This is a genomic window from Stutzerimonas azotifigens (assembly GCF_013522725.1).
GTDB classification, from domain to species: Bacteria; Pseudomonadota; Gammaproteobacteria; order Pseudomonadales; family Pseudomonadaceae; genus Stutzerimonas; species Stutzerimonas azotifigens_A.
The window spans coordinates 1-112038 of sequence record NZ_JAAMRF010000013.1; the positions used below are offsets into that span (position 1 = coordinate 1).

104 protein-coding genes and 2 pseudogenes (1 of these 106 only partly in view) are annotated in these 112038 nt (G+C 66.0%); 55 read left to right on the forward strand and 51 right to left on the reverse strand.

The window, feature by feature from the left end; genetic code table 11:
• Window positions 1-140: 140 nt before the first annotated feature.
• Window positions 141-611: a hypothetical protein gene (locus tag G7026_RS20910; RefSeq protein ID WP_219858535.1), complete on the reverse strand. Its 471-nt coding sequence runs from the start codon at window positions 609-611 to the stop codon at window positions 141-143.
• A 766-nt stretch (window positions 612-1377) separates the two neighbouring features.
• On the opposite strand from G7026_RS20910, the gene G7026_RS20915 reads away from it, so the two are divergent.
• The 8 genes from G7026_RS20915 to G7026_RS20950 all read left to right on the forward strand — a co-directional run bounded on the left by G7026_RS20915 (window position 1378) and on the right by G7026_RS20950 (window position 10562).
• On the forward strand, window positions 1378-2388 hold the full coding sequence (locus G7026_RS20915; protein ID WP_181072991.1) for an isopenicillin N synthase family dioxygenase: 1011 nt from the start codon (window positions 1378-1380) through the stop codon (window positions 2386-2388).
• Window positions 2385-2771 (forward strand): VOC family protein, encoded by a 387-nt coding sequence (locus G7026_RS20920; RefSeq protein ID WP_181072992.1) that lies wholly within the window; start codon window positions 2385-2387, stop codon window positions 2769-2771. Before G7026_RS20915 ends, G7026_RS20920 begins: the two co-directional genes overlap by 4 nt.
• A 40-nt stretch (window positions 2772-2811) precedes the next feature.
• Window positions 2812-3912 (forward strand): BMP family ABC transporter substrate-binding protein, encoded by a 1101-nt coding sequence (locus G7026_RS20925; RefSeq protein WP_181072993.1) that lies wholly within the window; start codon window positions 2812-2814, stop codon window positions 3910-3912.
• Window positions 3909-5468: an ABC transporter ATP-binding protein gene (locus tag G7026_RS20930; protein ID WP_181072994.1), complete on the forward strand. Its 1560-nt coding sequence runs from the start codon at window positions 3909-3911 to the stop codon at window positions 5466-5468. The genes G7026_RS20925 and G7026_RS20930 overlap by 4 nt, the downstream gene beginning before the upstream one ends.
• Window positions 5461-6588: an ABC transporter permease gene (locus G7026_RS20935; protein ID WP_181072995.1), complete on the forward strand. Its 1128-nt coding sequence runs from the start codon at window positions 5461-5463 to the stop codon at window positions 6586-6588. The genes G7026_RS20930 and G7026_RS20935 overlap by 8 nt, the downstream gene beginning before the upstream one ends.
• Window positions 6588-7514: an ABC transporter permease gene (locus tag G7026_RS20940; protein WP_181072996.1), complete on the forward strand. Its 927-nt coding sequence runs from the start codon at window positions 6588-6590 to the stop codon at window positions 7512-7514. Before G7026_RS20935 ends, G7026_RS20940 begins: the two co-directional genes overlap by 1 nt.
• Window positions 7515-7643: 129 nt before the next feature.
• Complete coding sequence (locus G7026_RS20945; RefSeq protein WP_181072997.1) at window positions 7644-9140, forward strand: CoA-acylating methylmalonate-semialdehyde dehydrogenase; 1497 nt, start codon at window positions 7644-7646, stop codon at window positions 9138-9140.
• A 159-nt stretch (window positions 9141-9299) separates the two neighbouring features.
• A complete protein-coding gene (locus tag G7026_RS20950; protein WP_219858536.1) occupies window positions 9300-10562 on the forward strand; it encodes a 3-phosphoshikimate 1-carboxyvinyltransferase in 1263 nt (420 codons plus the stop codon).
• 69 nt (window positions 10563-10631) lie between these two features.
• Here the strand turns inward: G7026_RS20950 and G7026_RS20955 are convergent, their stop codons facing one another.
• The 3 genes from G7026_RS20955 to G7026_RS20965 all read right to left on the reverse strand — a co-directional run bounded on the left by G7026_RS20955 (window position 10632) and on the right by G7026_RS20965 (window position 11837).
• Window positions 10632-11018: a hypothetical protein gene (locus G7026_RS20955; protein ID WP_181072998.1), complete on the reverse strand. Its 387-nt coding sequence runs from the start codon at window positions 11016-11018 to the stop codon at window positions 10632-10634.
• A 164-nt stretch (window positions 11019-11182) separates the two neighbouring features.
• Entirely contained in the window at window positions 11183-11383 is a 201-nt protein-coding gene (locus tag G7026_RS20960) for a hypothetical protein (RefSeq protein WP_181072999.1), read from the reverse strand.
• 109 nt (window positions 11384-11492) lie between these two features.
• Entirely contained in the window at window positions 11493-11837 is a 345-nt protein-coding gene (locus G7026_RS20965; protein WP_181073000.1) for a zinc ribbon domain-containing protein YjdM, read from the reverse strand.
• A 196-nt stretch (window positions 11838-12033) separates the two neighbouring features.
• On the opposite strand from G7026_RS20965, the gene G7026_RS20970 reads away from it, so the two are divergent.
• The 3 genes from G7026_RS20970 (at window position 12034) to G7026_RS20980 (ending at window position 13959) form a co-directional block, all read left to right on the forward strand.
• Window positions 12034-12390 (forward strand): phage infection protein, encoded by a 357-nt coding sequence (locus G7026_RS20970; protein WP_181073001.1) that lies wholly within the window; start codon window positions 12034-12036, stop codon window positions 12388-12390.
• A gap of 125 nt (window positions 12391-12515) precedes the next feature.
• The gene (locus G7026_RS20975; protein WP_181073002.1) at window positions 12516-13217 is read left to right on the forward strand and encodes a DUF1294 domain-containing protein; all 702 of its coding nucleotides are present in this window, start codon (window positions 12516-12518) and stop codon (window positions 13215-13217) included.
• 106 nt (window positions 13218-13323) lie between these two features.
• On the forward strand, window positions 13324-13959 hold the full coding sequence (locus tag G7026_RS20980; protein WP_181073003.1) for a c-type cytochrome: 636 nt from the start codon (window positions 13324-13326) through the stop codon (window positions 13957-13959).
• Here G7026_RS20980 and G7026_RS20985 read toward each other — a convergent pair.
• Window positions 13953-14435 carry an acyl-CoA thioesterase gene (locus G7026_RS20985; protein ID WP_181073004.1) on the reverse strand — a complete coding sequence of 161 codons (483 nt, stop codon included), beginning with the start codon at window positions 14433-14435 and terminating at the stop codon, window positions 13953-13955. The two genes, G7026_RS20980 and G7026_RS20985, sit on opposite strands and share 7 nt — an antisense overlap.
• 73 nt (window positions 14436-14508) lie before the next feature.
• A complete protein-coding gene (locus G7026_RS20990) occupies window positions 14509-15270 on the reverse strand; it encodes a phytanoyl-CoA dioxygenase family protein (protein WP_181073005.1) in 762 nt (253 codons plus the stop codon).
• A 316-nt stretch (window positions 15271-15586) separates the two neighbouring features.
• Here G7026_RS20990 and G7026_RS20995 point away from each other — a divergent pair, with 316 nt between their 5' ends.
• On the forward strand, window positions 15587-16120 hold the full coding sequence (locus tag G7026_RS20995) for a cytochrome b (protein ID WP_181073006.1): 534 nt from the start codon (window positions 15587-15589) through the stop codon (window positions 16118-16120).
• 22 nt (window positions 16121-16142) lie between these two features.
• On the opposite strand, the gene G7026_RS21000 is transcribed toward G7026_RS20995, so the two are convergent.
• The 3 genes from G7026_RS21000 to G7026_RS21010 all read right to left on the reverse strand — a co-directional run bounded on the left by G7026_RS21000 (window position 16143) and on the right by G7026_RS21010 (window position 22055).
• The gene (locus G7026_RS21000) at window positions 16143-19796 is read right to left on the reverse strand and encodes an AAA family ATPase (protein WP_181073007.1); all 3654 of its coding nucleotides are present in this window, start codon (window positions 19794-19796) and stop codon (window positions 16143-16145) included.
• A complete protein-coding gene (locus G7026_RS21005; RefSeq protein ID WP_181073008.1) occupies window positions 19793-21028 on the reverse strand; it encodes an exonuclease SbcCD subunit D C-terminal domain-containing protein in 1236 nt (411 codons plus the stop codon). The genes G7026_RS21000 and G7026_RS21005 overlap by 4 nt, the downstream gene beginning before the upstream one ends.
• 154 nt (window positions 21029-21182) lie before the next feature.
• Complete coding sequence (locus tag G7026_RS21010) at window positions 21183-22055, reverse strand: helix-turn-helix transcriptional regulator (protein ID WP_181073009.1); 873 nt, start codon at window positions 22053-22055, stop codon at window positions 21183-21185.
• Between the two features lie 396 nt (window positions 22056-22451).
• Here G7026_RS21010 and G7026_RS21015 point away from each other — a divergent pair, with 396 nt between their 5' ends.
• Window positions 22452-22667 (forward strand): DUF3509 domain-containing protein, encoded by a 216-nt coding sequence (locus G7026_RS21015; RefSeq protein ID WP_181073010.1) that lies wholly within the window; start codon window positions 22452-22454, stop codon window positions 22665-22667.
• Between the two features lie 40 nt (window positions 22668-22707).
• On the opposite strand, the gene G7026_RS21020 is transcribed toward G7026_RS21015, so the two are convergent.
• A complete protein-coding gene (locus tag G7026_RS21020; RefSeq protein ID WP_181073011.1) occupies window positions 22708-23202 on the reverse strand; it encodes a GNAT family N-acetyltransferase in 495 nt (164 codons plus the stop codon).
• 37 nt (window positions 23203-23239) lie between these two features.
• Window positions 23240-24160, reverse strand: coding sequence for an aldo/keto reductase (locus G7026_RS21025; protein ID WP_181073012.1), 921 nt, complete (start codon window positions 24158-24160; stop codon window positions 23240-23242).
• 171 nt (window positions 24161-24331) lie between these two features.
• Between G7026_RS21025 and G7026_RS21030 the strand changes: the two genes are divergently transcribed.
• Window positions 24332-24547, forward strand: a complete 216-nt coding sequence (locus tag G7026_RS21030; RefSeq protein ID WP_181073096.1) for a hypothetical protein — start codon at window positions 24332-24334, stop codon at window positions 24545-24547.
• A 112-nt stretch (window positions 24548-24659) separates the two neighbouring features.
• Here G7026_RS21030 and G7026_RS21035 read toward each other — a convergent pair whose 3' ends face one another.
• The 4 genes from G7026_RS21035 to G7026_RS21050 all read right to left on the reverse strand — a co-directional run bounded on the left by G7026_RS21035 (window position 24660) and on the right by G7026_RS21050 (window position 27349).
• Window positions 24660-25991 (reverse strand): ATP-binding protein, encoded by a 1332-nt coding sequence (locus G7026_RS21035; RefSeq protein WP_181073013.1) that lies wholly within the window; start codon window positions 25989-25991, stop codon window positions 24660-24662.
• Entirely contained in the window at window positions 25988-26656 is a 669-nt protein-coding gene (locus G7026_RS21040; RefSeq protein WP_181073014.1) for a response regulator transcription factor, read from the reverse strand. The genes G7026_RS21035 and G7026_RS21040 overlap by 4 nt, the downstream gene beginning before the upstream one ends.
• Window positions 26656-26958 carry a PepSY domain-containing protein gene (locus tag G7026_RS21045; RefSeq protein ID WP_181073015.1) on the reverse strand — a complete coding sequence of 101 codons (303 nt, stop codon included), beginning with the start codon at window positions 26956-26958 and terminating at the stop codon, window positions 26656-26658. Before G7026_RS21045 ends, G7026_RS21040 begins: the two co-directional genes overlap by 1 nt.
• An 82-nt stretch (window positions 26959-27040) precedes the next feature.
• Window positions 27041-27349: a PepSY domain-containing protein gene (locus tag G7026_RS21050; protein WP_181073016.1), complete on the reverse strand. Its 309-nt coding sequence runs from the start codon at window positions 27347-27349 to the stop codon at window positions 27041-27043.
• 196 nt (window positions 27350-27545) lie between these two features.
• On the opposite strand from G7026_RS21050, the gene G7026_RS21055 reads away from it, so the two are divergent.
• Together G7026_RS21055 and G7026_RS21060 are read left to right on the forward strand one after the other, a co-directional pair.
• Window positions 27546-27899 carry a copper-binding protein gene (locus G7026_RS21055; protein WP_181073017.1) on the forward strand — a complete coding sequence of 118 codons (354 nt, stop codon included), beginning with the start codon at window positions 27546-27548 and terminating at the stop codon, window positions 27897-27899.
• Window positions 27900-28017: 118 nt separating this feature from the next.
• Window positions 28018-28281: a PepSY domain-containing protein gene (locus G7026_RS21060; protein ID WP_181073018.1), complete on the forward strand. Its 264-nt coding sequence runs from the start codon at window positions 28018-28020 to the stop codon at window positions 28279-28281.
• Between the two features lie 76 nt (window positions 28282-28357).
• On the opposite strand, the gene G7026_RS21065 is transcribed toward G7026_RS21060, so the two are convergent.
• Both G7026_RS21065 and G7026_RS21070 read right to left on the reverse strand, forming a co-directional pair.
• Window positions 28358-30175: a thiamine pyrophosphate-requiring protein gene (locus tag G7026_RS21065; RefSeq protein WP_181073019.1), complete on the reverse strand. Its 1818-nt coding sequence runs from the start codon at window positions 30173-30175 to the stop codon at window positions 28358-28360.
• A gap of 135 nt (window positions 30176-30310) precedes the next feature.
• Window positions 30311-31087, reverse strand: a complete 777-nt coding sequence (locus tag G7026_RS21070) for a DUF899 domain-containing protein (protein ID WP_181073020.1) — start codon at window positions 31085-31087, stop codon at window positions 30311-30313.
• Window positions 31088-31280: 193 nt separating this feature from the next.
• Here G7026_RS21070 and G7026_RS21075 point away from each other — a divergent pair, with 193 nt between their 5' ends.
• Together G7026_RS21075 and G7026_RS21080 are read left to right on the forward strand one after the other, a co-directional pair.
• A complete protein-coding gene (locus G7026_RS21075; protein WP_181073093.1) occupies window positions 31281-32162 on the forward strand; it encodes a pseudouridine synthase in 882 nt (293 codons plus the stop codon).
• A gap of 144 nt (window positions 32163-32306) precedes the next feature.
• Window positions 32307-33089, forward strand: a complete 783-nt coding sequence (locus tag G7026_RS21080) for a DNA-formamidopyrimidine glycosylase family protein (protein ID WP_181073021.1) — start codon at window positions 32307-32309, stop codon at window positions 33087-33089.
• 78 nt (window positions 33090-33167) lie between these two features.
• On the opposite strand, the gene G7026_RS21085 is transcribed toward G7026_RS21080, so the two are convergent.
• The 5 genes from G7026_RS21085 to G7026_RS21105 all read right to left on the reverse strand — a co-directional run bounded on the left by G7026_RS21085 (window position 33168) and on the right by G7026_RS21105 (window position 40634).
• Complete coding sequence (locus tag G7026_RS21085) at window positions 33168-35123, reverse strand: acetoacetate--CoA ligase (RefSeq protein WP_181073022.1); 1956 nt, start codon at window positions 35121-35123, stop codon at window positions 33168-33170.
• A 201-nt stretch (window positions 35124-35324) separates the two neighbouring features.
• Entirely contained in the window at window positions 35325-36095 is a 771-nt protein-coding gene (locus tag G7026_RS21090; protein WP_181073023.1) for a 3-hydroxybutyrate dehydrogenase, read from the reverse strand.
• 48 nt (window positions 36096-36143) lie between these two features.
• Window positions 36144-37535 (reverse strand): GntP family permease, encoded by a 1392-nt coding sequence (locus G7026_RS21095; RefSeq protein WP_181073024.1) that lies wholly within the window; start codon window positions 37533-37535, stop codon window positions 36144-36146.
• A 265-nt stretch (window positions 37536-37800) separates the two neighbouring features.
• Entirely contained in the window at window positions 37801-39264 is a 1464-nt protein-coding gene (locus G7026_RS21100; protein WP_181073025.1) for a sigma-54 interaction domain-containing protein, read from the reverse strand.
• A gap of 29 nt (window positions 39265-39293) precedes the next feature.
• Entirely contained in the window at window positions 39294-40634 is a 1341-nt protein-coding gene (locus tag G7026_RS21105; protein WP_181073026.1) for a short-chain fatty acid transporter, read from the reverse strand.
• A gap of 113 nt (window positions 40635-40747) precedes the next feature.
• Between G7026_RS21105 and G7026_RS21110 the strand changes: the two genes are divergently transcribed.
• Window positions 40748-41179, forward strand: a complete 432-nt coding sequence (locus G7026_RS21110; RefSeq protein WP_181073027.1) for a DUF192 domain-containing protein — start codon at window positions 40748-40750, stop codon at window positions 41177-41179.
• 5 nt (window positions 41180-41184) lie between these two features.
• On the opposite strand, the gene G7026_RS21115 is transcribed toward G7026_RS21110, so the two are convergent.
• The 7 genes from G7026_RS21115 to G7026_RS21145 form a co-directional block, all read right to left on the reverse strand.
• Window positions 41185-42093: a hydroxymethylglutaryl-CoA lyase gene (locus tag G7026_RS21115; RefSeq protein ID WP_181073028.1), complete on the reverse strand. Its 909-nt coding sequence runs from the start codon at window positions 42091-42093 to the stop codon at window positions 41185-41187.
• A gap of 103 nt (window positions 42094-42196) precedes the next feature.
• A complete protein-coding gene (locus G7026_RS21120; RefSeq protein WP_181073029.1) occupies window positions 42197-44101 on the reverse strand; it encodes an acetyl/propionyl/methylcrotonyl-CoA carboxylase subunit alpha in 1905 nt (634 codons plus the stop codon).
• Window positions 44102-44232: 131 nt separating this feature from the next.
• The gene (locus G7026_RS21125; RefSeq protein WP_181073030.1) at window positions 44233-45036 is read right to left on the reverse strand and encodes a gamma-carboxygeranoyl-CoA hydratase; all 804 of its coding nucleotides are present in this window, start codon (window positions 45034-45036) and stop codon (window positions 44233-44235) included.
• 24 nt (window positions 45037-45060) lie between these two features.
• Window positions 45061-46668: a carboxyl transferase domain-containing protein gene (locus G7026_RS21130; protein ID WP_181073031.1), complete on the reverse strand. Its 1608-nt coding sequence runs from the start codon at window positions 46666-46668 to the stop codon at window positions 45061-45063.
• Between the two features lie 50 nt (window positions 46669-46718).
• Window positions 46719-47882: an isovaleryl-CoA dehydrogenase gene (locus G7026_RS21135; RefSeq protein WP_181073032.1), complete on the reverse strand. Its 1164-nt coding sequence runs from the start codon at window positions 47880-47882 to the stop codon at window positions 46719-46721.
• A gap of 56 nt (window positions 47883-47938) precedes the next feature.
• Complete coding sequence (locus G7026_RS21140) at window positions 47939-48322, reverse strand: MerR family transcriptional regulator (protein WP_181073033.1); 384 nt, start codon at window positions 48320-48322, stop codon at window positions 47939-47941.
• Between the two features lie 75 nt (window positions 48323-48397).
• Window positions 48398-48865: an Lrp/AsnC family transcriptional regulator gene (locus tag G7026_RS21145; RefSeq protein WP_181073034.1), complete on the reverse strand. Its 468-nt coding sequence runs from the start codon at window positions 48863-48865 to the stop codon at window positions 48398-48400.
• Window positions 48866-49064: 199 nt separating this feature from the next.
• Here G7026_RS21145 and G7026_RS21150 point away from each other — a divergent pair, with 199 nt between their 5' ends.
• From G7026_RS21150 to G7026_RS21180, 7 genes are all read left to right on the forward strand, one after another.
• Window positions 49065-52535, forward strand: coding sequence for an indolepyruvate ferredoxin oxidoreductase family protein (locus G7026_RS21150; protein ID WP_181073035.1), 3471 nt, complete (start codon window positions 49065-49067; stop codon window positions 52533-52535).
• A gap of 170 nt (window positions 52536-52705) precedes the next feature.
• The gene (locus G7026_RS21155) at window positions 52706-53755 is read left to right on the forward strand and encodes a Glu/Leu/Phe/Val dehydrogenase (RefSeq protein WP_181073036.1); all 1050 of its coding nucleotides are present in this window, start codon (window positions 52706-52708) and stop codon (window positions 53753-53755) included.
• A 375-nt stretch (window positions 53756-54130) separates the two neighbouring features.
• Window positions 54131-55216, forward strand: coding sequence for a 4-hydroxyphenylpyruvate dioxygenase (gene hppD / locus G7026_RS21160; protein WP_181073037.1), 1086 nt, complete (start codon window positions 54131-54133; stop codon window positions 55214-55216).
• A 164-nt stretch (window positions 55217-55380) separates the two neighbouring features.
• Window positions 55381-56517 (forward strand): homogentisate 1,2-dioxygenase, encoded by a 1137-nt coding sequence (locus G7026_RS21165; RefSeq protein ID WP_181073038.1) that lies wholly within the window; start codon window positions 55381-55383, stop codon window positions 56515-56517.
• Window positions 56518-56634: 117 nt separating this feature from the next.
• Complete coding sequence (locus G7026_RS21170; protein ID WP_181073039.1) at window positions 56635-57618, forward strand: fumarylacetoacetate hydrolase family protein; 984 nt, start codon at window positions 56635-56637, stop codon at window positions 57616-57618.
• 167 nt (window positions 57619-57785) lie between these two features.
• A complete protein-coding gene (gene maiA / locus G7026_RS21175) occupies window positions 57786-58442 on the forward strand; it encodes a maleylacetoacetate isomerase (protein WP_181073040.1) in 657 nt (218 codons plus the stop codon).
• Between the two features lie 119 nt (window positions 58443-58561).
• Entirely contained in the window at window positions 58562-60022 is a 1461-nt protein-coding gene (locus G7026_RS21180; RefSeq protein ID WP_181073041.1) for a sodium-dependent transporter, read from the forward strand.
• 169 nt (window positions 60023-60191) lie between these two features.
• Here G7026_RS21180 and G7026_RS21185 read toward each other — a convergent pair whose 3' ends face one another.
• From G7026_RS21185 to phhA, 4 genes are all read right to left on the reverse strand, one after another.
• A complete protein-coding gene (locus G7026_RS21185; protein WP_181073042.1) occupies window positions 60192-61202 on the reverse strand; it encodes an NAD(P)/FAD-dependent oxidoreductase in 1011 nt (336 codons plus the stop codon).
• 129 nt (window positions 61203-61331) lie between these two features.
• On the reverse strand, window positions 61332-62531 hold the full coding sequence (locus G7026_RS21190) for an amino acid aminotransferase (protein WP_308811822.1): 1200 nt from the start codon (window positions 62529-62531) through the stop codon (window positions 61332-61334).
• On the reverse strand, window positions 62528-62884 hold the full coding sequence (locus G7026_RS21195; RefSeq protein ID WP_181073044.1) for a 4a-hydroxytetrahydrobiopterin dehydratase: 357 nt from the start codon (window positions 62882-62884) through the stop codon (window positions 62528-62530). The genes G7026_RS21190 and G7026_RS21195 overlap by 4 nt, the downstream gene beginning before the upstream one ends.
• A 139-nt stretch (window positions 62885-63023) precedes the next feature.
• The gene (phhA, locus tag G7026_RS21200; RefSeq protein WP_181073045.1) at window positions 63024-63809 is read right to left on the reverse strand and encodes a phenylalanine 4-monooxygenase; all 786 of its coding nucleotides are present in this window, start codon (window positions 63807-63809) and stop codon (window positions 63024-63026) included.
• A gap of 250 nt (window positions 63810-64059) precedes the next feature.
• On the opposite strand from phhA, the gene G7026_RS21205 reads away from it, so the two are divergent.
• The 8 genes and pseudogenes from G7026_RS21205 (at window position 64060) to G7026_RS21240 (ending at window position 73959) form a co-directional block, all read left to right on the forward strand.
• The gene (locus tag G7026_RS21205) at window positions 64060-65613 is read left to right on the forward strand and encodes a sigma-54-dependent transcriptional regulator (protein WP_181073046.1); all 1554 of its coding nucleotides are present in this window, start codon (window positions 64060-64062) and stop codon (window positions 65611-65613) included.
• A gap of 188 nt (window positions 65614-65801) precedes the next feature.
• Window positions 65802-66782: a Bug family tripartite tricarboxylate transporter substrate binding protein gene (locus tag G7026_RS21210; RefSeq protein WP_181073047.1), complete on the forward strand. Its 981-nt coding sequence runs from the start codon at window positions 65802-65804 to the stop codon at window positions 66780-66782.
• Window positions 66783-66932: 150 nt separating this feature from the next.
• Window positions 66933-67082: pseudogene (locus G7026_RS21215) on the forward strand (tripartite tricarboxylate transporter substrate binding protein); the annotation flags it as partial.
• Between the two features lie 280 nt (window positions 67083-67362).
• Window positions 67363-68298 (forward strand): LysR substrate-binding domain-containing protein, encoded by a 936-nt coding sequence (locus tag G7026_RS21220; RefSeq protein WP_181073048.1) that lies wholly within the window; start codon window positions 67363-67365, stop codon window positions 68296-68298.
• A gap of 207 nt (window positions 68299-68505) precedes the next feature.
• On the forward strand, window positions 68506-69957 hold the full coding sequence (gene tcuA / locus G7026_RS21225) for an FAD-dependent tricarballylate dehydrogenase TcuA (protein WP_181073049.1): 1452 nt from the start codon (window positions 68506-68508) through the stop codon (window positions 69955-69957).
• Window positions 69944-71152, forward strand: a complete 1209-nt coding sequence (tcuB, locus tag G7026_RS21230; protein ID WP_181073050.1) for a tricarballylate utilization 4Fe-4S protein TcuB — start codon at window positions 69944-69946, stop codon at window positions 71150-71152. Before tcuA ends, tcuB begins: the two co-directional genes overlap by 14 nt.
• 69 nt (window positions 71153-71221) lie before the next feature.
• On the forward strand, window positions 71222-72199 hold the full coding sequence (locus G7026_RS21235; RefSeq protein ID WP_181073051.1) for a D-2-hydroxyacid dehydrogenase family protein: 978 nt from the start codon (window positions 71222-71224) through the stop codon (window positions 72197-72199).
• A gap of 95 nt (window positions 72200-72294) precedes the next feature.
• Window positions 72295-73959, forward strand: a complete 1665-nt coding sequence (locus G7026_RS21240) for a cation:proton antiporter (protein ID WP_181073052.1) — start codon at window positions 72295-72297, stop codon at window positions 73957-73959.
• Between the two features lie 17 nt (window positions 73960-73976).
• Here G7026_RS21240 and G7026_RS21245 read toward each other — a convergent pair whose 3' ends face one another.
• The 5 genes from G7026_RS21245 to G7026_RS21265 all read right to left on the reverse strand — a co-directional run bounded on the left by G7026_RS21245 (window position 73977) and on the right by G7026_RS21265 (window position 77417).
• The gene (locus tag G7026_RS21245; protein ID WP_181073053.1) at window positions 73977-74681 is read right to left on the reverse strand and encodes a pirin family protein; all 705 of its coding nucleotides are present in this window, start codon (window positions 74679-74681) and stop codon (window positions 73977-73979) included.
• 56 nt (window positions 74682-74737) lie between these two features.
• Window positions 74738-75148 carry a DoxX family protein gene (locus tag G7026_RS21250; RefSeq protein ID WP_181073054.1) on the reverse strand — a complete coding sequence of 137 codons (411 nt, stop codon included), beginning with the start codon at window positions 75146-75148 and terminating at the stop codon, window positions 74738-74740.
• Between the two features lie 125 nt (window positions 75149-75273).
• The gene (locus G7026_RS21255; protein ID WP_181073055.1) at window positions 75274-76152 is read right to left on the reverse strand and encodes a LysR family transcriptional regulator; all 879 of its coding nucleotides are present in this window, start codon (window positions 76150-76152) and stop codon (window positions 75274-75276) included.
• 80 nt (window positions 76153-76232) lie between these two features.
• Window positions 76233-76805, reverse strand: a complete 573-nt coding sequence (locus tag G7026_RS21260; RefSeq protein WP_181073056.1) for a TetR/AcrR family transcriptional regulator — start codon at window positions 76803-76805, stop codon at window positions 76233-76235.
• A 72-nt stretch (window positions 76806-76877) separates the two neighbouring features.
• Window positions 76878-77417, reverse strand: a complete 540-nt coding sequence (locus G7026_RS21265) for a PaaI family thioesterase (protein ID WP_181073057.1) — start codon at window positions 77415-77417, stop codon at window positions 76878-76880.
• Window positions 77418-77520: 103 nt separating this feature from the next.
• On the opposite strand from G7026_RS21265, the gene G7026_RS21270 reads away from it, so the two are divergent.
• The 3 genes from G7026_RS21270 to G7026_RS21280 are packed head-to-tail and all read left to right on the forward strand — an operon-like array spanning window position 77521 to window position 80983.
• Window positions 77521-78750, forward strand: a complete 1230-nt coding sequence (locus G7026_RS21270) for an MFS transporter (protein WP_181073058.1) — start codon at window positions 77521-77523, stop codon at window positions 78748-78750.
• On the forward strand, window positions 78747-80147 hold the full coding sequence (lpdA, locus tag G7026_RS21275) for a dihydrolipoyl dehydrogenase (protein WP_181073059.1): 1401 nt from the start codon (window positions 78747-78749) through the stop codon (window positions 80145-80147). Before G7026_RS21270 ends, lpdA begins: the two co-directional genes overlap by 4 nt.
• 44 nt (window positions 80148-80191) lie before the next feature.
• Entirely contained in the window at window positions 80192-80983 is a 792-nt protein-coding gene (locus G7026_RS21280; protein ID WP_181073060.1) for an SDR family NAD(P)-dependent oxidoreductase, read from the forward strand.
• On the opposite strand, the gene G7026_RS21285 is transcribed toward G7026_RS21280, so the two are convergent.
• The gene (locus tag G7026_RS21285; protein WP_181073061.1) at window positions 80974-81912 is read right to left on the reverse strand and encodes a LysR family transcriptional regulator; all 939 of its coding nucleotides are present in this window, start codon (window positions 81910-81912) and stop codon (window positions 80974-80976) included. The genes G7026_RS21280 and G7026_RS21285 overlap by 10 nt on opposite strands.
• Window positions 81913-82028: 116 nt before the next feature.
• Between G7026_RS21285 and G7026_RS21290 the strand changes: the two genes are divergently transcribed.
• Window positions 82029-83042, forward strand: coding sequence for a zinc-binding alcohol dehydrogenase family protein (locus G7026_RS21290; protein ID WP_181073062.1), 1014 nt, complete (start codon window positions 82029-82031; stop codon window positions 83040-83042).
• Here G7026_RS21290 and G7026_RS21295 read toward each other — a convergent pair.
• Entirely contained in the window at window positions 83039-83950 is a 912-nt protein-coding gene (locus G7026_RS21295) for a LysR substrate-binding domain-containing protein (protein WP_181073063.1), read from the reverse strand. The genes G7026_RS21290 and G7026_RS21295 overlap by 4 nt on opposite strands.
• A 124-nt stretch (window positions 83951-84074) precedes the next feature.
• Between G7026_RS21295 and dkgB the strand changes: the two genes are divergently transcribed.
• The 7 genes from dkgB (at window position 84075) to G7026_RS21330 (ending at window position 92314) form a co-directional block, all read left to right on the forward strand.
• A complete protein-coding gene (gene dkgB / locus G7026_RS21300; RefSeq protein ID WP_181073064.1) occupies window positions 84075-84875 on the forward strand; it encodes a 2,5-didehydrogluconate reductase DkgB in 801 nt (266 codons plus the stop codon).
• 170 nt (window positions 84876-85045) lie between these two features.
• Window positions 85046-86842 carry a sensor histidine kinase gene (locus G7026_RS21305; protein ID WP_181073065.1) on the forward strand — a complete coding sequence of 599 codons (1797 nt, stop codon included), beginning with the start codon at window positions 85046-85048 and terminating at the stop codon, window positions 86840-86842.
• On the forward strand, window positions 86835-87194 hold the full coding sequence (locus G7026_RS21310) for a response regulator (RefSeq protein ID WP_181073066.1): 360 nt from the start codon (window positions 86835-86837) through the stop codon (window positions 87192-87194). The genes G7026_RS21305 and G7026_RS21310 overlap by 8 nt, the downstream gene beginning before the upstream one ends.
• A gap of 122 nt (window positions 87195-87316) precedes the next feature.
• Window positions 87317-88222: an AraC family transcriptional regulator gene (locus G7026_RS21315; RefSeq protein ID WP_181073067.1), complete on the forward strand. Its 906-nt coding sequence runs from the start codon at window positions 87317-87319 to the stop codon at window positions 88220-88222.
• A gap of 65 nt (window positions 88223-88287) precedes the next feature.
• Complete coding sequence (locus G7026_RS21320) at window positions 88288-88725, forward strand: DUF2946 family protein (RefSeq protein ID WP_219858538.1); 438 nt, start codon at window positions 88288-88290, stop codon at window positions 88723-88725.
• Window positions 88726-88862: 137 nt separating this feature from the next.
• Window positions 88863-90911 (forward strand): TonB-dependent receptor, encoded by a 2049-nt coding sequence (locus G7026_RS21325; protein ID WP_375138218.1) that lies wholly within the window; start codon window positions 88863-88865, stop codon window positions 90909-90911.
• A gap of 2 nt (window positions 90912-90913) precedes the next feature.
• Window positions 90914-92314, forward strand: coding sequence for a PepSY-associated TM helix domain-containing protein (locus G7026_RS21330; RefSeq protein ID WP_181073068.1), 1401 nt, complete (start codon window positions 90914-90916; stop codon window positions 92312-92314).
• A gap of 115 nt (window positions 92315-92429) precedes the next feature.
• Here the strand turns inward: G7026_RS21330 and G7026_RS21335 are convergent, their stop codons facing one another.
• The 6 genes from G7026_RS21335 to G7026_RS21360 form a co-directional block, all read right to left on the reverse strand.
• Complete coding sequence (locus tag G7026_RS21335; RefSeq protein WP_181073069.1) at window positions 92430-93401, reverse strand: sulfate/molybdate ABC transporter ATP-binding protein; 972 nt, start codon at window positions 93399-93401, stop codon at window positions 92430-92432.
• Window positions 93402-93404: 3 nt separating this feature from the next.
• Window positions 93405-94274 carry a sulfate ABC transporter permease subunit CysW gene (cysW, locus tag G7026_RS21340; protein ID WP_181073070.1) on the reverse strand — a complete coding sequence of 290 codons (870 nt, stop codon included), beginning with the start codon at window positions 94272-94274 and terminating at the stop codon, window positions 93405-93407.
• A gap of 10 nt (window positions 94275-94284) precedes the next feature.
• On the reverse strand, window positions 94285-95103 hold the full coding sequence (cysT, locus tag G7026_RS21345) for a sulfate ABC transporter permease subunit CysT (protein ID WP_181073071.1): 819 nt from the start codon (window positions 95101-95103) through the stop codon (window positions 94285-94287).
• 102 nt (window positions 95104-95205) lie between these two features.
• Window positions 95206-96204 carry a sulfate ABC transporter substrate-binding protein gene (locus G7026_RS21350; protein ID WP_181073072.1) on the reverse strand — a complete coding sequence of 333 codons (999 nt, stop codon included), beginning with the start codon at window positions 96202-96204 and terminating at the stop codon, window positions 95206-95208.
• 194 nt (window positions 96205-96398) lie between these two features.
• Window positions 96399-96578 (reverse strand): sulfur starvation response protein OscA, encoded by a 180-nt coding sequence (oscA, locus tag G7026_RS21355; RefSeq protein WP_181073073.1) that lies wholly within the window; start codon window positions 96576-96578, stop codon window positions 96399-96401.
• 18 nt (window positions 96579-96596) lie between these two features.
• Complete coding sequence (locus G7026_RS21360) at window positions 96597-96857, reverse strand: hypothetical protein (protein ID WP_181073074.1); 261 nt, start codon at window positions 96855-96857, stop codon at window positions 96597-96599.
• Between G7026_RS21360 and G7026_RS21365 the strand changes: the two genes are divergently transcribed.
• The 9 genes and pseudogenes from G7026_RS21365 to G7026_RS21405 all read left to right on the forward strand — a co-directional run bounded on the left by G7026_RS21365 (window position 96841) and on the right by G7026_RS21405 (window position 105413).
• Complete coding sequence (locus tag G7026_RS21365; RefSeq protein ID WP_181073075.1) at window positions 96841-97422, forward strand: alpha/beta hydrolase; 582 nt, start codon at window positions 96841-96843, stop codon at window positions 97420-97422. The genes G7026_RS21360 and G7026_RS21365 overlap by 17 nt on opposite strands.
• Window positions 97423-97455: 33 nt before the next feature.
• A complete protein-coding gene (locus G7026_RS21370; RefSeq protein WP_181073076.1) occupies window positions 97456-98397 on the forward strand; it encodes a sigma 54-interacting transcriptional regulator in 942 nt (313 codons plus the stop codon).
• A 604-nt stretch (window positions 98398-99001) separates the two neighbouring features.
• Window positions 99002-99895 carry a TauD/TfdA dioxygenase family protein gene (locus G7026_RS21375; RefSeq protein ID WP_181073077.1) on the forward strand — a complete coding sequence of 298 codons (894 nt, stop codon included), beginning with the start codon at window positions 99002-99004 and terminating at the stop codon, window positions 99893-99895.
• Window positions 99896-99934: 39 nt separating this feature from the next.
• Complete coding sequence (locus tag G7026_RS21380; protein ID WP_181073078.1) at window positions 99935-100987, forward strand: ABC transporter substrate-binding protein; 1053 nt, start codon at window positions 99935-99937, stop codon at window positions 100985-100987.
• A 4-nt stretch (window positions 100988-100991) separates the two neighbouring features.
• Complete coding sequence (locus G7026_RS21385) at window positions 100992-101870, forward strand: ABC transporter ATP-binding protein (protein ID WP_258190396.1); 879 nt, start codon at window positions 100992-100994, stop codon at window positions 101868-101870.
• Window positions 101867-102718: an ABC transporter permease gene (locus G7026_RS21390; protein WP_181073079.1), complete on the forward strand. Its 852-nt coding sequence runs from the start codon at window positions 101867-101869 to the stop codon at window positions 102716-102718. The genes G7026_RS21385 and G7026_RS21390 overlap by 4 nt, the downstream gene beginning before the upstream one ends.
• A gap of 150 nt (window positions 102719-102868) precedes the next feature.
• Window positions 102869-103869 (forward strand): annotated as a pseudogene (locus G7026_RS21395) (ABC transporter substrate-binding protein).
• A gap of 478 nt (window positions 103870-104347) precedes the next feature.
• Window positions 104348-104905 carry an exopolysaccharide biosynthesis protein gene (locus G7026_RS21400; RefSeq protein ID WP_219858539.1) on the forward strand — a complete coding sequence of 186 codons (558 nt, stop codon included), beginning with the start codon at window positions 104348-104350 and terminating at the stop codon, window positions 104903-104905.
• 52 nt (window positions 104906-104957) lie between these two features.
• A complete protein-coding gene (locus G7026_RS21405) occupies window positions 104958-105413 on the forward strand; it encodes a DUF305 domain-containing protein (protein ID WP_181073081.1) in 456 nt (151 codons plus the stop codon).
• Between the two features lie 66 nt (window positions 105414-105479).
• On the opposite strand, the gene G7026_RS21410 is transcribed toward G7026_RS21405, so the two are convergent.
• From G7026_RS21410 to G7026_RS21420, 3 genes are read right to left on the reverse strand one after another with little or no spacing between them, the layout of a single operon-like run.
• The gene (locus G7026_RS21410; protein WP_181073082.1) at window positions 105480-107882 is read right to left on the reverse strand and encodes a glycoside hydrolase family 65 protein; all 2403 of its coding nucleotides are present in this window, start codon (window positions 107880-107882) and stop codon (window positions 105480-105482) included.
• Complete coding sequence (locus G7026_RS21415; RefSeq protein ID WP_181073083.1) at window positions 107872-108843, reverse strand: ribokinase; 972 nt, start codon at window positions 108841-108843, stop codon at window positions 107872-107874. The genes G7026_RS21410 and G7026_RS21415 overlap by 11 nt, the downstream gene beginning before the upstream one ends.
• A gap of 22 nt (window positions 108844-108865) precedes the next feature.
• On the reverse strand, window positions 108866-110341 hold the full coding sequence (locus G7026_RS21420) for an FAD-dependent oxidoreductase (protein WP_181073084.1): 1476 nt from the start codon (window positions 110339-110341) through the stop codon (window positions 108866-108868).
• A gap of 278 nt (window positions 110342-110619) precedes the next feature.
• Between G7026_RS21420 and grxB the strand changes: the two genes are divergently transcribed.
• Window positions 110620-111264, forward strand: coding sequence for a glutaredoxin 2 (grxB, locus tag G7026_RS21425; protein ID WP_181073085.1), 645 nt, complete (start codon window positions 110620-110622; stop codon window positions 111262-111264).
• Window positions 111265-111299: 35 nt separating this feature from the next.
• On the opposite strand, the gene G7026_RS21430 is transcribed toward grxB, so the two are convergent.
• Together G7026_RS21430 and G7026_RS21435 are read right to left on the reverse strand one after the other, a co-directional pair.
• Complete coding sequence (locus G7026_RS21430; RefSeq protein WP_181073086.1) at window positions 111300-111773, reverse strand: arsenate reductase ArsC; 474 nt, start codon at window positions 111771-111773, stop codon at window positions 111300-111302.
• 29 nt (window positions 111774-111802) lie between these two features.
• On the reverse strand, window positions 111803-112038 hold the 3' portion of the coding sequence (locus G7026_RS21435; protein WP_181073087.1) for an arsenic transporter. Its footprint extends 1048 nt past the window's final position; the window shows 236 of its 1284 coding nt (coding positions 1049-1284); its start codon lies off the right edge, out of view; its stop codon occupies window positions 111803-111805.

The following is a 112038-nucleotide window of genomic DNA, read 5'->3' on the forward strand; positions in this document are numbered from 1 at the left end:
CCCCTGCTGCGCGAACTACAGAATGGCCAGGGCAGTGCCCAGCACAGGCCGGATATACGAATGCAACCGCGCTGACGACAGGATCGAAAAGCTATTCCTCACTGCTTGTGGGGAGAGTCCATATACCAGTTGTTAGGCTTTTACGCAAAAAGGTGTGGGTCACGAAATCGCGTGCATATGTGGCCGCGAACAGGTTCAGGACGACCCCAGATATCGTTCAGAGCGAATTGCTTGCCGAACACTGTTATAGCTAAACCCTCAGCGGTACGTTCGCCGAAGTTTTCTGGAGCAATGATTACTGCCAGAGACATGCCTACGATGTAGCTAATAGGAAGGTTCCAGTGATCCTTTCCTATCTGTAGCCCACCTTCCATATTGAAGGACAATCGTGGGTCTAACTCCCCCTCGTGAGCGATTGGGGTGCGGCCAAAATTGTATAGGGCATCGTGAAACGACATTCCGTCAAAGCTGCAACCCTTAAAGACATTGCCCGTTGCTACGGCTGTAATTAACACCTCTTCATCTTGAAGAAAAGTCTTTATACGTTTCCCGACGCCCTCTTTGGGACGACGTTTCTTGGCCGTTTTATCTATGGCGGGGAATAAATTCACCAGGGCTCCCTCGCAGTCTTGAGACTCTAGACGCTCAATACATTGCTGGAGACGGCGACTAACCCCACTCGGTGCATTCATGTTTTAGCCCTAACTATAATTAGACACCAAGTGGTGTATAAGACGCTGGACGGGATTGGTGCATAACATTCCGTGTCATCGAGGCTCTCCTTGCCTAGGGTGGGCGTTTCCGGGGGAGGGTGGAAGTATAAGGGAGTTATACGCCACGGATGGGACGCCGTGTTTGCTCGGTCAGCGCGAGCAGATAGGTTCGAACACTACGTGATCGTTACGGAGTGTGTCCATTGGGCGTGAATCAAGCGCCGCGCGTTTTGCTCAATGTTGACGGGCGCTCAAGATGACTCCGGGCGTAACCACCTATCTTCCTTCACCGCTGTCTCACGCCGTGGTGCTTCTACCAGGCAAATCAGTCGCTGGCCGCCTTGTGGTTCGTTGCGGCCGATCCCGTCAGGCGCATCGCTACCTTAAAGGTCAGCACTCCACCTCACGCCCGCTTCTAGTGCCCTGCTGCACAAACCAAGTGCTCTGATTCAGACCAAACGATCCACCGTTTCCGCTCGGATTCTGTAAGTCGTTGATCCGAAAGCGGATCGTTTGGGTGGCACGCTTTCTGCTCTTTCCTCCGCTGTCGGCCCGGCGTGCAAACGGGGCGGCCGGGCCCGTGGGGCTCGACTTTCGAGAAGCGCTTGCGCCCCTGTGCGACGCGCTCGAGCAATCCGCCTTGCGTTCAGAGGAGTGCTTCACCATGACTCTGCAATACGTCCCTATCATCGACCTGGCGCCGTATTTCGCCGGTACGCCGGAAGGCAAGCAGCAGGTGGCCAAGGCCGTCGACCAGGCCTGTCGAGACATTGGCTTTCTGGTCATCACCAACCACCAGATCCCCACCGAGCTCATCGAGCGCGTGTCGCGTCTCACGCGGCAGTTCTTCGCGTTGCCGTTGCCGGAAAAGCGCAAGGTCGATCGGCCCAGCCCGGAAATGGTGCGTGGCTACAGTGCCGTCGCCGAGGAGAGTCTGTCGTATTCGCTGGAAGAAGCCTCGCCGGGTGATCTGAAGGAGTCCTTCTCCATCGGCCCGAGCGACGTGCCGCACGAGGACTATTACCACTGCGCCGCCGCCGGGCCGCACTTCGCACCGAATGTCTGGCCCACCGGCATCGAGGGTTTCGAGCAGGCCTATCGCGAGTACTTCGAGGCGATGAGCGAGCTGTCGCAGTCGCTGATGCGCCTCTTCGCGCTGGCGTTGGCGCTGCCGGAGACCTTCTTCGACGACAAGATCGACAAGCACATCAGCATGTTTCGCAGCCTGAGCTACCCGGACGTGAAGGGGGAGGTCGAGCCCGGCCAGATGCGCGCCAGCGCCCATACCGATTACGGCAGCCTGACCATCGTCAAGCCAGACAATGCCCTGGGCGGGCTGCAGGCGCGCAACCGCCAGGGCGAGTGGGTGGACGTGCCCTACGTGGAAGGCGGCTTCGCGGTGAACATCGGTGACCTAATGATGCAGTGGACCAACGACCAGTGGATTTCCACGCTGCATCGCGTGGTGAACCCGCCGCAGAACAGCCCCACCGATAATGGCCGCCAGTCGCTGGTGTTCTTCCACCAGCCCAATTACGACGCAGTGATCGAGTGCCTGCCCGGCTGTTGCAGCGCCGCCAATCCGCCGCGCCATGCGCCGGTCACCTCCGGCGACAACCTGCTCTCCAAGTTCGTCAAGCAGACCACCTTCGGCAAAGGCCTGGAGGTCGCATGAACACGCTCTCCTACGTCAACGTCTTCGCCAGGGACATCGAGGCCCTGAGCGGCTTCTACCGCGAGCTGTTCGGCTTCCGGAACATTCCTGAGATCGCCTCGCCGATCTTTCGCGGGCTCGACACCGGCAAGTCCTGCATCGGCTTCAACGCGCTGGAGGCCTACGACTTGCTGCACCTGGAGGAACACGCCGACACCCGCGGCTGCAAATTCCTGCTCAACATCGATGTCGAGGCGCAGCAGGAGGTGGACCGCCTGGTGCCCATCGCCCGCGACCTGGGGGCGACCCTGATCAAGGCGCCGTACCTGACCTATTACAACTGGTATCAGGCCGTTCTGCTGGACCCGGAAAAGAACGTGTTTCGCATCAATTACATGCTTTGACCTGCACTGCCTTCCGATAGCCAACTTCAGGAAAACGACAATGCTGAATCAGTTCATGAAACGGACCTTGTGTGCGGCGGTAGCGCTTGGCCTTGCGGGCGCGGCGGGGACGGCAGGGGCGCAGGAGGGCCTGACCCTCGACAAGCCGGCGAAGATCGCCATGCTCTACATCAGCCCACGCAACGACGGCGGCTGGACCCAGGCGTTCGACGAGGCGCGGCAGAAGCTCGAAGCCGAGCTCGATACGAAGATCCAGTACGTCGAGAGCGTGCCGGAGAACGCCTCCTCGATCCGCCCGGCGGTGGATCGGCTGATCCAGCGCGGCGCCAATGTCATCGTCGGCACCGCCTTCGGCTATTCGGACACCTTCAAGGAGCTGGCCGACAAGTACCCGAACGTGGCCTTCCTCAACGGCTCGGGCACCACCAACAGCGCGAATCTTGAATCCTTCTACGGGCGCACCTACGAGAGCCAGTACCTGTGCGGCATGGCCGCCGGCGCGGCCTCCAAGACCGGCAAGCTCGGCTTCGTCGCGGCCAACCCCTTCGGCCAAGTGAACTGGACGGTCAATGCCTTTGCCCTCGGCGCGCAGCAGATCAACCCGGACGCCACCGTCACGGTGGTCTACACCGGCGCCTGGAACGATCCGGTCAAGGAACGCGCCGCCGCCATGGCGCTGATCGATTCCGGCGCCGACGTCATCGGCCAGCACGTCGACAGCCCGACGCCGCAGATCGTCGCCCAGGAGCGTGGCGTGCACGGCACCGGCCACCACCGCGACATGAGCGAATTCGCCCCGGACGCCACGGTCTGTTCCTCGGTCTGGGTATGGGACAAATTCCTCGCCCCGGAGCTGAAAAAGATCAGCGCTGGCAACTGGACACCGCCTGAGCATGGCGCGCTGCTGTCCATGGCCGAAGGCGGCACCGACGCGGCTTGCTGCGGCCCGGCGGTCTCCGAAGAGAACAAGGCGAAGATCATGGCGGCCCGCGAGGAACTGATCAAAGGCGAGAAGAAGATCTATGCCGGCCCCATGGCAGACCGTGAAGGCGCCGAGCGCATCGCCGAGGGCGAGGTGATGGCCGACTCCGCGCTGTGGCAGATGGACTGGTTCGTCAAAGGTGTGACGACGCAGCAATGAGTGCGCAAAACGCCCTCCAGCTCAGCGGCATCAGCAAGTCGTTCGACGGCTTCATGGCCCTGTCCCATGCGGATTTCACCGCCCGCTGGGGCGAGGTGCACGCGTTGCTCGGCGAGAACGGTGCGGGCAAGTCGTCGTTGATGAACATCGCCGCTGGCCTCTACGCACCGGAGAGCGGCTCGCTGCTGATCGACGACAACCCGGTGCGCTTGAGCGGCCCGCGCGACGCCAGCCGCTATCGCATCGGCATGGTCCACCAGCATTTCAAACTGGTGAAGCCGTTCACCGTGGCCGAGAACATCCTGCTCGGCCTTCCCGAGCAGCCCGGCAACAGCACCTTCACCGGCAGCCACCGCCAGCGCCTGCGCGCGCTGGAGGCGCAGATCCGCGCGAAGGCCGCGCAGTTGGGCTTTGCCATCGACCCGGGGCAGTCGACCGACAGCCTTTCGGTGGCCGAGCAGCAGCGGGTGGAGATCCTCAAGGTGCTGCTGGCCGGCGCGCGCATCCTGATCCTCGACGAGCCCACCGCGGTGCTCACCGATCAGGAGGCCGAGCGCCTGCTCGAAACGGTGCGCGCCTTCGCCCGGCAGGGCGCGGCGGTGGTGCTGGTCACCCACAAGATGAGTGACGTGAAGCGCTTCGCCGACCGTGTCACGGTGATGCGCGGCGGGCGAACGATCCAGACCCTCGATCCGCAGAGCGTCTCGGTGCCCGAGCTGGTACGCCTGACGGTGGGCGAATCGGCGCCGGCCAGCGAGTACCAGCCGGCCACGCCCGGCGAGGTGCGCCTGCAGGTGCGCGACCTGCGCTCGCGCGGCGGCGGGCATGGTGCGCTCAACGGCGTGACGCTGAGCCTGCGCGCCGGCGAGATCTACGGCATCGCGGGCGTCGGCGGCAACGGCCAGAGCGAACTGGCCAATGTGCTGATGGGCCTGCCCGAGCCCTGCGAAGGCGAACTCGAACTGGCCGGTTTCGGCGACCTGCGTCGGGCCAGCAGCGAGCAACGCCGTGAGTTGCGCATCGCCGCGATTCCGGCCGATCGCTATGGCACCGCGCTGGCCGGCGAACTCTCGGTGGCGGAGAACTTCGGCGTCGGGCAGATCCACAGCGGGCGTTACGGTTCGTTCTTCAACCTGCGGCGCAAGCGCCTGGAAAGGGAAGCCGCCGAGGCCGTTGTTGGCTTCGACGTGCAGGGCGTGCGCTCGCTGAAACAGAAGGCCGCGCTGCTCTCCGGCGGCAACGCGCAGAAGCTGGTGATCGCCCGCGAGTTCTCCCGTGACCCGCAATTGGTGCTGGTGCACAGCCCCAGTCGAGGGCTGGACGTGCGCGCCAGCGCCGCGGTGCATGCGCGGCTGCGTGCCGCCCGTGATGCCGGCGCGGCGGTGCTGGTGATCAGCGAAGACCTCGATGAAGTGTTGGCGCTCGCCGACCGCATCGGCGTGATGAATTCCGGGCGGATCGTGGCCGAGTTCGAGCGTCCCGCCGATCGCCAGGCCATCGGCAAGGCGATGGTCGGCCACGCCGGTGCAGCCATGAATGAGATGAACCATGAATGAACAGGTACGCCCCGTGATTCTCGAACAGGCCCGGCCGGCGGCGAAGCTGCCCTTGCTCGCCCGGCGCTATGCCCTGGAGGTCCGCCAGCAGCTGGCGTGGTCTTGGCAGGTGCTGATTCTCGGGCTGGCGCTGCTGCTGGGCCTGGGCATCTCGGCGGTTATCCTGATCGCGGCCGGGGTGCCTGCCGGCGAGCTGCTCAATGAGTTCGTCGTCATGACGGTGTTCGATGCCCAGAGCCTGAAGGCCGTGCTGTTCCAGGCCGCGCCGATGATCCTCGTCGGGCTGGCCGGTTGCGTGGCGTTTCGCGCCCGGTTCTGGAATCTGGGGCTGGAGGGCCAGATGATCTGGGGCGCCATCGGGGCGACGGCCGTCTCGCTGTTCCAGATCGGCCCCGAGGCGCTGCGCCTGCCGCTGATGCTGGTCGTGGCGATGCTCTGCGGCCTCGCCTGGGCGCTGGCGCCGGTGCTGCTCAAGCTGCGCCTTTCGGTCAACGAGATCATCTCCACGCTGATGCTCAACTACCTCGCGCTCAACTTTTTGCTGCACCTGCTCTACGGCAGCTGGAAGGACCCGAGGAGTTCGTTTCCGTACTCGCCGCAGTTCCAGCCCTTCGAGCGGCTGCCCGAGCTGTTCGACGGTATAAGCGCGGCGGTGCCCCTGGCGCTGGTGGTCGCGTTGCTGGCGCTGTGGTTCCTCGGCGTTTCCCGCGCAGGGCTGTACCTGCGCTTCGTCGATGCCAGCCCGCGGGTAGCCGGCGCGGTGGGCGTGCCGGTGCGCAAGATGATCATCGGCACGGTGCTGCTCTCCGGCGCCATGGCCGGGATCGCCGGCTTCATGATCATCGCCGGGCAGGAGGGACGGCTGACCCAGTCGTTCTACCAGGGCTACGGGTTCTCCGGGATCCTCATCGCGTTTCTCGCGCGCAACAACCCGGTGGCGGCGCTGGTGGTGGCGCTGTTGATGGCGATGCTGTTCGTCGCCGGGCGCAGCCTGCAGGTGTTCTACCAGATCCCGTTTTCCATGGTGCAGCTGATCCAGGCGATTCTGGTGATCTGCATCGCCTCCTCGGATTTCTTCATCCGCCACCGTATCCGCCGCGTTCAGGGAGGCGAAAGCTGATGGACATGATCGCCAACTGGCTCGGCAACACGCCGGACTTCGCCGTGCCCTTCGCCCTGGCAGCGCTGGGGCTGATCCTCACCGAGCGCGCCGGGGTGCTGGCCCTGGGCGCCGAGGGGCTGATGCTGGTCGGTGCGCTGGCCGGCATCGGCGCGCAGCTGGCCTATGGCGCCCCGGGCGTTTCGCTGCTGCTGGCGATGGGCGCGGCGGCGGTGGTGTCTCTGCTGTTCGCGCTGATGGTGCTGGTGCTGCGCATCAACCAGGTGATCGCCGGATTGGCGCTGGTGTTCTTCTGCCAGGGGCTGACCGGGTTGCTCGGCACGCTGCTGGACTGGACCAACAAGCCGGTCCGGGGCCTGGGCGCGGTCGAGCTGTGGCCGCTGTCCGAGTTGCCGCTGGTGGGCAAGGTCTTCGTGCAGAACCCGCTGGTGTTCATCACCCCGTTGATCTTCCTCGCCGTGGTCTGGTTTCTCGGCCGCACCACCACGGGCCTGCGGATGCGCGCGGTGGGGGAGAATCCGCAGGCGGCGGATGCCGCGGGGATATCCGTGCTCGGCTACCGGCTGGCGGCGATTCTCGCCGGCGCCGCGCTGATCGGCCTGGCCGGCGGCTACATATCGGTGCTCAGCACCAAACTGTGGATCGCCGACATGACCGGCGGGCGCGGCTGGATCGCCGTGGCGCTGGTCATCTTTGCCCGCTGGGCGCCGTGGAAAGCTCTGGCCGGTGCGCTGCTGTTCGGCTGCATCGAGGCGCTGATTCCGCAACTGGCCGCCGCCGGCGTACGCCTGCCGCAGTATTTCGTGCAGATGACACCCTATGCCGTGACCCTCGGCGTGATGATCTGGGTGGCCATGGGTGCGCGTGCCGGCGCCGACCAGCCGGGCGCCCTCGGGGTGCCCTTCATCCGCGAGGAGCGCCGCTGACGGGCGGGCGCCGGGGCGCGGGGCGGCGTGCTAGTCTCGGACAGGCGCGCCGCCCGCAACCCGTACCGCCGTCACACAGGCCGCGAGCCGACACATCTTCGCTCCACCTACTAGAACAAGGGAATCACCATGAGCACCATCCCCCACCTGATCAATGGCGAGCGTATCGCTGGCGCTGGCCGGACTGCCGATGTGTTCAATCCGTCCACCGGAGAGGCCATCCACAAGGTCGCCCTGGCGGATCGCGCGGTCATCCAGCAGGCCATCGATGCGGCCAGGGCGGCCTTCCCGGCGTGGCGGGCGACCCCGCCGGCCAAGCGCGCGCAGGTGATGTTCCGCTTCAAGCAGCTGCTCGAAGACAACGCCGAGCAGATTGCCGTGCTGATCAGCCAGGAGCATGGCAAGACGATCGAGGATGCCGGCGGCGAGCTCAAGCGTGGCATCGAGAATGTCGAGTACGCCTGTGGCGCGCCGGAGCTGCTCAAGGGGGAATACAACCGCAACGTCGGCCCCGACATCGACGGCTGGAGCGACTTCCAGCCGATCGGTGTGGTCGCCGGCATCACACCGTTCAACTTTCCGGCGATGGTCCCGCTGTGGATGTATCCGCTGGCCATCGCCTGCGGCAACTGCTTCATCCTCAAGCCGTCGGAGCGTGATCCGAGCTCGACGCTGTTGATCGCCGAGCTAATGCACCAGGCCGGCCTGCCCAAGGGTGTGCTCAGCGTGGTGCACGGCGACAAGGAAGCGGTCGACGCGCTGATCGAGGCACCGGAGGTCAAGGCGCTGAGTTTCGTCGGCTCGACCCCGATCGCCGAGTACATCTACAGCGAGGGCGCCAAGCGCGGCAAACGCGTGCAGGCCCTCGGCGGGGCGAAGAACCACGCGGTGCTGATGCCCGATGCCGATCTGGACAACGCGGTCAGCGCCCTGATGGGTGCGGCCTACGGCTCCTGCGGCGAGCGCTGCATGGCCATCTCGGTGGCGGTCTGTGTGAGCGATCAGATCGCCGATGCGCTGGTCAACAAACTGGCGCCGCAGATCAAGGCACTGAAGATCGGCGCCGGCACGAGCTGCGGCCTGGACATGGGCCCACTGGTCACCGGCGCGCACCTGGACAAGGTCACCGGCTACGTCGAGGACGGCGTCAAGGCCGGCGCCGAGCTGGTGGTCGACGGTCGAGGCTTGAGCGTGGCCGGCAACGAGAACGGCTTCTTCCTCGGCGGCTGCCTGTTCGACCGGGTCACCCCCGAGATGCGCATCTATAAGGAAGAAATCTTCGGCCCGGTGCTGTGCATCGTCCGGGTCGCCAGCCTGGAAGAGGCGATGGCGCTGATCAACGAGCACGAGTACGGCAACGGCACCTGCATCTTCACCCGCGACGGCGAGGCGGCGCGGCTGTTCTGCGACGAGATCGAGGTGGGCATGGTCGGCGTCAACGTGCCGCTGCCGGTGCCGGTCGCCTATCACAGCTTCGGCGGTTGGAAGCGCTCGCTGTTCGGCGACCTGCATGCCTATGGCCCGGACGGCGTGCGTTTCTACACCCGACGGAAGTCGATCACCCAGCGCTGGCCGCAGCGCGCGAGCCACGAGGCGGCGCAGTTCGCCTTCCCCAGCAACGGCTGAAGAAGGGCGGTGAGCAGAAGGCCAGTCGTGAGACTGGCCTTTTTGTTTGCCGCAGCGGTTGTCGCGGGCCGGGTTGTTTCATAGTCTGCATGCCCCGGCGTGCCTCGCGGCCGCCGTCGTCCTTTCATCTGCGCCGACAGCAGGCTATCGAGCATTGGCATGAGCGACTTTCTGCAACGTACCTCCCTGACTCCGATTCCGGTCCAGCACCCACTGCAAGGTCGGCTGACGCTGCCCGGCTCCAAGTCCATCACCAACCGGGCACTGCTGTTGGCGGCGCTGGCGCGCGGCACCAGCCGGCTCAGCGGCGCGCTCAAGAGCGCCGACACCCACTGGATGGCGCAGGCGTTGCGGGCCATGGGCGTGACGGTGGAGGAGCCCACGGCCGACAGCTTCGTGGTGCACAGCGACGGGCGCCTGGCCGCTGCGCAGGAGGCGCTGTTCCTCGGCAATGCCGGCACGGCGATGCGCTTTCTGACCGCGGCGGTAGCCAATGTCGAGGGGCAGGTGGTGCTCGATGGCGACGAGCACATGCGCAAGCGCCCGATCGAGCCGCTGGTGCAGGCGCTACGCGGCCTGGGGTTGGATATCTCGGCCAGCGGCGGCTGCCCACCGGTGACCGTGCAGGGCGCGGGTCGCCTGCGCGGCGGGCGCATCGAGATCGACGGTGGGCTGTCGAGCCAGTATGTCTCGGCGCTGCTGATGGCTGCCGCCTGCGCCGAAGGCCCGTGCGAAGTGGCGCTGCTGGGCAGCGAGATCGGCGCGCGCGGCTACATCGATCTGACGCTCGCGGCGATGCGTGCCTTCGGTGCCGAAGTGGAGCAACTCGATGCCGCCACCTGGCGCATCCAGCCGACCGGCTACCGTGCCTGCGATTTCGTCATCGAACCCGACGCCTCGGCCGCGACCTATCTATGGGCCGTCGAAGCGCTGACCGGCGGCGCCATCGACCTGGGCGTGCCGGCCGATGCCTTCATCCAGCCCGATGCCCGGGCCAAGGCCGTGATCGACACTTTCCCGGAGATGCCTGCGGTGATCGATGGCTCGCAGATGCAGGACGCGATCCCGACGCTCGCCGTACTGGCGGCGTTCAACCGCACCCCGGTGCGCTTTACCGGCATCGCCAACCTCAGGGTCAAGGAGTGCGACCGCGTCGCCGCGCTGGCCACCGAGCTGTCGCGCATCCGTCCGGGCTTGGGCATCGAGGAGGGGGACGACTTGCTGGTCGCCTCGGACCCGTCGCTGGCCGGTCAGCACCTGCCGGCGCGCATCGAAACCTACGCCGATCATCGTATCGCCATGAGCTTCGCCCTTGCCGCGCTGAAGATCGACGGGCTCGAGATTCTCGACCCCGGTTGCGTGGCCAAGACCTACCCCGGCTACTGGGACGCGCTGCAAGCGCTCGGCGTGCACTACCGCTGAGCCTGGGCGGTCACGGCCCGCTCGCGCAGAGGACGCGCGAGCGTGTACGGATGCCGTTCGTGCTGGCGCTCAATCCATCGAATCGGTAGTCGAAGAGGCGTCTGCCGGCTCGCAGGTGACCTCGGCATAAGGCCGGTCCGGTGAATATTCACCAGGGACGCGCTCGATCACCTGGCTGTTCGGGTCGACCGTGAACGTCGGCGTGCTGGCCGCGGTGGTGCGGTCTTCCGGTGCCATGTGGAATTCGCAGGAAGCCATCTGGTCGCTCTGGTTCGTGACCTTCACGGCACGCACCCCTACCAGCTCGGGCCCGTTCTGCGTGTTCAGCGGAACGCCCATTGGTTCGACGACCAGATCCATGCCGTTGAGGTGGCTGACGATATCTACCTTGGCGGACTGGGCGAGCGCGGCAGAGCTGAGCAGAGCCGCGCAAACGGCAAACAAGGGCTTGAGCATGGAGCCTCCTGGTTGGGTCGGTTACCCATAGGAGATGAGCGAGGCTCCGTAGTTCGCCTAGGTACGCGCAAAGTTGATTGCAGCGTGTTGATCCGTGCCGCGCATCGCGGGTTTGGGCCATCGGTCGCCATTCGAGGCGTGCCCGGCGTTAACGGGTGTGGCGGTTATTGCGAGGTACGTGCCGCCTCTTCCAGGCGGCGGTTGCTCTGCCGGTTGGCCTCGTCGATCTGCTGCTGCAGCTGCGCCAGTTGTTGTTGCGCCTGTTTGGCTTGGTGGGCCTGGAGCGCGGCGGTGGCGGCGGTTTCGCCGGCGCCGCAGCCGGCCAGGGCGAACAGGCTGACGAGCAAGGTGAGGGCGTGGCGCATATCGAGTTCCTGAGGTGTGAGCGTAGGCGCCGACTCTAGCGCAGCCCCACATGCCGGGGCGTGATCGACTCTGCGCTGCGGCGTCCTTGGGCGCTGGCCCGCGCTCGGCTCAGCTCTTCTTGACGAATTCGGACTTGAGCTTCATCGCGCCGATGCCATCGATCTTGCAATCGATATCGTGGTCGCCATCGACCAGGCGGATGTTCTTCACCTTGGTCCCGACCTTGACCACCAGCGAGGAGCCCTTGACCTTGAGGTCCTTGATCACGGTCACGCTGTCGCCGTCCTGCAGCGGGTTGCCCACCGCGTCCTTGATCACCTTGTCGCCTGCGCCGGCGGACTCTTCGCTGGGCAGGGACGACCACTCATGGGCGCATTCGGGGCAGACCAGGATCAGGCCATCTTCATAGGTGTATCCGGATGCGCAGGCGGGGCAGGGCGGCAATGTACTCACAAGGTTCCTCGGAACGGGGCGGAAAAAGCCGCGGATTGTATAGGGTTTTGTCTCCGGCTGCCGGACCTGGCGCGGCTTCGGGGCAACCATCAATTGCGGCAATGAACGCTATCAGCTTTGTCTGTTTCACCGGGGCGGGGCACGCGGCGCAGTATTCACCCCGTAGCCACTTCCCAACCCTTCGAGGAACCCGATCATGAAAACTGAAACCATCGCCGCGCTGTTCATCGCTGCCCTGGGCGCCGCCAGCAGCTTCGCCGCCACCGACCTGGTCGCCGAAGGTGGCGCCGAACGCACCGGCATCCACCGCATTGTCGAAGACGGCGCCGATCGCGTCGGTGCTCATCGTTTGGCCGAAGGCGGTGCCGAGCGCACGCTGAACCGTCGCGTTGCCGAAGATGGCGCTGACCGCGTGGGGGCCAATCGTCTGGCCGAAGGTGGTGCCGAGCGCACGCTGAACCGTCGTGTTGCCGAAGACGGCGCTGACCGCGTTGGCGCACATCGTCTGGCTGAGGGCGGCTCCGAACGCACCCTGATCGGGCGTACCGCTTGATTTAAGGTCTGCATTATCAAAGGGCGCCAGTGGGCGCCCTTTTTTGTGCGCGGGCCGCAAGGAGCGCCGTGGCCGTGGCGGTAGCCCTTGGGTAGCATCGCGTCTTTGCCTGGGCAGAGCAGGACATGGAACAGCGCGGAATCTTGAAATCCTGGAACGAGCAGAAGGGCTTCGGCTTCATCCGTCCGCAGAGCGGCGGTGCCGAGGTGTTCGTTCATATCTCCAGCGTGCGGGGCGACCGGCGTCCGGTGGTGGGTGATCGGGTGCTGTTCGTGGGCGGTCGCGACGAAAAAGGTCGGCTGCGCGCCGAGCATATGCGTCTGGATGCCGGACTGGCCCTGGATCAGCCTGCGATCCGGCGAAAGCCCAGGGCCGCCAACGCCTCCAAGCCAAGCAAGGAGGCGCGGCGCTCCTCGCCGGCCGCTGGCGTTCGCTACCTTCCCATGAAGCTCGTCGTCTTCACGCTACTCTGCGCTCTGCCGCTGTGGGGCGGGTTGCAGCCGCTGCTGGCGGGGCGGATACCGGTCGCGTTGTCGATCTATGGCGCGGCCAGTCTGGTGACCTTCCTGCTCTATTGGCGCGACAAGCACAGCGCGATGAAGGATCGCTGGCGCACCCCCGAGAGCCGGCTACACCTGTTCGAACTCATCGGTGGCTGGCCCGGTGCGCTGGTCGCCCAGCAGCTGCTGCGGCACAAGACGCGCAAGCTGAGTTTCCAGTTGCCGTTCTGGTTCATCGTCCTGGCGCACCAGACGTTCTGGATCGATCTGCTGTTCCTGCGCAGCGCTTTCGGCGCCGAGCGCCTGCGGCCGTTGCTCGGTCTCTAAGGCGGGGCTATCACAGGGTTTATTGATCTACGCCAGGGTACGCACGGGGAGCGGGGCTTAGAGTCGCGCCCATAAGAAATGGACGTGTACCGACAGGATCTTTCCCATGCGCTTCGTGTTTTTCGCCCTGTTCTGCTGCCTGGTTTCGCTGGCCCATGCCAACGAGGAGGCCGCTGCCCGATTCAACGCCCTGATGGCCGACGACACGCTGCGACAGCAGGCCTACACCGCCGGGCAGGAGCGCATCGTGCTCTGCGGCCATTGCCACGGCAGCGATGGCAACAGCAAGCGCGAGCATATCCCGAATCTGGCCGGTCAGAATCCGCGCTACCTGTTCAGTTCGTTCGAGAAGTTCGCCGACGGCCAGCGCAGCGACTACGTGATGTCGCAGCTGGCGCAGATCCTTTCGATGGAGGAGCGGGTCAACATCGCCGTGTACTTCAGCCAGCAAACGGTCAAACCCAAGGCCCAGAAAGTCGACCCGGCGCTGAGTCTCAAGGGCGCCGCGGTGTTCAAGAACACCTGCATCGCCTGCCACGGCGCGCATGCCCAGGGTCAGGAAAACGCGCCTCGACTGGCCGGCCAGCCGGCCGAGTACCTGCGGCGCACCCTGACCCGGTTTCGCAACAAGGACCCGAGCCGTGCTGGCTCGCCGATGCTGCCCATCGCGGCCATCCTGTCGGAGCAGGACATCACCGCGCTGGCGGCTTACCTGTCGCAGCTGTCGGCGACGGCTCAGTAGGCGTCTTTCAGTGCGCGGTAGCGCTCTTCGAGTTCCTGGCGGATCTGCCGGCGCTGCTGCGCCTGGGCGAAGCGCCGCTTCTGGTCGGGCGTCTGCGGCTCCAGCGGTGGCACCGTGGTCGGCTTGCCGTTGGCATCCATCGCCACCATGGTGAAGAAGCAGCTGTTGGTGTGGCGTACGGTCTTCTCGCGGATGTGTTCGGTGATCACCTTGATGCCGACCTCCATCGAAGTGTTGCCGGTGTAGTTGACCGAGGCGAGGAAAGTCACCAGCTCGCCGACGTGGACCGGCTGGCGGAAGTTGACCTGATCGACCGACAGCGTGACCACGTAGTGGCCGGCGTAGCGGCTGGCGCAGGCATAGGCCACTTCATCCATGTACTTGAGCAGCGTTCCGCCGTGCACGTTGCCGGAAAAGTTGGCCTGATCCGGGGTCATCAGCACGGTCATGGACAGTTCTGCGCTTCCTAATAGCATTGCATCGAAACTCGTTTGAGGGCGGGTTCGCTAACTGTAGTGGATTGCCCGCCCCGGTGGCGAACGGGGCGCTTCAGTCGTATTCGGAGGGTTCGTGATCGCCCAGCAGCCGGCGCTGGCGCGGCGTGGCGGCGGCGAGCACCTGGGGGTCGAAGCGCCACTCCAGATACGGTGAAAACTTCTGCGCCACCATGCGCTGGCCATAGTGCACCTGCAGCAGGTAACGGATGCGGTCGCCGCTTAGGTTGCGGCTGCCGGCGTGCCAGAGGTCGCTGCGAAACAGCAGCACGTCGCCGGCGTCGCAGAGCACCGGCTCGGCAGCGCGGCCGCGCCAGTGGGTTTCGCCCCCTGCCGGCGCGCGACCGGCCCGGTGGCTGCCGGGAATCACGCAGGTCGGGCAGAGGTCTTCGGTGATCCGGTCGATGAACAGGTGCGCGGTGAGGATCTGCATCGGCACGCGAAAGTCCGGGTCAGCCAGCAGGGATTCGGGCAGCTCCATCACCTGGTAGTCCTGGTGCAGATCGCCGCCGATGAAGCCCGGATGGCAGCGCCAGGCGGTCTGGCCGATCATGTGGCAATCGGCGCCGAGCGCGGCCTCGGCCAGCTCGATCACGCCGGGCAGGTCCAGATAGGGCAGCCACAATGGGTCACGGTTGAACACGCATTTGTAGTGGTCGACCAGGCCGGTGTAATCCCAATGCTCGGGACGCAGGGCGTCGATCGCCTCGTGCAGTTCGGCGATCCGGCCGGCGTCGAGCACACCGCGCAGCAGGACAAAGCCGTCGCGGTGCAGGGCCTCCAGGCCAGCGGTGATGCGTGGGTCCGAGGGTTTCACCGGTCCTCCCTCTCCAGGTTTTGGGCCGAGGGTACGAGTCGTTCTTGTTTGAGACCGACAGGTTGCTGAAAGGTCCGTTGGCTATCTTCCCCGCACCCCCGGCAGCGCCGGCGGGTCGACGCCGCGCCATGAGCGCAGCGTTCGCTTTTCCCAGTGTGTGTATCGTTCGGCCCCGGCGGCGCCGCCACAAGTGGCGCTACCGGGCTCGTCCTATCCGCTTCTCCCTTCTGAAACACCTTGCAAAGGCCGCCTTGCTTCACCTCGTCAGCACGGAGCGAGACAATGCCCGGCTCGCCATGACGATTAAGGATTGCCCATGCAATTGCCGCGTTACACCGCCACCCAGATCGGCTTTCACTGGATCAGCGCGCTGCTGGTGTTGCTGATCATCGCCTTGCCCTACGGCAGCGGCCTGGTTTTCGAAAGCCTGCTGGGCGGCCGGGGCGAGGTCTTCACCCTGCACAAGTCCCTGGGCGTGACGGTGCTGGCGCTGACCGTGCTGCGGTTGTTCTATCGGGGTCGCAAGGTGCCGGCCCAGGCGCTGAAGCCTGAGGAGTCGCTCGCCCAGCAGCGCGCCGCCAAGGTCGGTCATGGCCTGCTCTACCTGCTGTTGCTGGTGATGCCGATTTCCGGGCTGATGTTCGGCAGCCGGCCGTTCAGCCTGTTCTGGCTGGTGGAGATCGGTCCGCTGCCGCTGTCCTCGGACGTGCGCGGCATCGCCAAGGAGGTTCACCTGATCAGCCAGTACCTGCTGTTCGCTCTGATCCTCGGCCACGCCGCCATCGCGCTGTGGCACCACTACGTGCGCCGTGACGACGTGCTCAAGGGCATGCTGCCATTCCTGCGCTGATCTCCGTCAACGGGCAGGGCGCCTAGGCGCCGCTGCCCACGATGCGCAACCCGCTCTGACCGTTGCCCTGGCGTTGCACCTGGATCTGTACCGGGATGCGCTCGTGCATCTCCGCCACGTGTGAAATCACCGCCACCTTGCGGCCCTGGGCCTGCAGCGAATCCAGCGCGTCCATGGCGATCTGCAGCGACTCCGGGTCGAGGCTGCCGAAGCCTTCGTCGATAAACAGCGACTCGATCTTCAGCTTGCTCGAAGCCATCGAGGCCAGGCCCAGCGCGAGCGCCAGCGAGACGAGGAAGGTCTCGCCGCCCGACAGCGAATGCACCGAGCGCAGCTCGTCGCCCATCTCCGTGTCCATCACCAGAAGCCCCAGCGGGCTGCCGCCGCGCTTGAGCCGATAACGCCTGGCGAGCTGGCGCAGCTGGACGTTGGCGTGCTGCACCAGCAGGTCGAGGTTGTAGGCCTGGGCGATCTTGCGGAAGGCGCCACCGTCGCTCGAGCCGATCAGGGCGGCGATGCGGCCCCAGCGCTGGCTTTCGGCGGTAGCGTCGGCGATTTGAGTCAGCAGGGCCTGGCTCTGGTTGCGCCGCCGATCGTCGTCGAGCAAGGCAGCACGAGTCTCGGTGCTGCGCTGCTCGGCCTGATCGCAGAGGGCTTGCTGGGCGCTGAATTGCGCCTCCAGGGTTTCGGCATCCGTGGCGTCCGGCTGTTCGGCGCGATGGGCCGTCAGCCGCTGTTCGCAGCCGTCCAGGCGTTCGCGACCTCGGGCGAGCTGCTCGGTGTTGGCCCGCAGCCGCTCGCGTGCTTCGGCCAGCAGCGTGTCGTCCAGTTGCAGCAGCTGCGCCAGGGTCGCATCGTCCAGATCGGGGTGCGCGGCGCGCCAGGCGGCGAGTTCTTCGGTCAGGGTGCTGCGTTCGGCCAGCAGTTCGTCGCGGCGTTGGCTGCAGTTCTGCTGCTCGCCGGCGAGCCGGGTCAGCTCGACGCGCGCCTCGTTGAGTCGCCTGTCCACCTCGGCCTGCTGTTGCCGGGCGGCCTGGATCGCGGCTTCGAGCCGCTGCTGCCACGCCTGGGCGCTGGGGTGCTCACCCAGACATTGGCGCAGGCTCTGGCGGCAGGCGTGCTCGCGACTTTCCAACGCGACGAGGCGGGTGCTGCACGCCTTGTGCTGATCGAGGCGATGCTGCTGCTGCAGCTGCTCGCGTTCTAGCGCGGTCTGGCGCTGTTGCCGTTCTTCGGCCAATGCCGCGTGCTGGTCGATCTGCTGGCGCCGAGCCTCGACCTGGCCGTCCAGCTGCATGAAGGTCTCGGCGGGCGCCTCGCGCCAGCGCGCGAGTGAGGCGGCAGGCAGCAGGCTGGCGAATTCCGCCAGTTCCTCCTCGAGCCGCTCGTTGTCCCGTTCGATGGCGTCGCGCTGCCCGGCGAGCGCCTGGTTGGCCTGGGCGCTCGCGTCACGGGCGCTCTGCCAGTCACGGTGCAGCGTTTCGCTGCGCTGTTGCAGCCCGAGCAGCTCGCGTTGGCGGGCATTGGCGGCGGCGATGTCTTGCTTGAGCGTCGCTATCCGGCTGTCGAGCCAGGACAGGCGCTCAGTGTCCGGCTGAGCCAGCAGCTCGGCATGGCCGGCCAGGGCCGCCAGTTGCGGCTCCAGCCTGGCCAGTTCATCGGCGATTTCCGCCTGCCGCTGGGCGTTCTGCTTGATACCGGTGGAGAGGGCGATGTGCTGATCGCGCAGGGCCTGGAGCTTTTCATCCTGGACCTTGAGCTGACGCTGCGCCTGCTCGACTTCATGCTCGTCCTGCTGATCGAGGGCGGCGAGCAGGGTGGCGCCGTCATGCCAGGGGTGCTCGGCGCTGCCGCAGACGCTGCAGGGCTCGCCCGGTACCAGCGCCGCGCGCAGGGCCTCGACATTGGCGCTGCGGGCCAGACGCTGGCGATCCAGCAGCGCCTGCACCACCTTGAGCGCTTTCTCCGCATCGTCGCGCTCGCTGCGTGTGAGCTTGCCGGCCTGGGTCAGTGCATCGAGTTCGACCTGCTGGCGGTTCTGTTCGCTCTGCAGGGTTCGCTGTTGGGTGGCGAGCTGCTGCTGGCGCGACCAGAGGCCGTGCAGGCTTTCGAACTGGCGTTCGGCTTCGCGCCAGGATTCGAGCCGGGCGTTGAGTTGCGCCAGCTGTTCGCCCAGGCCGGTCTCGCCGCCGATCTGCGCCTGCAGTTCATCGAGCGCGCGACGCGCGCTGGCCTGTCCGGCTTCGGCCGCCTTGGCATTGGTTTCCAGCGCCGGCAGTTCTCCACGGCCTTGGCGCAGGCGGGCAGCGATCTGCACGGCCTGCTGCAGACGCGGCCGGTAGCCACTCCAGGCAGCGCAGAGGGGCTGCAGTTCGGCGCTGCGGGCGAGCTGGTCGGTGAGGGCGCCGAGCTGTGTGGCCGCCTGTTCCTGCTGCTGGTGCAGCTGGGTCAAGGTCGTCTCGCCGGCCGTGCTCGCCGCCTCGGCCTGTTCGGCCTGTCCGCGAGCTTCACGCAGATCGTTGGCGAGATGGCTCAGGCGCTCCTCTTCGCTGCGCCCTCGGGAAAGCTCCGGTTCGGCGGTCCTGATGGCCTGTTCGGCGGCCGTCAGTGCCTCGGTCGAGGCCTGGCAGGCCTGTTCCAATTCCTTGAGCCGATCCTCTACCACCGCATGCTCACGGCCATGGCGGGCCAGGGTTTCGTCGACCTTCGCCAGCAGCGGCGTCAGTTCGCGCTCGCGGAGGAAGCGGTGGCGTTGCGGCGCCAGCTGCTCGAACAATCCGAGGATGCGTCGGGCGTCGGCAAGGCCTTCCAGCTCGGTTTCGGCCTCGGCGAGCTGTTGCCGTGCATTGTCGCGCTCGCCTTGCAGGCGCGAGAGGTCCACCAGCCACTGGCGCTGATGCTTGAGCGCGTCGAGCTGCGCTTGCAGGGCCTTGAGTTCGGTCTGTTGCGACTGGTGTTGCGCTTCCAGCGCCTGGCGCGCCTCGGCGTCCAGGGGCTGCACGCCGCCGGCCTGCTGCTGCAGGGTGGCGAGCGCTTCGCGGGCGCGCTTGGCCGCCTCGAAAGCCGCCTGGCCGAGCCGGCTGTAGAGGCCGGTGTCGGTGAGCTTTTCTAGGAGGGTGCCGCGGTCGTTGTCGTCGGCCTTGAGAAAGGCGGAAAACTCGCTCTGGGCCAGCAGCACGGCTCGGGTGAACTGGGGCAGGGTCAGCCCGAGCTTGGCTTCGAGCAGTTCCTTGAATTCACGTTTCTTGCCGCTGGCCAGGAGCTGTTCGCTGTCCAGGTCCAACAGGCTCTGGCTGCTGGCCTGCAGGCGGCCGTCGACCTTCTCTCGGGCGCGTTTGACTTCCCAGCGGGCGCGGTAGCGATGGCCGTCGACACCGACGAAGTCCACCTCCGCATAACCGCTGCCGCAGCCGCGGCGGAGCAGGTTGCGCTCGTCGCCGCTGCCGATCTCGTCGCTGCCGTCGGGCACTTTGCTGAGCAGCGAGGCGCCGCCGAGCCGCGGCGTGCTGCCGAACAGCGCCAGGCACAAGGCATCGAGGATGGTGCTCTTGCCAGCGCCGGTGGGCCCGGTGATGGCGAACAGACCGGCGCTGGCCAGGGGCTCGGCGCTGAAGTCGATGACCTGCTCGCCCGCCAGCGAGGCGAGGTTCTTCAGGCGAATGGCGAGGATCTTCATCGGGCGTCTCCTTCACCGGTGAACTCGATCTGCTGCAGCAGGCTGGCGAAGTCGTCCAGCGCCTGTTCGTCGGGAGGGTTGCCGAACTGTTCTTCCCAGGCGCGGGTGAAGAGTTCCTGCGGGGTGATCTGGTCGAGGCCGAGCAGTACTTCGGATTCCCCCTCGCCGCGTTTGCCGGCGTATTCGCTGGCGATGCGCACCAGTCGGCAGGCCTTGTTGGTGAGCGCCGTTTCGATGCGCTGGCGCAGGTCCGGCAGCGGCTCGTCGAGTTGCACGCGTACTTCCAGCCAGGGCAGGTTCTCGGCGAACAGGCCCACCGCTGGCAAGGCTTTGAGCTGGTCGATCACTTCGGCCAGCGGCGCGCGGCCGACGCGGATCATCTCCACCGCGCGGGGCACGGGCAGGGGCTCGACGGTGGCGAGCCGGTCGCCATCGAAACTCACCAGCAGTACCTGGTGCGGGTAATTGATCTCGCCGAACGACAGCGGCAGGGGCGAGCCGCTGTAGCGGATGCGCTCCTGGCTCGCGACCCGCTGCGGCTTGTGCAGGTGGCCGAGGGCGACGTAGGCGATGGGCTCGGGGAACAGGTTCGCCGGCAGCGCCTCGGCATTGCCGATGACGATGTTGCGCTCCGAATCCTCGGACACCGCCCCGCCGGCCATGTGCGCGTGGCTCATGGCGATCAGCGCCTGGCCGGGCTGGCGCCGGGCTACGGCGGCGGCGATCAGGTGATGGTGAACGTGGCGGATGCCGAGCATGTAGTCGTCGCCGGCCTCGCCACCGGTGACTTCCGCCGGGCGCAGGAAGGGCAGCGCCAGGCACCAGCCGGCAACCTGTCCCTTGGCATCGTGCAGCGGTACCAGCAGGCGACCGTGGTCGAGCTGGTTTTCCGCGACCCAGCTGATACGGCCGATGGCATGGGCGTTGAGGCGCTTCATCAGCGGGCCGGGCAATTCGATGCGTCCGCCGGAATCGTGGTTGCCGGCGATCATCACGATGTCCAGCTGCGGCAATTGCTCGTGGGCACGGACGATGAAGTCGTAGAGGCGCTCCTGGGCCTTGAGCGGTGGGTTGACCGTGTCGAAGATGTCGCCGGCGATCAGCAGGGCGTCGGGCCGGTGCTGGACCAGCTGCTCGAGTAGCCAGGCGAGGAACTGCGCGTGCTCGTAATCGCGGTCCTGGCCGTGGAGGGTCTGGCCGAGGTGCCAGTCGGAAGTGTGGATCAGGCGCATGGCTTGGGCCTTCTTGATGGATGGGCGGCGCCCCTGTAGCGCGTGGCTCTTGCTTGGGGCTGCTCTGGGGCTGCGGCCGATGGCTCGGCAGCTTCGCGGTCAAGACCGCTCCCACGGAATGGGGTTGCCCTGCCACGAGCGCTGTGTGCGCCTTTCATGAGTACAACCAGCCTTTGAGCGCCTGCAGGTTCTGCACCTGGATCTGTTGCGCGATGGCGTTGGCCTGGACGGTGTTCGGGTCGATCCGGTAGCGCTGCAGGACGTACTGCACCAGCGCGCCGCGGGTGTGCACCGGCAGCTGGCCGTCCTCCATGCCGTAGTCGCTTTCGATGATCGCCTTCTGTTCGGCAGACAGGCGCGCGTCCGGCTCGATGATCACCGTCACCGGAGTATTCCAGGCGGTGTCGTCTTCGCGCGGGTGTTCGGTTTCATCCATCAGGTCCGGCTCGCCACGAAAGCGACTGAGGACGAAGTCGCGGTAGTCGCGGTGCTTCTCGCAGTATGCCCGCACGTGCCAGCGCATGCCGGTGTAGACCAGCGAGTGCGGGGCCATCACACGGATCTCGATCTCGGGCGTGGTCAGCGAGATGTACTCGGCCTCCAGGCGGCGTCCTTCCCGGCAGGCCTGGAGGATCGGGCGCAGGATTTCGGGACGGATGCTGCGGTCGGGCACCTGCAGCAGTTCGGTATGGGCGTAGGCCAGCGCGAGCCCTTCGATATGAGGCGCGCGTTCGCGGTTCTGGTCGAGCAGATGGAGATAGGCGCTGGCGCTGCCATCGATGAACAGCGGCTGGAAGTCTTTGGCCGGCTTGTAGCCCTTCAGGTGGCGGTCATATGTAAGGTTTTTCGGCGCATGCTCGTTCAGGTAAGTGTTGATGTCCTTGGATGCCTGCTGCCGGCTGATGCCGAAGCTCTGCATGAGGTGGCCCGTGGTCAGGCGGCCCTCCCACCAGGCGACCGTTTCGATCAGGCGATAGCGCAGGGCGAGATCCCAGCGAATCTGACTCAAGGACTGCTTTCTTTTCATGCGCCGGAACCTATCCGAAAAGTTGATATGCCTATGTCGAGAGAGTCGACGTGTCGTGTGAAGCTACATATATTCGGGGCGCCGATCAAGCCAAGAGACCTTTTGAGGAGTGGCCCATATGCCCCTGATTCTGAATGCGTTGGTGTTTTCCGCCGGGACCCTTGTGGTGATGGCTTTGCTGGCCTGGGTGGCCTACGCCGAGCGGGAGATCAAGCGTAAATGAGCGACGAGGTCGAGCGACTGGATAGAGCCAGGTCAATGAAAGTGGACAAATCGGAGCCGTCTGTCGGATTTCCGTAACATTTATGTGGTGTATGTCCGTTTGCGTGTGAGCAGCATGGAATCTAAATCAATCGAGCGCGGTCTTTTTGTCAGGTCCGCCGCTCGAGATGCTCCATGAAAACCCTGTCCCGTCACCTTGCCGATAATTTCACCGCGCAATACAACACCTGCGTCGAACCTCAGGACGACGGCAAGTTGATTGTTCGCGTTGGGTATCCCATCAATGGCACAGAGACCACACGGATGATGACCAACGCTCAGGTGCAGAACGAGCTGCTGGTCGAGACCCTGCTGGAAGACATTCGCAACGAACTGTCCCGCCCGCGCTGATCCGCAGTCCCGCGTGACAGACGCCTCCCCTCTGTCCCGATCAGGCGCCCTCCACCTGCTCGTGATATAGCCGCAAGCCCCGTGCCTGATAGTTGCGCAATGCTCTGGGATGATCCAGCGAACAGGTATGCACCCAGACTCGCTCGCAGCCGGCCCAGCCCCATGCCTGCTCGATGGCATGGCTGAGCAGCGGCCCGCCGAAACCCTGTCCGAAGAACTGCTCCACCAGTCCGAAATAGAGAATCTCCACTTCGTTGCCCTGACGCTGCAGCTCGTAATAGCCGGCGATCGCGCCGCGGTGGTAGGCGACCCAGGTGCGATGGTCGGGGTTTTCTATCTGGCGTTGCCACTCGGCATCCGGCAATGCCAGCTTGTCGGTCCAACCCCAGGGATCGCCGACGAGCTGATAGAGGAAGCGGTTGAAGGGGTACTGCTGGAGTTCACATTCGACGACGGTCAGCTCCGCTGGCAGCGGCTTGGCCTTCAACTCGGTCGAGGAGGTCATTTCCAGGTAATAGGTGATCAGCGGCTCCATGGCGCGACCTTGTGCGGGATACGGGTTGGCCAGTGTGTCACAGTCGCTCGCGCAGCCGCTCGCGGAATGCCGCATCCGCCTCGCGTCCGCGGCCGGCGGCCAGGTTGTCCAGCATGTGACGCGGATTTCCGGTGCCGGGGATCACGCAGGTCACGGCGGGATGGCTGAGGGCGTACTTGAGCAGCAGTTGTGGCCAGCTCTGGCAGTCGTAGTCGCTCGCCCATTCGGGCAGCGGCTCGCGCAACAGGCGTCTCAAAAGGCCACCGCCGCCGAAGGGACGATTGATCAGCACGGCGACGCCACGTTCTTCGGCCAGCGGCAGCAGGCGCTGTTCGGCAGTGTGTTCATCCACCGAATAATTGATCTGCAGGAAGTCCAGCGGCTCGGCTTCGAGAATCGCCTCGACCTCGCCATAGGCGCTGGCGGTGTAGTGCGTGATCCCGATATAGCGGATGCGGCCTTCTTCCTTCCATTGGCGCAGGGTGGGCAGGTGAGCGCGCCATTCGACCAGGTTGTGGATCTGCATCAGGTCGATCCGGTCGGTGCGATGCAGGTCCAGCGAGCGCTGCATCTGGATCGCGGCGTCATCGCGGGTCCAGACCTTGGTAGCGATAAAGGCCTGGTTACGGGCATCGAGCTTTTCCAGCAACGCCCCGACGGTGGCTTCGGCCTCGCCGTACATGGGCGAGCTGTCGACGACCGAGCCGTCGGCCGCGAACAGCTCGCGCAGCACCTGGGCGCAGTCTTCCCAGTCCTGGCCGCTCTGGGACCGGATGTCGAAGCCGCGGTAGGTGCCGCAGCCGATCACCGGCAGTTGTTCGCCCGTGGACGGTATCGGGCGGCGGCGCATCGGCTGGCTGGTGTTGGCGCTCTGGGCAGCGGAAAAGGGGCTCATGGCATAGAACCCGAAGGCGGCGCAGAGGCGGAGAAATTCGGCGCGGGTGAGCGAGGCATTCATGGGGGCTCCTGTGCTGGCGGCATTGGCTGAACGCAACGGGTCCGGATTGGACCGTCACAGGGCCCAGGTTCGCCCGATACAAATGCAACCTCCGATGTCATCCCGTCGGTGTACCTGAACGGCGCGCGCGTCGGGCTTTCGAATGAACAGCAAAGCCGAGGAGTGAAAGGCATGTACAGCATGATCGAACCCCAGCAGCCGGCCCGGTGGTATCCGAGGATGAATCCGGTGTGGCGCGCCGATGAGTCGCCGCTCAACGACATGGACGATGCCGACAGCGAACTCGACGACCAGGCGCCGGATGAGGAGCAGTTGATCGAGGCGCTGGAAGAACTGGACGAAGGCGCGCCACAGACCAGTGATCCGGCTCAGGAAGCGGCGTTGTAGGCGCTATGTCGTACCCAGGCTAGGCGACGCGGTGCATCCACGTCCCTGTGGGAGCGGTCGGGTACGCCTAGTCTTGACCGCGAATGAGGCGACGCGCTGCTCGGGGGCGGGCTCAGCCGCGGCTGCGCAATGCGGGCGGCGGCAGTTCGAGGCGGACCCGCAGGCCGCCGAGGGGGCTGTCTTCCAGGTGAAGCGTGCCATGCCAGGCCGCGACGATGTCACGCACGATGCCAAGGCCAAGGCCGTGGCCGTCCTGCTGTTCGTCGAGCCGGGTACCGCGACCGAGCACCTCGTCGCGGTGGGACGCGTCGATGCCGGGGCCGTCGTCGTCCACCAGGAGGCAGTAACCGCCAGTGGTTTCGGTGATGTCCAGGCGGACCTGGGCATGGGCCCACTTGCAGGCGTTGTCCAGCAGGTTGCCGAGCAACTCCAGCATGTCTTCGCGATCCCACGGCAGGCGGCAGGCGGGTGGGGCCTGCCAGCGCAGGTCGAGGCCCTGGCGGTGGATCATCGCCAGGGTGTCGAGCAGCGCGGGCAACTCCGCATCGCAGTCGAAGCCGGCCCCCGGGATGGCTTCGCCGGCCAGGCGTGCCCGCGCCAGCTCACGCGCCACGCGCTGCTCGATCAGTGTCAGTTGTTCGCGCACGCTGGCCTGCAGTTCGGGATGGCTTGCCAGCTCCTCGCGCAGGCTCAGGCTTCGCAGCACCGCGAGTGGTGTTTTCAGGGCGTGGCCCAGATTGCCTAGCGCATGGCGTGAGCGCTTGAGACTGTCGTCGGTATGGGCGAGCAGGTGGTTGATCTGTTCCACCAGGGGTTGCAGTTCGACCGGCGCCTGGCTGTCGAGCTGCTGGCGTTTGCCGCGCTGAAGCTGGGCGATCTGTTGGCGTGCCCGTTCCAGAGGGCGCAGGGCCATTTTCACCGCGTAACGCTGCAGCAACAGCAGCACCGCCAGGGCCGCGCCGACCAGCCCCAGACCGCTTAGGCGCACGCGATCGAAGCTCTCGGCGATGGCGGTGTAGTCCTGCGCCACGCTGATGCCGATGGTCTGGCCACCGCGCTGGTAGTCGGCGCGGTAGACCAGCAGGCGCTGCTCGCGCGGTCCGTCGATCAGCGCCTCGCCGAGTCCTGGCGCTTTGGGCCATTGGGGCGAGGCGTCCCATAGCGAGCGCGAACGCCAGGTGCGGTCGGGCAGCGAGATGAGAAAGTAATGGCCGGAAAAGGCGCGCTGATAACGAGGACCGACGCGCTGCATGTCCAATTGCTGACCATCAGGCCCACGGACGATGGCCATCAGTAGCCCCTCGGCCTCGGCCTGCAGGTTCGCTTGCAGGTTGCGTCGCAATCCGGCCTCGAACAGCCAGAGGCTGGTCTGCAGCAGCACCACGCCGACCACCACCAGCGTCGTGACCAGCCCCAGGCTCAGACTGCGCTGGATTGATTTCACGAGGCGTTGCCGGCCAGGCGATAACCCTGGCCGCGGCGGGTCTCGATCAATTCGCGACCGAGCTTGCCCCGCAGCCGGTTGATGTGCACCTCGATGACGTTGGAGTCGCGTTCGGTTTCGGCGTCGTACAGGTGTTCGGCCAGCTGCGATTTGGACAGCAGCTGCCCCGGATGCAGCATCAGGTAGCGCAGCAGGCGGAACTCGCCGGCGGTGAGTTCGACCTCCTGGCCGTCCTTGCGACAGGTCTGACGCGCTTCGTCCAGCGCCAGCCCTCCGGCTTCGAGCAACGGTTGGACGGCCGCCCCCTTGGTCCGGCGCAGCAGCGCCTGGATGCGCAGCAGTAGCTCGTCGGGGTGGAAGGGCTTGGTCAGGTAGTCGTCGGCGCCGGCTTTCAGGCCCTCGATGCGCTCGGCCCAGGAGTCGCGCGCGGTGAGGATCAGCACCGGCGTGCCGAGGCCGCGCTCGCGCCAGCCGGCCAGCACCTCGAGCCCCGGCTTGCCGGGCAAACCAAGGTCGAGAATGATCAGGTCGTAGGGCTCGCTGGCGCCCTGGTAATCGGCATCGCGCCCGTCGGCCAGCCAATCGGTGGCGTAGCCGTGGCGGTTGAACGTCGCCACCAGTTCATCGGCCAGGGGTACGTGGTCTTCGACCAGCAGCAGGCGCATCAGTCATCCACCTCGTCCTTGAGCAGTCGTCCGGTACTGGCATCGAGCTCGATTTCCCGGGCCACGCCTTCGGTCGTCAGCAATTCGATTTCATAGACGAAGATTCCGTCCTCTTCCTCCAGCTCGGCCTCCAGCAGCTGTGCACCGGGATAGCGTTCCATGGCGCGCTGGAACAACTGCTCGAGCGGCTGGATACGGCCTTCGCGGCGCAGGCGCAGGGCTTCGTCCTGGTCCAGATCGCGGGCACCGACTGGCACCGACGTCAGGCTCAGGCAAAGCAAGGCAAGGAGGAATTTACGCATCAACGGGCCATCGTCATGTCGATTCGGTTAGGGGCACCGTACCGCATGGGCGGTCGGTGCCTCATAGCCTACCGCAGGCCGATCAGTCGTCCTGCTGGTTTTTCAGCACTTCGCCGCTGGTGGCGTCGATGTCCAGGTCCCACTGCACGCCGTTGGTGTCGCGTACCTCGACCTGGTAGATGTAACGGCCATATTCCTCTTCCAGCTCGGTGTCCTCGATCTTGCCGCCCGGGTGCTTGGCGAGCGCCGTCTCGTTGAGCTTCTCGAAGGACTGGATGGTGCCGGCATCGCGCAGGCGCATCGCCTCGTCCGGGCCGAGGTCGCGGGCCAGCGCCAGGTTGGCGGTCAGGGCAAGGCTGGCGGCAGTGAGCAGGGTAGTCAGGGTTTTCATGGTTTCGTTCTCCGTCTATCTGGTTGACGATTCCAAGACTACGCAAGGGGGCTTAAGCGAAACTGAATGGAAGGTCAGGTTCGTACCACGGCCGTTTCCGACTTTTACCCAGGGCACGACCGGTCGTGCCGGTGACGGTAACGACGGCGGGGTTTGGTGTTCGAAACAGATGAGCTACCTCACCGGAGGGTGAACCATGAAAACGCTCGTTGCCGCCAGCCTCGTGCTGCTCTGCTTCAATCTGCCCAGCCACGCCCAAGACCTGCTCAAGCCCACCGACCAACAGCCGCTGGTCGAGAACATCTCCGACCAGGCGCTGGAGGCCGACACCGCCGTGACCGCCGAGGGCAAGATCACCGCCATCGATGTCGCCAAGGAAGGGGTCACCATCGCCCATGGCCCGGTCCCTTCGCTGAAATGGCCCGAGAACCGCACCACGTTTCGTGCCCGGCCCGAGCAGTTGCGTGGCCTGGCGGTGGGCGATCGGGTGGCGTTCAGCTTCCAGGCCGACGGTTCGGGCGCCGCCCTGGTGGCGATTGAGAAACGTTGATTCGGCATATTGCGGCGTAGCAGAAAAAAGGAACTCGGCGAACTCGCCCGGCTCGTAAACAGTGTGTCGGCTGTACCTGCAGCTTCGACTTTTTTCTATTCGGAAGAAGGATTACGCCATGTACAAAAAGACCCTGACTGCGGCCTTTGCCGCCATCCTACTCACCTCCGGTAGTGCGTTCGCCGCCGACAAGCCTGGCGCGGACTGGATCAGTATCGAGGAGGCCATCGCCAAGGTGAAGCAGGCGGGCTATACCACCGTCTACGGCATCGAAGCCGACCGCGAAGGTTGGGAAGGTGAGGGCGAGAAGCAGGACGGCCGCAAGCACGAATTCAAGGTCGACGGGCGCTCCGGTGAGCTGACCAAGGACAAGCCCGACTGATCGATCGGGTTTCGACCGAACGGGCTGGCGCACGCGTCAGCCCGTTTTTTTTGTCCCTACGGCAGGGATCGCCAGGTTAATCCTTGTCCTTGTCCTTGTCCTTGTCCTTGCCGCGCCCGGGCAGCACCTTGCTCAGCACCTGTTTGGCCGTCTGCTTGATAATGCCCGCCTGGTTCGGGTCGCCCTGCAACAGGGTCGAGGCGAACTTCTTGGCCTGCTCGAACTTGAAGTGCGGCGGCAGCGGCGGCACGTCGGGGTCGGTCTTGAATTCGATCAGCACCGGCCGGTCGGAGGCCAGCGCCTCTTCCCAGGCGGCCGCCACGGCGTCCTCACGGCACACGTAGATGCCCTTGAGGCCGATGGATTCGGCGAAGCGGTGGTAGGGTACGTCGGGAATGTTCTGCGAAGCCTCGAACTTGGGGTCGCCCTCCATCACCCGCTGCTCCCAGGTCACCTGGTTCAGGTCCTGGTTGTTGAACACCGCGCAGACCCAGGTCGTGTTGCTCCACTCGCGCCAGTACTTGGCGACGGTGATCAGCTCGGCCATGTTGTTCATCTGCATGGCGCCATCGCCCACCAGCGCCACCACGGGGCGGTCCGGGTGGGCGAACTTGGCGGCGATCGCATAGGGCACTGCGGCGCCCATCGAGGCGAGCCCGCCGGACAGCGAACACATCATGTCGGGGCGGATCTGGACGTCGCGCGCGAACCAGTTAGCGCAGGAACCCGAATCGCTGGTGATGATGGCGCGGTCCGGCAGGCGCGGCGACAGCTCGTAGGCCACGCGCTGCGGATTGATCGGGTTGGCTGACTCCAGGGCGCGCTCCTCCAGCGTCTTGTCCCAGTCGGCGCGCCAGCCTTCGACCTTGTCTCGCCAGCTGCGGTCGGCCTTGGGCTCAAGCAACGGCAGCAGCGCCCGCAGGGTTTCGGCCGAGTCGCCGGCCAGGTTCACCTCCATCGGGTAGCGCAGGCTGAGCATGTCCGGCTTCAGATCGATCTGCACGCCACGGGCCTGGCCTTCCTCGGGCAGGAATTCGGAATAGGGGAAGCCCGAACCGATCATCAGCAGCGTGTCGCACTCGGTCATCAGCTTGTAGCTCGGCTCGGTGCCGAGCAGGCCGATCGACCCGGTGACCCAGGGCAGGGCATCGGGCAGCACGGCCTTGCCGAGCAGCGCCTTGGCGACGCCGGCGCCGAGTTTTTCAGCCACCTGCGTCACCTCGTCGGCAGCGCCCAAGGCGCCGGCACCGACCAGGATCGCCACCTTGCTGCCGCTGTTGAGCACCTCGGCGGCGCGCTGCAGGTCCGCCTCGTAGGGCACCACCTTCGGCTGGCTGTAACCGATGCCCGAATGCACGGTGCCATGGGCGCGCGGCGGCTCGCTGTAAGGCTCTTCCTGCAGATCGTTGGGCAGGATGATGGCCGTGACGCGGCGTTCGCCGATCGCGGTGCGTATCGCGCGATCGACCAGATGGCGCACCTGCGCCGGGGCGCTGGCCTGCTGGACGAAGGCGCCGGCGACATCCTTGAACATCGAGACCAGATCGACTTCCTGTTGGTAGTGGCCGCCCAGCGCGGTGCGTGCCTGCTGCCCGGTGATGGCGAGCACCGGCATGTGGTCCAGGCGCGCGTCGTAGAGGCCGGTGAGCAGATGGCTGGCGCCCGGGCCGGAGGTCGCGATGCACACGCCCAGCGTGCCGCTGAACTTGGCGTCGGCCGAGGCCATGAACGCGGCCATTTCCTCATGCCGCGCCTGGATGAAGCGGATCTTGCCGTTGGCCCGGTTCAGCGCGCCGAACACGCCGTTGATGCCGTCGCCGGGGTAGCCGTAGATGCGGCGAACGCCCCACTGATAGAGGCGCTCGACGATAAAATCACCCACTGTCATTGCCATTGGATATCTCGCTCGGTCAGGACTTGAGGTGCTGCGGCCACCCGTGCGGTCGCGCAGGCACCATGGCTCTTCTTGTCTGGACCGGGCGATGTCGTCAGGGTTCGCGGTCATTGCCGGGCTGACGGAGCGTTCTGCTCAATGGCAGCAACCTGGCGCCGCTTCAGCCTCGCCGTGTCTGGCACGCCCGGTGGCATCGACCGTATCGCCGCTGGCGTAGCGATCATGATGGCGCACCCAGTCTGTCAGGTTGTGCCGCGGACCGTTTTCGTTGCGGCCATTGGGCGTCATGTCCAGCAGCACGTAGCTGCCCAGCAGCTCCTCGGCGCCGCGCCCGTAAGCGGAAAAGGTATGGAAGATGCGGCCGTCTTCGTTCCGGTAGAACACGCTGAACCCGGAGAGCTCCTCGCAGACGAACGGTTGCCAGGCGTAGTTGTAGAAGACCTGGCCATCGACGATGTCCTGCGGGTCGAAGGACACCCGGAAGTCGCGGTTGAAGCTGCTGCCTGCTGATGACACCCAGTGGAACCGCCAGCCCATGCGCTGGCGAAACGCATCGAGCGCCGTGAAGGGCGCCCGCGAGACGGCGGCGAAGCTGAGGTCGTGGTGGGTGACGTGCAGCAGCGCACCCTGAACGTGATCCATCTCGAAGGAGCAGCCGACGCAGCCTTCGCTCCAGTCCGGGCCGAACATGAAGTGCTTGATGATCAACTGGCTACGGCCCTCGAACAGGTCGCTCAGCCGCACCGGACCCCGGGCGTCATGGAAGACGTAGTCCTGTTCCACTGGCGTCCAGGGCAGCTCGCGGCGGGCTGCGGCAAGCGCATCGCGCTGGCGGGTCAGCTGCTTTTCCTTGACGAGGTGTTCGGTGTGAGCGGCAAGCCACTCCTGATGGGAAACGATGCGATGGGCCATGTTCGATCTCCTGGTGCAGGCGAGGGGGCGGCGCCCTGATCTGTGGCGCGTTCAGGAGATGGTCGAACGGGAGGCGGGCCATATCGACCTGCCCGACGAGCCGCAGCTGCCTTTGCGACGGGTGGTTGCATCGAGGCTGGGCCCCAACGCTGCGGTATCATCGCGGGCCATCCTCCTCACGGTTGCCACGTCCATGTCCGCCCGCACTGCTCGCAGTACCCTGCACTTGCCCCAAGGCGACTGGGCGACGGTGCTCGACTGCCTGTGTGCGCACTTCGAGGCGATCGATCGCGCCACCTGGACCGACCGCTTCGCCCGTGGTCGCGTGCTGGGTGCCGATGGCCAGCCGCTGGCGGCCACGCATCCCTATCAGGTCGGGCTGAAGGTCCATTACTTTCGCGAAGTGCCGGATGAGAAGCCGATCCCGTTCGAGGCGCAGGTGCTGCATCTGGACGAGCACCTGCTGGTCGCGGACAAGCCGCACTTCCTGCCGGTGATGCCGGCGGGGGAGTACGTCAACGAAACCCTGCTGGCGCGCTTGAGCAAGCAGATGGGCAATCCCGATCTGGTACCCATCCATCGCATCGACCGGCTCACCGCCGGGCTGGTGCTGTTTTCCACCAACCCTGAAAGCCGTGGCCGCTACCAGGCGCTGTTTCGTGAGCGGATGATCGACAAAGCGTACGAGGCCATCTGCCCGGCGTTGCCGCATCTCGAGTTTCCGCGCGTGGAGCGTCTGCATATGGTCGACGGCGAGCCGTTCTTCCTCATGAAGCGCGGTGAGGGCGAGCCCAACAGCGAGACGCGCATCGAGGTGCTCGAACGGCGGGGCGAGTTCTGGCGCTATGCGCTTTATCCGGTGACCGGTCGCAAGCATCAGCTGCGCCTGCAGATGGCGACGCTCGGTGCCGGTATCTGCAACGATCCCTTCTATCCCGACCTGATCGAACGCGGGCGGCGGGACCAGGACGACTACGCCAACCCGCTCAAGCTGCTGGCGCGCGCGCTGTTGTTTCGCGACCCGCTGACCGGCGAGGCTCGGCAGTTCGAGAGCCGTCTGCAGCTGGACTGGTGAGCTCGCCGGCGCCATTCCGGTCAAGTGCAGCGCTACCAGCGACCCCACCAACCCACGCCATGGCAAGCATCCGGTCACCCTGACCGCACCTTCGCCGCTGGGCTCAGTCGATATCGATAACGCCCCCTGCAAAGCGCCATCGCCATGCCTGAAGGTCCGTCGATCGTCATTCTCCGAGAGGAAGTAGCCCCGTTCACCGGCAAACGGATCGAGCGCGCCGAGGGCAGCGCCAAGCTCGACAAGGAGCGGCTGGTCGGGCAGACCGTTCATTCGTTCCGCAGCTGGGGCAAGCACTTCCTGATCGAGCTGGACGATGTCTCCCTGCGTATCCATCTGCTGCTGTTCGGCAGCTACCGGATCAACGAGCGCAAGGAGTCCACGCCGCGCCTGAGTCTGGGCTTTGCCAACGGCGAACTAAATTTTTACGGCTGCTCGGTGCAGGTCATCGAAGGGCTGCTGGATGAGGCCTACGACTGGAGCGCCGATCTGCTGAGCGATGCCTGGAATCCACGCGCGGCGCTGAAAAAGCTGCGGGCGCGGCCGAATCTGCTCGTCTGCGACGCGCTGCTGGACCAGACCCTGTTCGCCGGCTCCGGCAACATCATCAAGAACGAGGTGCTGTTTCGCATCCGCGTGCACCCGCTGTCGACCATCGGTGCGCTGCCTGCGACGAAGCTGCGCGAGCTGGTGGCCGAGGCGCGTCAGTACAGCTTCGACTTTCTCGAATGGAAGCGCGCCGGGGTGCTCAAGGCGCATTGGCTGGCCCACACGAAGAAGACCTGCCCGCGCTGCCAGATCCCCTTCACCTACGCCAAGGCGCTGGGCCGCAGCAAGCGACGCAGCTTCTACTGCGAGCGCTGCCAGAAGCGCTACGCCGACCCCGACGCCGGGCCGCCGGAAGCACCGCTGGAGGATGACGCCGACTGAGCCGGCCACCGGGGCGTCCCCGACAAGGGCACTCAGTAGGCCCCCGCGCCTGAGCGCAGGAGCCGGCGCGCCTTCGTATCAGACACTCAGCTCCGGGCGGTTCCGGAAGTGTTCGAGCGCCTCGGGGTTGGCCAGCGCATCGGTGTTCTTCACCGGCTTGCCATGCACCACGTTGCGCACCGCGAGCTCGACGATCTTGCCGCTGATGGTGCGCGGGATGTCCGGCACCGCGAGGATCTTGGCGGGCACGTGGCGCGGTGTGGTGTTGGCGCGGATGGTCTGGCAGATGCGGGTGCACAGGGCATCGTCCAGCGCGGCGCCGTCGCGCAACCGCACGAACAGCACCACCCGCACGTCGCCGTCCCACTCCTGGCCGATGGCGATGGATTCGAGCACTTCGTCGATCTTCTCCACCTGGCGGTAGATCTCGGCGGTGCCGATACGCACCCCGCCCGGGTTGAGGACGGCATCGGAACGGCCATGGATGATCAGGCCGCCGTGTTCGGTTTCCTCGGCGTAGTCGCCGTGGGCCCAGACGCCCGGGAAGGTTTCGAAGTAGGCGCTGCGAAACTTCTCGCCGTCGGCATCGTTCCAGAAACCCACCGGCATGGACGGGAAATGCCGCGCGCAGACCAGCTCGCCTTTCTCGCCCACGACCCGCCGGCCTTCTTCGTCCCAGACTTGCACGTCCATGCCCAGACCCTTGCACTGCAGCTCGCCACGGCGCACCGGCAGCACCGGGTTGCCGAGGGCGAAGCAGGACACGATGTCGGTGCCACCGGAAATCGAGGACAGGCAGACATCGGCCTTGAGGTCGCGGTAGACATACTCGAAGCTCTCGTGGGACAGCGGCGAGCCGGTGGACAGCACGCCCTTGAGCCGCTCCAGGCGGTGACTCTCGCGAGGTTTGACGCCGGCCTTTTCCAGCGCGGCGAGGTACTTGGCGCTGGTGCCGAACAGGCTGATCCCCTCGGCATCGATCAGGTCCATCAGGCGGCTGGCGCCCGGGTGAAACGGCGAGCCGTCGAACAGCACCAGGGTTGCGCCCAGGGCCAGCCCGGAGACCAGCCAGTTCCACATCATCCAGCCGCAGGTAGTGAAGTAGAACAGGGTGTCGTCCTCGCCCAGGTCGGTATGCAGGCCGTGTTCCTTGACGTGCTGCAGCAGCACGCCGCCGGTGCCGTGGACGATGCACTTGGGCACGCCGGTGGTGCCGCTGGAGTAGAGGATGTAGAGCGGATGGTCGAAGGGCACCGGGGTGAATTCCGGCTCGCCACCTGGCGCGTAGAAGTCGCTCCAGAGGGCGACCTTGGCCCCGGTCTGAAAGTCTTCGACGCGCGCTTCGGGGCGGGCGTAGGGGACCACGATCAGCTGCTGCAGCGAGGGCAGTTGCTGAAGGATCTCGTTGAGCTTGGCGGTGAGGTCGAGGGTCTTGCCGGCGTAGCGGTAGCCGGCGCAGGCGATCAGCACCTTGGGCTCGATCTGGCCGAAGCGGTCGATCACGCCCTGGGTGCCGAAGTCCGGCGAGCAGGACGACCAGGTGGCGCCCAGGCTGGTACAGGCGAGCATGCCGACGATCGTCTGCCAGGTGTTGGGCATGAAGGCGGCCACGCGGTCGCCGATGCCGACACCCGCCTCGCGCAGGCTGCGCTGCAGGCCGGCGACATGGGCCGCGAGTTCGGCATGGGTCAGGGTTTCGCGGCTCCCGTCTTCGGCGATCGCCACCAGCGCCGGGCGCTCGTCCCGTCGACGCAACAGGTGCTCGGCGAAGTTGAGCGTGGCACCGGGAAACCAGCGTGCGCTGGGCATCTGTTCGCCTTCTTCGAGCACGGCGGTGGCCGGCTGGGCGAAGCGGACCTCGAAGAAACTGGCGATGGCCTGCCAGAAGGCTTCGCGCTCGGCGACGCTCCAGGCATGCAGCGCGGCATAGTCGGCCAGGTCGAGGGCGTAGCGCTCGCTGACGAAGCGGCGAAAGGCGTCCATACGCGTCGCGGCGACGCGTTCGGGGGAGGGTGTCCACAGCGGTTCTTGCATGTCTGTCCTCGCGCTTACCGCCTGCGCGGCGGCGATGTTGTCAGGTTCGAGTTTAATGGGTTATCAGGGTTGCCGAAGCCTTGTGGCAGCGGCTGAACCCGGGGTCGTTGATGCCATATCTGAAGGGGGAGCTTGCAGCGCCCTTCGCGGTCAAGACCGCTCCCACAGGATCTGCGAACCGCCCGTGGATGCACACGGCCGTCACTGCGCCGTCCAGCCGCCGTCCATGCTCCAGGCAGCGCCGCGTACCTGGCTCGCGGCCTCGCTGCAGAGGAACAGCGTCAGTTCGCCCAGTTGCGCGGGTTCGACGAATTCCAGCGAGGGCTGCTTTTCGGCCAGGAGGTCGTGGCGGGCCTGCTCGGCGTTGCCGCTGGCCTGGGCGCGGCTGTCGATCTGTTGCTGGACCAGCGGCGTCAGCACCCAGCCGGGGCAGAGCGCATTGCAGGTGATACCGGTGGTGGCGGTTTCCAGCGCGACGGATTTGGTCAGGCCGACCAGCCCGTGCTTGGCCGCCACGTAGGCGCTCTTGTTCGCCGAGGCCACCAGACCGTGGGCCGAGGCGATGTTGACGATGCGCCCCCAGTTGCGCGCGCGCATGCCCGGCAGCGCCAGGCGGGTGGTGTGAAAGGCCGAGGTCAGGTTGATGGCGATGATCTGGTCCCAGCGCTCGACGGGGAAGGCCTCCACTGGCGCGACGTGCTGGATGCCGGCGTTGTTGACCAGGATGTCCACCGCGCCGAAGGTCTGCCCGATCACCTCGAACAGCGCCTCGATCTCCTCAGCGCGCGACACGTCGGCTGGATGATGGATCACGTTGCCGCCATGTTGCGAGACCTGCGCGACGGCAGCTTCGTTGTCCCCAAAGCCATTGAGCACCAGGTTGGCGCCCGCTTCGGCGAGCTTCAGCGCGATGCCAAGCCCGATGCCGCTGGTGGAGCCGGTGACCAATGCGGTCTTGCCTGTGAGGTTCATACCATTCTCCTGTGCTGCCCGCAGCAGCTTTCTTGTTGTCAGAGCCGTTCAGACGATGCCGGTGAGGTAATAGACCCCGATCACGAAAAACACCGCGACGGTGGCGATCAGCGTGATGCCGAAGATGTCCTTGTAGGCCTCGCGGTGGGTCAGTCCGGTGACCGCCAGCAGGGTGATCACCGCGCCGTTGTGCGGCAGGGTGTCCATGCCGCCGCTGGCCATGGAGGCAACCCGGTGCAGCACTTCAAGGGGGATATTCGCCGCATTGGCGGCAGCGATGAAGCTGTCCGACATGGCCGCCAGCGCGATGCTCATGCCGCCCGAAGCCGAGCCGGTGATGCCGGCCAGCAGGTTGACGGTGATCGCCTCGTTGACCAGCGGGTTGGGGATGCGCTCCAGCGCACCGGCCACTACGGCGAACCCGGGAAGGGCGGCGATGACCGCGCCGAAGCCATATTCGGAGGCCGTGTTCATCGCCGCCAGCAGCGAGCCGCCGACGGCGGTCTTGGTGCCTTCGGCGAGCTTGTTGCGCACGGTGCCGAAGGCGCTGACCAGCACCAGCAGGATGCCCAGCAGAAGCGCGGCCTGCACCGCCCAGATGGCGGTCAGCTGGGTGACGTTGGTCTGCAGCGGTGTCGCCATGCCGGCCAGCTGCAGCGTATGGCTCGGGCCGTACCACTCGGGAATCCAGCGGGTCAGCAGGAGGTTCGAAACGCCCACCAGCAGCAGCGGGGAGAGGGCGAGCCAGGGATTGGGCAGGCGGATGTCGTCCGGCGTTTCCGGCTCGTTGCGCAGCTCGGTGCCGTAGGTCTCGCCGGCGCGCTGGGCCTTGGCCAGCTGGCGCTTGAGGTAGAGCATGCCGAAGGCGAAGACGAACAGGGTGCCGATCACCCCCAGCCAGGGCGCGGCCCAGGCATTGGTGTTGAAGAAGGTGGTCGGGATGATGTTCTGGATCTGCGGCGTGCCGGGCAGCGCCGTCATGGTGAAGGTGAAGGCCCCGAGCGCGATGGTCGCTGGAATCAGCCGCTTGGGGATGCCGCTCTGACGGAACATTTCGGCGGCAAACGGATAGACCGCGAACACCACCACGAACAGCGACACGCCGCCGTAGGTGAGCAGCGCGCAGACCAGCACGATGACGAGCATGGCCTGGCTGGTGCCGAGCAGGCGGATCGCTGCGGCGACGATGGAGCGGGAGAAGCCGGACAGCTCGATGAGCTTGCCGAACACCGCGCCGAGCAGGAACACCGGGAAGTAGAGCTTGATGAAGCCGACCATCTTGTCCATGAAGATGCCGGTGAACGCGGGCGCGACGGCCGACGGGTCGGTGAGTGCCACGGCCCCCAGGGCGGCGATGGGTGCGAAGAGGATAACGCTGTAGCCGCGGTAGGCCGCCAGCATTAGCAGGGCAAGTGCGGCAAGGGCGATGAGAACGCTCATGGTGGTCTCCAGGCGCTGCGACGAACGATGGCTATGCCTGGTTGAACCGGGCAGCAGGTTGTCACAGCTGATCTTGTTGTTGTTTTGGATGCGGTTGGCCCGCGCCAGAGCCATAGCGAGTTCTATGCCATAAATGCAAGTCTTTGATTTATCTGGATTTTATTTTTCCTTGCGGTAATGGCTCGGCCCGTTTGTCTCGTTTTTGAGACAGTTCTGCAGGATTTCAAGCTGGATCTGGAATAAATAGCGGTCTGTCCGCTATCTCTTATTGGAGACTTGTCTCTTTAATGAGACTTGCACGGACATCGCTGACGATGCCCAGGGCGACCATCTTCTTGTACAGCGTCGAGCGGCCGAGCCCGAGGGTCGTGGCGGCGGCGGTGACGTTGCCGCCGTGTTCGGCCAGCGCCGCGCCGATCAGCTCGCGCTCGAACTGCAGGCGCGCCTGATGGAAGTTGTCGGTACGTATCGCCGGTTCGGTCCGGGCTGGCGCAGCCGGGCTCAGCGGCTCGATGCGGCCGATGGCGACGCGCACCGACGCCTCGTCCAGTTGTGCGTCGTCGCTCTGCAGGGCGGCCCGCTCAAGGACGTTGCGCAGCTCGCGGATGTTGCCCGGCCAGGCGTGCCGGCGCAGCAGGCCGGCCGCGGCCGGCGACAGCTCATGATGGCGCCGGCCGTCCTGCTGAAGCTCGTCGAGTATCGCTTCGCAGAGTGCCGGCAGATCGTCGAGGCGTTCGCGCAGCGGCGGCACCTCGATAGGCAGCACGTTGAGCCGGTAGTAGAGGTCGGCGCGAAAGGTGCCCTGGCGCACCGCCGCTTCGAGATCGCACGAGGTCGCCGCGATCACCCGCACGTCGCTGCGGATCATCTCGTTGGAGCCGACCGGCTCGAACTCCTTCTCCTGCAGCACGCGCAGCAGCTTGCTCTGCAACGGCAGCGGCATGTCGCCGATCTCGTCGAGAAACAGCGTGCCGCCCTGGGCGATCTGCAGCTTGCCGGCGCGGCCCTTGCGGTCGGCGCCGGTGAAGGCACCCGGCGCGGTGCCGAAGAATTCGGCCTCCAGCAGGGATTCCGGGATGGCGGCCGTGTTGATGCTGACGAACGCTTTGTGTGCCCGCGGCGAGGCGCTGTGGATGGCGTGGGCCAGCAGCTCCTTGCCGGTGCCGGTCTCGCCGAGCAGCAGCACCGATGAATCGGTTGCCGCGCTGCGCCTGGCGCGGCGCTTGACCTCCAGGCTCGCCGCGCTGGTGCCGATGAAGTGCGCAAAACTGTATTTGGCCTGGCGTGCCTGCAGCAGCGAGCGGGTCGAGGCGAGCTCCTCCTGCATGCTCTGGTAGCGGGTCAGCAGGGGCGAAAGCGCCTTCAGCTCGTCGAACAGGGCGAAGCCGATCGCCCCGATGATCTCGCCGACGTCGTCGCGGATCGGCAGGCGCATGACCACCAGCGGGTCCTTGGGCGCATCGAGCACATCCAGCAGCATCGGCGTCCCGCTGTCGACCACCTCGCGCAGCAGGCTGCCGGGAATCACGCTTTCGCAGGGCCGGCCGATGGCCTCGGCCGCGCTCTTGAGGCCAAAGCGCCTGGCATAGCGCTCGTTCATCCAGACGATGCGCGCCTCGCGGTCGACGATGATGGTGCCTTCGCTGGACTGCTCGACGATCTCGAACAGCGAGCGGATCGCCGCCAGCCGTACGCGGGGGTAATCCTTGAGGGAGTCGGCGTCGTTCATGGCGGTCCTCTGGTCGTCGGAGCAGGGCTTCATACCAGAAAGTAGAAGCCGCCGGCGATCACCAATCCGGAAAACACCAGGGTGATCAGGCAGTAGCCCATGATGTCCCGCGCGCCGAGCCCGGCGATACCCAGCAGCGGCAGGGCCCAGAACGGCTGGATCATGTTGGTCCAGGCGTCGCCCCAGGCGATGGCCATGGCGGTCACCTCCGGAGCCACTCCCAGCGCCGCGCCGGCCGGAAGCATGATCGGCCCCTGCACCGCCCACTGCCCGCCACCGGAAGGCACGAAGATGTTGACCAGCCCCGCGCTCAGAAAGGCCAGCACCGGGAAGCTGTCGGCCGACGACCAGGCGACGAAGGTGTCGGTCACCTGCCGGCCCAGGGAGATGCCCTCGGCGTTGGCGCCCACCATCATCCCCATGATGCCGGCGTAGAAGGGGAACTGGATGACGATTCCGCTGATGCCGCCGATGCTCTCCTGCACCGCGCGGGTGTAGCGCTCCGGGGTGCCGTGCAGCGCCAGCCCCGCGAACAGGAACAGCATGATCACGATGTTCAGGCTGAGCACGAAGCCACTGCTGGCGAAGTAGCCGACGAAGAAGATCACCGCCAGGGCCACGGTCAGCAAACCGAGGATGCGGCTGTCGTCCAGGCGCTGGGTGGCGGTCTCGCGGGGCAGCTCGGCGGGTTCGGGTTCGGCCAGCTGCACCGGGTCGGCTACCGTCGGCTGCTTGGGTTGCATCGCCCAGTTGAGCAGCGGCAGGCCCACCACCAGCACCGCGATGATGATCAGGTTGAACGGCGCGAAGAGCGTCTGGCCGACGCCGATCGGCGCGGTGATCACCCCGCCGCTCATGCGCTCCAGATCAGCGCCGCCGCTGGCCAGCGACAGGGGGATGGAGCCGGAGAAACCGCCGTGCCAGATGAGAAAGCCCGAGTAGGCCGCGGCCACCAGCAGCGGGTAGTCGACCCCGCGCACCTGGCGCGCCAGCGCCCGGGCGAACACCGCGCCGATCACCAGGCCGAAGCCCCAGTTGATCCAGGCGCCGGCCAGCCCGACCAGGGTCACGGTGATGATCGCCTGGCTCGGCGTGCGTGGTACCCGGGCCAGGCGATCGAGCAGACGGTTGACCATCGGTGCCCGCGCCAGGGCGTGTCCGGTGACCAGAATCAGTGCCATTTGCATGGTGAAGCTCAGCAGGTTCCAGAAGCCGTTGCCCCAGTGCGCGGCCATCGCCGGCAGGCCCTGGCCGGTGCTGAGCATGCTCGTGACGAGCACGATGAAGCTCAGCAGCAGCGCGAAGACGAAGGGGGAAGGCAGGAAGCGTTGCACCAGGTACACGCTCGCGCCGGTTATCCTGTTCAGCATGGTGTGATCCTCTGTTGTTCTTGTTGTCGATCGGTCGCATCGTCGGCGAGGGGTCGCCGCTTCGCTTATGAGTGCCGTGCTTGAGCGGCGTTCCTTGATGGAAGGTGGGTTCGATGAGGGACTGGTTACGTCTGTCGCTGCTGGGTCTGGCGTTGGTCTGCGCGCCGTCGCTGCAGGCCGCGTCGCTGTTGCCGCTGCGCATCGGCGAGGCGGTCATGCAGGTCGAATTCGCCGACACGGAAGATCAGCGTCGCCAGGGTCTGATGCACCGGCGCGAGTTGCCGCTGGAACAGGGCATGCTGTTTCGCTTTCCCGCGCTCGACACGCATTGTCTGTGGATGAAGAACACGCCGCTGCCCCTTTCGGCTGCGTTCATGGACGACCAGGGCCGCATCGTCGATATCCTCGACCTGCAGCCGCTGACCCTGGACATTCGCTGCGCGCGCCGCCCTTCGCGGTTTGCCCTGGAGGCCAATCAGGGCTGGTTCGAGCAGCGGGGCATCGCCATTGGCGACCGCGTCGAGGGCCTGCCGCCGGTGCGCTAGCACGATCAGTCACGAGCCAGCAGGGCACGGGCGACGCGCGAGCCGTTTTCCCGCCCCAGCACCTGGCTGATCCGCTGGCCGGCGGCGACCAGCTTCGGCATCGAGACGCCCGTTTCGATGCCCATGCCCTCGAGCAGGTAGAGCACGTCTTCTGTCGCCACGTTGCCTGTCGCGCCTTTGGCATAGGGGCATCCGCCGAGGCCGGCGACGGAGCTGTCGAACACCGAAATCCCTTCGAGCAGGCTGGCGTGGATGTTCGCCAGGGCCTGGCCGTAGGTGTCGTGGAAGTGCCCGGCGAGCTGCTCGCGCGGGATGTCGCGGGCGACCGTCTCGATCAGCCGTCGGGTGCTGCCGGCTGTGCCGGTGCCGATGGTGTCGCCGAGCGAAACCTCGTAGCAGCCCATCTGGTGCAGCTCCCGGGCGACCCAGGCGACCTGTTCGGGGGCGATCTCGCCGTCATAGGGGCAGCCGAGCACGCAGGAGACGTAGCCGCGCACCCGGATGCCCTCGGCCTTCGCGGCTTCCATCAGCGGCGCGAAGCGCGCCAGGCTGTCTGCAATCGAGCAGTTGATGTTCAATTGCGAGAAGCCTTCGGACGCCGCCGCGAACACCGCCACTTCCCGCACGCCCGCCGCCAGCGCCGCCTCGAAGCCTTTTAGATTGGGTGTCAGTGCGGCGTAGGTGACGCCCGGCCTGCGCGCGATCGCGGCAAACACCTCGGCGCTGCCGGCCATCTGCGGCACCCACCGGGGCGAGACGAAACTGCCGACCTCGATGTAGCGCAGGCCGGCGTCGGTCAGGTCATCGACCAGGCGCACCTTGTCGGCCACCGCGATGGGCTGGCTCTCGTTCTGCAGGCCATCGCGCGGCCCGACGTCGACCAGGCGTACCTGGCGTGGGAGATCGGCTGTCATTACGTGGTACTCCCTGGATAAAGGGGGTTATACGGTGGTGCTGGGAACGTTTCTTTGGGAGCGGTCGGGGCCGCCTCGTCTTGACCACGAAGTGTCACAGTCATCACTCGATCTCAACCAGGGCGGTCCCTTCGGCCACCATGTCGCCTTCGGCGCAGTGGACCTGCTTGACCACACCGGCAGCCGGGGCGCGGATGCTGTGTTCCATTTTCATCGCCTCCAGCACCACCAGCGCGGTGCCGGCTTCGACGCGCTGGCCGGCTTCGACCAGGACCCGGACGATGCTGCCGCTCATGGGCGCGGTCAGGCCGCCCAGGTGGGTGTGGCTGGCTTCGACGTCGGCGATGGGGTCGACGCGGGTGACGGCGTGCAGCTCGCCGTCCCAGTGCAGGTAGAGGGTGTCGTCCTGACGGATGGCCTGCCCGTGGGCTTCGTGAAGATTCGCGCCCTGACGGCCGACAAGGCGTGGCCGTACCTTCTGCCTGATGCCCTGACACGCCAGGTGCAGGTCGGCCTCGGCGGGCAGGCCGAGGCGCAGGCCGCTGGGTTGGTGCCAGGGCGAGTGGGGGTCGTCCGCTCTGACGCGGGGCGGTTCGCTGCACACCCAGGCGTCCGCGGCCCGCTGCCAGAAGCTTTGCGCCAGCTCGCTCGCCGGCGGCAGCAGTTCGGCTTCGTGGCGGGCGATGAAGCCGGTATCCAGTTCGGCGGCGGCAAAGGCCGGATGCGCCAGTACCCGACGCAGGAAGGCGAGGTTGGTGCGCACGCCGCCCACACGCATCTCGTCGAGCATCGCCAGCAGGGCGAGGCGCGCCTCTTCGCGGTTCTCGCCCCAGGCGATCAGCTTGCCGAGCATGGGGTCGTAGAACGGCGACACGCTGTCGCCCTCGCGCACGCCGCTGTCGATGCGACGCCCCGAGCCCGTCGCGGGCTCGCGGTAGAGATGCAGCGTGCCGGTGGCGGGCAGGAAGCCGTTGGCCGGGTCCTCGGCGTACAGGCGCACCTCGATGGCGTGGCCGTCCAGGCGTACTTGCGACTGCTCGATGGGCAGCGGCTCGCCTCGGGCGATGCGAATCTGCCAGGCCACGAGATCAAGCCCGGTGATCGCCTCGGTGACCGGATGCTCGACCTGCAGGCGGGTGTTCATCTCCATGAAGAAGAATTCGCCGCGCTCATCGAGCAGAAATTCCACCGTGCCGGCACCAACATAGCCGATCGCCTGGGCCGCCTTGACCGCGGCCTCGCCCATGGCCTTGCGCTGTTCGGGCGAAAGTCCCGGTGCCGGCGCTTCCTCCACGACCTTCTGGTGCCGGCGCTGGATCGAGCAGTCGCGCTCGTTCAGATAGAGGCAGTGGCCATGGCGGTCGGCGAACACCTGAATCTCGACATGGCGCGGCTTGAGCACGTATTTCTCGACCAGCATGCGCGCATCGCCGAACGAGGACTGCGCCTCGCGCTGGGCCGAGGCCAGGGCTTCGGCGAGGTCGGCTTCGCGCTCGGCGACCTTCATGCCCTTGCCGCCACCGCCGGCCGCGGCCTTGAGCAGCACCGGATAGCCGATGCGGGCGGCGGCCTCGCGAAAGGTGTCCAGGTCCTGGGCTTCGCCGTGGTAGCCCGGCACCAGCGGTACGCCGGCGGCCTCCATCAGCGCCTTGGCGGCGGACTTGCTGCCCATCGCCTCGATGGCCGATGCAGGCGGGCCGATGAATACCAGCCCGGCCTCTTCGCAGGCGCGGGCGAAGGCGGCGTTCTCCGAGAGAAAGCCATAGCCGGGGTGGACCGCCTGGGCGCCGCAGGTCCTGGCCGCTTCGATCAGGCGGTCGATGCGCAGATAGCTGTCGGCCGGCTTGGCTCCGCCCAGGTCATGGGCCAGGTCGGCCTCGCGCACGTGGCGGGCGTCGCGGTCGACGGCGCTGTGCACGGCGACGGTGCGAATGCCCAGCGCGCGGGCGGTGCGCATGATCCGGCAGGCGATCTCGCCGCGGTTGGCGATCAGCAGGGTGGTGATCATGGCGTCGCTCCTGAATGGTCATTGATGGTGTTCTTCAATGGGCATGTCGCGGTGTCCGGTTCTCCGCAGTCCTGCTCCTGGTCCTTCCGAGAGCGGAGGACGCCTGCCAGCGTGAGGGCTACCGCCACCGGCTAGCCTCCCGACTGCTCCCGCCAGTTCGGCGTGCGCTTCTCCAGAAAGGCGTTGAGCCCTTCCTGGCCTTCCGGGCTTACGCGAATACGGGCAATCGCGTTCTCGGTGTAGCGGCGCAGCGCGGGCGTCAGGACCCCGCTGCCCACTTCGCGCAGCAGATCCTTGGTGGCGCGCATCGCCTGGGGGCTGTTGAGCAGCAGGGTGTCGATCCAGCCGGCGACCTCGTCCTCGAGCTGGTCGGCCGGATAGCACTCGGCGAACAGCCCCAGCTGGTGGGCGCGTTCGCCGCTGAAGCGCTCCCCGCTCAGCGCGTAACGCCGCGCCGCACGCTCGCCGATGGCCTGGACCACGAACGGGCTGATCACCGCGGGCGCCAGGCCTATGCGCACTTCGGACAGGCTCAGCTGTGCATCGCCGGCGCCGATGGCCATGTCGCAGCAGGCGATCAGCCCCAGCGCGCCGCCGAAGGCCGCGCCATGGACCACCGCCAGCGTCGGCAGCTTGAGCCCATGGAGGTTGTGCATCACCTCGGCCATCTCGCGGGCATCGGTGAGGTTGGCGTTGTAGTCCAGGCGCGCCGACTGCTGCATCCAGCCGATGTCGGCCCCCGCGCAGAAGTGCTTGCCGCGCCCGCGCAGGAGCAGGAAGCGCAGGGACTTGTCGGCGTGTACCTGGTCCAGCGCCAGGATAAGTTCGCGGATCATCTCGGCGTCGAAGGCGTTGTGCTTGTCCGGACGGTCGAGCCAGAGGGTGGCGAAGCCGCGCGGGTCTCGTTCCAGTTGCAGGGTGTGGAAGTCGGTCATGGGGGTTCCTTTGGGCGGCGGGCATCACATGCGGAAGACACCGAACCGGGTCGGTTCGATCGGGGCGTTGAGGCTTGCCGAGATCGCCAGCGCCAGGACGTCGCGGGTCTGCGCCGGGTCGATCACGCCGTCGTCCCACAGCCGCGCGCTGGAGTAGAAGGCGTGGGCCTGGCGTTCGTACTGCTCGACGATGGGCTGACGGAGCCTGGCCTCGTCGTCTTCGGAAAAGACCTGGCCCGCCCGTTCGGCCTGTTCACGCTTGACCTGCACCAGCACCCCGGCGGCCTGCTGCGCGCCCATGACGCCGATCCGCGCGTTGGGCCACATCCACAGAAAGCGCGGGTCGTAGGCGCGCCCGCACATGCCGTAATTCCCCGCGCCGAAGCTGCCGCCGATGATCACGGTGAACTTGGGCACCTTGGCGCAGGCGACCGCGGTGACCAGCTTGGCGCCGTGCTTGGCGATGCCGCCGGCCTCGTACTTTTGCCCGACCATGAATCCGGTGATGTTCTGCAGGAACAGCAGCGGGATGCCGCGCTGGCAGGCCAGTTCGATGAAATGCGCACCTTTCTGCGCCGCCTCGGCGAAGAGGATGCCGTTGTTGGCGAGGATCGCCACCGGATAGCCGTGCAGGTGAGCGAAGCCGCACACCAGGGTGGTGCCGAACAGCGCCTTGAATTCATCGAACCCGGAGTCGTCGACGATCCGCGCGATCACCTCGCGCACGTCGAACGGTTGCTTGGCATCGACCGGGATCACGCCGTACAGCTCCTCGGCGGCATGGCGCGGCGGCCTGGGCGGCTGGGTCTGCAGCTGGCCCTGCTTGCGCCAGTTGAGGTTGGCCACGCAGCGGCGGGCGAGGGCGAGGGCATGCGCGTCGTTCTCGGCGTAATGGTCGGCCACGCCGCTGGTCCTGCAGTGCACCTCCGCGCCGCCCAGTTCCTCGGCAGTGACCACTTCGCCCGTCGCCGCTTTGACCAGCGGCGGGCCGGCGAGAAAGATGGTCGCCTGGTCTCGCACCATGATGGTCTCGTCGGCCATCGCCGGTACGTAGGCACCACCCGCCGTGCAGGAGCCCATCACCACCGCGATCTGCGAGATGCCCAGGGCGCTCATGTTGGCCTGGTTGTAGAAGATCCGACCGAAGTGCTCGCGATCGGGGAACACCTCGTCCTGGCGCGGCAGGTTGGCACCGCCGGAGTCCACCAGGTACAGGCAGGGCAGGCGGTTCTCCAGGGCGATGGCCTGGGCGCGCAGGTGCTTTTTGACCGTGAGCGGATAGTAGGTGCCGCCTTTGACCGTGGCGTCGTTGGCAATGACCATGCATTCGACGCCTTCGATACGGCCGATGCCGGCGATCAGCCCGGCCGCCGGGACGTCCTCGCCATAGACCTCATGGGCGGCCAGCTGGGCGATTTCGAGAAAGGGCGAGCCGGGGTCGAGCAAGGCGTCGATACGCTGGCGCGCCAGCAGCTTGCCACGGGCGGTGTGGCGCGCCTGCGTCTTCTCGCCGCCGCCCTGGTGCACCTGGCGCAGCACTTCGCGCAGGGCTTCCACCTGCCGGAGCATCGCTTCGCGGTTGGCAGCGAACTCGGCCGAGCGTGGGTTGATCTGGGTATTGAGGATCGCCATGTGGGCTCCCGTAGGGTGGAAAACCCGCGAAGCGGTTTTCCACCGGTGAGTCATTTGGTCTCGTTGAACAGCTCGCGTCCGATCAGCATTCGCCTGATCTCGCTGGTGCCCGCGCCGATCTCGTAGAGCTTGGCGTCGCGCAGCAGGCGGCCGGTGGGGAATTCGTTGATGTAGCCGTTACCGCCCAGGATCTGGATGGCCTCCAGCGCCATCTGCGTCGCGCGTTCGGCGCTGTAGAGGATCACCCCGGCAGCGTCCTTGCGGGTCGTCTCGCCGCGGTCGCAGGCCTGGGCGACGGCATAGAGATAGGCGCGGCTGGCGGCGAGCTGGGTGTACATGTCGGCGACCTTGCCCTGGATCAACTGGAACTCACCGATGCTCTGGCCGAACTGCTTGCGGTCATGGATGTACGGCACCACCACGTCCAGGCACGCCTGCATGATTCCCACCGGGCCGCCGGCGAGCACCACGCGTTCGTAATCCAGCCCGCTCATCAGCACCTTGACGCCGCCGTTGACGGCGCCGAGCACGTTTTCTTCGGGCACCTCGACGTCATCGAAGAACAGCTCGCACGTGTTGGAGCCGCGCATGCCGAGCTTGTCGAACTTGTTGCCGCGGGAGAATCCCGCCCAGTCGCGCTCGACGATGAAGGCCGTGATGCCATGGGCGCCCCTGTCCAGGTCGGTCTTGGCGTAGATCACGTAGGTGTTGGCGTCCGGCCCGTTGGTGATCCAGGTCTTGCTGCCGTTGAGCACGTAACGGTCGCCGCGCTTGTCGGCGCGCAACTTCATCGAGACCACGTCCGAGCCTGCGTTCGGCTCGCTCATCGCCAGGGCGCCGACGTGCTCGCCCGAGACCAGTTTGGGCAAGTAGCGCGCCTTCTGCTCGGCGGTGCCGTTGCGGTGGATCTGGTTGACGCAGAGGTTCGAGTGGGCGCCGTAGGAGAGGGCGACGGAGGCCGAACCGCGGCTGATTTCCTCCATGGCGATCACATGGGCGAGATACCCGAGGCCCGCGCCGCCGTAAGCCTCATCGACGGTGACACCGAGCAGCCCCATCTCGCCGAACTTCCTCCACAGGTCCATGGGGAACGCGTTGTCACGATCCAGGGCGGCGGCGCGGGGTGCGATCTCGCTGGCGACGAAGGCGCGGGTCTGTTCGCGCAGCATGTCCAGGGTTTCGCCGAGGGCGAAATTGAGGCTGGGATAGCTCATGGGGGCACCTTTGATTGTTCTTGTTCAGGTGATGGCTTCGGGGCTTCGGTCTGGCGTCAACAGGTCTCGGTTCGTGCCATGGCGGCGCGGCAGCGCTCCTCGGCGGTGTCCAGTTCCAGCTGCATCTGGCAAATGTCGAGCAGTTGCTGTTCGAGCTGTGCCCGGCGCTCGCCGATCTTCTGCAGGAAGGTCTCGAGCTGACGCTGGTTGCCGCTGTCCGGGTCGTACAGCTCGATCAGCTCCTTGCATTCGGCGAGCGAGAAGCCGATGCGCTTGCCGCGCAGGATCAGCTTGAGCGTGACCCGGTCCCGCGCCGAGTAGATGCGCTCCTGCCCGCGCCGTTCGGGGCTCAGCATCCCCTGTTCCTCGTAGAAGCGGATGGTGCGCGGGGTGATGTCGAGCTCGCGGGCGAGGTCGGAGATACTGTAGCTCTGCGCCATGTCGGCTCCGTCGTGCTTTACCTTTACGTTAACGTAAGCCTGCCGTCGGAGCGCTGTCAACAGCCGGTCAGGCCGTCAATCCAGAGGCAGTTCGGTGGTGCGCTTCACTTCGCTCATGGCGATGTGGGAGTGAGCTTCCTGGACATGGGGGCGTTGCAGCAGGTGGTCGCGCAGGAAGCGCTCATAGCTGTCGATGTCCCGCGCCACCACCTTGAGCAGGTAATCCGAGGCGCCGGCCATGGTGTGGCATTCGAGCACTTCGGGGTAGCCGACGATGGCCGCCTCGAACTCGGCCAGGTTGTTGCGCCCATGGGCCGAGAGCTTGATGTCGACGAACACGGTCATCGAGAGCCCCAGGCGCTTGGGGTTGAGCAGGGCAACCTTGCGTTCGATCAGCCCCTCTTCCTGCATACGGTGGATTCGGCGCCAGCAGGGCGACTGGGACAGTTCGACCTTTTCAGCGATCTCGGCAGCGGAGAGGTCGGCGTTGTGTTGCAGCAGCATGAGGATCTTTCGATCGAGGTTGCTCAGCGGGGTCTGCATGTTTGATTCCGTTTTATTGTTGTTGGTGGATTGTTCATGCGCGTCTTTACGTTTCTACAGCAAAAGTAGAAAGAAAATCGCTCTTCGTCACGGCCATGCTTGAGATCAGTGCACGCCGTGCTGGGCGATCCCCGCCGGCGCAAAGGCGGGTGGCCGACCGGGCCGCCCCGACTCCGATAACAACAAACAGGAGCGCCCCATGTCTCTTGCCGAGATCAGCCTGGACGACAAGTACCGGCTTGCGACCGGACACCTCTACCTCACCGGCACCCAGGCGCTGACCCGCCTGCCGATGCTGCAGAAACAGCGCGACACGGCCCATGGCCTCAATACCGCCTGTTTCATTTCCGGCTATCGCGGCTCGCCCCTCGGTGGGCTCGACAAGAGCCTCTGGGAAGCGCGGGACTTCCTCAAGGAACACCACATCCACTTCCAGCCAGGTGTCAACGAAGAACTCGGTGCGACGGCGGTGTGGGGTAGCCAGCAGACCAACCTGTTCCCGGGCGCCAAATACGACGGCGTGTTTGCCATGTGGTACGGCAAGGGGCCGGGGGTCGATCGCTGCGGCGACGTGTTCAAGCACGGCAACTCGGCCGGCGTCTCGCGCCACGGCGGCGTGCTGCTGCTGGCCGGCGACGACCATGGCTGCAAGTCTTCGACCATCGCCCACCAGAGCGAGCACGCCTTCATCGCCGCGTCGATCCCGGTGCTCAACCCGGCCAACGTCCAGGAGATCATCGACTACGGCATCATCGGCTGGGAGCTGTCGCGCTACAGCGGCTGCTGGGTCGCGCTCAAGACCATCGCCGAGAACGTCGACTCCTCGGCCGTGGTGGACGTCGACCCGCTGCGGGTGCAGATCACCCTGCCCACCGACTTCGAGCTGCCCGAAGACGGCGTGCACATCCGCTGGCCCGACCCGCCGCTGCAGCAGGAAAAACGCCTCAACGTCTATAAGATTTACGCCGCGCGGGCGTTCGCCCGTGCCAACAACCTCAACCGCGTGATGCTCGATTCGCCCAACCCGCGCCTGGGCATCATCACCACCGGCAAGTCCTACCTGGACGTACGCCAGGCGTTGGATGACCTGGGGCTGGACGACCAGCTCTGCGCCCGGATCGGCCTGCGGGTGCTCAAGGTCGGCATGAGCTGGCCGCTCGAGCCGGTCTCGGTGCATGAGTTCGCCGAAGGGCTGGACGAGATTCTGGTGGTCGAGGAAAAGCGCAGTATCATCGAGGATCAGGTCACCGGGCAGCTCTACAACTGGCCGGTGGGCAAGCGCCCGCGGGTGGTCGGCGAGTTCGACGAGCAGGGTGCCTCGCTGCTGCCGAACCTCTCGGAACTGACCCCGGCGATGATCGCCCGGGTGATCGCCAAACGCCTCGCGCCGATCTACACCAGCGACAGCATCCAGGCCCGCCTGGCCTTCCTCGCCGCCAAGGAAAAAGCGCTGGCCGAGCGCGGCTACGATACCGTTCGCACCCCGCATTTCTGTTCCGGCTGCCCACACAACAGCTCGACCAAGGTGCCCGAAGGCAGCCGCGCCATGGGCGGCATCGGCTGCCACTACATGACCCAGTGGATGGACCGCAGTACCGAAACCTTCACCCAGATGGGCGGCGAGGGGGCCACCTGGATCGGCCAGGCGCCCTTCACCGAAACGCCCCATGTGTTCCAGAACCTGGGCGACGGCACCTACTTCCACTCCGGCCAGCTGGCGCTGCGCGCAGCGGTCGCGGCGGGCGTCAACATCACCTACAAGATCCTCTACAACGACGCGGTGGCCATGACCGGCGGCCAGCCGATCGACGGCGAGCTGCGTGTCGACCAGCTCAGCCAGCAGGTCTTCGCCGAGGGCGTGAAGCGCATCGCGCTGGTCAGCGACGAGCCGGACAAGTACCCGACCCGCGAGACCTTTGCGTCGATCGTGACCTTCCATCACCGCCGCGAGCTTGAAGCCGTGCAGCGCGAGTTGCGCGAGTTCAAAGGCGTCTCGGTGATTATCTATGACCAGACCTGCGCCACTGAGAAGCGTCGCCGTCGCAAGCGCGGCAAGCTGGCCGACCCGGCCAAACGCGCCTTCATCAACCCGGCCGTGTGCGAAGGCTGTGGTGACTGCAGCGTCAAATCCAACTGCCTGTCGGTGCTGCCGTTGGAAACCGAGTTCGGGCGCAAGCGCGAGATCGACCAGAACGGCTGCAACAAGGATTTCTCCTGCGTCGAAGGGTTCTGCCCGAGCTTCGTCACCGTGCATGGCGGCGGTTTGCGCAAGCCCGAAGCCGTCGGCACCAAGGCGTTGTTCGTGGCATTGCCCGAACCTCGTCTGCCGAGCCTTGAGCGCCCCTGGAACATTCTGCTGCCGGGTGTCGGCGGCAGCGGCGTGACCACCGTCGGCGCGCTGCTGGGCATGGCGGCGCACATCGAAGGCAAGGGCTGCACGGTGCTGGACCAGGCCGGCCTTGCGCAGAAGTTCGGCCCGGTGAACACCCACATACGTATCGCCGCCCGGCAGGACGACATTTATGCCGTGCGCATCGCCGCCGGCGAGGCCGACCTGCTGCTCGGTTGCGACCTGGTGGTAGCCGCCGGTGAGGAGGCACTGGCCAAGCTCAACGAACAGATCAGCCACGCGGTGATCAACAGCCACGAATCGGCAACCGCCGAGTTCACCCGCAACCCCGACGCCCACGTCCCGGGCGCGGCCATGCGCGAGGCGCTGATCAGGGCCGTTGGCCAGCAGAAGATCCACTTTATCGACGGCACTCGCCTGGCCACCCGGCTGCTTGGCGATACCATCGCCACCAATCTGTTCATGCTCGGTTTCGCCTACCAGAAGGGGCTGGTGCCCGTCACCGCCCAGGCGCTGGAAAAAGCCATCGAACTGAACGGCGTAGCCGTGGAGTTGAACAAGCAGGCATTTCTCTGGGGCCGTCGCGCCGCACATGACCAGCAGGCGGTGGAGAAGGTCGCCGCGCCGAACGTACTCGCCGAGCCGCGCTGCGAAACCCTCGACGAGGTCATCGCCTACCGCGTCGAGTTCCTTACCCGTTACCAGAACGCGCGTTATGCCGAGGGCTATCGCGAACTGATCGAACGCGTGCGTGCGGCCGACAGCGATGCGGACAAGGCGTTGACCGACGCGGTTGCCCACAGCTACTTCAAACTGCTCGCCTACAAGGACGAATACGAAGTGGCGCGCCTCTACAGCGACGGCGACTTCGTGCGCCAGCTCCAGGCGCAATTCGATGGCGACTACCAGCTGCAATTCCATCTTGCCCCGTCCTGGCTGAGCAAGCCCGACCCGGTCACTGGCGAGCCGCGCAAGCGCACCTTCGGCCCCTGGATGCTCAAGGCCTTCGGCGTGCTCGCCGGTTTCCGCTTCCTGCGGGGCACGCCGCTCGATCCGTTCGGCTACGGCCACGACCGCAAGCTCGAACGCGAGCTCATCGCCGACTACCGGAATACCGTCGAGCACCTGCTGGGCCAGCTGCGCCCGGACAACTACCGCACCGCCGTGGCCATCGCCGCGATGCCCGAACAGATCCGCGGCTACGGTCCGATCAAGGAGCGCGCGGTGGCCAAGGTGCGTCAGCAGCGAAAGGTGCTCATGGAGCAGCTCGAGCGTGGCGACGAGGTCCAGCCGGTCCGGTTGTTCCAGCCGGCGGCCTGAGAGCCGTAGGGCGGGTGAAACCCGCCGTTGCAGGGCGCGACGCAGGGACATTCGGCGGGTTGCATCCGCCCTACGTCGACTGTCGTAGCGCTACTGCGCGCCCGTCGCGCCTTGGCCCCAGGGCATGCCACACGAGCAAGAGCACACGAACAATAAAAAGAGGAACCACCATGTCCGTCTTCACCCATCCGGAATTCGACGACCACGAGCAGGTCGCCTTCTGCCATGACCGCGCCTCGGGCCTCAAGGCCATCATCGCCATCCACAACAGCCGCCTGGGCCCCGCGCTCGGCGGTCTGCGGATGTACCCCTACGCCAGCGACGACGATGCGCTGCGTGACGTGCTCAGGCTGTCGCGCGGCATGACCTACAAGTCGGCCCTCGCCGAACTGCCCCTGGGCGGCGGCAAGGCGGTGATCATCGGCGACCCCCACGCCGAACGCAGCGATGCGCTGATGCATGCGATGGGCGACTTCGTCGACAGCCTCGGCGGGCGCTATATCACTGCGCCGGACTCGGGCACCGGCGTCGCCGAGATGCAGGCCATCGCCCAGCGTACCCGCCACGTGGCCGGTGCCACGCCTCGCGAAGCGTTCGACGGCGGCACCCGCAGCGGTGACCCGTCGCCCTCGACCGCCTATGGCGTCTTCATCGGCCTGCGCGAGGCGGTCCGCCATCGCCTCGGGCGTGGCGATCTGGCGGGCGTGAGGGTGGCGATCCAGGGTGTGGGCCATGTCGGCTACAGCCTGGCGCAGCAGTTGCGCCAGGCCGGTGCGCAGCTGTGGGTCAGCGACGTGCACGATGCCAGCGTCCAGCGTGCGGTGGCCGAGCTGGACGCCAACGCGGTTCGCCCCCAGGACATCTACGGGCTGGACGTCGACGTGTTCGCACCCTGCGCCATGGGCGCGATCCTCAACCGCGACAGCCTGGAGGCGCTGCGGGCACCGGTGATCGCCGGCGCGGCGAACAACCAGCTCGCCACCCCCGATATCGCCGAGGCGCTGCGCGCGCGCGGCTGCCTCTATGCGCCGGATTACGCGATCAACGCCGGCGGCATCATCGACGTCGGCTACGAGCGCATCGGCGGCAGCGCGGCGCAGGTGCGCAGCCACGTCGAGCGCATCGGGCCGACCCTTCGCCAGATATTCCAGCGTGCCGATGCTGACGGCTGTACCACGACGGCGGTCGCCGATCGGCTGGCCCGGGAGCGGCTTGGGTAGGGTGGCAGACTTGGGGAGAAGGGCGAAGCGTACCGGCGGCGCGTTGAAGCTATATCGGTGGCGACCCTGCGCCGGTCACGGTGGATGTGCTTCGCGACATCCACCCTACGCAATTGGCATTGGGTGTCGACGGTGCGGATTGGCTCAGGCGTGGCGGGTTGGACGCTCCCAGCTGTCAGCTTTTCGTTACGGGCGGCTACGCAGGATCGTGCCGTCATCAGTGCCTCGCGAGGCTGTCATGAAAACTGTACAGGCTGCGGCACGGCAGGGCTGCCGGTGACGCTCTGGCCCGCTTGTAGCGCTTGTGCCGCTGGGCTCAGATGAGCGCATCCCCGCCGCGCTGGCGGCCAGAACAATGACAAAGAGGAGCGCGCGATGAACGCCGTGAACAAGATCGAGCAGCACAATCCCATCGGAACCGACGGCTTCGAGTTCGTCGAATTCACCGCGCCCAATGCCGAGGGCATCGAGCAGCTGCGTACGCTGTTCACCCAGATGGGCTTCACCGAGACGGCCAAGCACCGCTCCAAGGCGGTCTGGCTGTTCCAGCAGCACGACATCAACATCGTGCTCAACGGCAGCCCCACCGGTCACGTTCACGAATTCGCCGAAAAGCATGGCCCCAGCGCCTGCGCCATGGCCTTCCGGGTGAAGAACGCCGCCCAGGCCGCCGCCTATGTCGAGTCCCAGGGCGCCAAGCTGGTGGGCAGCCACGCCAACTTCGGCGAACTGAACATCCCCTGCGTCGAAGGGATCGGCGGCTCGCTGCTGTATCTCGTCGACCGCTATGGCGACAAGAGCATCTATGACGTCGACTTCGAATACATCGAAGGCCGCTCGCCGAACGACAACGCGGTGGGCCTGCTGTGCATCGACCACCTGACCCACAACGTGCGCCGCGGGCAGATGGATGTCTGGTCCGGCTTCTACGAGCGCATCGCCAACTTCCGCGAGATCCGCTACTTCGACATCGAGGGCAAGCTCACCGGCCTGTTCTCCCGCGCGATGACCGCGCCCTGCGGCAAGATCCGCATCCCGATCAACGAGTCGGCGGACGACAAGTCGCAGATCGAGGAATTCATCCGCGAATACCACGGCGAGGGCATCCAGCACATCGCGCTCGCCACCGACGACATCTACGCCACCGTGCGCCAGCTGCGCGCCAACGGCGTCGAGTTCATGAGCACCCCGGACACCTACTACGAGAAGGTCGATACCCGCGTCGCAGGTCATGGCGAACCCACTGACGTGCTGCGCGAGCTGAGCCTTTTGATCGATGGCGCGCCCGGCGATGACGGCATCCTGCTGCAGATCTTCACCAATACGGTGATTGGCCCGATCTTCTTCGAAATCATCCAGCGCAAGGGCAATCAGGGGTTCGGCGAGGGCAACTTCAAGGCCCTGTTCGAATCGATCGAGGAAGACCAGGTGCGCCGCGGCGTGATCAAGGCGGACGAGTAATACCGGAGCTGCGGGGTGGGTGTTGCGTAGGGTGGATGTCGCGAAGCACATCCACGTGCTTGGCGGGCCCGACTCGCATCGCCGGCCCTACGCAATACGCGTGGAAGATGCTTCGCAGTCTTCCACCCTACGTTCACGTCACGCGGTATCACCAGGAGACGCACATGAGCCGCAAATGGATCAGTTTCCCCATCCGCGAGGGTGAGTGCTCGCGCCAGGCGCACTGCGACTTTCCGCAGGGCACCTACGAGCGCGAAATGGGCCGCGAGGGGTTCTTCGGGCCGGCCGCTCACCTGCATCACAAGCACCCGCCGACCGGCTGGATCGACTGGGACGGCCCGCTGCGGCCGCACGCCTTCGACTTCAACCGCATACCCAGCGAGCATGATTGCCCGTTCGAGGCGCCGCTGGCGTTGCACAACGCCGACCTCAAGTTGCGCCTGTGGAAGACCAACGGTGAGATGCGCCATCTGGTGCGCAACTCCGACGGCGACGACCTGCTGTTCATCCACGAGGGCGCCGGCGAGTTCTATTGCGACTTCGGCCACCTGAGCTTCCGCGACGGCGACTACCTGGTGGTGCCTCGCGGCACCGCCTGGCGCATCGAGGCGAGCGAGCCGGTGTTCATGCTGCTGATCGAGAACAGCGACGGCGCCTACCAGCTGCCGGACAAGGGACTGCTCGGACCCCATGCGATCTTCGATGCGGCGGTGCTCGACCACCCGAAGCTCGACGATGCCTTCAAGGCGCAGCAGGACGAGAACACCTGGCAGATCCGCATCAAGCGGCGTAACCGGATCACTACCGTGACCTACCCGTACAACCCGCTGGACGTCGTCGGCTGGCACGGTGACAACACCGTGGTGCGGCTCAACTGGCGCGACATCCGCCCGCTGGTGAGCCATCGCTACCACCTGCCGCCGTCGGCCCACACCACCTTCGTCGCCAACGGGTTCGTGGTGTGCACCTTTACGCCGCGTCCCGTGGAGTCCGATCCCGGCGCGCTGAAGGTGCCGTTCTTCCACAACAACGACGACTACGACGAGGTGCTGTTCTACCACCGCGGCAACTTCTTCAGCCGGGACAACATCGAGAAGGGCATGGTCACCTTCCACCCCTGCGGTTTCCCCCACGGCCCGCATCCGAAGGCGCTGAAGAAGAGCCAGGAAAGCCCGGCGACCTTCGCCGACGAGGTGGCGGTGATGATCGACACCCGGCGCGGGCTGGAGATCGGCGAGGCCGCGGCCGCTGTGGATGTAGCCGGGTATGTGAAGTCCTGGCAGTCGCCGGGCAAGGGGTGAGGGTGGTTGGCTCGTTCAGGTGTTTGGTTGGGGCACGAATGGATATGCGCTTTGCGCTGCTCTGCGGGTCGTCGCAGACGCAGGCTTCATATACAAGAAAACTAACAAGGATCTACGATGAAACTCGCATCTCTGAATCAAGGCCGTGACGGCGTGCTGGTGGTGGTTTCGCGGGATCTCACCTGTGCGGTGAAGGTCCCGGCGATCGCCGCGACCCTGCAGGCGGCGCTGGATGACTGGGCCCACGCGCGGCCTCGGCTGGAGTCGGTCTACCAGCGCCTGAACGACGGTCTGGAAAGCGCCGCCTTCCCCTTCGACCAGGCGGCTTGCCACAGCCCCTTGCCGCGCGCCTATCACTGGGCCGATGGCAGTGCCTACGTCAATCACGTCGAGCTGGTACGCAAGGCGCGCGGCGCCGAAATGCCGGAGAGCTTCTGGCACGATCCGCTGATGTACCAGGGCGGGGCCGATACCTTCCTGCCGCCCCAGGCACCGATTCGCCTGGCGGACGAAGCCTGGGGCATCGACCTGGAAGGCGAGATCGCCGTCATCACCGACGACGTACCCATGGGCGCGACGCCGGACAAGGCGGCCGAGCACATCCGGTTGCTGATGCTGGTCAACGACGTGTCGCTGCGCAACCTGATTCCGGGCGAGCTGGGCAAGGGCTTCGGCTTCTATCAGAGCAAGCCGTCGTCGAGTTTCTCGCCCGTCGCGGTCACGCCGGACGAGCTCGGCGAAAGCTGGAAGGACGGCAAGGTCCACCGGCCGCTGGTTTCCCACATCAACGGCGTGTTGTTCGGCCAGCCCAACGCCGGTGTCGATATGACCTTCGATTTTCCGACGCTGATTGCCCATGCCGCCAAGACGCGCGCGCTGGGCGCCGGCACCATCATCGGTTCGGGCACGGTCTCGAACTACGACCGCAGCGCGGGCTCCGCCTGCCTCGCCGAGCAGCGCATGCTCGAGGTGCTGGAGCACGGCGAGGCCAGGACGCCGTTTCTCAAGTTCGGTGATCGGGTACGCATCGAGATGTTCGAGGCCGGAGGTCAGAGCATCTTCGGCGCGATCGACCAAATGGTGGATAAATACGAGGCATAGGGTGGATGTCGCTCTTCACATCCACGCGCAGCCACCGAAAGGTCAACCCCGTGGTCCACTCGAAACAATCACCCTACGGAGCCGTCACGGGGTTCGCCGAGCCGCAATGAGAAGGCGTCTGGCCGACCCTTGCACGCCCGGTGACCTGTTAATGGAGTTCTAGCTCGATGTTGACGCTTCATTCGTACTGGCGCTCCAGCGCGGCATACCGCGTGCGGATCGCGCTCAACCTGAAGGGGCTGGCGTACCGGCAGGTGCCGGTGCATCTGGTCAAGGATGGCGGCCAGCAGCGCAGCGCCGAGTACCGCGCGCTCAACCCCCAGTGCCTGGTGCCCCTGCTGGTCGATCCGGACAGCGGTGCGGGCGAGGTGCGTATCGCCCAATCACTGGCGATTCTGGAATACCTCGACGAGGTGTTCCCCGTGCCGGCGCTGCTGCCGGTCGAACCGGCTGACCGTGCCCAGGTAAGGTCATTGGCGCTGCACATCGCCTGCGACATCCACCCGCTGAACAACCTGCGGGTGCTGCAGTACCTGAGTGCGGAGCTCGGTGTCGATGACCAGGCCAAGAACGCCTGGTATCGGCACTGGGTGAGCACAGGGCTGGCGGCGGTGGAGCAGGGGCTGGCGCATTTCGACGGGCGCCTGTCGCTCGGCCACCGCCCCGGTTACCTGGAAGCCTGCCTGATCCCACAGGTCTATAACGCCCACCGTTTCGACTGCGACCTGTCGGGCTATCCGCGGGTGCTGGAAATGACGGCGCGCTGCGAAGCGCTCGATGCCTTCACCCAGGCCGTTCCGGAGGTGCAACCCGACGCAACATAATCGAGGCTGGGCATCTGCTGCTGCATCGGTAGAATGCCGCGCCTCCATTTGTTGTTCCTTGCGCTGCGCTCGCGGCGGATTTCAGACGTTTCGTCCAAAACAACAAAAACAGGTGACGCATGACTCGTGAAAAACCCAAGAACCTCTGGCTCTCCCGCTGGGGCTTCATCCTCGCGGCAACCGGCTCGGCCGTTGGCCTGGGCAATATCTGGAAATTCCCCTACATCACTGGCGAGTACGGCGGCGGCGCCTTCGTGCTGATGTACCTGGCGTGCATCCTGGCCATCGGCATTCCGGTGATGATGACCGAGATCGCCATTGGTCGGCGTGGTCGCGGCAGCCCCATCGACGCCATCGGCCGTGCCGTTCGCGAGAACGGCGGCAACCCGCTGTGGAAGGGCGTGGGCGGCATGGCCATGATGGCGGGCTTCCTGATCCTCTGCTTTTATGTCGTGGTTGCGGGCTGGGCCTTCGCCTATACGGTGAAGATGCTCGACGGCTCGCTTGCCGCCACGTCGGTCGACGGTCTGGCGCAGGTGTTCGAGGCTCACAACGCCAACCCTTGGCAGCTCGGTAGCTGGAGTGTCCTGGTCGCCTTGCTGACGTTGTGGATCGTGGCCAAGGGTGTTCAGGCGGGCATCGAGCGCGCGGTGCGTTGGATGATGCCGGGCCTGGCGGTCATGCTGTTGATCCTCGTCGGCTACGCGTTCACCAGCGGTGGCTTCGATCAGGGCTTTGCGTTCCTGTTCAGCTTCGACACCTCCAAACTCACCGGTGAAGCCCTCCTGGCCGCGCTCGGCCATGCCTTCTTCACCCTTAGCCTGGCCTCCGGCGCGATCCTCACGTACGGCTCCTACATCCCCGATGGTCAATCGATTGCCCGCACCACCTTCATGGTCGCGATCGCCGATACCTGCGTGGCACTGCTGGCGGGCCTCGCCATTTTCCCGATCATCTTCGCCAATGGCATGGACCCCACCGCCGGGCCGGGGCTCATCTTCATGAGCTTGCCACTGGCCTTCCAGCAGATGCCGTTCGGCACCGTTTTTGGGGTGCTGTTCTTCGCGATGGTGTCCATCGCCGCGCTGACCTCGGCCATCTCGATGATCGAGGCGACCGTTGCCTACCTGAACGAGAAACACGGGGTCAGCCGTTTCAAGGCGGCCATCGGCGCGGGCACGGTACTGCTGATCATCAGCATGCTGGCGATGCTCTCGTTCAACCTGATGGCTGGCTGGACGCCGCTGGGCAAGAGTTTCTTCGACTGGCTCGATTACCTCACCTCGCGCTGGATGATGCCGCTGGGCGGGATCTTCATCGTGGTCTTCGCCGGCTACGCGCTGCGCAGCGAGATCATGCGTGACGAGTTGGAGCTGCCTCCGCTGGGGTATGCCCTCTGGCTGTTCATGGTGCGTTACGTCTGCCCGGTGCTGATCCTGATGGTGTTCCTCCATGCCCTTGGCTGGCTGGGCTTCGACCCGCTGCAACGCTGGTACTGGATTGCGGGCGCCATCGGCCTGCTGACCGTCCTCGGCGAAGGCCTGCGCCCCCGCGTGATGCCGGCCCTGGCAGGGCGCTAGACGCCTGATCCCCCTCTTCACATCGGGAAAGGGCCTGTCCACGTTCTCCCGACGCCCTCTCGCCCCTCCGGGGAGAGGGCCAGGGCGGAAGGGCAGGCAAGCCGGCTAGTCGCCTCACGGTTCGCCATCTCGAGCCAACTTCCGGGCGCTTATTCGTCAGCGATGCCGGTCACCCCGAGGCTTGCGCAGGCTGCGCTTCGGGTTGCGGCGGTGACTCGCGGCGTTGCCAGGGGTTCGACTCCAGGCTGTTGTGCACGGCGGTGGCCGCCTGGGCGGCGTGGCCGATGGCGACGCTCATCTGCTTGAGCCCGGTGACCACGTCGCCTGCGGCGTACAACCCGCGAACGCTGGTTTGCTGGTGCTCATCGACCACCAGCGCGCCGCAGTCGTCGCATTCGGCGCCGAGGCGCAGCGCGACGTCGGAGCGGGCACGGGCGCCGAGGTTGGGGTAGATGATATCGAAGTGGTGCACGGCGCCGCTTTCGGTGACCAGTTCGATGCCTTCGTTCTCGCGGTAGCGCAGTTCGCGCACGCATTCGCCGATGAAGCGGATGTCGTAATGCTCGGCCAGCGCCATGGCTTCGTCGCAGGCGGCGGGCTCGCCGTGGACCACCACCGTGACCCGGTCGGTGAAGGTGCGCAGGAACACCGCGTGGCGAATGGCGTTTTCCGCTTCGCCGTAGACCGCGACGTTATCGCCGTCGACCTCGTAGCCATCGCAGATTGCACACAGGCGCAAGACGCCGGCGGCGATCGCTTCACGGGCGTTGGGCAGCTCGGGCAGGGTGTCCTTGATGCCGCTGGCGACGATCACCCGGCGCGCGATGCACTGGCGATCGCCGTAGCGCACCAGAAAACCGAGGATGTGTGGCTGAATATCGTCGACGGTCCCGTGCTCGATGCGTGCGCCGTAGCAGTTGGCCTGCTGCCTCAGTTTTTCCAGTAGCGAAGGGCCGGAGATACCCGGTGGGAATCCCGGGTAGTTGTGGCTGGTGGGAATCAGCGCGGCGCGGCTGTCGCACGAATCGATGACCAGGCACGAACGCTTGAAACGTGCCAGGTAGACCGCAGCCGTAAGGCCTGCGGGGCCGCCGCCGACGATCAGGCAATCGACGTCGGCCTGCTCTTCATCGTCGCCCTTGGGCAGTGGCGCGCGGGGATCATGGGAGTCTTGAGTCATGGGAGCATTCGTTCATCGCGCCCTCGCACCGCGCAAGGGCCTGTGCAGTAGAAGACCGGTGCGCGAGACAAGTTCTGCCCACCCGATGAACGCGCAGCCAGCGCAACGGGGCCGCTGCGCTGGCTGCGATCAGTCCGTGACCACCCGGGCGATGGCCGCGGCCAGCTGGTCGAGGCGTTCGGCATCGAGCCCGGCGACGTTGGCGCGGCCGGTCTCCAGCAGATAGACCCCGTCCTCGGCGCGCAAGCGCAGCACCTGCGCGGCGCTGAGCCCGGTGTAGGAAAACATCCCGCGCTGCTCGGCGATGTGGGCGAATCGCTGGGCCAGGCCGTATGTGCGGAGTGCTTCTACCAGACCCATGCGTAGCCCTGCGACCCGTCTGCGCATGCCGTCCAGCTCGTTTTGCCAGCAGCCGCGCAGGGTGTCGTCGCCGAGGATCAGGCCCACCACCGCGGCGCCGTGGGACGGCGGCGTCGACCACAGGTTGCGAGCATGGGCGGCCAACTGGCTGCGCACGTCCTGCAGGCCCTCGGCATCGGCGGCGATGGCGATCAGGGCACCGGTGCGCTCGCGGTAGAGGCCGAAATTCTTCGAGCAGGAACTGGTGACCAGCACCTCGGGCAACGCCTCGCTGAACAGCCGTACCGCCCAGGCGTCCTGCTCCAGGCCGTCACCGAAGCCCTGGTAGGCGAAGTCGAACAGCGGCAGCAGCTCGCGGGCGCGCACCACCTCCAGCACCCGCCGCCAGTCGGCTGGGCTCAGATCGAAGCCGGTCGGGTTGTGACAGCAGGCGTGCAGCAGCACCACGTCGCCCGAGGGGACGCGCCCGAGCTGGGCGAGCATGCCCTCGATGTCGAAACGGTTGTCTACGCCGACGTAGGGGTAGTGGCGCACCTCGAGCCCGGCAGCGGCGAACAGGGTCTCGTGGATCGGCCAGGTCGGCTGGCTCAGCCAGATCGCCCGTCCCGGCAGGCAGCGGGCGATGAACTCGCCGGCAAGGCGCAACGCGCCGGTACCGCCCGGTGCCTGGGTGCAGCCGGCACGGCCGGCGCCGAGCACAGCCGATTGATGGCCGAGCACCAGACGCAGCAGCCCTTCGGCGAACAGCGGATCGCCATGGCCGCCGACGTAGCTCTTGGACTGTTCGCTGTCGCTCAGGCGCTGTTCGGCAAGCTTGACCGCCCGGGGAATGGGCGTGCGCCCTGCGGCATCCTTGTAGACGCCGACACCGAGGTCGAGCTTGGCCGGGTTGGGGTCGGCACGAAAGTGCTCCAGCAGGCCGAGGATCGGGTCGCCCGGTACCCGCGCCACCTGGCCGAAGTGCCTCACTTGCGTCCCTCCGCGCCAGCGGCGACCTGGTCGGTACGTGCCGCCATGATGAAGTCGTTGCGGTGCAGCCCTTTGATCGAGTGGCTCCACCAGGTCACGGTGACCTTGCCCCATTCGGTGAGCAGGCCGGGGTGGTGGCCTTCGGCTTCGGCGATCTCACCAACGGCGTTGGTGAAGGCCAGGGCATGGCGGAAATTCTTGAACAGGAAGGTCTTCTCCAGCTCCATATGGCCGTCGCGGGTCTCGATGTTCCAGTCCGGGATTTCCTTGATCAGCTGCGCCAGCTCCTCCTCGGACACCTTGGGGGCATCGGCGCGGCAGGCTTCGCAGTGGGCTTGGTTCAGAGCGGTCATGGTCGGTCCTTGTCGAGAATGCGGTTGGGTAAGGGTAGGGTGGAAAACCGCGCAGCGTTTTCCACCCTTCGGTTTCGGCTAGCCTGAAGCCGAGCGGCGGCTTGGGCAGCGCGTGGATAAGCCTTCGGCGTTATCCACTCTACGCCGCCTTGGGTGGAAATTTCGGCGCATGCAGGCCCAGTGCCCTGGCGCGTTCGACCAGCGCCATGATGTGCTGCTGCGCCACATCGAACAGCGCGCGCAGCTGCGGCAGCACGAAGTACAAGGGCTGCAGGATGTCGATGCGATAGGGCGTGCGCATGGCCTCGATCGCGTCGAAGGCGTGGTGCTCGGGCGTGTCGGATAGGCAGTAGAGGGTTTCCTTCGGCGACGAGAGAATACCGCCGCCGTAGATGCGCCGGCCGGCCGGGGTATCGACCAGGCCGAATTCGATGGTCATCCAGTACAGCCGCGCCAGGTACACGCGCTGCTCCTTGCTCGCCGCCAGGCCGAGCCGCCCGTAGGTATGGGTGAATTCGGCGAACCAGGGGTTGGTCAGCAGCGGGCAGTGGCCGAAGATCTCATGGAAGATGTCCGGCTCCTGCAGGTAGTCCAGCTCCTCGGGCGTACGAATGAAGGTGGCGACCGGAAAGCGTTTGCTCGCCAGCAGCTCGAAAAAGGTCTGGAAGGGAATCAGCGCCGGTACGCGCTCGACCTGCCAGCCGGTGGTCTGCCCGAGCACCTGGTTGATCTCGCCGAGTTGCGGGATGCGTGTGCGCGGCAGATCGAGCCGGGCGAGGCCGTCCAGGTACTCATCGCAGGCCCGGCCGTCGAGCAGCTTGAGCTGGCGCTCGACCAGGGTCTGCCAGACCGCATCTTCCTCGGGGCTATAGGCGATGTAGCCCTCGGCGTCCGGTTCGCGGGCGACGTATTTCGTGGTGTTCATCCGACCTCCTGGGTGAGGCATCTTGTCGTTGTTGTGTTGCCATCAATACCTCGACCACGCGCATGCGTGGGCTGCGCGAAACGCCTTTCGGCATGCCCTGATTCGCTGTGGCTGTAAACAATTGCTGACGAACGGGCCGTTGCCGTGAAGCTCCGGCCTGTTCAAGCTCGAAGGCGTCAAATAATCTTGACGAACAAATGCGGCGCCCACGCCGCGCCTGCCCCATAACAACAATCAGGGCCGTGCCTTCATGCGCATCAAGATCCTCTGCCAGAACCGTGTCGGCATCCTGCGCGACATGCTCAACCTGCTCGTCGACTACGGCATCAACGTCGCCCGCGGCGAGGTTGGTGGGGAGCACGGCAATGCCGTTTACCTGCTGTGCCCCAATCTGATGAACCTGCAGCTGCAGGCGTTGCGGCCGAAAATGGAGGCGCTGCCCGGCGTGTTCGAGGTCAAGCGGGTGTCGCTGATGCCCAGCGAGCGGCATCACCTGGAACTCAACGCGCTGCTCGGCGCGCTGGAGTTTCCCGTGCTGTCGATCGACATGGCCGGCGGCATCGTCGCGGCCAACCGGGCCGCGGCGCAGCTGTTGGGCGTCAGGGTCGACGAGGTGCCTGGCATGAGCCTGTCGCGCTATGCCGAGGATTTCGATCTGCCCGAGCTGGTGCGGGCCAATCGCGCACGGATCAATGGCTTGCGGGTGACGATCAAGGGCGATGTGTTCCTCGCCGACATCGCGCCGCTGCAATCGGAACACGACGATAGCGAGGCCCTGGCGGGCGCGGTGCTTACCCTGCACCGCGCCGATCGCGTCGGCGAGCGCATCTACAACGTGCGCAAGCAGGAGCTGCGCGGCTTCGACAGCATCTTCCAGAGCTCGAAGGTAATGGCCGCCGTGGTGCGCGAGGCGAGACGCATGGCCCCGCTCGATGCACCGCTGCTGATCGAGGGCGAAACCGGTACCGGCAAGGAGCTGCTGGCGCGTGCGTGTCACTTGTCCAGCCCGCGAGGGCAGTCGCCATTCATGGCGCTCAACTGCGCCGGCTTGCCGGAGTCGATGGCCGAGACCGAGCTGTTCGGCTACGGCCCGGGTGCGTTCGAAGGCGCGCGTCCCGAGGGCAAGCTCGGTCTGCTGGAGCTGACCGCCGGCGGCACGCTGTTTCTCGACGGGGTAGGGGAGATGAGCACGCGGCTGCAGGCCAAGCTGGTGCGCTTTCTACAGAACGGTTGCTTTCGTCGGGTGGGCAGCGACGAGGAGGTCTACCTCGACGTGCGGGTAATCTGCGCTACCCAGGTCGATCTGTCCGAGCTGTGCGCGCGCGGCGAATTTCGCCAGGACCTCTACCACCGGCTCAACGTGCTCTCGCTGCACATCCCGCCACTGCGCGAGTGCATGGATGGCCTGGAGCCGCTGGTGGCGCACTTTCTCGACCAGGCCAGCCGGCAGATCGGCTGCCCGCTGCCGCGACTGGCGCCGCAGACGCTGGAGCGACTGGCCGGCTATCACTGGCCAGGCAACGTGCGTCAGTTGGAAAACACCCTGTTCCAGGCCGTTTCGCTGTGCGAAGGCGAGGTTCGCCCCGAGCACATCCGCCTGCCTGATTACGGCGCGCCCCAGCCGCTGGGCGACTTCTCGCTGGAGGGCGATCTGGACAGTATCCTCGGGCGCTTCGAGAAGGCCGTGCTCGAAGAGCTGTTCGCCCGTTTCCCCAGCAGCCGTCAGCTGGGGAAACGCCTGGGGGTTTCCCATACCACTATTGCCAACAAGCTGCGCGAATACGGCATCCGCGCCGAAAAGTGATCATGTCCCGCCTTTAGCAAAAGTGAAGACCCCATGCCCAATGGGGTCTATCGAGTGGTATCGCCCAGTCCGTATGTTCGCCAGACCCGCTTCCGTGCGGGTGGCGCCTGTCGCCCTGTTGCCGGCCTCGGTCGGTGGCCTGTGCGGAGGCGATGCCTGATCACAACAAGACTCCACAGGAGAACTGCATGAGCACTCGCATCACCCGGATCGCCCTGGCCGCTTCAGGCCTGTTGCTCTGTACCCAACTGATGGCCGAACCCAAGCGTCCCGAGTGCCTGGCGCCGGCCAAGCCCGGCGGCGGCTTCGACATCACCTGCAAGCTGGCCCAGGGAGGCCTGCACGAAGCCGGTCTGCTCGAGGCTCCAATGCGCGTGACCTACATGCCAGGTGGCATCGGCGCGGTGGCCTACAACGCCATCGTCGCGCAGCGCCCTGGCGAGCCCGGCACGCTCACCGCCTGGTCCAGCGGTTCGCTGCTGAACCTTGCCCAGGGCAAGTTCGGCCGCTACGACGAAAAAGCGGTGCGCTGGCTGGCCGCGATCGGCACGGACTACGGTGCGATCACGGTGCGCGAGGATTCTCCGCTGAAGGACTTCGACGACCTCATCGACGCGTTGCGCAAGGACCCGACCGGCACGGTGATCGGCGCCGGCGGCACCGTCGGCAGCCAGGACTGGATGCAGGCCGCGCTGGTCGCCCGCGCGGCGGGCGTCGATCCGAAGACGCTGCGTTACGTGGCTTTCGAAGGCGGTGGCGAGCCAATGACCGCGCTGCTCGGCGGGCATGTCCAGGTGATCACCAGCGGCATCGGTGAAGCGACCGCACAGCTCGAAGCCGGCAAGGTGCGCGTGCTGGCGGTGCTTTCGGACGAGCGCCTGCCGGGCAAGCTCGGCGAGCTGCCGACCGCCAAGGAGCAGGGCTTCGATGTCTCCTGGCCGATCGCGCGGGGCTTCTATCTCGGGCCTGAAGTCAGCGATGAGGACTACGCCTGGTGGAAGCAGCAATTCGACACGCTGCTGGCCAACGACAAGTTCGCCCAGATGCGCGAGCAGCGCGACCTGCTGCCCCTGTCACTGACCGGCGAGGCGCTACAGGCTTATGTGTACAAGCAGGTCGAGCAATACAAATCGCTGGCCAGCGAATTCGGCCTGGTGCAGCAGCCGTAACGGACCGGCCTCGCCGTGGTGGTGTGGTTTCGAACGCATCGCGGTCGAGACCGCTCCCACACGTTGGCAGTTTCGTAGGGTGGATCACGCTTCACCGATCCACCATTCGACGGGACGGTGGATGGAAAGAGCGCCATCCACCCTGCGCAACTGGCCAACGACAAGTTCGCCCAGATGCGCGAGCAGCGCGACCTGCTGCCCCTGTCACTGACCGGCGAGGCGCTGCAGGCGTATGTCTACAAGCAGGTCGAGCAATACAAATCGCTGGCCAGCGAATTCGGTCTGGTGCAGCAGCCGTAACGGACCGGCCTCGCCGTGGTGGTGTGGTTTCGAACGTATCGCGGTCGAGGCCGCTCCCGCACGTTGGCAGTTTCGTAGGGTGGATCACGCTTCACCGATCCACCATTCGACGGGACGGTGGATGGAAAGAGCGCCATCCACCCTACGCAACTGGGTCTCCCGATCCAGGCCGGGATCACCCAGGCCTGCAGTGGTTTCCACAAGAGCCCGACGGTCGCTTAGGCTTGCTCATCCGCGCCGCGCCGGCTCGGTCACAGGCCAGTAGAAGGATCGGGTCCCGATGGAACTGAGGCAGTTACGCTATTTTCTCTCCGCGGTCGAACACAAGAGCCTCGGCCGCGCCGCGCTGGAACTGGGGATCGGCACCTCGGCCCTGAGCCAGCAGATCAGCAAGCTCGAAAGCGAACTCAGCACCCGGCTGCTCAGCCGCACCAGCACCGGCGTGGTGCTGACCAGCGCGGGCATCGCCTTCCAGCACCATGCCCAGCTCACCCTGCGCCAGGCTGAGAACGCCATACAGGCGGCGCAGCGGGGGCGCATGAGCGGTTACGTCAGCGTCGGGCTGCCGCCCACCACCGCCTCGGTGCTGGCGCTACCGCTGATCGAGGCGATGCGCCAGCGTTACCCGGACATCCAGCTGCACCTGGTAGAGATGCTGTCGGGCTACCTCGCCAACCAGCTCAACGCGCGCCAGCTCGACCTGGCGATCCTGTTCCAGGCCGACACCGGTAAACGCTGGAACGTCCAGCCTTTGCTCGATGAAAAGCTCTTCGTCATCGCGCCGCCATCGCTGGCCGGTGCGCCGGTCGGCAAGAGCGTGCGGCTGGCCGAACTCGGACGGCTGCCCCTGGTGTTGCCCAACCCTCAGCACGGCCTGCGCAGTACCCTGATGGCGACGTTCGAGCGCTTTGGCATCGAGCCGAACATCGTCATGGAAGTGGACGGGCTGGCGCTGCTGATGGAGACGGTGCGGGCCGGTTACGCGGCCACCATCCAGCCGGGTGCGGCCGCGGCGCGCTCCGGCGAGGCAGGGCTGGTGGTGGCGCAGATCGAAGACAGCGACGTCGCGCGGCGCAACCTGCTTGTGACGCTCAGCGACGATGAACTCTCGCCCGCGGCGCTGGCCGCGCGGGTGGTGATCCTCGACGTGGCGCGTACGCTGGTTCGCCAGGGCCGCTGGCCGGGCGCGCGGCTGCATGAGACCGAAGGGCCCTGACGCCACGTGCCGTAAAGGTGCAACACGCCACCATTGTCGGGCAGGGGGCAGCACCCTAGGTGACACAACGCAGCGCTGCTCTTCGGCTCGCCTTTAGTAAAACTAAACACCCTTTGCCGTAAGCGTCCTTTCGACCGACCACCCCGGTCCCTAAAGTCCTCACCCAGACGAGGAGGCGATCGAAGCCTCCGCTGACGAGGAATCCCGATGATCGATGTGCTTGTCATTGGCGGCGGCAATGCTGCCCTCTGTGCGGCCCTGATGGCGCGCGAGGCAGGGGCCAGCGTGCTGCTGCTCGAGGCGTCGCCACGCGAATGGCGCGGCGGCAATTCCCAGCACACCCGCAACCTGCGCTGCATGCACGACGCCCCGCAGGATGTGCTGATCGAGGCCTATCCCGAAGAGGAGTTCTGGCAGGACCTGTTGCGGGTCACCGGCGGTATCACCAACGAGACGCTCGCACGCATCGCCATCCGCGCGTCATCCTCCTGCCGCGACTGGATGCGTTGGCATGGCGTGCATTTCCAGCCGCCGCTTTCCGGCGCCCTGCACGTGGCGCGCACCAACGCCTTCTTCATGGGCGGCGGCAAGGCGCTGGTCAATGCTTATTACCGCAGCGCGGCCAACCTTGGCGTGGAGATCCGCTACGACACGCCGGTCGAGTCGGTCGAGCTCGATGGCGGGCGTTTCGTCGCCGCCCGGGTCCCGGCCCGCGAAGTGAACGGAGTCCGGCTGCCAGCCGAGCGCATCGAGGCGCGCAGCTGTGTACTGGCCGCCGGCGGGTTCGAATCCAACCGCGAGTGGCTGCGCGAAGCCTGGGGGCAGAACGAGCGTGGCGAGTGGCCGTCGGACAACTTCCTGATCCGCGGTACCCGCTTCAACACCGGCGTGCTGCTGCGCAGCATGCTGGAGAGCGGCGCCGATGCCATCGGCGATCCGACCCAGGCGCACATGGTTGCCATCGATGCCCGGGCGCCGCTGTACGACGGCGGCATCTGCACCCGGATCGACTGCGTGTCGCTGGGGGTGGTGGTCAACCGAGACGGTGAGCGCTTCTATGACGAGGGTGAGGACTTCTGGCCCAAGCGCTACGCCATCTGGGGGCGACTGGTCGCCGGGCAGGCGGGACAGATCGCCTATTCGATCATCGACCAGAAGGCAATCGGCCGCTTCATGCCGCCGGTTTTTCCCGGCACCGTTGCCCACACGCTTGACGAACTGGCGCGCCAGCTGGGGCTGCCCGAAGAGGCCTTCGTCCAGACCGTGGAGGCCTACAACCGCGCCTGCCAGGTGGGCACCTTCGACCACACCCAGCTCGACGATTGCCATACCGAGGGGCTGGCACCGGCCAAGACCCACTGGGCGCGGCCGCTAGATACGCCACCTTTCTACGGCTATGCCCTGAAGCCCGGGGTGACCTTCACCTACCTGGGCCTCAAGACCAACGAACACGCGGCGGTGCACTTCAACGGCCAGCCCAGCCCGAACCTCTTCGTCGCCGGCGAGATGATGGCCGGCAACGTGCTCGGCAAGGGCTACACCGCGGGGGTCGGCATGAGCATCGGCACCGCTTTTGGCCGCATCGCCGGCAGCCGCGCCGCCGAAGCCGCGCGCCATCCCACTCTTCACAGCGAAGGACAACGCCATGCAACTGCGTGAACCTCTGGACGCGGACACCTGCGCTGCCGCCGAGCCCTATCAGCTGATCTCCCTGCTCAACGCCGACGAGGCCGAAGTCGACCGGCAGATGCACATCTGCAACGCCTGCCGTTACTGCGAAGGCTTCTGCGCCGTGTTCCCGGCGATGACCCGGCGCCTGGAGTTCGGCAAGGCCGACATCCATTACCTGGCCAACCTCTGCCACAACTGTGGCGCCTGCCTGCACGCGTGCCAATACGCCGCCCCCCACGAGTTCGCGGTCAACGTGCCGCAATCGCTGGCCAAGGTGCGGCTGGATACCTACACGGACTTCGCCTGGCCGGCGGCGCTTGGCGGTCTCTACCGGCGCAACGGGCTGACCATGGCCCTGGCGACCTCGGCCGGCCTGGTGCTGTTCCTGCTGTTGGCGATGCTGATCAACGGCACGCTGTTGCCGGGGCGGCTGGCCGGTGATTTCTATGCGGTGTTCCCGCACAACACCCTGGCGCTGATGTTCGGTGCTGCGTTCGGTTTCGCCGTGCTGGCGCTGGGGATCGGTGTGCGGCGTTTCTGGAAGCGCATCACGCCCGCCGAGGCGCGGGAAAGCGCCAGCACTGCCGCGGCGCTGGAGGCCTCGGGCGCGGTGCTCAAGCTCAAGTACCTCGATGGTGGGCACGGGCAGGGCTGCAACAACGAGAGCGACCGCTACACCCTGTGGCGCCGGCGCTTCCACCACTTCACCTTTTACGGGTTCATGCTCTGCCTGGCCTCGACCAGCGTCGCCACGCTGTATCACTACCTGCTGGGAGCCGAGGCGCCTTATCCGCTCTTCAGCCTGCCGGTCATGCTCGGCACGGCCGGCGGCATCGGGCTGATCATCGGGCCGCTGGGGTTGCTGGTGATGAGCTATCGCCGCGATCCGGCGCAGGGCGACGTGGCTCAGCGGCCGATGGACCGCGCCTTCATCGCGCTGCTGCTGCTGATCAGCGTCACCGGTCTCGCGCTGCTGGCGCTACGCGACACGGCGGCGATGGCGATCCTGCTCGCGGTACATCTGGGCGTAGTGATGGCGTTCTTTCTGACCATGCCCTACGGTAAATTCGCCCACGGCATTTTCCGCAGCGCGGCGCTGCTCAAACATGCCATCGAGAAACGCCAGCCGGACCGGTTGCAGCTGGGAAGCGAGCGCTCGGAGCCGGCCACGGGCGGCCGCTGAGCAAAAGCGGCCGGCGGGGCGTCAAACGACCATCGGCCGGCCCATGCCGAGCCTCAAGGAGACTGCGGCATGCACATCGTCATTCCCGATGACTACCAGGACGTGATCCGCTCGCTGGACTGCTTCGCGCAGCTGGACGGGCACAAGGTCACGGTCTACCACGACGCCGTCAGCGACCGGCAGGTACTGGCCGAACGTTTCGCCGACGCCGACGCGCTGGTGCTGACCCGCGAGCGAACCCAGATCGACGCCGCGTTGCTGGCGCAATTGCCCAACCTCAAGCTGATCAGCCAGACCGGCAAGGTGGCCGCCCACCTGGATCTGGACGCCTGCACGCGGGGCGGCGTCGCGGTGATGGAGGGGCGAGGCTCGCCCATCGCACCGGCGGAGCTGGCCTGGGGGCTGATCCTGATGGCGCGCCGCCGGTTGCTACCGGCGATGCAGGCGCTCTATGCCGGGCAATGGCAGGTCAATCTGGGCGAGCGCCTGTACGGGCAGACCCTGGGCATCTGGGGCTACGGCAAGATCGGCCAGCGCCTGGCCCGCTACGCCCAGGCCTTCGAGATGCCGGTGCTGGTGTGGGGCAGCGAAGGCTCGCGCGAGGCCGCCGAGCGCGACGGCCACCGCGCCGCCGACAGTCGCGAGGCGTTCTTCGCCGAGGCCGATGTGCTGAGCCTGAACCTGCGCCTGGTCGAGGCGACCCGGCACCTGGTCACCGCCGAGGACCTGGCCCGGATGAAGCCGACGGCGCTCCTGGTCAACGTCAGCCGGGCCGAGCTGATCGAGCCCGGCGCGCTGCTCGAGGCGCTGAACATGGGCCGCCCTGGCTACGCCGCGCTCGATGTCTTCGAGCAGGAACCACTCACCGACACCGAGCACCCGCTGCTGCTGCATCCCGATGTGCTCTGCACGCCGCACCTGGGTTACGTCGAGCGCCATGGCTACGAGCTGTATTTCGGCGATGCCTTCGCCAATGTCGTGCGCTTCTTCGCGGGCGAGCCCTGCACCTTCGCCAATCCCGAGGTGAGCCCCGCCGGCGCCGGTTGATTGCGCCCGGTCAGCTCGCCGCGTTCTCGCGTTAACTAGACTCTTTCAGGCGAGACGGGCCGGGACCCACGGCGCGTCGCTATGGGGGAGCGGAGATGGATGCGTTACTGGGCCATGGGCCTTACGTCGAATTCGCGGTGCTGCTGATGGTCTCGGCGGTCGCCGGTGCGGTGGCGGTGCGCCTGCGCCAGCCGGTGCTGATCGCCTACATCGTGATCGGCATCCTGGTGGGGCCTGCGGCGTTCGGCCTCGTGCGGGCGCACGAGCAGATCAACCTGCTGGCGGAAATCGGCGTCACGGTGCTGCTGTTCGTGGTCGGCCTCAAGCTCGACCTGCAGCACATTCGGCATATCGGCCCGGTGGCGCTGGCCACCGGGCTCGGTCAGCTGACGTTCACCATCGTCTTCGGCTTCATCCTGACGCTGGCGATGGGCAAGGGCGCGGTGGAAGCCATCTACATCGCCGTCGCGCTGACCTTTTCCAGCACCATCATCATCGTCAAGCTGCTCTCCGACAAACGTGAGCTGGACTCGCTGCACGGGCGCATCGCGGTGGGGTTCCTGATCGTCCAGGACCTGGCCGTGGTGCTGGCGATGATGACGATGAGCGCGTTGCGCGGTGCTGGCGAGGCCGGTGCGCTGGAGGTGGCGGGCTCGCTGCTGTTGCGGCTGGTACTCGCGGCGCTGCTGATGTTCGTGCTGATGCGCTACATACTGCCGAAGGTGGTGGCCGCCATGGCGCGCTCCCAAGAGCTGCTGCTGATCTTCGCCATCGCCTGGGGCTGCGGGCTGGCGGCGCTCGGCGAGTGGGCCGGCTTCAGCAAGGAGGCGGGCGCGTTCATGGCCGGCTTCTCGCTGGCTTCGACGGCATACCGCGAGGCGATGAATGCCCGCCTGACCGGCATCCGCGATTTCATGCTGCTGTTCTTCTTCATCGACCTCGGCTCCCGGCTCGATTTTTCGACCCTGGGCGGCGAACTGCTGCCGGCGGTGGTGCTCTCGCTGTTCGTGCTGATCGGCAACCCGCTGATCGTCATGGCGATCATGGGTTTCATGGGTTATCGCAAGCGCACCGGTTTCCTGGCCGGGCTGACCGTGGCGCAGATCAGCGAGTTCTCCATCGTCTTCGTGGCAATGGGCATCACGCTCGGGCATGTCGGCGGCGAGGCGCTCGGGCTCACCACCCTGGTCGGCCTGGTGACCATCATGCTGTCGACCTACATGATCCTTTTCTCGCAATCGCTCTATGAGCGCCTGGCGCCCTGGCTGGGCGTGTTCGAACGCAAGCGACCGTTTCGCGAACTGGAAGTGGAGCAGCCGGTGCGCCCCGAAGGTCAGCCACAGGTGCTGGTGTTCGGGCTCGGCCGCTACGGTGCGCGGCTGTTACAGCAGCTCGACAATGCCGGGGTGGCGGTGATGGGGATGGACTTCGATCCGGAGGTGGTGCGTTCGCTGGCGCTGGAAGGGCGCAACGTGCGCTTCGGCGATGGTGAGGACCCGAGCCTGCTGGAGAGCCTGCCGCTGCAGCATGCCGACTGGGTCGTGACTACCTTGGCGCAGTGGGAGTCGAACCGCGCGTTGCTGCATGCCTTGCGCATGGCGGGCTTTACCGGCCGGATCGCCGGCGTGGTGCGCGATGACCCCCACGGCCAGGCGCTGGAGGCCGCCGGGGTGCAGCTGGTTCTGAATCCCTTCACCGACGCGGCGGACTTCGCCGCGCGCTGGCTGGTGGGAGATCTCAAGGAAAAGGCGCGGCAGTGAGGTGCCGCGCCTTTTCGTCACTCGCCGCGCAGGTCGAACACCAGCACTTCGGCATCGTTGCCGTTGGCCAGGACGAGCTGCGATTCCTGCCACAGCTTGACGCCGTCTCCGGCGCCCAGCTTCTGTCCGTTCAGCTCGACCTCGCCGCGTGCCACATGCACATAGGCGGCGCGGCCTTCGGCCAGGTTCAGGCTGGCCGTCTCGTCGCCATCGAACAGACCGGCATAGACGCGCGCATCCTGACGTACGCTCAGCGACTCCTCGGCCCCGTCCGGGGAGATGATCAGCGCCAGTCGACCCCGTTTGCTCGCCGTGTCGAAGTGCCGCTGCTGGTAGCGCGGTTCGGCGCCTTTTTCCGACGGCACGATCCATATCTGCAGAAAGTGCACTGGCTCGCTGGGCGAGTGGTTGTACTCGCTGTGGGACACGCCGATGCCGGCGCTCATCAACTGCACATCGCCGGGACGGATCACCGAGCCGGTGCCGAGCGAGTCCTTGTGTTCGAGCGCACCTTCCAGCACGTAGCTGAAGATCTCCATGTCGCGGTGCGGGTGCCTGCCGAAGCCCCTGGCCGGTGCGACGCGGTCGTCGTTGATCACCAGCAGGTCGGAGAAACCATTCTCCCGCGGGTTGTAGTAGGAGGCGAAGGAAAAGGTGTGGCGCGATTGCAGCCAGCCGTGGTCTGCAGTGCCGCGTTCGTGGCTTTTGCGAAGGGTCAGCATGGCGTTTTCTCCTGATGAGCCGGCCAGTCATGGCCGGCGGTGGAACTTGAGTATGGTCAGGCCAGGGCGGTGCGATGTGCCCGCCGGGCGTCGAGGCTGAAGGCGCCGGCACCGAAGGCCACTACCTGCAACAGGCCACCGACGATGGCGATGTTCTTCAGGAAGTGGATCATCTGGTTCTGATCGCCCAACTGGTTGTGGAAGATCAGCGCGGTGACCAGGGTGAACGCCGCCATCATCGCAGCCACCAGACGCACCCGGTAGCCCAGCACCAGCGCCGCCGCGAAGCCCAGCTCGACGACAAGCGCGCCGAGGAAGGCGAGATCGACGAAGGGCACGCCCATCGCTGCGATGTAGCCTTTGGTGGCCGCCGGCGCGGCCAGCTTGCCGACACCGCTGAACAGAAACAGCAGCCCCAGCAGCACGCGGCCGGAGGTAGCGGAGTAGTTCTGGATCGAAGCGTTCATGTCGTGTCCTCACAATTATGGTTGGCGCCGGTTGGCGACGTTGTGAGGCGCAGATTAGGGTAAACCCGAAGGCCGAATAAGTAGCTCGAACAGGTAATACTGTCCGCTTCAGGATGACAATTGGCTTAGCTTTGCAGGTGCTGGCGCAGGAACTCGACGAACAGCTGCACCGCCCGGGAGTTCTGTCGGTGCTGTGGATAGACCGCATGGAACGCCGCCGATGGTCGCTGGTAGGCCTCGAGCACCGGAACCAGCCCGCCCTCCGCCAGCGCCTGGCCGACGATGAAGGTCGGCAGCAGGGTAATGCCGAGTCCGGCGATGGCGGCGTCGCGCACGACTTCGCCGTTGTTGGCCAGCAACTGGCCGCTGACCGGTACGCCGAACGGCTTGCCGTCGCGCTGGAAAGGCCACTCGACGCCTCGTCCATGACCGTAGAGCAGGCAGCGATGCTGTTGAAGGTCTTCGGGTGTTTGCGGCGCGGCGTGTCGTTCCAGATAGGCGGGGCTGGCGCAGGCGACCAGGCGGATCGCGACCAGGCGCTTGGCGATCAGGGTCGAGTCTTCCAGCACGCCGCCGCGGATGGCCATGTCGAAACCTTCTCGAATCAGATCCACCGGTCGGTCGTTGAGCTCCAGCTCGACCTTTAGCAAGGGGTGTTCTTCCAGGAACAACGGCAGAATCGGGCTCAGGTGCAGGGTGCCGAAGGTCATCGGCGCGCTGATGCGCAGGGTGCCACGCGCCGTCGCGCTCTGGCTGGCGAGCAGCTCGCGGGTCTCGCTGACGTCATCGAGGATGCGTGCAGCGCGTTCGTAGAGCGTGGTGCCCAGCTCGGTCGGGCGCAGCCGGCGGGTGGTGCGGTTGAGCAGGCGCACGCCGAGCTCCGCCTCCAATGCCTGGATGCGACGGCTGACGTACTGCTTGGAAAGGCCCAGGCGCTCAGCCGCCGCGGTGAAGCTCTGCTGATCGAGGGTGGTGACGAACAGGCGCAGGTCTTCGAGCTGCATCGGGATCATCCAATCGGGTGACAATGGCGCTCGATGCTAGCCGATTGGATTGCCGAAGGGGACAGACGCCTGGCGCGCGATCAGGAGGCGTCTTGCTCGACGTACTGCTTGGTCAGCTGTGCGCGTGCGCTGTCGAGCAGCTGCGCCGAAAGCTCGGGGTCGCTGACACTGCGCGAGAGTAGGAGGGCGCCGACCAGCGTGCAGAGCAGCGTCACGCTCTTGTCCGCGGCATCCTCATCCGGCAGGCAGGCTTCGATCCTGCTCAGCCGGTCGCGCAGCGAGGCGTCTGTGAGCGGGCTCGGCTGGCCGCGCTGGCCGAGCTCGGCGCAGAGGGTCGGCAGCGGGCAGCCTTCGGCGGCGTTGTCGCGGTGGGCCGGTGACAGGTAGCGATCGATGAAGGTCTGCAACGGCTTTTCGCCTGTCAGTGCTCGCTCGGCGCGTTCGCGTATCTGCTCGGCCGAATGCTGCAGCGCGTTCTCGACCAGTTCGTCCTTGGATTTGAAGTGCGCGTAGAAACCGCCGTGGGTCAGACCGAGCGCTTTCATCAGCGGCTGCAGGCCGGTGGCCTCGACGCCGTCGCGGCGAAAGCGCCGGGCGGCCTCTTCGACGATGCGCTGACGGGTCTGGGCTTTGTGGTCTTCGGAATAACGCATGGCTACCTCGTGTCTCATATGCTGGTCGTCATCCTAACGCGTTTCGCCGGTCAAACCCCGCGCGCTGTCGCCTCAGCGGTCCAGTTGCAGAATCAGGCAGGTGGTCGAGCCCGTCGCGTAGAGCTTGTCGTCGACGTCATACAGCCGCCCCTCGGCCAGCGCCGTCGAGCGGCCCACGTGGACGATGCGACCCTCGGCGCGCACGGGGCCGACATCGTCGCGCAAGGCCCGGATGTAGCTGATGCGCAGGTCCGTGGTGGTGTACCCCTGGCCAGGCTTGAGGCGGGTGTGGATCGCGCAGCCCATGCAGGAGTCGAGCAGGGTCGCCGCGTAACCGCCGTGCACGCTGCCCAGCGGGTTGTAGTGGGTTGCGTTGGGCCAGCCCTGGAAGACGAACAGGCCATCGTCCCAGCGGATCGGCACGAAACCGAGCAACTCGCCGATCGGCGGGCGAGGCAGCTCGCCCCGGCCGATTCCGCCGAAGAAATCCTTCGGATCCATGCCTGCCACTTCGGCGAGCGGGAGCGTGCCGACAGGGGCGAGGCGGGCGCGAACGTCCTGTTCTTCCTGCTGCCAGGCGGCGAGTTTTTCAGCGCGGTTGAGGGTGGTCATCGGGGCGTCTCCAGGCGTGTTGTTTTTAAATTATGGACAACATGTAAAGACAATATTATGGTCGTCATACAAAAGGCAAGCCCGCCTGCACGAGACCGACGCCATGCCCGCCATTCCCCTTCCATCCCGCCAGCTGCTGGCGCTTGTGATGCTATTGACCGCCCTTGGTGAAGTCTCCACGCAACTGATCGTGCCGAGCCTCGGCGCGATGGAGTCGGCGCTGGGGGCCGGCTCCGGCACCGGCGTCCACGCGCTCTCGGCCTTCGTGGCGGCCTTCGGCCTCGGGCAGTTGCTGCTCGGGCCGCTGTCGGATCGAATCGGCCGTCGTCCGGTGTTGATTGGCGGCTTGCTGACCTACCTGCTCGGCACGGGCGCGATGTTGCTGGCGGGCAGCCTGGGCGAGTTCATCGGCGCCCGGGTGTTGCAGGGGCTGGGGGCTTGCGCCTGCATGGTGCTGGCGCGGACCACGGTGCGTGACGTCTGGAAGGCCGATGCCGGCCCGGCGCTGGCCAAATCGGTGATCGGCATGCTCAGCGCAGTGATGTTCGCACTGATGCTTGGCGGCCTGCTGCATGCCTATGGCGGCTGGCGCGCGCCGATCGTGGCATCGCTGCTGTTGGGGCTTGGCGCGCTGGCGGCGGTCGTTTCGCTGATGCGCGAGAGCAACCTGCAGCGCGACCCGCGTGCGGGGCATCTGGGCAGTCTCGTGCGCGACTACGCCGACCTGTTGCGCAGCCCCGGCTTTCCCTCTTTGGTGTTCGCCATCGCCGGAACCTACGGGGCGATGTTCGCGGTCATTGCCGGTTCTTCCGCCGTCTATGTCGGGCGGCTGCAACTGAGTCCGGCCCAGTACGGGCTGACCTTCGGCAGCATTGTCGTGGGTCTCGTGGCCGGCGCCTATTACACCCAGCGCACCATCGCTCGGCTCGGGCCCCGGCGGCTGGTCGCACGCGGTCTCTTGCTGGTCGCCAGCGGCGCGCTGCTCAGCCTCCTCATCCATGGGCTGTTCGGGCTTTCCGTGGTGGGCCTGTCGCTGCCGCAGCTACTGGTGACCCTGGGCGGCGGCATGGTTCTGCCGGCCTCCATCGCCGGCGCGGTGATACCCAACGCGCACCGCGCGGGGCTTGCGGCGGGCTTCATGGGCTTCGCGCAGATGCTGGGTGCCACCTGCAGCGGCCTGCTGCTCAGCGCCCTGCCCGATGGTGGTGCCGAGCCTATGCTGCAGGTGAGCCTGGGGTTCGCCCTGGCCGGCTTCGTACTGTTCCATTTCCTGCGCGCCGGCGGCATGTCGGCGCCCCAACCGGCCGACAGCGGCAGAGGAGCTTCGCAATGACGAGTCATGACGTGGTCATCATCGGTGGCGGCCCGGGCGGCTACAACGCCGCGATCCGTGCCGGGCAGCTCGGTCTCTCGGTGGCCTGCGTGGAGGCTCGGGACACGCTCGGAGGAACCTGCCTGAACGTCGGCTGCATGCCGTCCAAGGCGCTGCTGCACGCTTCCGAACTTTACGAGGCCGCTGCCGGTAATGCCTTCGCCAACCTGGGCATCGCCGTCGAGCCGCGTCTGGATCTGGCGCAGATGATGAAGCAGAAGGACGCCAGCGTTGCGTCCCTGACCAAGGGGGTCGAGTTCCTGTTCCGCAAGCACAAGGTGGAATGGGTGCGTGGCTGGGGCCGCCTGTTGGGCGAGGGGCGGGTGCAGGTCCACGGGCCTGACGGCAGCATCCGCGAGCTGACCGCGCGGGACATCGTCATCGCCACCGGCTCGGAGCCGACGCCGTTGCCCGGCGTGTCCTTCGACGGGCAGCGGATTCTCGATTCCACGGCCGCGCTGTCGTTGCCCGAGGTGCCGGAACACCTGGTGGTGGTCGGCGCCGGGGTGATCGGCCTGGAGCTGGGCTCGGTGTGGCGACGCCTGGGCAGCAAGGTCACGGTGGTCGAATACCTGGACCGGATCTGCCCGGGGCTCGACCTGGAAACCGCTCGCACCCTGCAGCGCTCGCTGACCCGCCAGGGCATGGCATTCGAATTGGCGACCCGGGTCGCTGGCGCCTCGGTCGAGAGTGATGGCGTGGCGCTGAGCCTGGAACCGGCTGCGGGAGGTCCGGCCCGGACCCTGCGTGCCGACCGCGTGCTGGTGGCGATAGGCAGGCGCCCCTTTACCCGGGATCTGGGCCTGGAGAACGTCGGCTTGCAGCCCGACGCACGCGGCATGCTGGCCAACGACGACCAGCGCAGCAGCGTGCCGGGCGTCTGGGTGATCGGCGATGTCACCTCAGGGCCGATGCTGGCGCACAAGGCCGAAGAGGAAGCCATCGCCTGTATCGAACGCATCGCCGGCCAGGCGCCGGAGGTCAACTACCGCGTCATTCCGAGCGTGATCTACACAGCGCCCGAGGTTGCCAGCGTGGGGCTGAGCGAAGAGCAGCTCAAGGCCGAGGGGCGCGCCTACCGGGTCGGCAAATTCCCGTTCAGTGCCAACAGCCGGGCCAAGATCAACCACGAGACCGAAGGTTTCGTGAAGGTGCTGGCCGACGAGCGCAGCGACCAGATCCTCGGCGTGCACATGGTCGGGCCGAACGTCGGCGAGATGATCGGCGAGTACTGCGTGGCGATGGAATTTTCCGCCTCGGCCGAAGACATCGCGCTGATCTGTCATCCACATCCCACCCGCTCCGAGGCCTTGCGCCAGGCGGCGATGGATGTCCACAAACGGGCCATGCAGGCCTGAGCCACATCACAGACGAACCAGGCCGAGCCTGGAGGAGAAGGGACATGCATGCATCGATCAAGGGCGTTGCGCTGATCACCGGCGCGTCAACGGGCATCGGCGCGGTCTATGCCGATCGGCTGGCCGGGCGCGGACACCCCTTGTTGCTGGTCGCGCGAGACGCTGCCCGCCTGCAGGCACTGGCCGAGCAATTGAAAGCGCGCCATGGCATCGAGGTCGAGGTCTGGCCGGCCGATCTGACCGACCCCGCTGACTTGCAGCGCCTCGAGGAGCACCTGCGCAGCGACGGCTCGATCGAGGTGCTGGTCAACAACGCCGGCATGTCGATGACCGGCGCGCTCGCCGAGGCGGACATGGCCCTCGCCGACCGGATGATCGCGCTCAACCTCGTCGCCGTGACTCACCTGGCCGCTGCCGCCGCGGCCAGCTTCGGCGCACGTGGCCGGGGCACCGTGATCAACCTGGGATCGGTGGTCTCGCTCCTGCCCGAGCGCTTCAGCGCCATCTACGCCGCCACCAAGGCCTATGTGCTCAGCCTCAGCCAATCCATGCAGGCCGAGCTGGGCAAGCGTGGCGTGCGGGTCCAGGCGGTGCTGCCGGGCATGACCCGCACCGAACTCTGGGCGCGCAGCGGGGTGGAGGTCGGCACCCTGCCCGAGTCGATGATCATGGATGCCGATGAGATGGTTGACGCTGCCTTGGCCGGCCTCGATCAGGGCGAGTGGGTCACCCTGCCGTCGTTGCCCGATGCCGCCGACTGGGAGGCTTTTCTCGCGGCCCGCGCGGCGCTGGGGCCCAACCTGTCCCATAGCCGCGCCGCTGAGCGTTATCGCTGAGCCGTACCGGCGGATGATATCCAGGGCGCGTTCTTCAGCAGTTCGGCACAGCGCGCCTGGACGAATTCACGCAGCAGGTGCACCGGCTTGCTCAACTGGGCGCGGTGCGCGCAGATCAGGTTGAGCGGCGTCGGCTCTCCCAGCCGGTCGGCGAACAGGACCTTCAGGCGACCGGCGCGCACGTCGCCGGCCACGTCCAGCCAGGACTTGTAGGCGAGCCCCTTGGCGTCCACCGCCCAGCGGCGTACCGCATCGGCATCGTCGCTGATGCGGTCGCCGCTGACCTTCACCCGCACTTCCCGGCGGCCTTCGTCAAAGCGCCACTGGTCATGGGGACGCCCGCCAAGCATGTACAGCAGGCAGTTGTGTTCGCCGAGCTGCTCGACGCTCTGCGGATCGCCGTAGCGGGTGAGGTACGCCGGGGCCGCGCAAAGCACGCGTCGGTTCCATTCGGCCAGGGGCAGGGCGACGAGGCTGGAGTCTTCAGGCGTTCCATAGCGCAAGGCGATGTCCACCGGCTGGCGGAACAGGTCGCTGACCCGGTCGCCCAGCAGCAGGCGCAGCTGCAGTTGTGGATGCTGGGTCTGGAATTCGTCCAGCCAGGGCATCAGCACGTTACGGCCGAAATCCGAGGGTGCGGACAATTGCAGCACGCCGCCGATGGTGGCCTTGCCACCGGCGAGCAACCTGCTGCCTTCGAGCAGACTGGCGATAGCCGCACGGGCATGGGCGAGAAACGCCTCGCCCTCCGGCGTCAGCCGCAGGCTGCGGGTCGAGCGGGCGAACAGGCGGGCCTCGAGCGCGGCTTCGATCCGCTTGAGCGCGGCGCTGGCCACCGCCGGCGAAACGTCCAGCTCACGCGCCGCTGCCGACAGGCTGCCGGCATCGGCGGTGCGCACGAACAGGTTCAGGTCGTCGAAATGCAGCATGGGGTGATTTTCAACATTCCATTGAAAGAGCGTCGCTTATTGCGCGGTTTTTCCATCAAGTCAAATGCATCACGATGGTTGCCATCTATCCCTTCGCAACCGGAGAGTTCCCCTTGATGAAAGCCGTCGCCTATTTCAACAGCCTGCCCATCGATAACCCTGACTCGCTGCAGGATGTCGAGCTGCCCGCGCCGACGCCTGGCCCCCGCGATCTGCTGGTGGAGGTCAGGGCGATCTCGGTCAATCCGGTCGACACCAAGGTGCGCCGCAACGCCGCGCCACAGAACGGCGAAGCCAAGGTGCTGGGCTGGGACGTGGCCGGAGTAGTTCGCGCGGTGGGCGAGCAGGTGAGCCTGTTCAAGGCCGGCGACGAGGTGTTCTATGCCGGCTCCATCGCCCGTGCCGGCGCCAACAGCGAGCTGCATCTGGTCGATGAGCGCATCGTCGGACGCAAGCCCAAGAGCCTCGGATTCGCCGAGGCGGCGGCGCTGCCCTTGACCTCCATCACGGCCTGGGAGCTGCTGTTCGAGCGGCTGCAGGTTCGCGAGGGGGATGCGCACGGGCAGAGCCTGCTGATCGTCGGCGCGGCAGGCGGCGTTGGCTCGATCCTCATCCAGCTGGCGCGCCAGCTCACCCAGGTCAAGGTGATCGGCAGCGCCTCGCGCCCCGAAACCCAAGCCTGGGCCCGCGAGCTGGGCGTCCATGAAGTGGTCGATCACAGCCAACCGCTCGATCAGGCGCTCAAGGCCGCCGGCATCGAGTCGGTCAGCCATGTCGCCAGCCTGACCCAGACCGATCGGCACTTCGACCAACTGGTCGAGGCCCTGGCGCCGCAGGGGCGACTGGCGCTGATCGACGATCCCGAGCAGCCGCTGGACGTGATGAAGCTCAAGCGCAAAAGCCTGTCGCTGCACTGGGAACTGATGTTCACCCGCTCGCTGTTCGAGACGCCGGACATGATCGAGCAGCACCAGCTGCTCAATCGCGTCAGCGAGCTGGTCGACCGAGGTGTCCTGAAGACGACCCTGGGCGAGCACTTCGGCGCCATCAATGCCGCGAATCTGCGCCGCGCCCACGCCCTGCTCGAAAGCGGCAAGGCCAAGGGCAAGATCGTGCTCGAGGGCTTCTAATCGCCGCGTTGCGCCCAGTGCTGGCCGGCCAGCTCCGCAGAGAGGTAGTCGAGAAAGCAGGTGATCCGCGAGGTGAGGGCGGTGTTGCGGTAGTACACCGCGTGGATCGGCTGGCGTGACTCGACGGTGTCTTCGGTCAGCACCTGGACAAGGTCGCCGCGGTCGCGGTCGCCCTGGGTCATGAAGTCAGACAGGCAGACCAGCCCCTCGCCGGCCAGGGCCAGCTGGCGCAGGGTCTCGCCGCTGGAGGCCTTGTGCGCCGGGGTGATGGTCAGGCCGTCGCCCAGCGAATGGCGCAGCGGCCACTGGTTGAGGCTTTCCGGCTGGGTGAAGCCGAGCAGGCTGTGTTCGGCCAGATCCTCCGGGCTGCCAGGCGTGCCGTGGCGCGCCAGGTAGGCCGGGCTTGTCAGCACGCGCAGGCGGCTGCTGCCCAGCGGGCGGGCATGCAGCGTGGAGTCGCGCAGATTGCCGATGCGGATCGCCAGATCGGTACGCTGTTCGATCAGGTCGATGATCTGGTCGCTGCTGTGCAGTTCCAGCTCGATCTGCGGGTAACGCTCGCGAAAGCCGGCCACCAGCGGCACCACCACGTGGAGCATGAACGGCGAGGCGGCGTTGACCCGCAAGCGCCCCGCCGGGCGCTGGCGCCGCAGCGCCATCTGTTCTTCGGCCTGCTCGACCGAGTCGAGGATGCGCCTCGCCTGGGCGAGAAAGGCCTCGCCTTCCTCGGTCAGCTCCAGGCGGCGCGTGGTGCGCAGCAGTAGCGTGACCTCAAGCTTGGCCTCCAGCCGGCTCAAGGCGCGGCTGACGCCCGAGGTGGTCTGTGCCAGCTGTTCGGCAGCGGCGGTGATCGAGCCGGTCTCCACCACGGTGGAGAAGGCCACCAATTCGTCGAGTGTGGTCTTCATTGTTGAATCTTACGCAAAAGTCTTCGGTGCCGAGGTCGGTTTTTCCACCTGAACCCCTGGGTCAGACTGTTGCCTGTTTCAGAGGCGCCCGCCGCGCCATTCATTTATCGATCAGGAGTACCGCATGAGCATTCCAGCCTTCGGCCTCGGCACCTTCCGTCTGAAAGGGCAGCAAGTCATCGATTCGGTGAAGATGGGCGTCGAGCTCGGCTATCGCCACATCGACACCGCCCAGGTCTACGAGAACGAAAGCGAGGTCGGCCAGGCGATCGCCGAAAGTGGCGTCGCGCGTGACGAGCTGTTCGTCACCACCAAGATCTGGACCAGCAACCTGGCTGGCGACAAGCTCATTCCGAGCCTGAAGGACAGCCTTGCCCGGTTGCGGCTGGAGCAGGTCGACCTGACGCTGATCCACTGGCCTTCGCCCAATGACGAGCTGCCGGTGGCCGACTACCTTGGCTCGCTGCTCGAGGCGCGCGAGCAGGGTCTGACCCGCCAGATCGGCATCTCGAACTTCACTGTCTCGCACATGCGCCAGGCGATCGAGGCGGTCGGCGTCGAGAACATCGCCACCAATCAGGTGGAGATCCATCCGTTCCTGCAGAACCGCAAGGTGGTCGACTTCGCCCGCGAGCAAGGCCTGCATCTGACGGCCTACATGCCGCTGGCGGTGGGCAAGGTGATGCAGGACGAGGTGCTCAAGAGCATCGGCGAGGCGCACCGGGCAAGCGCCGCCCAGGTCACCCTGGCCTGGCTGCTGCAGCAGGGCTTTGCGATAATTCCGTCCTCGACCAAGCGGGCCAACCTGCAGGCGAATCTGGAGGCGCAGGAGCTGCGCCTGAGCGACGAGGAAATGGCCAGGATCGCTACCCTGGACCGCGGCGAGCGGCTCGCCAATCCGGGCTTTGCGCCGCACTGGGACTGAATGCCGCAGTCATGCGGTGACGGCCTCGTGCCAGACCTGGCGCGCTTCGTCGGTACAGGGCGCAGGCAGACGGCCGGAGCGTCGCAAACGCACAAGCCGTTACGGTTTTTCATTACACTGGTGCCATCCCTCGTGACGGCCTTCTGATGAAACCTGTAACGGATGATCGCGTGACCGCACTGGCAGCAAGCTCGCAGAGCGTTTCGCTGGGCGGGCTCGCGCCCGAGCAGCTCGACCTGCTGCCGGTGCCCCTGTGGCTGTGCGATCGCGACGGTAATCTGCTGCACGCCAACCCGCGTGCACGGGAGGCCTTCGCCGAGGCACCTGTAGTCGGCCAAAGCGTCTTCCGCGCCTTCGATCAGCTCAAGTTGGGGCCGGGCGACGAACCGCCAGCGCTGCCGGTCGCCGACGCGCTCATCGATGTCCTGCAACGCGCGCAGCCTATCCGCGATCTCGAACTCTGCCAGACGCTGCCGGACGCGCCGCGACGTTGGCTGCTGATGAACGCCGAGCCGGTGGTGGTTGCCGGCGAGGTGGTCGGCGCGACCTGCAGTTTCCAAGACATCAGCCGGCAAAGGCGCGCCGAGATCGAGCACGCGCTCAGCCAGCAGTACCTGCAGGCCATCGTCGATGCCACGCCCGAATGCGTGAAGGTGGTGGCCGCCGACGGCAGCCTGTTGCAGATGAATCCGGCGGGGCTCGGGATGATCGGTGCGGGCGATGCGGCTTCGGTCACCGGCGTGCCGGTGCTGAATCTGATCGCCGAGGAAGACCGCCGTCAGTGGCAGGAGAACCACCTGCAGGTCTGCGCGGGGAAGCGCTGCGTCTGGGAATTCGACCTGATTTCCATCGACGGCGTACGCCGGCACATGGAGACCCATGCCGTGCCGCTGCGCCTTCCCGATGGCGGCACCGGGCATCTGGCGGTCACTCGCGACATCACCGAGCAGACCCGCGACCGCGAGCGCATCCTGGCCAGCGAGCGTTACTGGCATGCGCTGCTCGAAGCCTTGCCCATGGCGGTCTACACCACTGATTCCGAAGGCCTGATCACCTTCTACAACGCGGCGGCAGTGCGCCTCTGGGGCGCCGAACCGGTGCTCGGGCAGACCCGCTGGTGCGGCTCGGTGAAACTGTTTGCCAACGACGGCGCGCCGCTGCAACTGGACGACTACCCCATGGCCGTCGCGCTCAGGACCGGAACGCCGCAGCTCGGCGAAGAAGCGCTGCTCGAGCGCCCGGACGGTAGCCGGGTGCCCTTTGCCGCGCACCCGATGCCCCTGCTCGACGACCAGGGGCGGGTGACTGGCGCGATCAGCATGCTGGTGGACATCTCGTCCCATCGGCAGGCGCAGCAGCGCCAGGCGCTGCTGATCGACGAGCTCAACCATAGGGTCAAGAACACCCTGGCCTCGGTGCAGTCGATCGCCGCGCTGACGTTGCGCAAGTCCGATAGCCTGGCGGTGTTTCACGCGTCGTTCGAGCGCCGGCTGATCGCGCTCAGCCAGGGGCACGACCTGCTGACTCAATCGCGCTGGCAAAGTGCGCTGCTACGCTCGCTGCTGGACAAGGTGCTGCAGGCTTACCTGCACGTCCAGTGCGAGCGCGTCGAGCTGGCCGGTCCTGCGGTCGAGCTGGCACCGCGCGAGGCGCTGTCGCTGGCCATGGCGTTCCATGAGTTGACGGTGAATGCCGCCACCTACGGCGCGCTCAGCGGCGAAAGCGGACAGGTCCAGCTCCACTGGCAGGTGTTGGCGAACCAGGCGTCGCGGCCCAGGCTCAGCTTGCAGTGGCGCGAATACAACGGGCCGGCGGTCGCCGTGCCGGGCAAGCCCGGCTTCGGCACCCGGCTGATCGAGGCCAGTGTGGTCAAAGAATTAGGTGGCAGTTTTGCGGCCAGCTACGACGCGCAGGGCTTTTCTTGCACGCTTGAGCTGCCGCTTACCGGAGGAGTGCAGCATGTCTGAAACCAATAAGGTCCTGGTGGTGGAGGACGAAGCGCTGATCGCCATGCTCCTCGAGGAAGTGCTCGACGACCTCGGTTACCGTGTCGTCGCCCATGCGTCTTCAGTACTGGAAGGGGTAGGGCTGGCAGGTAGCGTCGAGGCCGACGTGGCGATCCTCGACGTCAATCTCGGCGGCTCCACCGTCTTCCCGGTGGCCGAACGCCTGGCTCAGCGTGGCATTCCGTTCATCTTCTCCACCGGCTATGGCGCCCACGGCATCCCGCGCGAGTGGATCGACTGGCCGGTGATCAGCAAGCCTTTCACTCCCGAGACGCTGGCCGCCGCGCTGGCCAAGGTGCTGTCGGCCGACTGACTGCGCGCCGGCCTGTACAAATCTCCGCGATGCTTGCCTGATCCTCCGACAGCGTGACGGCGGCGCTGTACGTTCGCCGATCCGAAGCCATACTTGGCGGCGTGCGAAAGGAGGACTCCATCGTGAGCGACACCCACAAGCTGGCCGAACTGATCGCCCGTCACGCACCTGAAGACGGTTCCCACTCCACCGCCATCCCCAACCTTTGGGTGGCCCGTTGCTCGCAGCCTTCGGACGCGATGTTCAGCCTTCAGGAGCCCGCGTTTTGCCTGATCGCCCAGGGCCGCAAACGGGTTATGCTCGGTGACCTGATCTACGAGTATGACTCATCCAGTTTTCTAGCCGCCTCGGTGGACTTGCCCATCAGCGGGCAGGTCATCGACGCGACGCCTGAGCGGCCCTACCTCGGGATGCGGCTGAATCTGGACATTGCCCTGCTGACCGAGATGGTGCTGGAGCTCGAGAGCCGTGACGCTGTCCTGGGTGAGCCGGTGAGAGGGCTTTGTGTCAGCACCATCAATGAGGAGCTGCTGTCGGCCTCGGTGCGCCTGTTGCAGCTGCTCGACAAGCCTGCCGACATTCCCTACCTGGCGCCCCTGGCCCAGCGCGAGATCTACTACCGGCTGCTGACGGGGGAGCAGGGCGGGGCGGTCAGGAGCATGGCGCGCTGCGAGGCCCGCCTGCAACAGATCAACCGCGCCATCGGCTGGATCAAGCGGCACTACAACAAGCCGTTCAGCATCGAGGCGGTGGCGGCCGAAGCGCGCATGAGCGCCTCGACGCTGCATCATCACTTCAAGTCGGTCACCGCGATGAGCCCGCTGCAGTACCAGAAGCAGCTGCGCCTTCAGGAGGCTCGGCGGCTGATGGTCAGTCGGGCGATGGATGCGGCCAGCGCGGCCTATGAGGTCGGCTACGAAAGTCCGTCGCAATTCACCCGTGAATACGGCCGGCTGTTCGGCGTGCCGCCGGCGCGTGATGTGGCTCGGCTGCGGGCCGTGCAGGAACGGGACCCGAGCGCGGCCTGACGGGAGGGTGGTCGAGGGCGGCCGCGCCTTCGTATACTTCGGGCTCCTCCACCGGATGCCCGCCCATGCGCCAACGACGTCGCGCCTATGCCTGGATAGCCTGCTTCGCAGTGCTCTCCCATATGCTGACGATGGCGGCCTCCGGCGGCATGTCCGCGCATACCAAGCAGATGATGGGCTGGGGCGGACACTGCCTGATGGCGCAACAGGCCCCGGCGCATCACGACGCGCACCATGCCCATGGGGACCATGGCGATCATGCCGGGCACCACGCCGACTCCGGCTCGGCGCCCCATGATCCGGGCTCCAACCACCACCTGATGATGCAGCAGTGCTGCTGTGGCGCGATGTCGGCGTCGCTCGCCGCGCTGCCCGCCGCGCCGCTGCACTTCCAGCAGCGCATCGTCGCCCGCCTGGCCACCTTGCCCCAACCGCCGCCAGCGGCGCTTTCGCCACGCTACCTGTGGCCGAGTCTCAATCCCCGCGCTTCCCCTCTCGTGTAGGCACCGCTGCGCTGGCTCCTTGCGAGCCGGCGCCTTTCCGTCGTCCGATTCCGCTTCGCCCGCAGCCCTTTTTGCCGTGGCTGCGCCAGCGTGCGCCGGCATCGGACGCACATAGATGCCGACCTCAAGGGATAGCCATGCCCGTTACGACCCTTCAGGGGCGCGCCGCACGCGCTCCCCTCGCCATGCCTTATGTGCTGGCCTCCATGAGCCTGTTCTGCTGGCAGGCTCGCGCCGAGACCCGCGAAGCCGCCGACTCGACCCTGACCCTCGGGACCGTCACCGTCAGCGCGACCGCCTCAGGTCCTTTGCCCAGCACCCGTGTGCTCAGTTCGGTGGATGTGCTGGCCGCCGACATCCTCGAAAAGCAGCCGGTCACCTACAGTTGGGAGCTGTTCAACCGCGCGCCCGGCGTGATGCTCACGCCCTTCGGCCAGGGCACTACGTCCGGCAAGTTGTCCATGCGCGGCTTCAACGGCGAGGGAGAGATCAACGCCGTCAAGCTGCTGATCGACGGCATTCCCAGCAACAGCAACGACGGCAACATGCCCTACCTGGACATGGTGTTTCCGCTGGAGATCGAACGCATCGAGGTGGTGCGCGGCACCAACGACGCGCGCTACGGCCTGCACAACATCGCCGGTAACGCCAACCTGGTGACCCGCAGCGGCGGCGACTACGGCCGCGCCCGTTTGCGCTACGGCAGCTATGGGCTGCGTGAAGGTCAGCTGGCCAAGGGCGTCGAGGGCAGCAACTGGTCGCAGAACTACTTCGTCGGCTACCAGCAGAGCGACGGCTACCGCGACCATGCCGACAGCGATCGCTACGTGCTCTCGGGCAAGTGGTTCTTCACGCCCGACCAGGGCGACTACCGCATCGGCCTGATCGCCCGCCACTACGAGGCCCAGGCCGAGGAGGCGGGCTACCTATCGCGCGACGATGCGCGCCACCATCCGCGCCGCTCCTACTCACTGTCGGCGAGCGACGAGGGCGAGCGCAGCATGAGCCAGCTCTCCCTGCACCTGGACGCGGCGCTGTCGGCCGCGCTGGACCTGTCGGCCAAGGCTTACCTCAACCGCTACGACGACGATCGCTGGGTGCGCTTCTCCCTGGCGCAGTCGCAGCAGCAGCGCACCACCGACGAGACCAGCTACGGCGCACTGACCTCGCTGACCTACCGTCCGGGCCTGGACTGGCTGACGCTGGAAGGCGGGCTGGACGTCGAGCGCCAGCGCAACAGCAGCAAGCGCTACCTCACCGTCTCCCAGGTCAAGCAGAGCCAGACCCGCGACCAGCGGTTCGACTTCGATGTCTACGGCGCCTACGCCCAGGCGGTGATCGAGCCGCTGCCGGCGCTGAAGATCATCCCGGCCTACCGCGTCGATCACATCGAGGGCGAATTGCGAGACGGCCTCACGGGCAACGACTATGAGGTCAACGACTACGGGCTGATTCGCCAGCCCAAGATCAGCCTGGTCTATGCGCCCTGGCGTGTCGCCAGCCTCTACGCCAACTGGGGGCGCACCTTCCAGGTCGGTACCGGCGCCTCGGCCTACAAGGTGCCGCCGCGCACTGCCGATCTGTCGCCGTCGATCAACGACGGTTGGGAGACCGGTATCAAGTTCCAGCCCACCGACTGGCTGGACGGGCGCATCGCGTACTGGGAGCAGGTTGCCTCCGACGAGGTCCGGCGGCGGCTGAACGACCCCAGCGGAGATTCTGAAAACCTCGGCAAGACCCGCCGCCGTGGCTACGACCTTCAGCTCAACCTGCATGCGCGCGAGGACGCCAGCTTCTGGCTCGCCTATTCGCGGCAGTTCTCGCGGATCGAGACGCCCGACCCCAGCCTGCCGGCGAGCCGCGGCAAGCAGATCGACCACGTTCCGGCGCACCTCTACTCGGCCGGCGCGACCTGGGATGCCACGCCGCGCCTGCAGCTCAGCGGCTGGTTGAACGGGCAGAGCGACTACTACCTGGAACGCGAGAACAACCAGGGCCGCTACGGCGGTTTCACCCTGGTCAACCTGGGCGCGACCTATCGCCTGAGCGACCGGATCGAACTCGATCTGCAGCTCAAGAACGTCGCCGACCGCTACTACGAATACGTCTGGCATGACGGCGCGCAGTCGTTGCACGCGCCGGGCGAGCGCCGCTCGCTTTATGCCGGCGTGACGGTGGAGTTTTGACCATGACCGAACGACGCATGACCTCCACGCCGGCCGCCCAAGGCGCATCGGCGACCTCCACTGGCCGGGCTGCGCAAGCCACATCTCCCCTGGCGTTATTGCTGCTGCGCCTGCATTTCTACATCGGCCTGTTCGTCGGGCCCTTCCTGCTGGTGGCCGCGCTCAGCGGCATCCTCTATGCCTTGACGCCCCAGCTGGAAGACCGCCTGTACGCGACGGAGCTCTATGTCGACAGCAGCGGCCCGGCCCTGCCGCTGGCAAGGCAGATCGAGGCGGCGCGTGAGGTGGTCGGCCCTGGCGCCCAGCTCGGCGCCGTGCGCCCGGCGCCGATGCCGGGCACCACCACCCGGGTGATGTTCAGGTTCGAAGGCGTCGGGCACCGGGCGATCTTCATCGACCCGGCGACCGCCGAAGTGCGCGGCGACCTGCCGGTGTACGGCACCAGCGGCGTGCTGCCGCTGCGTACCTGGCTCGACCTGCTGCACCGGGAGCTTCACCTGGGCGAGGTGGGGCGCCTCTACAGCGAACTGGCGGCGTCCTGGTTATGGGTGGCGGCCTTGGGTGGCCTTGCGATCTGGGTGGTCCGCCGTCGCCGGTTGAACACTCCGATGCGTCGCTGGCATGCGCGCATCGGCCTGGGTTTGCTGATCGGGCTGCTGTTCTTCTCGGCCACGGGACTGACCTGGTCCAAGTGGGCCGGCGGCAATATCGGCGTGCTGCGTGCCCATTACGGCTGGTCGACACCGTCGGTGAGCACGGCGCTGGCCCCGGCCGCCGAAGCGACACCGGTGCCCCACGACGAACATGCGCACCATCATCATGGCGCTATGGATACGCCGGCAGGTTCGGCGCTCGATCCGGCGCGTTTCGATACCGTTCTCGCCACCGCTCGCGCGGCAGGGATCGAGGCAGGCAAGGTGGAGATCGTGCCGAGCGCCGATCCGAGCAAGGCCTGGACCGTGACCGAAATCGACCGCAGCTGGCCGACCCGGGTGGACGCCGTGGCCATCGAGCCCCAGACGCTCGCCGTGGTCGACCAGGCGCGCTTCGCCGACTATCCACTGGCCGCCAAGCTCACCCGCTGGGGTATCGACGCCCATATGGGAGCGCTGTTCGGCCTGCCCAACCAGCTGCTGCTGGTGCTGTTCGCCGGCGGGCTGGTGGCGATGGTGATCTGGGGTTACCTGATGTGGTGGCAGCGCCGGCCGGTTCGCGCCGCGACGGCCGCAGGCCCTTGGCAGACCCTGCGCCGGCTGTCGCTGCCGGCTCAGCTGGGTATCGCTGTCGGCGCGCTGTTGCTGGGGCTGGCGTTGCCGGTGCTGGGGGCGAGCCTGCTGCTGTTCCTGGCGCTCGACGCACTGCTCCACGCCGCATCGCGCGCAAGCGCGCCGGAGCGCGTCTGACCGAGCCGAAAAAGCTCGCGGTCAAGACCGCGAGCTTTAACGCCTTGAAAGCCGGCCTGCTGCTTTGGCAAGAGGGAACACCCAGTGGAGGGCACATCGCAGGCACCTCGTCCGGTCACAGGCCAGGTTGCGGTCGGAAGTAGAGCGTCTCGCCGCGGGTCAGGCCGACCAGGCTGGCGTGGTCCTGAGCGACCTGCGCTTCGATGTCCTGGTCGTGTCCATCGACCTTCAGGGTGATGCGCGTGACGGCGCCCAGTGGCCGGATGGCATGGACGTGCGCCGCGCGGTAGTCGGCCTCGGCCTGGCGTGACAGGGCGATTTCGTGGGGGCGGAACAGGACCTGGCGATCGCCGATCTGCAGCTGGTTGGCATCGCCCAGGAAGTGATAGACGAAATCGCTGGCCGGCTGGCTGTAGACCTCGGCCGGCGAGCCGATCTGTTCGATCACGCCCTTGTTCATCACCACGATGCGATCGGCCACTTCCATCGCCTCTTCCTGGTCGTGGGTCACGAACACCGACGTCAGGTGCACCTCTTCATGCAGGCGTGCCAGCCAGCGGCGCAGCTCCTTGCGCACCTTGGCGTCCAGCGCGCCGAAGGGTTCGTCGAGCAGCAGTACCTTGGGTTCCACGGCCAGGGCGCGGGCCAGGGCGATGCGCTGGCGCTGGCCGCCGGAAAGCTGGTCCGGGTAGCGATCGGCGAGCCAGTCGAGTTGTACCAGACCCAGCAGGTCATGAACCTTCTGCTTGATCACCGTCTCGTTCGGGCGCTCGCGGCGAGGCTTCATCCGCAGGCCGAAGGCAACGTTGTCGAACACCGTCATGTGGCGGAACAGCGCGTAGTGCTGAAACACGAAGCCGACGTTGCGGTCGCGCACGTCGCGTCCGGAAACATCCTCGCCGTGGAACACGATGCGTCCGCTATCCGGTGTTTCGAGCCCGGCGATGATGCGCAGCAGGGTCGTCTTGCCGCAGCCGGACGGGCCGAGCAGGGCGACGAGCTCGCCGCTGGCGATATTCAGGTTGATCTCGTTCAACGCCTTGAACTGGTTGAACTGCTTGCTGACGTTGCTCACTTCGATGGACATGACTCATTCCTCCCCGGCGGCGGCTTTGAGGCGTTGAAGACGCGACTCGCTCCACTGCTTGAGCAGCAGGATCAGCAGCGCCAGCAGCAACAGCAGGCTGGCCACGCTGAAGGCGGCGACGTGGTTGTATTCGTTGTAGAGAATTTCGACATGCAGCGGCAGGGTGTTGGTGTAGCCGCGAATGTGCCCGGACACGACCGACACCGCACCGAACTCGCCCATCGCCCGAGCGGTGCAGAGCACCACGCCGTAGATCAGGCCCCAGCGGATGTTGGGCAGGGTCACGTGCCAGAACATCTGCCAGCCGTTGGCGCCGAGCAGGCGCGCCGCTTCTTCTTCCTGGGTGCCCTGTTCCTGCATCAGCGGAATCAGCTCGCGGGCGACGAAGGGCACGGTGACGAACACCGTGGCCAGGACGATCCCCGGCAAGGCGAAGATGATCTGAATGTCGCGATCACCCAGCCATTCGCCGAAGAAGCCTTGCGCGCCGAACAGCAGCACGTAGATCAGGCCGGCGATCACCGGCGAGACCGAGAAGGGCAGGTCGATCAGCGTCACCAGCAGGCTCTTGCCGGTGAATTCGTACTTGCTCACGCACCAGGCTGCGGCCACGCCGAACACCAGGTTGAGCGGCACCGATATGCCGACCGCCAGCAGGGTGAGCTTCAGTGCGGAGAGGGCATCGGCTTCGAATATCGCACCGAAGAAGGTGCCCAGGCCCTGCTTGAGCGCTTCGCCCAGTACCACCAGGAGCGGCAGCAGCAGGAACAGAGCGAAGGTCAGCCAGGCAGCGACGATCAGCAGGCGCCGCGCCAGCGGATTGCCTTGCCGTGCCTTGGCGGTCAGCGGGGCGGTCAGGGTCGTGGTGGTCATCAGGCGATCCTCAGCCATGGGAAATGCGGCGCTGCAGCAGGTTGATCGCCAGCAGCAGAACGAAGGACACCAGCAGCATCAGCACACCGATGGCGGTGGCGCCGTGGTAGTCGTACTGATCGAGCTTGACCATGATCAGCAGCGGCAGGATCTCGGTCTTCATCGGCATGTTGCCGGCGATGAAAATCACCGAACCGTATTCGCCGACGCCGCGCGCAAAGGCCAGCGAGAAGCCCGTCAGCCAGGCCGGCAGCAGCGCGGGCAGCAGCACGTGCCGGGCGATCTGCAGAGGCTTGGCACCGAGGCACGCGGCGGCTTCTTCCACTTCGCGGGGAATGTCGGCCAGAACCGGCTGCAGGGTACGGACCACGAAGGGCAGGGTGACGAAGGTCAGCGCCAGGGTGATGCCGAGCGGGGTGTAGGCGATCTTGATGCCCAGCTCGGCGGCCAGCTTGCCGATCATCCCGTTCGGGGCATAGAGGGCCGTCAGGGCGATGCCGGCCACGGCCGTGGGCAGCGCAAAGGGCAGGTCGATCATGGCTTCGATGATCTTGCGGCCGGGGAATCGGTAGCGCACCAGCACCCAGGCCAGCAGCGAGCCGATCACGCCGTTGATCAGCGCGGCGACGAAGGCGGTGCCGAAGCTCAGCTTCAGCGCGGCGACCACGCGCGGGGCGGTGATGATGGTCCAGAACTGGTCCCAGGTCAGTTGCGCCGCGTGGACAAACATGGCACCCAGGGGGATCAGCACCAGGAGGCTGAGGTACACCAGGGTGTAACCCAGCGTCAGCCCGAAGCCGGGTATGACGGGGGAAGTACGACGAAACATGCGATCTCCTTGAACGGCATGCGCACGCGGTAGGCGGCAAGCATCAAGCTGTGGGCTCGTGGCTTGCCGGCCGCCGCGCGCGGCTTATGGCAGGGTGGCGATTCAGTGCGCCTGATAGATCTCGTCGAACACGCCGCCGTCGTTGAAGAACGTGGGCTGTGCGCTCTTCCAGCCGCCGAAGTCGTCATCGATGGTTACCAGCTTCAGCGCAGGGAATTGATCAGCGAATTCGGCTGCGATGCTCTGGTTACGCGGGCGGTAGAAATGCTTGGCGGCGATGCGCTGGCCTTCGTCGCTGTAGAGGTAGTTCAGGTAAGCCCCTGCCACCTCACGGGTGCCCTTGCGCTCGACGTTCTTGTCGACCACCGCAACGGGCGGCTCGGCGAGAATCGACAATGACGGTGCGACGATTTCCAGCGCATCCCCGCCTTCTTCCTTCAATGCCAGGAAGGCCTCGTTCTCCCACGCCAGCAAGACGTCGCCGATCTTGTTGTTGACGAAGGTGATGGTCGAGCCGCGGGCGCCGGTATCGAGGACCGGTACCTGCTTGTAGAGCTGGCCGACGTATTCCTTGGCTTTCTCATCGCTGCCGTATTCCTGCTTGGCCCAGGCCCAGGCGGCGAGGAAGTTCCAGCGCGCTCCGCCGGAGGTCTTCGGGTTCGGGGTGATCACCTCGACGCCCGGTTGGACCAGGTCGTTCCAGTCCTTGATGCCCTTGGGGTTGCCCTTGCGCACCAGGAAAACGATGGTCGAGGTGTACGGCGTGCTCGCATCCGGCAGGCGGGTCTGCCAGTCCTCGGGGATCAGCTTGCCGAGCCGGTGCAGCTCGTCGATGTCGCCGGCCAGCGCCAGCGTCACCACATCGGCGCGTAAGCCGTCGATGACCGCGCGGGCCTGCTTGCCCGAGCCTCCGTGGGACTGCTGGATGCGCAGCGGCTCGTGGCCTTGTGCCTGCCAGTGCTTGTTGAATGCGGCGTTGAAATCGACGTAGAGCTCACGGGTCGGGTCGTAGGACACGTTGAGCAGTTCGCTGGCGGCCAGAGCCTGGCCGGCGATGAGGGTGCTGGCGATAACGGCCAGGAGGGATTTTCCGATGGACATGACGGCTCCTTCTCGCATCCGTGCGGACGCGTTGCATAGTGGTATCTGATGTAAGCGTGGCGTGCGTCAGCTGCGCATTCGGCAGCGACAGCGGTGCGGCAGAAGGGCGGTCTGGGTCGGCGTGTACATGTTTGGGCTTTCCTGGCGTAGGTTCATGTCACGCCCTCCGGTGGTCCGGTCGGGGTGGGGTTGGGTCAGGCCTGCTTGCCGTTCGGCTGCAGGCGGAATTTTTCCTTTCGCTCGATCTGCACCACCTGGCCGTTGTGCAGGGTGATTTCCACCGAGCCGAACTTCAGGTCATGCAGGGCGCTGCGGATCTCTCGCAGGACGCCTGCATCGTCCTCGGCTTCTGGCGTACGAAGCGTGGTTGTCATTGTTGTCTCCTTGCGTCCTCAAGGTGCTGCCCGCACGTTGGCGCCGGCAAGAACCGGGGTTGGCGAATCATAAGAGCATCCGAAATATTCTTTAAAATAATGTTTGAGAACATTTATATGCGATTTAGAGATAAGCAATGGTGTGCCGACAAGGGTCGGTTTTATGTCTCTTATTGATATAAGCAAATGAATTCTTATTCTTTTGTGAATCGATTTGAGGCGGGTAGTCTGCGGATCACTGAACGCCTCAGGGAGCTGTGCCATGGCCAGCGACGTCATTCATTACCTCATCGTGCCCGGCTGGCAGGGATCGTCGGACGAACACTGGCAGAGCCACTGGCAGCGCACCTTGCCCAACAGCCGCCGCGTCGAACAGCGGGACTGGCTGCTGCCTTGGCGGGACGACTGGGTAGGCGAGCTGGCCCGTAGCATCGCAACCACGCCGGGGCCGGTCGTGCTGATCGCCCACAGCCTGGGCTGCGCGACCGTGGCCTATTGGGCGGCCAGCGCCTCGCCCGAAGTGCTGCGCCGGGTACGGGGTGCGCTGCTGGTCGCTCCGGCCGACGTCGAGCGGATCAACTGCCCCGATGCGCTGCGTGACTTCGCGCCCTTGCCCCGCGCGGCCCTTCCGTTCCCCAGTGTGCTGGTGGGGTCGGACAACGACTCCGCCGCCAGCCCTGCACGTGCCGATGCGATTGGCCAGGACTGGGGCAGCGAGGTGACGATTCTTTCCGGCGCCGGGCACATCAACGTCAAGTCCGGGCATCACCGCTGGGATCAGGGGTTCGCGTTCCTCTATCGCCTGCAGACGCTCATCGAGCAGCAGTCCCGCAAGCGGGCCTGAGGGCGCGGCTGCGACATTGCCAAGGAGGCCCGGATGACTGAAGGCCGCTTTCCCGATCCGCGTCTGCTGACCTTTCCCGATGCCGAACGCAGCCCGCTGAGCATCCGCGCCAAGGCGCTGGTGTTCATCGATCCGCGTTCGCGGTGTCTCCGCGATCGCGTCGAGCAACTGGCGACGACGTCGCTACCGGTGCTGATCGTCGGCGATACCGGAACCGGCAAGGAACTGCTCGCTCGCCATGTCCACGGCCGCAGCGAGCGCGGCGGACTTTTCGTGCCGGTCAGTTGCGGCGCGATCAGCGTGACCCGCGGCGAAGCCGAGCTGTTCGGCTATTCGATGGGGACGCAACGCGCCAGCGCCGCCAGCCGCGCCGGCTGGTTCGGCTCGGCCAATGGCGGAACCCTGTATCTGGACGAGATCGGCGACCTGCCGCTCGGACTGCAGGCGTCGCTGCTCGCCGCGCTGGAATCCGGAGAAACGCGGCGGGTCGGCGCGAGCCACGCGATGCCCGTCGACGTACGGCTGATCGCCGCGACCAGCATCGACCTGGCGCTGGCGGTCGAGGCCGGCAAGTTCGATGAGGGGCTCTACCGCTACCTGCGCGGGACCCAGGTCGACCTGCCGCCACTGCGCGAGCGCACGGGCGACATCCTGCCACTGGCCGAATATTTCCTCGGCATCCATGCCCAGCGCCTGGGCCTCGCGTTGCCGCTGATAGGCGGTTCAGCGCAACAGGTACTGGAGCGCCACAGCTGGCCGGGAAATACCCGGGAGCTGGAAAACGTCATCCATTTCGCCCTGCTGGTCAGCCGCGACGAGACGCTGCTGCCGGAGCACTTCAACTTGCCAGAGCCGCTGATCCAACTCGAGGCGCTGCTGGCGCGGCTGCAGGCCGACTCGGACCGGACGCGACTGCTCGCCCTGCACCAACTGCTGCGGCAGGCCGATGCCCGGCTCACCGAAGCCTTGCGATAACGGCGATAAATGACCATTCATCCACCCAGCTTCGTAGGGTGGATCACGCTTCACCGATCCACCGTTTCGACGGATGGATGAAAAGAGCGTCATCCACCCTACGCAATGGCTGCTGAAGGACGCAGCCCGTGGGAGCGGTCTTGCCGCGAAAGGCCGCCGCAAAGCTCGCGGTCAAGGCGGTCAAGACTGCTCCCCCACAAAAGCTTCCACTGGCGGTAAGCAGCTTCGTAGGGTGGATCACGCTTCACCGATCCACCGTTTCGACGGATGGGTGGAAAAAGAGCGAGTCATCCACCCTACGCAATGGCTGCTGGAGGACGCAGCCCGTGGGAGCAGCCTTGACCGCGAAAGGCCGCTGCAAAAAGCTCGCGGTCAAGACTGCTCTCAAAAAACCCTCCATTGCTAGTAAGCAGCGGGCTCTCACGAGCCCAACACCGCTACCTCGTCATATAGATATGCATAAAAGATATTTAAATTAATTTTCTTATATCGCTAGATTGAGGCTCTGCGTACCTGCCGACCAATCGGCGCGCCGCACTTAACGTTGGGCTTGAGCCCTTCCTGAGTGATGCGCCGATTGGCGCTCTTGCATGGAGTTCCTTCTATGTCGGCATATGCACAGACCCGCCTCGCGACGCCTTTCAGCCAGGCCTTCGAGGTGCGTCCCTTCGATGCGCCGTTGGGTGCCGAAATCATCGGCCTCGACCTTTCCCAGCCGCTCACCGACGAGGATTTCGCTCGCATCCACCGGGCGCATCTGAACCACGGCCTGCTGGTATTCCGCGACCAGCGCATCACGCCCGAGCAGCAGATCGCCTTCAGCCGCCGCTTCGGTCCACTGCAGATCCACGTGCTCAAGCAGTTCCTGCTGGCCGGGCATCCGGAGATCTTCATCATCTCCAATGTCGTCGAGAATGGTCAGCCGGTAGGCCTGGCCGATGCAGGCAAGTACTGGCATTCGGATCTCTCCTACAAGGAGCTGCCGAGCCTGGGGTCCATGCTGCTGGCCCAGGAGTTGCCGGAGAAGGGCGGCGACACTCTTTTCGCCAGCCAGCAACTGGCCTATGAAACGCTGCCGCCTCATCTGCGCCAGGCCATCGAGGGCAAGCGCGCCGCGCATTCCTATACGGCGCGTTATGCCGATGAAGTGTTCAGCGGCGTGCGCCGGCCGACGCTGACGGCCGCTCAGTTGGCCGAGGTGCAGGCCGTGGTGCATCCGGTGGTGCGCACTCACCCCGAAACCGGGCGCAAGGGGCTGTTCGTCAACGAGAACTTCACCACCCACATCCTCGATATTCCGGAAGACGAGAGCCGGCAGATCCTCGCCGAACTCTTCGCCCACAGTGCACGCCCCGAGTTCATCTACCGCCACCAGTGGGAGCCGCACGACCTGGTGTTCTGGGACAACCGCGTGCTGATCCACCTGGCCACCGGCTGCCCGCCTCACCTGCGCCGCCGCATGCACCGCACGACCATCCAGGGCGACGCCCCGTTCTGACCTTCGCCGATCCCGGCAACCCGTACATGGAGTTTCGCGATGTCTCTAGGTGAGCGCTTTTCCCTGAAGAACCGCCTGGCCCGGCTGGCCCGGCTGGCCGGCGGCATCGGCCTGTCCCTCGGCCTGCTGGCCGGCACCCTGGTTACCACGCAGGCCGCCCACGCCGAAGGGCGGATCCGCATCGCCGAGCAGTTCGGCATCGTCTACCTGCTGCTCAACGTGGTGCGCGACCAGCAGCTGATCGAGAAGCACGGCAAGGCCGAGGGCCTGGATATTACGGTCGACTGGCAGCAACTCTCCGGCGGCTCGGCGGTGAACGACGCGCTGCTGTCCGGCGCCATCGATATCGCCGGGGCCGGCATCGGTCCGCTGCTGACCGTCTGGGATCGCACCCATGGCCGCCAGAACGTCAGGGGCGTGGCCTCGCTGGGCAACTTTCCCTATTACCTGCTGAGCAATAACCCGAACGTCAGGACCATCGCCGACTTCACCGAGAAGGACCGCATCGCGGTGCCCGCCGTCGGCGTCTCGGTGCAGTCGCGCTTCCTGCAATACGCGGCCGCGAAACAGTGGGGCGATGATCAGTTCGACCGCCTGGACAAGTACAGCCTGGCCTTGCCGCACCCGGACGCCACCGCTTCGCTGATCTCCGGCGGCACCGAACTGACCGGGCATTTCTCCAATCCGCCGTTCCAGAACCAGGCGCTGAAGAACCCCAACGTCCACGTGGTGCTGGACACCTACGAGCTGCTCGGGCCGAACTCGCCGACCGTGCTCTACGCCACCGAGAAATTCCGCCAGGACAACCCCAGGACCTACAAGGCTTTCGTCGCGGCGCTGGCCGAGGCGGCCGCGTTCGCCCAGAACGACAAGGGCGCGGCGGCGGACACCTACATTCGCGTGACCGGAGCCAGAATCGACCGCGGCGAGCTGCTGGAGATCATCGACAACGAGCAGTTCCAGTTCAGCGTCACCCCCACCAACACTTACCCGCTGGCGGATTTCCTCCATCGCGTCGGTGCCATCAAAAACAAACCGGCCTCCTGGCAGGACTACTTCTTCGAAGACGCCGCCATCGGCCAGGGAAGCTGAACCCATGAATGCCCCTCTGCAAGGTCACACGGCCCGCAACCTCACCCGAGCAATCTTCGATACCGTCCTCGAGGTGGACCGGGTAAGCCTGGAATACCGCACCCCGCAGCGCGTGGTGCGGGCCACCCACGAGGTCAGCTTCGAAGTCGATCGCGCCGACCGCTTCGTTCTGCTCGGCCCCTCCGGCTGCGGCAAGTCGACCCTGCTCAAGGCGGTGGCCGGCTTCATCGAACCGGTTGACGGACGCATCCTGCTCGATGGCCAGGCGGTGCGCGCGCCGGGCCCGGACCGCATCGTGGTGTTCCAGGAATTCGACCAGCTGCCGCCGTGGAAGACGGTGAAGCAGAACGTCATGTTCCCGCTGCTGGCCTCGCGCACCCTGGGGCGCCGCGAGGCCGAGGTACGCGCGCTGCACTACCTGGAAAAGGTCGGCCTGAGCGCCTTCGCCGACGCCTACCCGCACACCTTGTCCGGTGGGATGAAGGCGCGGGTGGCCATCGCCCGGGCGCTGGCCATGCAGCCGAAGATCCTGCTGATGGACGAACCCTTCGCCGCGCTGGACGCCCTGACCCGGCGCAAGATGCAGGAGGAGTTGCTCGAGCTGTGGGACGAGGTGCGCTTCACCCTGCTGTTCGTCACCCACTCCATCGAGGAGGCGCTGGTGGTCGGCAATCGCATCCTGCTGCTGTCACCGCACCCCGGGCGGGTGAGGGCGGAGATCGACAGCCACCGGTTCGGCCTGCACAGCCTCGGCGGTGCGGCCTTCCAGCAGACCGCCCAGCGCATTCATCGGCTGCTGTTCGAGGCGGGCGCTGGCGAGGCCGGCTCCCCTGATGTGCCGGGCACTCACCTCGCTATCCAGCCGCAGGAGCGCGCGTCATGAGCCGCGGAGAATACGAAGTCCTGCTGCAGCCGCTCCCCGAGCTGAAGCTCGAGCGTGAATTGCCGTTCGGCCAGCGCCTCTGGCAGCAGGGCTGGCTGCGCAAGTCGCTGATCCTGCTCGTGCTTGCGCTGGTCTGGGAGCTGGCCGCGCGCTACCAGGGCAACGACCTGCTGCTGCCGAGCTTCCTGCAGACGGCCAGCGCCTTCGTCGAGGGCATCGGCAGCGGCGAGCTGCTGGAAAAGGTGGGGATCTCGCTGGCGGTGCTGGTCAAGGGCTACCTGATTGGCATCGGCCTGGCCTTCCTGTTGACCACCCTGGCGGTGTCGACCCAGCTCGGCCGCGACCTCTTGTCCACGCTGACCTCGATGTTCAACCCGCTGCCGGCCATCGCCCTGCTGCCGCTGGCGCTGCTGTGGTTCGGCCTGGGCGAGAACAGCCTGATCTTCGTGCTGGTGCATTCGGTGCTCTGGGCGCTGGCGCTGAACACCTACGCCGGCTTTCTCGGCGTCTCCGACACCCTGCGCATGGCCGGGCGCAACTACGGGCTCAAGGGCCTGCGCTTCGTGCTGTTCATCCTGGTCCCGGCGGCGCTGCCGTCGATCCTCGCTGGCTTCAAGATCGGCTGGGCGTTCGCCTGGCGCACGCTGATCGCCGCGGAGCTCGTGTTCGGCGCCTCCAGCGGCAAGGGCGGGCTGGGCTGGTACATCTTCCAGAACCGCAACGAGCTCTACACCGACAAGGTCTTCGCCGGCCTGGCCGCGGTGATCCTCATCGGCCTGCTGGTGGAAAACCTCATCTTCGCCAGCGTCGAGCGGGTCACCGTCAAGCGCTGGGGGATGCAGCGGTAGGGTGGATCACGCTTCACCGATCCACCGTTTGTAACGGCCTGGTGGATGAAAAGGGCGTCATCCACCCCTACGTCCTGATCCTCTCTCGAATCCAACTACCCCAAGGAACCGCCTGGCCCCGTTAGGCCGGGCACAGAGGAGATATACCCCATGAAAACGAATCGTCTCGCCGCGGCACTCGGCCTGCTCGGCGCCCTCACGTTGCCCCTGGCCGCCCAGGCCGAAGGCAGGATCAGCATCGCCCAGCAGTTCGGCATCGGCTACCTGATCCTGCACGTGGTCAAGGACAGCAGCTGATCGAGAAGCACGGCAAGGCCCAGGGCCTGGACATCGAGGTGGACTGGCGCACCATCTCCGGCGCCACCGCGATGAACGAGGCGCTGCTGGCCGGCGCCATCGACGTGGTCTCGGCCGGCGTGCCGCCGATGCTCACCGTCTGGGACCGCACCCACGGTCGGCAGAACGTCAAGGCGGTGGCCGCGCTCGGCTCGCTGCCCAACTACCTGCTGAGCAACCGCGAGGAGGTGAAGACCCTGCAGGACCTCTCCGACAAGGACCGCATCGCCGTGCCGGCCGCCGGCGTCGGCTTCCAGTCGCGCACCCTGCAGATCGAGACCGCCCGGCTGTTCGGCAAGGACGACTTCCAGCGCTTCGACCGGATCTCCGTCAGCCTGCCACACCCGGACGCCACCGTTGCCCTGACCAAGGGCGGCTCGGAAATCACCGCGCATTTCTCCAGCCCGCCGTTCCAGTACCAGGCGCTGGAAAACCCTAGGGTGCACAAGCTGATCAGCAGCTACGACATCCTCGGCGGCCCGGCCACCTTCAACGTGCTTTACGCCACCGAGAAATTCCACGACGAGAACCCCAGGACCTACCGCGCCTTCTACGACGCCCTGGCCGAGGCCGAGCGGATCATCAAGGCCGACAAGGCCGCCGCCGCCGAGGCCTACATCCGCGTGGAGAACTCCCGACTGCCGCTGGACTTCGTGCGCACCATCGTCGAGGACCCGGAAATCGACTTCACCATCACCCCGCAGCGCACCTACGTCTACGCCGAGGAACTGCACGGGCTGGGCGTGCTGAAGAACAAGGCCCAATCCTGGCAGGACTACTTCTTCGAAGAGGCGCACGGCGCGCCGGGGAGCTGACCACGTAGGGTGGATCACACTTCACCGATCCACCGCTTTTGGTGGATGAAAAGAGCGTCATCCACCCTACGCAACTGGGGGATCAGCGGTAGAGCCTTCGTAGGGTGGATCACGCTTCACCGATCCACCGCTTTTGGTGGATGAAAAGGGCGTCATCCACCCTACGCAACTGGGATCAGCGGTAGAGCCTTCGTAGGGTGGATCACGCTTCATCGATCCACCGCTTCAATGGGGTGGTGGATGAAAAGCGCCCCGCCTGCGCTGTCCGGTTAATTCCTGCATTCATGCAGGTTGTCGTTTCGAGAATCATCCCCCGCGGGCACGGTCCTAATTAGCACCGTGGCAATGTGAGACGAGCTGGGTCGCAACGACCAGGCAGGGACAGATCCGGCAAAGACGCCGACGCCCGACTCACCCACAAACGAGGAGGATGGGAATGCCCGATAGCCATGAGCATGAGCCCGATTGTCTGGAGAAGGTGATCGATGAAGTCATTGGCCTCGGCGATGGGGAGTCGGAGGTGTCGGTCGGCGATATTCAGGGAACGATCGGCCAGCGCAGCTTCGGCCCCTTTCTCTTCGTTCCTGCCATTATTGAAATCAGCCCGGTCGGTGGTATTCCAGGGCTGCCAACGCTGCTGGCAGCGATCATCGCGCTGTTCGCGTTGCAACTGCTGTTCGGGCGGCGTCACCTGTGGATGCCGGGTTTTCTTGCCCGTCGCTCGGTGAAGGGCAAGAAGCTCGAAAAAGGCTTGAACAAGGTTCGTCCGGTGGTTCGCTGGTTGGACAAGGTCAGCCGACAGCGATTGCCTTGGGCCACCAGCAACGCCTTTCTGCGAGTTATTGCAGTGCTCTGCGTGCTGCTGGCCTTGTCGGTGCCGCCGTTGGAGCTGCTGCCGTTCGCCAGTACCGCCCCGTTTTCGGCAATTTGCTTGTTCGGCCTCGGCATCACGACGCGGGACGGGGCGGCAATCGTGCTGGGCTTGGTGGTGACGGTTGGTGCCTTCGTGCTCGCGGGCATCGGGTTGACCGGTTGAGTTGACGCTGCGGTGGGTGCAGTCAACAGGCACGTCCATAGAGGAAAAAACGATGCAGATGTCCTATTGGCGCTTTGCCGCCATGATCGCAACTTCAACGGTCGTGATGTTCGGCCTGATGTATCTGAATACCTACTCACTCGACCATGTGTACTGGAGCGAGACCCGGACCTGGATGGCGTTGTTGATGGGCGCGGTCATGGCCATGATCATGTTGAGTTTCATGCTGAACATGTATCCGAACAGGCGCATCAACATCGCCATATATGTCGGCAGTGTCCTGGTATTTGCCCTGACGCTCTGGTTGATCAGAAGCCAGGCCACGGTCGGCGATACGGAATATATGAAAGCCATGATTCCGCATCATTCGATTGCGATCATGACCAGCGAGCGGGCGCAGATTACCGACCCGCGAGTGCGCAAACTGGCCGATGAAATAATCGAGGCGCAGCGCCGGGAAATCGCCGAAATGAAATTTCTGATCAACGATCTCGAGCGGGGCAACTGATGCTCTCCTGCCACGCACCGAGTGGTGCTGGCTGGATGGCTGCCGCGCTGCCGCTCGAATCTGGCTTCAGCGCCGCGAGCAGGGGAGCGTCAGGCACGCCCCGGCAGGCAGCGGGGCCAGGCCGCCCGCGTGCCTGATCGGCGTGTCGCGCAGGTTGGTCGCCTCGGCGTGGACGAACAGGTTGCTGCCCTCGAGTACCACCCGCAGCCGTGCACCGCGGTAACCTACGGCAATCTCGACATCGCCCAGTGCCGCCGGTGGCGAGGGGAACACATGCAGGCTGTCGATCTCCGGACGGATGCCGAGGTAGTGCCGCTGGAGCACGTCCAGCGAACCGGCCATCGCCCCCAGGTGGACGCCTTCGAGCGTTCCGCCTTGCGACGGCGCGTTGAGGTCGATGCCCATGCTCTGCTGGAAATAGGACCAGGACGCCTGCGGGTCGAGCCGGGCCATCGCACCGGCGCAGACGACGATCGACAGGCTGGATTCGTGGGTGATGTTCGACAGGTGGAACTCGGCGGTTCGACGCAGCGCCTGCTGGTCGAACGAATAGCCGAGGGATTCGACCAACCCCTGCAATGTCGGCTGCGGGAAGAGGTATAGCAGCATCAGCACATCCGGCTGCTTGGTCAGGCGGTAGCGATCGGGGCGGTCGCCATGGGCTTCGAGCATCCAGTCCAGGCGGGGCCGGTCATCGTGCCGCCAGGCGTCAGGGCCGGGCTCGAGTCGCTCGGCGCCCTCGAACTGATCCAGCACGCCGTCAGGCCGGATCGGCAGGTACATGGCCCCGGCAATTTCGCCCCAGCTGTCCCGCTCTTCGGGCGTCACCGCGAGGCGTTTACCAAGGTCTTCGGCCTGGCTGTCCGGCAGGCTGTCCAATACGAGCAATCCCAGCCTCAGCGCCCACACCGCCATCAGGTTGGTATAGGCGTTATTGCTCAGGCCCGGCTCGCATCCATCCGGGGGGAAGTTGTGATACTCATCGGGGCCGATGACCCCATGGATCATGAAGCGGCCGTGCTCGCTGTTCCACTGCGCAAGGCTCGCCCAGAAACGGGCTATCTCCAGAATCAATTCGCCGACTTCGCCAGCCAGCAGGGCCTCGTCACCGGTGGCCAGATACAGCTGCCACGCATCGTGGGCGATGGCCGATCCAATGTGGCGCTGACGCTCGGTGTGGTCGGGCATCCAGTGACCGGACAGGGGATTGCACTGGAACGGGGGCGTCTGCTCCCGGCCGCTGTCGGCGCTTCGCCAGGGAAACATGGCGCCCCGCAGACCCGCGCGCCGAGCCCGCTGTCTGGCCTCGTCGAGGCGCTGATAACGGTAGTGGAGCAGCTGCTGGGCCAGCTCGGGGAAATGGGTACACAGGAAGGGATAGGCGAAGATCTCGTCCCAGAACACCTGACCGAAGTAACCTTCGTGCCAGCCCCGTGGGGGGAAGCCGAGATCCTGTCCCAGGCTGCGTGGGGAGAGGGTCTGCAGCAGATGAAACGCATGCAGGCGCAAGGGCTGCTCCAGTTCGGCGTTCGACAGTGCCAGAGGAACCCAGCTCCAAAGCTCGCGCCAGGCCCGCGAGTGCCTGAGTGCCAGCCGGGCGAAGGTTTCAGAGGGCAGCCGTTCGAGTACCTGCCGCCTTGCCCGGATCGCATCGCCCGGCAGTTCGTCGTCCACCTGCACGACGACGCGCTTTTCGATCACCAGCCGATGACTACCGGCCAGTCGGCATTCGGTCTGCTGTAGCAGCCGTTCCCCCTGACGCTGGCACTGCCAAGGCAGCGGGGCGCCGTTATGGAGCGTCTGCATGGCCATCGCCAGACGGCGCCCCGGCGTCGACAGCTGCGCGCTGAGGGCAGCCCGACCGCCATCGACTGATTCCATGCACAGATCGAGCAGCCGCTTGCCCTCGTAGGCGCGGTTCTTCTTCACCAGCGCGTTCTCCACGCCCCCATCGAGCACCGAGCGCAGGAAGAGTCGCTCGGTCCCAGGCGGGCATTCGAGTTCCCAGCGAAGCACCGCCAGTTGGGGATCGGCCAGGCTCAGCAGGCGTACTTCACGCAGGTGAAACGTATGCCCGGCGAGCACGAAGTCCACCTCGCGCTCCAGCCGGGCACGATCCATGCGCAGCGATTGTCGGTACTGCGGCTGTGGCACATCGGCTGCGCCGAACCACTGCCGGCCATCGACCGAGACACTCAAGCCGAAAGGATCGGGCAGGTTGGCCAGAGCCTCCAGGTGCACCGATTCGCCATTGATGTCGCGTCTGGCATCGTCGTACCAGCCCGCTCGATAGAAGCCGGCGTAATGCGGCTCACGCGCCGCGCCATCCGCAGCCGCAGCCGCGGTCTCGGGCGCGCTGGCGCGCCACGACAGTTGGCCGTTGCCCAATGCCAGCAGCGCCTCGCGCCGTCGTTCGTCCTGCGCATCGAAAGCCTCGAAGCAGACCTGCCAGCGGGCCTTATCTCTCATCGAGCCACCTGGCGTCATGCAGTAAGTGTGCGGCCATCGAGCAGACTTGCTGGCGGTCCGGGTAGGCGGGCTTGGAACCATAGGCGGTGACTGCAAGATTGGCCGCCGCCACGCCCCAGGCGGCCGCCTCGTGCGGCTCGCGACCTTCAAGCAGGGCAATGGCGAACACACCGGTGAACGCATCGCCTGCGCCAGTGCTGTCGATCGGGCGTACCTCGCCGGGCGGTACATGGAGGGCGCCTTCGCCGGCATCCAGCACGCAGCCGCCGTCGCCCAGCTTGACGCAGGCAATGCGTACGCCACGGTCGCGCAGCTGGCGGGCCGCCCATGCGGCGTCTTGCAGGTTCTGGATCTCGCGACCGGTCAGCGCCTGGGCTTCGCTGGTATTAGGCGTCACCGCATACAGGCAGGGCAGCAGCTCGTCCGGCACCCGATCGGGAAACGAGGGGTCGAGCACGACTGGAATGTCCTTTCCACGGGCGGCTTTGGCTGCCTGCAGCACGACGGCAGCCGGCACCTCGCAATTGACGACCAGGCAGGCCGGCGATTCGGTGCGCTCGATCTGCCGGACCATTGCGGCTGTCGCGGAGTCGTCCCAGCAATCGTTGGCGTTGGTTGCTAGCACGATGTGCTTCTTCCCGTCCGGCGGCACCATGATCATCGATACGGCCGTCGGCTCGCCCTTTGCCTGCGTTACGCCGGTGATATCGACACCCGCTTCGCGCAACGAGCCCAGCGCCTGTTCGGCCAGTTCATCGTCGCCGACCCGCCCGAGCAGCAGGCTGCGATGGCCGAACGTCGCGCCCAGCCAGGCGGTATTGCTTGCCTTGCCACCGGCGAGCCTGCAGAAGTCATGCGCCAGCAGGGTCTCCTGGCTGCCGGGTGGCTGATCGACGCGGACCTGGAAATCGGCATTGATGCTACCCAACGACAGCAGCGTCGGCCGAGGCAGGGAATTCATGGGCGATCTCCTGCGCGTGCGATCAGAGCGATTTGGTTGCCAGCGGCTCGATGGCCGGGCCATGGATGACGTCGCCGTCGGCCTGGAAGATCGAGCCGTGGCACGGGCAATCCCAGGTGCGGTCGGCGTTGTTCCAGGTCACGGTGCAGCCCATGTGGGTGCAGGCGGCGGACACGGCGTGCAGCGCACCGGAATCGTCGCGCCACACGGCGATCTTTTCATCGCCCCGGGTGATCACGCCGCCTTCGCCACGGCCGATGGCGTCCAGCCCATCGACCTGTGACTGGCTGTCACTGCTCTGGTTGTAGTCGTCCGGGGATGGGCGGTTGGGGTCGTAAAGAGTTTTCCATGGCCGACGACCGGTAATGATCTGGCGAGCGATGCCCAACCCGGCGGCGGTGCCGTTGCTGATACCCCAGCCATTGAAGCCGGTCGCGACGAACAAGCCCGGCGATTGCTCAGGGTCCGGCTCACCGACGTATGCCACGCGGTCGGCGGTGTCGTAGTCCTCGTTGCACCAGCGCCAGACCGGTTCGCCTGCCGGCAGATTGCTCCGCGCCCAGTTTTCAAGGTCGACGAAGCGCCGAGCGACGTCGCCGTCCTGCCCGGTTCTGAAACGGGGGCCGAGCACGATCAGCAGCGGGCCTTCGGCATCGCGACCCATGCGGATCGAATGAGTCGGTTCGTCGACGCCGATGAACATGCCCTCGATATGCGCACCCTCCTGGGGTCGGAAGGCCATGGCCACGTGGCAGCGAGGCTGGGTGGGGCTGGCCAGGTCGATGGGTGTCTCTACCGGCATATGGGTGGCGAGGATCACCTGATCGGCTTCGATGCTTCCTCCTTCGAAACCGACGTGCCACCGTTCCTGGCGTTCGAAGCTCTGCGCGCGGGTCTGCTGGTAAATGCGGCCGCCACGGGCCTCGATCGCAGCCGCCAGGCCGACCAGATAGCTGGCGGGGTTGAACTGTGCCTGGTCGGGAAATTCCAGCGCGCCGGCGGTCTCGAAGGGCAGGGGAGCCTGCTCCAGCACTTCGGCGGCAAACCCCAGGCAGCGCGCGGCTTCGGCTTCCTGCTCGATGGCCACCCGCCAATCCGGCGAGCAGGCGTAGGCGAAGGCGGACTGGCGTTGATAGTCGCAGTCGATCTGCAGGGTCTCGACCCAATGGCGGATGCGGTCCACGGCTTCGCGATTGGCATCGGCATAACATTGCGCGAGCTCCTGGCCGAAGGTGTCGATCAGGTGCCGGTAGATGAGCGCATGCTGGGTGGTGATTTTTGCGGTTGAACGTCCAGTGACCTGTCGGCCCACTTCACGCGCCTCGATCACCACGACGGATTTGCCCGCCTCGCACAGGGTCATGGCGGCGCTCAGCCCGACGATGCCGGCGCCGACCACAACGACATCGCACTCGGTGTGCCCGGTCAGCTGCGCGAAGCTGCTGCTGGGAGCGCTGGCGGTCCAGCAGCAGTCGGGGGTTGCAGATAGCTCGGGCATGGGACAGGTCCTCATCGGCTGAATCGCTTGGGGCCGTTGACGTCCTTTCGGCAGCCGCGCCGCGGCCACAGGGACGGCTGCGCAAACCTCTGGAGGGCTTTGCGCGGCCGTCTACGAAACGCCAACACACCTGCCAGTAGAGCGACCCCGCCCGGTCGGGTTCCGACCACCGGGCGGAAGGCCGCGCGGCCTTTCCCTCTCGTCGGCAGGTAACGAAGGACCAAAACGGATGCGGGCTGCGCGGGTCATCTGCCTTGAACCCATGGCGGAGGTGGCCAATGAAGCTCTACTACTACGATCACTGTCCTTTCAGTGCGCGGGTGCGCATGGCCTTGAATCTGAAGAAGATCGAGGCCGAGCGCGTGGTACTGCCGGCCGATGACGAACAGACCATTACCGGCCTGATCGGCAAGCACCAGATACCGGTGCTGGTCCGTGACGACGACACGCCCATGGCCGACAGCATGGACATCGTCAAATACCTCGACTCTCTCGATGGCCAACCGATGATCCGCGAGCCGGATACGCCCGCGCTGCAGCAGTGGCTCGAACCCTTCGTGCCGAACCTGCAGTACCTCGGTTATCCGCGCTGGACGCAGATCGGTCTGGAAGAGTTCGCCAGCCCTTCGGCCTACGAGCATTTCCGCAGGAAGAAAACCGAAACCATCGGCGACTTCGACGAGGCGCTGGCCAATACCGATTCCAAGGCCCACGAAGTCAACGAGCAGCTTGCCCGGCTGCCAGACATCCTGGATCTGGCGCCGACCCACGAGCATCCTCGCTGGGATGACATCACGCTGTTTCCCATGTTGCGTAGCCTCAGCGTGGTCAAGGCCATCGAATGGCCGCAGGCGGTACGTGCCTACGTGGTCACCCAGGCGGAGCGAAGCGGGCTGGATACATTTTTCGACCGGGCGTTGTGAAGCATCGCGGCGGCAGCAGCCTTAAGGGGCCCGATCTAACGAAGCGTGCCGATGCGTTCCAGTTCGCGCTGGAGTTCGTCACGGCCGAGGCTTCGCAGGGGCAGGGCCAGGAAGGCGCGGCAGCGTTTCTCGATGATCGCCAGGGTGGCGCGGAAGGCCGCATCCATCGCGGCTTCGTCGCCTTGAACTTCCGAAGGGTCGGCCAGTCCCCAATGAGCTTTGAGCGCCGGGCCAAAGTACACAGGGCAGGCCTCGTTCGCGGCCTTGTCGCACACGGTGATGACGATCTGCGGCGGCTCGTCCGCGAAGGTGTCGTTGCCCTTGCTGCTCAGGCCCGCCGTAGGGATTCCGGCCTGCTCGAGCGCCGCCAGGGTGCGCGGCAGCACCTGGCCTTTCGGCACGCTGCCGGCGCTCACCGCGCGGACATCCTCCGGCGCCAGGTGGTTAAACAAGGCTTCCGAGAGGATGCTGCGGCAACTGTTGGCCGTGCACATGAACAGGATTCGCACGTCGTGCTCCTGCCGCGTCGAGGCGGCCGTCAAAAGGTCAGGCGCAGGGCCAGTGCCGAAAGGGTGATCAGCAGAACCGGCAATGTCAGGACGATGCCGATGCGGAAGTAATAGCCCCATGTGATCGTGATGCCCTTGCGCTGCAGGACGTGCAGCCACAGCAGGGTGGCCAGACTGCCGATGGGCGTGATCTTCGGGCCCAGGTCGCAGCCGATCACGTTGGCGTAGATCATCGCGTCGCGGACCACGCCCTCGGCATCGCTCG

What these genes read in the sequence shown, in the direction of transcription:
- G7026_RS21090 (WP_181073023.1), bottom strand. Translation starts at nt 36,095, where the DNA reads ATGAACCTCACAGGCAAGACCGCATTGGTCACCGGCTCCACCAGCGGC.
- G7026_RS21065 (WP_181073019.1), bottom strand. Translation starts at nt 30,175, where the DNA reads ATGGCAATGACAGTGGGTGATTTTATCGTCGAGCGCCTCTATCAGTGG.
- G7026_RS20960 (WP_181072999.1), bottom strand. Translation starts at nt 11,383, where the DNA reads ATGCGCCACGCCCTCACCTTGCTCGTCAGCCTGTTCGCCCTGGCCGGC.
- G7026_RS21010 (WP_181073009.1), bottom strand. Translation starts at nt 22,055, where the DNA reads ATGAAAAGAAAGCAGTCCTTGAGTCAGATTCGCTGGGATCTCGCCCTG.
- G7026_RS21040 (WP_181073014.1), bottom strand. Translation starts at nt 26,656, where the DNA reads ATGCGCCTGCTGCTGGTCGAAGACCACGTACCCCTGGCCGATGAACTG.
- G7026_RS20995 (WP_181073006.1), top strand. Translation starts at nt 15,587, where the DNA reads ATGCAATTGCCGCGTTACACCGCCACCCAGATCGGCTTTCACTGGATC.
- G7026_RS21165 (WP_181073038.1), top strand. Translation starts at nt 55,381, where the DNA reads ATGAGCCGCAAATGGATCAGTTTCCCCATCCGCGAGGGTGAGTGCTCG.
- G7026_RS21330 (WP_181073068.1), top strand. Translation starts at nt 90,914, where the DNA reads ATGACCGAACGACGCATGACCTCCACGCCGGCCGCCCAAGGCGCATCG.
- G7026_RS21085 (WP_181073022.1), bottom strand. Translation starts at nt 35,123, where the DNA reads ATGCAAGAACCGCTGTGGACACCCTCCCCCGAACGCGTCGCCGCGACG.
- G7026_RS21140 (WP_181073033.1), bottom strand. Translation starts at nt 48,322, where the DNA reads ATGGCGCAGAGCTACAGTATCTCCGACCTCGCCCGCGAGCTCGACATC.
- maiA (WP_181073040.1), top strand. Translation starts at nt 57,786, where the DNA reads ATGTTGACGCTTCATTCGTACTGGCGCTCCAGCGCGGCATACCGCGTG.
- G7026_RS21030 (WP_181073096.1), top strand. Translation starts at nt 24,332, where the DNA reads ATGTACAGCATGATCGAACCCCAGCAGCCGGCCCGGTGGTATCCGAGG.
- G7026_RS21295 (WP_181073063.1), bottom strand. Translation starts at nt 83,950, where the DNA reads ATGAAGACCACACTCGACGAATTGGTGGCCTTCTCCACCGTGGTGGAG.
- lpdA (WP_181073059.1), top strand. Translation starts at nt 78,747, where the DNA reads ATGACGAGTCATGACGTGGTCATCATCGGTGGCGGCCCGGGCGGCTAC.
- G7026_RS20945 (WP_181072997.1), top strand. Translation starts at nt 7,644, where the DNA reads ATGAGCACCATCCCCCACCTGATCAATGGCGAGCGTATCGCTGGCGCT.
- G7026_RS21015 (WP_181073010.1), top strand. Translation starts at nt 22,452, where the DNA reads ATGAAAACCCTGTCCCGTCACCTTGCCGATAATTTCACCGCGCAATAC.
- G7026_RS21155 (WP_181073036.1), top strand. Translation starts at nt 52,706, where the DNA reads ATGTCCGTCTTCACCCATCCGGAATTCGACGACCACGAGCAGGTCGCC.
- phhA (WP_181073045.1), bottom strand. Translation starts at nt 63,809, where the DNA reads ATGAACACCACGAAATACGTCGCCCGCGAACCGGACGCCGAGGGCTAC.
- G7026_RS21145 (WP_181073034.1), bottom strand. Translation starts at nt 48,865, where the DNA reads ATGCAGACCCCGCTGAGCAACCTCGATCGAAAGATCCTCATGCTGCTG.
- G7026_RS21375 (WP_181073077.1), top strand. Translation starts at nt 99,002, where the DNA reads ATGTCGGCATATGCACAGACCCGCCTCGCGACGCCTTTCAGCCAGGCC.
- G7026_RS21045 (WP_181073015.1), bottom strand. Translation starts at nt 26,958, where the DNA reads ATGCGTAAATTCCTCCTTGCCTTGCTTTGCCTGAGCCTGACGTCGGTG.
- G7026_RS21095 (WP_181073024.1), bottom strand. Translation starts at nt 37,535, where the DNA reads ATGAGCGTTCTCATCGCCCTTGCCGCACTTGCCCTGCTAATGCTGGCG.
- hppD (WP_181073037.1), top strand. Translation starts at nt 54,131, where the DNA reads ATGAACGCCGTGAACAAGATCGAGCAGCACAATCCCATCGGAACCGAC.
- G7026_RS21420 (WP_181073084.1), bottom strand. Translation starts at nt 110,341, where the DNA reads ATGCCCGAGCTATCTGCAACCCCCGACTGCTGCTGGACCGCCAGCGCT.
- G7026_RS21105 (WP_181073026.1), bottom strand. Translation starts at nt 40,634, where the DNA reads ATGCTGAACAGGATAACCGGCGCGAGCGTGTACCTGGTGCAACGCTTC.
- G7026_RS20980 (WP_181073003.1), top strand. Translation starts at nt 13,324, where the DNA reads ATGCGCTTCGTGTTTTTCGCCCTGTTCTGCTGCCTGGTTTCGCTGGCC.
- G7026_RS21245 (WP_181073053.1), bottom strand. Translation starts at nt 74,681, where the DNA reads ATGCTGACCCTTCGCAAAAGCCACGAACGCGGCACTGCAGACCACGGC.
- G7026_RS20935 (WP_181072995.1), top strand. Translation starts at nt 5,461, where the DNA reads ATGAATGAACAGGTACGCCCCGTGATTCTCGAACAGGCCCGGCCGGCG.
- G7026_RS21270 (WP_181073058.1), top strand. Translation starts at nt 77,521, where the DNA reads ATGCCCGCCATTCCCCTTCCATCCCGCCAGCTGCTGGCGCTTGTGATG.
- G7026_RS21185 (WP_181073042.1), bottom strand. Translation starts at nt 61,202, where the DNA reads ATGACTCAAGACTCCCATGATCCCCGCGCGCCACTGCCCAAGGGCGAC.
- G7026_RS20925 (WP_181072993.1), top strand. Translation starts at nt 2,812, where the DNA reads ATGCTGAATCAGTTCATGAAACGGACCTTGTGTGCGGCGGTAGCGCTT.
- G7026_RS21220 (WP_181073048.1), top strand. Translation starts at nt 67,363, where the DNA reads ATGGAACTGAGGCAGTTACGCTATTTTCTCTCCGCGGTCGAACACAAG.
- G7026_RS21195 (WP_181073044.1), bottom strand. Translation starts at nt 62,884, where the DNA reads ATGACCGCTCTGAACCAAGCCCACTGCGAAGCCTGCCGCGCCGATGCC.
- G7026_RS20970 (WP_181073001.1), top strand. Translation starts at nt 12,034, where the DNA reads ATGAAAACTGAAACCATCGCCGCGCTGTTCATCGCTGCCCTGGGCGCC.
- G7026_RS21250 (WP_181073054.1), bottom strand. Translation starts at nt 75,148, where the DNA reads ATGAACGCTTCGATCCAGAACTACTCCGCTACCTCCGGCCGCGTGCTG.
- cysT (WP_181073071.1), bottom strand. Translation starts at nt 95,103, where the DNA reads ATGTTTCGTCGTACTTCCCCCGTCATACCCGGCTTCGGGCTGACGCTG.
- G7026_RS21280 (WP_181073060.1), top strand. Translation starts at nt 80,192, where the DNA reads ATGCATGCATCGATCAAGGGCGTTGCGCTGATCACCGGCGCGTCAACG.
- G7026_RS21350 (WP_181073072.1), bottom strand. Translation starts at nt 96,204, where the DNA reads ATGTCCATCGGAAAATCCCTCCTGGCCGTTATCGCCAGCACCCTCATC.
- G7026_RS20975 (WP_181073002.1), top strand. Translation starts at nt 12,516, where the DNA reads ATGGAACAGCGCGGAATCTTGAAATCCTGGAACGAGCAGAAGGGCTTC.
- G7026_RS20985 (WP_181073004.1), bottom strand. Translation starts at nt 14,435, where the DNA reads ATGCTATTAGGAAGCGCAGAACTGTCCATGACCGTGCTGATGACCCCG.
- G7026_RS21240 (WP_181073052.1), top strand. Translation starts at nt 72,295, where the DNA reads ATGGATGCGTTACTGGGCCATGGGCCTTACGTCGAATTCGCGGTGCTG.
- G7026_RS21205 (WP_181073046.1), top strand. Translation starts at nt 64,060, where the DNA reads ATGCGCATCAAGATCCTCTGCCAGAACCGTGTCGGCATCCTGCGCGAC.
- oscA (WP_181073073.1), bottom strand. Translation starts at nt 96,578, where the DNA reads ATGACAACCACGCTTCGTACGCCAGAAGCCGAGGACGATGCAGGCGTC.
- G7026_RS21120 (WP_181073029.1), bottom strand. Translation starts at nt 44,101, where the DNA reads ATGATCACCACCCTGCTGATCGCCAACCGCGGCGAGATCGCCTGCCGG.
- G7026_RS21415 (WP_181073083.1), bottom strand. Translation starts at nt 108,843, where the DNA reads ATGAATTCCCTGCCTCGGCCGACGCTGCTGTCGTTGGGTAGCATCAAT.
- G7026_RS21055 (WP_181073017.1), top strand. Translation starts at nt 27,546, where the DNA reads ATGAAAACGCTCGTTGCCGCCAGCCTCGTGCTGCTCTGCTTCAATCTG.
- tcuA (WP_181073049.1), top strand. Translation starts at nt 68,506, where the DNA reads ATGATCGATGTGCTTGTCATTGGCGGCGGCAATGCTGCCCTCTGTGCG.
- G7026_RS21310 (WP_181073066.1), top strand. Translation starts at nt 86,835, where the DNA reads ATGTCTGAAACCAATAAGGTCCTGGTGGTGGAGGACGAAGCGCTGATC.
- cysW (WP_181073070.1), bottom strand. Translation starts at nt 94,274, where the DNA reads ATGACCACCACGACCCTGACCGCCCCGCTGACCGCCAAGGCACGGCAA.
- G7026_RS21075 (WP_181073093.1), top strand. Translation starts at nt 31,281, where the DNA reads ATGTCCGCCCGCACTGCTCGCAGTACCCTGCACTTGCCCCAAGGCGAC.
- G7026_RS21325 (WP_375138218.1), top strand. Translation starts at nt 88,863, where the DNA reads ATGCCCGTTACGACCCTTCAGGGGCGCGCCGCACGCGCTCCCCTCGCC.
- G7026_RS21410 (WP_181073082.1), bottom strand. Translation starts at nt 107,882, where the DNA reads ATGAGAGATAAGGCCCGCTGGCAGGTCTGCTTCGAGGCTTTCGATGCG.
- G7026_RS21405 (WP_181073081.1), top strand. Translation starts at nt 104,958, where the DNA reads ATGCAGATGTCCTATTGGCGCTTTGCCGCCATGATCGCAACTTCAACG.
- grxB (WP_181073085.1), top strand. Translation starts at nt 110,620, where the DNA reads ATGAAGCTCTACTACTACGATCACTGTCCTTTCAGTGCGCGGGTGCGC.
- G7026_RS21115 (WP_181073028.1), bottom strand. Translation starts at nt 42,093, where the DNA reads ATGACAGCCGATCTCCCACGCCAGGTACGCCTGGTCGACGTCGGGCCG.
- G7026_RS21210 (WP_181073047.1), top strand. Translation starts at nt 65,802, where the DNA reads ATGAGCACTCGCATCACCCGGATCGCCCTGGCCGCTTCAGGCCTGTTG.
- G7026_RS21360 (WP_181073074.1), bottom strand. Translation starts at nt 96,857, where the DNA reads ATGACGTCGCTGGCCATGGCACAGCTCCCTGAGGCGTTCAGTGATCCG.
- G7026_RS21135 (WP_181073032.1), bottom strand. Translation starts at nt 47,882, where the DNA reads ATGAGCTATCCCAGCCTCAATTTCGCCCTCGGCGAAACCCTGGACATG.
- G7026_RS21380 (WP_181073078.1), top strand. Translation starts at nt 99,935, where the DNA reads ATGTCTCTAGGTGAGCGCTTTTCCCTGAAGAACCGCCTGGCCCGGCTG.
- G7026_RS21335 (WP_181073069.1), bottom strand. Translation starts at nt 93,401, where the DNA reads ATGTCCATCGAAGTGAGCAACGTCAGCAAGCAGTTCAACCAGTTCAAG.
- G7026_RS20930 (WP_181072994.1), top strand. Translation starts at nt 3,909, where the DNA reads ATGAGTGCGCAAAACGCCCTCCAGCTCAGCGGCATCAGCAAGTCGTTC.
- G7026_RS21050 (WP_181073016.1), bottom strand. Translation starts at nt 27,349, where the DNA reads ATGAAAACCCTGACTACCCTGCTCACTGCCGCCAGCCTTGCCCTGACC.
- G7026_RS20950 (WP_219858536.1), top strand. Translation starts at nt 9,300, where the DNA reads ATGAGCGACTTTCTGCAACGTACCTCCCTGACTCCGATTCCGGTCCAG.
- G7026_RS20920 (WP_181072992.1), top strand. Translation starts at nt 2,385, where the DNA reads ATGAACACGCTCTCCTACGTCAACGTCTTCGCCAGGGACATCGAGGCC.
- dkgB (WP_181073064.1), top strand. Translation starts at nt 84,075, where the DNA reads ATGAGCATTCCAGCCTTCGGCCTCGGCACCTTCCGTCTGAAAGGGCAG.
- G7026_RS21150 (WP_181073035.1), top strand. Translation starts at nt 49,065, where the DNA reads ATGTCTCTTGCCGAGATCAGCCTGGACGACAAGTACCGGCTTGCGACC.
- G7026_RS21000 (WP_181073007.1), bottom strand. Translation starts at nt 19,796, where the DNA reads ATGAAGATCCTCGCCATTCGCCTGAAGAACCTCGCCTCGCTGGCGGGC.
- G7026_RS21070 (WP_181073020.1), bottom strand. Translation starts at nt 31,087, where the DNA reads ATGGCCCATCGCATCGTTTCCCATCAGGAGTGGCTTGCCGCTCACACC.
- G7026_RS21110 (WP_181073027.1), top strand. Translation starts at nt 40,748, where the DNA reads ATGAGGGACTGGTTACGTCTGTCGCTGCTGGGTCTGGCGTTGGTCTGC.
- G7026_RS20940 (WP_181072996.1), top strand. Translation starts at nt 6,588, where the DNA reads ATGGACATGATCGCCAACTGGCTCGGCAACACGCCGGACTTCGCCGTG.
- G7026_RS21390 (WP_181073079.1), top strand. Translation starts at nt 101,867, where the DNA reads ATGAGCCGCGGAGAATACGAAGTCCTGCTGCAGCCGCTCCCCGAGCTG.
- G7026_RS21005 (WP_181073008.1), bottom strand. Translation starts at nt 21,028, where the DNA reads ATGCGCCTGATCCACACTTCCGACTGGCACCTCGGCCAGACCCTCCAC.
- G7026_RS21025 (WP_181073012.1), bottom strand. Translation starts at nt 24,160, where the DNA reads ATGAATGCCTCGCTCACCCGCGCCGAATTTCTCCGCCTCTGCGCCGCC.
- G7026_RS21385 (WP_258190396.1), top strand. Translation starts at nt 100,992, where the DNA reads ATGAATGCCCCTCTGCAAGGTCACACGGCCCGCAACCTCACCCGAGCA.
- G7026_RS20915 (WP_181072991.1), top strand. Translation starts at nt 1,378, where the DNA reads ATGACTCTGCAATACGTCCCTATCATCGACCTGGCGCCGTATTTCGCC.
- G7026_RS21290 (WP_181073062.1), top strand. Translation starts at nt 82,029, where the DNA reads ATGAAAGCCGTCGCCTATTTCAACAGCCTGCCCATCGATAACCCTGAC.
- G7026_RS21125 (WP_181073030.1), bottom strand. Translation starts at nt 45,036, where the DNA reads ATGACCGACTTCCACACCCTGCAACTGGAACGAGACCCGCGCGGCTTC.
- G7026_RS21020 (WP_181073011.1), bottom strand. Translation starts at nt 23,202, where the DNA reads ATGGAGCCGCTGATCACCTATTACCTGGAAATGACCTCCTCGACCGAG.
- G7026_RS21100 (WP_181073025.1), bottom strand. Translation starts at nt 39,264, where the DNA reads ATGAACGACGCCGACTCCCTCAAGGATTACCCCCGCGTACGGCTGGCG.
- G7026_RS21130 (WP_181073031.1), bottom strand. Translation starts at nt 46,668, where the DNA reads ATGGCGATCCTCAATACCCAGATCAACCCACGCTCGGCCGAGTTCGCT.
- G7026_RS21180 (WP_181073041.1), top strand. Translation starts at nt 58,562, where the DNA reads ATGACTCGTGAAAAACCCAAGAACCTCTGGCTCTCCCGCTGGGGCTTC.
- G7026_RS21365 (WP_181073075.1), top strand. Translation starts at nt 96,841, where the DNA reads ATGGCCAGCGACGTCATTCATTACCTCATCGTGCCCGGCTGGCAGGGA.
- G7026_RS21235 (WP_181073051.1), top strand. Translation starts at nt 71,222, where the DNA reads ATGCACATCGTCATTCCCGATGACTACCAGGACGTGATCCGCTCGCTG.
- G7026_RS20955 (WP_181072998.1), bottom strand. Translation starts at nt 11,018, where the DNA reads ATGCTCAAGCCCTTGTTTGCCGTTTGCGCGGCTCTGCTCAGCTCTGCC.
- G7026_RS21170 (WP_181073039.1), top strand. Translation starts at nt 56,635, where the DNA reads ATGAAACTCGCATCTCTGAATCAAGGCCGTGACGGCGTGCTGGTGGTG.
- G7026_RS21265 (WP_181073057.1), bottom strand. Translation starts at nt 77,417, where the DNA reads ATGACCACCCTCAACCGCGCTGAAAAACTCGCCGCCTGGCAGCAGGAA.
- G7026_RS21080 (WP_181073021.1), top strand. Translation starts at nt 32,307, where the DNA reads ATGCCTGAAGGTCCGTCGATCGTCATTCTCCGAGAGGAAGTAGCCCCG.
- G7026_RS21260 (WP_181073056.1), bottom strand. Translation starts at nt 76,805, where the DNA reads ATGCGTTATTCCGAAGACCACAAAGCCCAGACCCGTCAGCGCATCGTC.
- G7026_RS21320 (WP_219858538.1), top strand. Translation starts at nt 88,288, where the DNA reads ATGCGCCAACGACGTCGCGCCTATGCCTGGATAGCCTGCTTCGCAGTG.
- G7026_RS21370 (WP_181073076.1), top strand. Translation starts at nt 97,456, where the DNA reads ATGACTGAAGGCCGCTTTCCCGATCCGCGTCTGCTGACCTTTCCCGAT.
- G7026_RS21255 (WP_181073055.1), bottom strand. Translation starts at nt 76,152, where the DNA reads ATGCAGCTCGAAGACCTGCGCCTGTTCGTCACCACCCTCGATCAGCAG.
- G7026_RS21060 (WP_181073018.1), top strand. Translation starts at nt 28,018, where the DNA reads ATGTACAAAAAGACCCTGACTGCGGCCTTTGCCGCCATCCTACTCACC.
- G7026_RS21285 (WP_181073061.1), bottom strand. Translation starts at nt 81,912, where the DNA reads ATGCTGCATTTCGACGACCTGAACCTGTTCGTGCGCACCGCCGATGCC.
- tcuB (WP_181073050.1), top strand. Translation starts at nt 69,944, where the DNA reads ATGCAACTGCGTGAACCTCTGGACGCGGACACCTGCGCTGCCGCCGAG.